At 71.9% G+C, this 115,343-nt stretch carries 60 protein-coding genes and 4 pseudogenes (2 of these 64 cut by a window edge); 31 read left to right on the forward strand and 33 right to left on the reverse strand.

Annotation, left to right across the window (positions count from 1 at the left end):
• Together AB0E24_RS16610 and AB0E24_RS16615 are read left to right on the forward strand one after the other, a co-directional pair.
• Window positions 1–95, forward strand: partial view of a hypothetical protein gene (locus tag AB0E24_RS16610; RefSeq protein WP_250849263.1) — the 3' end only. It extends 334 nt beyond the left edge of the window; only the last 95 of its 429 coding nucleotides appear in the window; its start codon lies beyond the left edge, outside the window; its stop codon occupies window positions 93–95.
• Window positions 96–493: 398 nt separating this feature from the next.
• Window positions 494–1,597, forward strand: coding sequence for a Gfo/Idh/MocA family protein (locus AB0E24_RS16615; protein ID WP_099016097.1), 1,104 nt, complete (start codon window positions 494–496; stop codon window positions 1,595–1,597).
• A gap of 70 nt (window positions 1,598–1,667) precedes the next feature.
• Here AB0E24_RS16615 and AB0E24_RS16620 read toward each other — a convergent pair whose 3' ends face one another.
• Complete coding sequence (locus AB0E24_RS16620) at window positions 1,668–3,122, reverse strand: glyceraldehyde-3-phosphate dehydrogenase (protein ID WP_359377663.1); 1,455 nt, start codon at window positions 3,120–3,122, stop codon at window positions 1,668–1,670.
• Window positions 3,123–3,270: 148 nt separating this feature from the next.
• Between AB0E24_RS16620 and AB0E24_RS16625 the strand changes: the two genes are divergently transcribed.
• Together AB0E24_RS16625 and asnB are read left to right on the forward strand one after the other, a co-directional pair.
• Window positions 3,271–3,603, forward strand: coding sequence for a hypothetical protein (locus AB0E24_RS16625; protein WP_146055648.1), 333 nt, complete (start codon window positions 3,271–3,273; stop codon window positions 3,601–3,603).
• 267 nt (window positions 3,604–3,870) lie between these two features.
• On the forward strand, window positions 3,871–5,703 hold the full coding sequence (gene asnB, locus AB0E24_RS16630) for an asparagine synthase (glutamine-hydrolyzing) (RefSeq protein WP_359378054.1): 1,833 nt from the start codon (window positions 3,871–3,873) through the stop codon (window positions 5,701–5,703).
• 105 nt (window positions 5,704–5,808) lie between these two features.
• Here the strand turns inward: asnB and AB0E24_RS16635 are convergent.
• Window positions 5,809–5,913: pseudogene (locus AB0E24_RS16635) on the reverse strand (TetR/AcrR family transcriptional regulator); the annotation flags it as partial.
• A 171-nt stretch (window positions 5,914–6,084) separates the two neighbouring features.
• Here AB0E24_RS16635 and AB0E24_RS16640 point away from each other — a divergent pair.
• From AB0E24_RS16640 to AB0E24_RS16650, 3 genes are read left to right on the forward strand one after another with little or no spacing between them, the layout of a single operon-like run.
• Window positions 6,085–6,714 carry an MSMEG_1061 family FMN-dependent PPOX-type flavoprotein gene (locus AB0E24_RS16640; RefSeq protein WP_206334144.1) on the forward strand — a complete coding sequence of 210 codons (630 nt, stop codon included), beginning with the start codon at window positions 6,085–6,087 and terminating at the stop codon, window positions 6,712–6,714.
• A gap of 27 nt (window positions 6,715–6,741) precedes the next feature.
• Complete coding sequence (locus tag AB0E24_RS16645) at window positions 6,742–7,650, forward strand: PDR/VanB family oxidoreductase (RefSeq protein ID WP_359377668.1); 909 nt, start codon at window positions 6,742–6,744, stop codon at window positions 7,648–7,650.
• A 52-nt stretch (window positions 7,651–7,702) separates the two neighbouring features.
• Window positions 7,703–8,494, forward strand: a complete 792-nt coding sequence (locus AB0E24_RS16650; RefSeq protein WP_359377671.1) for a siderophore-interacting protein — start codon at window positions 7,703–7,705, stop codon at window positions 8,492–8,494.
• A 53-nt stretch (window positions 8,495–8,547) separates the two neighbouring features.
• Here the strand turns inward: AB0E24_RS16650 and AB0E24_RS16655 are convergent, their stop codons facing one another.
• The 3 genes from AB0E24_RS16655 to AB0E24_RS16665 all read right to left on the reverse strand — a co-directional run bounded on the left by AB0E24_RS16655 (window position 8,548) and on the right by AB0E24_RS16665 (window position 10,506).
• Entirely contained in the window at window positions 8,548–9,150 is a 603-nt protein-coding gene (locus tag AB0E24_RS16655; RefSeq protein ID WP_099016091.1) for a DJ-1/PfpI family protein, read from the reverse strand.
• A 117-nt stretch (window positions 9,151–9,267) separates the two neighbouring features.
• Window positions 9,268–9,690: a tautomerase family protein gene (locus AB0E24_RS16660; RefSeq protein WP_093702732.1), complete on the reverse strand. Its 423-nt coding sequence runs from the start codon at window positions 9,688–9,690 to the stop codon at window positions 9,268–9,270.
• Between the two features lie 114 nt (window positions 9,691–9,804).
• Window positions 9,805–10,506: an SDR family oxidoreductase gene (locus AB0E24_RS16665; RefSeq protein ID WP_069874934.1), complete on the reverse strand. Its 702-nt coding sequence runs from the start codon at window positions 10,504–10,506 to the stop codon at window positions 9,805–9,807.
• A gap of 180 nt (window positions 10,507–10,686) precedes the next feature.
• Here AB0E24_RS16665 and AB0E24_RS16670 point away from each other — a divergent pair, with 180 nt between their 5' ends.
• The gene (locus AB0E24_RS16670; protein ID WP_359377675.1) at window positions 10,687–11,316 is read left to right on the forward strand and encodes a TetR/AcrR family transcriptional regulator; all 630 of its coding nucleotides are present in this window, start codon (window positions 10,687–10,689) and stop codon (window positions 11,314–11,316) included.
• A gap of 68 nt (window positions 11,317–11,384) precedes the next feature.
• Here AB0E24_RS16670 and AB0E24_RS16675 read toward each other — a convergent pair whose 3' ends face one another.
• The 5 genes from AB0E24_RS16675 to AB0E24_RS16695 all read right to left on the reverse strand — a co-directional run bounded on the left by AB0E24_RS16675 (window position 11,385) and on the right by AB0E24_RS16695 (window position 16,755).
• Window positions 11,385–12,395, reverse strand: a complete 1,011-nt coding sequence (locus tag AB0E24_RS16675) for a PfkB family carbohydrate kinase (RefSeq protein ID WP_359377677.1) — start codon at window positions 12,393–12,395, stop codon at window positions 11,385–11,387.
• Entirely contained in the window at window positions 12,392–13,885 is a 1,494-nt protein-coding gene (locus tag AB0E24_RS16680; RefSeq protein ID WP_069874929.1) for a purine-cytosine permease family protein, read from the reverse strand. The genes AB0E24_RS16675 and AB0E24_RS16680 overlap by 4 nt, the downstream gene beginning before the upstream one ends.
• Window positions 13,886–13,946: 61 nt before the next feature.
• Window positions 13,947–14,957 (reverse strand): ADP-ribosylglycohydrolase family protein, encoded by a 1,011-nt coding sequence (locus tag AB0E24_RS16685; protein WP_359377681.1) that lies wholly within the window; start codon window positions 14,955–14,957, stop codon window positions 13,947–13,949.
• Between the two features lie 202 nt (window positions 14,958–15,159).
• Window positions 15,160–15,876, reverse strand: a complete 717-nt coding sequence (locus AB0E24_RS16690) for a GntR family transcriptional regulator (RefSeq protein ID WP_069874924.1) — start codon at window positions 15,874–15,876, stop codon at window positions 15,160–15,162.
• Between the two features lie 144 nt (window positions 15,877–16,020).
• Window positions 16,021–16,755 carry an alpha/beta fold hydrolase gene (locus tag AB0E24_RS16695; RefSeq protein ID WP_359377684.1) on the reverse strand — a complete coding sequence of 245 codons (735 nt, stop codon included), beginning with the start codon at window positions 16,753–16,755 and terminating at the stop codon, window positions 16,021–16,023.
• Between the two features lie 63 nt (window positions 16,756–16,818).
• Here AB0E24_RS16695 and AB0E24_RS16700 point away from each other — a divergent pair, with 63 nt between their 5' ends.
• Complete coding sequence (locus AB0E24_RS16700) at window positions 16,819–17,919, forward strand: helix-turn-helix transcriptional regulator (protein ID WP_232637046.1); 1,101 nt, start codon at window positions 16,819–16,821, stop codon at window positions 17,917–17,919.
• Between the two features lie 43 nt (window positions 17,920–17,962).
• Here AB0E24_RS16700 and AB0E24_RS16705 read toward each other — a convergent pair whose 3' ends face one another.
• Together AB0E24_RS16705 and AB0E24_RS16710 are read right to left on the reverse strand one after the other, a co-directional pair.
• A complete protein-coding gene (locus AB0E24_RS16705; RefSeq protein ID WP_359377687.1) occupies window positions 17,963–18,940 on the reverse strand; it encodes a D-cysteine desulfhydrase family protein in 978 nt (325 codons plus the stop codon).
• Between the two features lie 61 nt (window positions 18,941–19,001).
• A complete protein-coding gene (locus AB0E24_RS16710) occupies window positions 19,002–19,478 on the reverse strand; it encodes a winged helix-turn-helix transcriptional regulator (RefSeq protein ID WP_359377690.1) in 477 nt (158 codons plus the stop codon).
• Between the two features lie 193 nt (window positions 19,479–19,671).
• Here AB0E24_RS16710 and AB0E24_RS16715 point away from each other — a divergent pair, with 193 nt between their 5' ends.
• A complete protein-coding gene (locus tag AB0E24_RS16715; protein WP_069874914.1) occupies window positions 19,672–20,028 on the forward strand; it encodes a nuclear transport factor 2 family protein in 357 nt (118 codons plus the stop codon).
• Here the strand turns inward: AB0E24_RS16715 and AB0E24_RS16720 are convergent.
• The gene (locus AB0E24_RS16720; protein WP_359377693.1) at window positions 20,015–21,022 is read right to left on the reverse strand and encodes a 2-hydroxyacid dehydrogenase; all 1,008 of its coding nucleotides are present in this window, start codon (window positions 21,020–21,022) and stop codon (window positions 20,015–20,017) included. The two genes, AB0E24_RS16715 and AB0E24_RS16720, sit on opposite strands and share 14 nt — an antisense overlap.
• 58 nt (window positions 21,023–21,080) lie before the next feature.
• Window positions 21,081–21,209: pseudogene (locus tag AB0E24_RS16725) on the reverse strand (hypothetical protein); the annotation flags it as partial.
• A gap of 5 nt (window positions 21,210–21,214) precedes the next feature.
• On the opposite strand from AB0E24_RS16725, the gene AB0E24_RS16730 reads away from it, so the two are divergent.
• The 6 genes from AB0E24_RS16730 to AB0E24_RS16755 are packed head-to-tail and all read left to right on the forward strand — an operon-like array spanning window position 21,215 to window position 27,570.
• Window positions 21,215–22,876 carry an ABC transporter substrate-binding protein gene (locus tag AB0E24_RS16730; protein ID WP_359377695.1) on the forward strand — a complete coding sequence of 554 codons (1,662 nt, stop codon included), beginning with the start codon at window positions 21,215–21,217 and terminating at the stop codon, window positions 22,874–22,876.
• Window position 22,877: 1 nt separating this feature from the next.
• Window positions 22,878–23,807, forward strand: coding sequence for an ABC transporter permease (locus AB0E24_RS16735; RefSeq protein ID WP_359377698.1), 930 nt, complete (start codon window positions 22,878–22,880; stop codon window positions 23,805–23,807).
• Between the two features lie 14 nt (window positions 23,808–23,821).
• Window positions 23,822–24,796: an ABC transporter permease gene (locus AB0E24_RS16740; RefSeq protein ID WP_359377701.1), complete on the forward strand. Its 975-nt coding sequence runs from the start codon at window positions 23,822–23,824 to the stop codon at window positions 24,794–24,796.
• Window positions 24,793–25,806: an ABC transporter ATP-binding protein gene (locus AB0E24_RS16745; protein ID WP_359377704.1), complete on the forward strand. Its 1,014-nt coding sequence runs from the start codon at window positions 24,793–24,795 to the stop codon at window positions 25,804–25,806. The genes AB0E24_RS16740 and AB0E24_RS16745 overlap by 4 nt, the downstream gene beginning before the upstream one ends.
• The gene (locus AB0E24_RS16750) at window positions 25,799–26,857 is read left to right on the forward strand and encodes an ABC transporter ATP-binding protein (RefSeq protein WP_359377707.1); all 1,059 of its coding nucleotides are present in this window, start codon (window positions 25,799–25,801) and stop codon (window positions 26,855–26,857) included. Before AB0E24_RS16745 ends, AB0E24_RS16750 begins: the two co-directional genes overlap by 8 nt.
• On the forward strand, window positions 26,854–27,570 hold the full coding sequence (locus AB0E24_RS16755) for a sulfite exporter TauE/SafE family protein (protein ID WP_359377710.1): 717 nt from the start codon (window positions 26,854–26,856) through the stop codon (window positions 27,568–27,570). Before AB0E24_RS16750 ends, AB0E24_RS16755 begins: the two co-directional genes overlap by 4 nt.
• 78 nt (window positions 27,571–27,648) lie before the next feature.
• Here the strand turns inward: AB0E24_RS16755 and AB0E24_RS16760 are convergent, their stop codons facing one another.
• From AB0E24_RS16760 to AB0E24_RS16770, 3 genes are all read right to left on the reverse strand, one after another.
• Window positions 27,649–27,981 (reverse strand): hypothetical protein, encoded by a 333-nt coding sequence (locus AB0E24_RS16760; RefSeq protein ID WP_232637053.1) that lies wholly within the window; start codon window positions 27,979–27,981, stop codon window positions 27,649–27,651.
• A 53-nt stretch (window positions 27,982–28,034) separates the two neighbouring features.
• Entirely contained in the window at window positions 28,035–28,730 is a 696-nt protein-coding gene (locus AB0E24_RS16765; protein ID WP_174885513.1) for a DJ-1/PfpI family protein, read from the reverse strand.
• Between the two features lie 146 nt (window positions 28,731–28,876).
• Window positions 28,877–29,908, reverse strand: coding sequence for a LacI family DNA-binding transcriptional regulator (locus AB0E24_RS16770; RefSeq protein WP_099016075.1), 1,032 nt, complete (start codon window positions 29,906–29,908; stop codon window positions 28,877–28,879).
• Between the two features lie 110 nt (window positions 29,909–30,018).
• On the opposite strand from AB0E24_RS16770, the gene AB0E24_RS16775 reads away from it, so the two are divergent.
• From AB0E24_RS16775 to AB0E24_RS16790, 4 genes are all read left to right on the forward strand, one after another.
• Window positions 30,019–31,197 (forward strand): phytanoyl-CoA dioxygenase family protein, encoded by a 1,179-nt coding sequence (locus AB0E24_RS16775; RefSeq protein ID WP_359377715.1) that lies wholly within the window; start codon window positions 30,019–30,021, stop codon window positions 31,195–31,197.
• A gap of 16 nt (window positions 31,198–31,213) precedes the next feature.
• Complete coding sequence (locus tag AB0E24_RS16780; RefSeq protein WP_359377717.1) at window positions 31,214–31,990, forward strand: SDR family oxidoreductase; 777 nt, start codon at window positions 31,214–31,216, stop codon at window positions 31,988–31,990.
• 68 nt (window positions 31,991–32,058) lie between these two features.
• A complete protein-coding gene (locus tag AB0E24_RS16785; protein WP_359377719.1) occupies window positions 32,059–33,063 on the forward strand; it encodes a Gfo/Idh/MocA family protein in 1,005 nt (334 codons plus the stop codon).
• Entirely contained in the window at window positions 33,060–34,082 is a 1,023-nt protein-coding gene (locus tag AB0E24_RS16790; protein ID WP_069872946.1) for a Gfo/Idh/MocA family protein, read from the forward strand. The genes AB0E24_RS16785 and AB0E24_RS16790 overlap by 4 nt, the downstream gene beginning before the upstream one ends.
• A gap of 66 nt (window positions 34,083–34,148) precedes the next feature.
• Here the strand turns inward: AB0E24_RS16790 and AB0E24_RS16795 are convergent, their stop codons facing one another.
• A complete protein-coding gene (locus AB0E24_RS16795; RefSeq protein ID WP_359377723.1) occupies window positions 34,149–34,760 on the reverse strand; it encodes a TetR/AcrR family transcriptional regulator in 612 nt (203 codons plus the stop codon).
• A 249-nt stretch (window positions 34,761–35,009) separates the two neighbouring features.
• On the opposite strand from AB0E24_RS16795, the gene AB0E24_RS16800 reads away from it, so the two are divergent.
• The 5 genes from AB0E24_RS16800 to AB0E24_RS16820 all read left to right on the forward strand — a co-directional run bounded on the left by AB0E24_RS16800 (window position 35,010) and on the right by AB0E24_RS16820 (window position 40,211).
• Window positions 35,010–35,567: a (2Fe-2S)-binding protein gene (locus AB0E24_RS16800; protein ID WP_069872941.1), complete on the forward strand. Its 558-nt coding sequence runs from the start codon at window positions 35,010–35,012 to the stop codon at window positions 35,565–35,567.
• The gene (locus AB0E24_RS16805; protein ID WP_069872939.1) at window positions 35,564–36,556 is read left to right on the forward strand and encodes an FAD binding domain-containing protein; all 993 of its coding nucleotides are present in this window, start codon (window positions 35,564–35,566) and stop codon (window positions 36,554–36,556) included. The genes AB0E24_RS16800 and AB0E24_RS16805 overlap by 4 nt, the downstream gene beginning before the upstream one ends.
• Window positions 36,553–38,703 carry a xanthine dehydrogenase family protein molybdopterin-binding subunit gene (locus AB0E24_RS16810; protein WP_069872937.1) on the forward strand — a complete coding sequence of 717 codons (2,151 nt, stop codon included), beginning with the start codon at window positions 36,553–36,555 and terminating at the stop codon, window positions 38,701–38,703. Before AB0E24_RS16805 ends, AB0E24_RS16810 begins: the two co-directional genes overlap by 4 nt.
• 247 nt (window positions 38,704–38,950) lie before the next feature.
• Window positions 38,951–39,484 (forward strand): ferritin-like domain-containing protein, encoded by a 534-nt coding sequence (locus AB0E24_RS16815; protein WP_069872935.1) that lies wholly within the window; start codon window positions 38,951–38,953, stop codon window positions 39,482–39,484.
• A gap of 19 nt (window positions 39,485–39,503) precedes the next feature.
• The gene (locus tag AB0E24_RS16820) at window positions 39,504–40,211 is read left to right on the forward strand and encodes a pentapeptide repeat-containing protein (RefSeq protein ID WP_069872933.1); all 708 of its coding nucleotides are present in this window, start codon (window positions 39,504–39,506) and stop codon (window positions 40,209–40,211) included.
• Here AB0E24_RS16820 and AB0E24_RS16825 read toward each other — a convergent pair.
• Window positions 40,169–40,513 carry a hypothetical protein gene (locus AB0E24_RS16825; RefSeq protein ID WP_359377729.1) on the reverse strand — a complete coding sequence of 115 codons (345 nt, stop codon included), beginning with the start codon at window positions 40,511–40,513 and terminating at the stop codon, window positions 40,169–40,171. The two genes, AB0E24_RS16820 and AB0E24_RS16825, sit on opposite strands and share 43 nt — an antisense overlap.
• A gap of 251 nt (window positions 40,514–40,764) precedes the next feature.
• Between AB0E24_RS16825 and AB0E24_RS16830 the strand changes: the two genes are divergently transcribed.
• A complete protein-coding gene (locus tag AB0E24_RS16830) occupies window positions 40,765–41,631 on the forward strand; it encodes an AraC family transcriptional regulator (protein ID WP_093700256.1) in 867 nt (288 codons plus the stop codon).
• 42 nt (window positions 41,632–41,673) lie between these two features.
• Here AB0E24_RS16830 and AB0E24_RS16835 read toward each other — a convergent pair whose 3' ends face one another.
• Entirely contained in the window at window positions 41,674–43,110 is a 1,437-nt protein-coding gene (locus AB0E24_RS16835; RefSeq protein WP_069872926.1) for an APC family permease, read from the reverse strand.
• Entirely contained in the window at window positions 43,104–43,949 is an 846-nt protein-coding gene (locus tag AB0E24_RS16840; RefSeq protein ID WP_359377732.1) for a carbon-nitrogen hydrolase family protein, read from the reverse strand. The genes AB0E24_RS16835 and AB0E24_RS16840 overlap by 7 nt, the downstream gene beginning before the upstream one ends.
• 127 nt (window positions 43,950–44,076) lie before the next feature.
• Between AB0E24_RS16840 and AB0E24_RS16845 the strand changes: the two genes are divergently transcribed.
• The gene (locus tag AB0E24_RS16845; protein ID WP_359377735.1) at window positions 44,077–44,850 is read left to right on the forward strand and encodes a FadR/GntR family transcriptional regulator; all 774 of its coding nucleotides are present in this window, start codon (window positions 44,077–44,079) and stop codon (window positions 44,848–44,850) included.
• 33 nt (window positions 44,851–44,883) lie between these two features.
• On the opposite strand, the gene AB0E24_RS16850 is transcribed toward AB0E24_RS16845, so the two are convergent.
• On the reverse strand, window positions 44,884–45,780 hold the full coding sequence (locus AB0E24_RS16850; RefSeq protein WP_359377738.1) for an oxidoreductase: 897 nt from the start codon (window positions 45,778–45,780) through the stop codon (window positions 44,884–44,886).
• 62 nt (window positions 45,781–45,842) lie between these two features.
• On the opposite strand from AB0E24_RS16850, the gene AB0E24_RS16855 reads away from it, so the two are divergent.
• From AB0E24_RS16855 to AB0E24_RS16865, 3 genes are all read left to right on the forward strand, one after another.
• A complete protein-coding gene (locus AB0E24_RS16855) occupies window positions 45,843–46,436 on the forward strand; it encodes a TetR/AcrR family transcriptional regulator (RefSeq protein WP_069872918.1) in 594 nt (197 codons plus the stop codon).
• A 305-nt stretch (window positions 46,437–46,741) separates the two neighbouring features.
• The gene (locus AB0E24_RS16860; protein WP_359377740.1) at window positions 46,742–48,022 is read left to right on the forward strand and encodes a YeeE/YedE family protein; all 1,281 of its coding nucleotides are present in this window, start codon (window positions 46,742–46,744) and stop codon (window positions 48,020–48,022) included.
• A gap of 132 nt (window positions 48,023–48,154) precedes the next feature.
• On the forward strand, window positions 48,155–49,582 hold the full coding sequence (locus AB0E24_RS16865) for a DUF3616 domain-containing protein (protein ID WP_359377742.1): 1,428 nt from the start codon (window positions 48,155–48,157) through the stop codon (window positions 49,580–49,582).
• Between the two features lie 22 nt (window positions 49,583–49,604).
• Here AB0E24_RS16865 and AB0E24_RS16870 read toward each other — a convergent pair whose 3' ends face one another.
• Complete coding sequence (locus AB0E24_RS16870) at window positions 49,605–50,393, reverse strand: hydrolase (RefSeq protein WP_359377745.1); 789 nt, start codon at window positions 50,391–50,393, stop codon at window positions 49,605–49,607.
• A gap of 287 nt (window positions 50,394–50,680) precedes the next feature.
• Between AB0E24_RS16870 and AB0E24_RS16875 the strand changes: the two genes are divergently transcribed.
• Window positions 50,681–51,088 carry a RidA family protein gene (locus tag AB0E24_RS16875; protein WP_099017251.1) on the forward strand — a complete coding sequence of 136 codons (408 nt, stop codon included), beginning with the start codon at window positions 50,681–50,683 and terminating at the stop codon, window positions 51,086–51,088.
• Between the two features lie 61 nt (window positions 51,089–51,149).
• On the opposite strand, the gene AB0E24_RS16880 is transcribed toward AB0E24_RS16875, so the two are convergent.
• From AB0E24_RS16880 to AB0E24_RS16925, 10 genes and pseudogenes are all read right to left on the reverse strand, one after another.
• The gene (locus tag AB0E24_RS16880) at window positions 51,150–51,530 is read right to left on the reverse strand and encodes a winged helix-turn-helix transcriptional regulator (RefSeq protein ID WP_069872910.1); all 381 of its coding nucleotides are present in this window, start codon (window positions 51,528–51,530) and stop codon (window positions 51,150–51,152) included.
• 77 nt (window positions 51,531–51,607) lie between these two features.
• A pseudogene (locus AB0E24_RS16885) lies at window positions 51,608–51,820 on the reverse strand (alpha/beta fold hydrolase); the annotation flags it as partial.
• A gap of 110 nt (window positions 51,821–51,930) precedes the next feature.
• Window positions 51,931–52,965: an ACP S-malonyltransferase gene (locus tag AB0E24_RS16890; RefSeq protein ID WP_359377749.1), complete on the reverse strand. Its 1,035-nt coding sequence runs from the start codon at window positions 52,963–52,965 to the stop codon at window positions 51,931–51,933.
• Window positions 52,962–54,398, reverse strand: coding sequence for a class I adenylate-forming enzyme family protein (locus tag AB0E24_RS16895; protein WP_069872905.1), 1,437 nt, complete (start codon window positions 54,396–54,398; stop codon window positions 52,962–52,964). The genes AB0E24_RS16890 and AB0E24_RS16895 overlap by 4 nt, the downstream gene beginning before the upstream one ends.
• A gap of 144 nt (window positions 54,399–54,542) precedes the next feature.
• Complete coding sequence (locus AB0E24_RS16900) at window positions 54,543–61,469, reverse strand: SDR family NAD(P)-dependent oxidoreductase (RefSeq protein WP_435865291.1); 6,927 nt, start codon at window positions 61,467–61,469, stop codon at window positions 54,543–54,545.
• Between the two features lie 112 nt (window positions 61,470–61,581).
• Window positions 61,582–67,911: pseudogene (locus AB0E24_RS16905) on the reverse strand (type I polyketide synthase); the annotation flags it as partial.
• A 52-nt stretch (window positions 67,912–67,963) separates the two neighbouring features.
• Complete coding sequence (locus AB0E24_RS16910; RefSeq protein WP_359377754.1) at window positions 67,964–78,325, reverse strand: type I polyketide synthase; 10,362 nt, start codon at window positions 78,323–78,325, stop codon at window positions 67,964–67,966.
• A gap of 57 nt (window positions 78,326–78,382) precedes the next feature.
• Window positions 78,383–87,997 (reverse strand): type I polyketide synthase, encoded by a 9,615-nt coding sequence (locus tag AB0E24_RS16915; protein WP_359377757.1) that lies wholly within the window; start codon window positions 87,995–87,997, stop codon window positions 78,383–78,385.
• Window positions 87,998–88,042: 45 nt separating this feature from the next.
• The gene (locus AB0E24_RS16920; RefSeq protein WP_359377760.1) at window positions 88,043–112,840 is read right to left on the reverse strand and encodes a type I polyketide synthase; all 24,798 of its coding nucleotides are present in this window, start codon (window positions 112,838–112,840) and stop codon (window positions 88,043–88,045) included.
• Window positions 112,841–112,917: 77 nt separating this feature from the next.
• Window positions 112,918–115,343: the final stretch of a type I polyketide synthase gene (locus AB0E24_RS16925; RefSeq protein ID WP_359377762.1), read on the reverse strand. 11,863 nt of this gene lie beyond the right edge of the window; the window shows 2,426 of its 14,289 coding nt (coding positions 11,864–14,289); its start codon lies beyond the right edge, outside the window; the stop codon is at window positions 112,918–112,920.

The following is a 115,343-nucleotide window of genomic DNA, read 5'->3' on the forward strand; positions in this document are numbered from 1 at the left end:
TCCTGCCCGGCCGGGACGGCCCGCTGGGAACCCCCGGTGGCGCCGGTGCGGTCGGCCCGCTGGGGGTCGACACGGCCCTGGTGGAGGGCCGGTGAGCGGATCCCCGGCCGCGGAATCGGGCGGGCCCCCGGCGAATTCTCACCACTCACACCATTCCTGCCAGGCAAAAAGATCTCTATATTGGCCATCCTCAGATCTCATGGCGGCCTTGGTCGAGGCACACCGGCGGGCGAGGAGGGCATGTCGTGACGACCGCGGCGGTCCCTCGTGGCAACGGCGAGGAGGCCCGGCCGGACGGGCGGTCCCCCAAGTCCATGCTCGGTAAGGTCGGGCTCATCCTGTCGGCCTTCGACGACGGCGACCTCTCCCTCAGCCTCACGGAGCTCACGGCGCGCACCGGGGTCGGCTGGGCCGTCCCGCTCGCCGAAGACGTCCACGGTGGCGAGGGCCACCGGGCATTCCGTGCACCACTCCTGGGAGAGGAATCACGGCCATGGCCGAACAGACCCATCGCATCGGCATCCTGGGCAGCGGCAACATCTTCGGCCGGTATGTCACCGGTCTCGCCCGCTACCCGGAGCTGAACATCGTGCGGGTGGGCGACATCGATGTGGCACGGGCGAAACGGGGGGCCGCCGAACATGCCATCCCCGCCTGGGGCGACGACGCGGACCTGTACGCCGACGACTCGGTGGACATCGTGGTCAACCTGACGCCGCCGGTCCACCACGCCCGCACGACCGTCACCGCCCTGGAGGCGGGCAAACACGTCTACGTCGAGAAGCCGTTGGCCACCACGGTCGCGGACGGCGAAGCGGTCCTCGCGACGGCCTCCCGCACCGGGCGCGTCCTCGGCTCCGCGCCGGACACCTTCCTCGGCAGCGCCGCTCAGACGGCGCGCAAGGCGATCGACTCGGGCCTGATCGGAACGCCCATCGGCGCGTCCGCCTTCATCGGGCACAGCAAGGCCGAGACCTGGCACCCCGATCCGGCCTTCCTGTTCCAGCCGGGAGGCGGCCCGGTGATGGACATGGGCCCGTACTACCTGGCCGCGCTCGTCAACTGCCTCGGCCCCGTCGCCACCATCTCCGCGGCCGGCCGCATAGGCGTGCCCGAGCGCACGGTCACCGCGCCCGGACGGACCGTCGACACCATCGAGGTCACCGTTCCCACCCACACCGGAGCCGTGCTCACCTTCGCCTCGGGCGTCATCGCCACATGCCAGATGAGTTTCGACGTCTGGCACAGCGAACTGCCGTACCTCGAGATCTACGGCAGCGAGGGCACCCTCTCGGCGGCCAACCCGAACCACTTCGACGGAGATGTGCGGGTCCGGCGGCACGGGGACGGCGACTGGACGGTTCTGGAACCGGCGCTCGAACTCTTCGGCGCCGTCGGCACACCCGAGCAGGCCCGCCGCGGGCTCGGCGTCCGCGACCTGGCGAACGCCGTCGAGGGCGGCCCGCACCGCGCCAACGCCGCCTTCGCCTTCCATGTGCTCGAAGCGCTCTGCTCGCTGGAGGGCTCCGCCCGGCAGGGCCGGTCCGTGACGCTGACCAGTACATGTGAGCGCCCCCGGGCGCTGTTCACCGCGTGACACCCGACCGCCCCCGCCCCAGCCCCCGTGGCAGCGGGGAGCGTGGGACGGGGGCCGTCGTCGTCCGGTGTCAGACCACCGGGGCCGGGTAGGTCGGGTACTCCACGCCGGAGACGTGCTGGACGACGCGGATGACCTGACAGGAGTAGCCGAACTCGTTGTCGTACCAGAGGTAGAGGATCGCGTTGTCGCCCTCGACCTTGGTGGCGCCCGCGTCCACGATCGAGGCGTGGCGCGAGCCGATGAAGTCGTTGGAGACCGCGTCCGGGGCGCTGGTGAAGTCGATCTGGCGCTTGAGCGGCGAGGTCAGGGACACCTCGCGCAGATAGTCCAGGACGTCCTCACGGGTGGTCTCGCGCGCGAGGTGCAGATTGAGGATCGCGATCGAGACGTCGGGCACCGGGACACGGATCGAGCTGCCGGTGATCTTCGCTTCGAGGTCGGGCAGGGCCTTCGCGACGGCGGAGGCGGCACCGGTCTCGGTGATGACCATGTTCAGCGGTGCCGAGCGGCCACGGCGTTCGGACTTGTGGTAGTTGTCCAGCAGGTTCTGGTCGTTGGTGAACGAGTGGACGGTCTCCACGTGGCCGCGCAGAACGCCGTACTCGTCCGCCATCGCCTTCAGCGGCGGGACGATCGCGTTGGTGGTGCAGGACGCGCAGGACAGGATCCGCTCATCGGGCTTGACGGTGTCGTGGTTGACGCCATGGACGACGTTGGGGACGTCGCCCTTGCCCGGCGCGGTCAGCACCACCTTGTCGATCCCGGGGCGCAGATGCTTCGACAGCCCTTCGCGATCGCGCCACTTGCCGGTGTTGTCGATGAGGATGGCGTCCTTGATGCCGTACGCCGTGTAGTCCACCGACGTCGGGTCGTCGGCGTAGATCATCTTGATCTCGTTGCCATTGGCGACGATCTTGCTGTTCGCCTCGTCGACGGTGATCGTGCCCTGGAACTGACCGTGGATGGAGTCGCGGCGCAGCAGCGAGGCGCGCTTGACGAGATCCTCCGCGGCCCGGCCGCCGGACCCGCGCACGACGATGGCGCGCAGCCGCAGGCCGTTGCCGGACCCGGCCTTCTCGATGAGGAGCCGGGCGACCAGCCGGCCGATGCGGCCGAACCCGTAGAGGACGACATCACGCCCCTCACGGCACTCGATCTTGTTGACCCCGGTGGCCCCGGCGACGGCCCCGGCGGTGAACTCCGCCACCGAAAGACCGCGGTCATCGGCCCGGTACAGCTCGGCGAGTATGCCGATGTCGATCTGGGAGGGGCCGAGGTCGAGCGCGGTGAGCGCCTGGAGGAACGGCAGGGTGTCGGTGACCGAGAGTTCCACCCCGGCGATCTGACGGGCGAATCGGTGGGTCTTGAGGATGCTGACGACCGACTTGTTCACCAAGGAGCGGCTGTGCAGCAGGACGGTGACGTCCCGCTCCCGATGCAGCTTCCCGATGAGGGGGATCATCGACTCCGCGATCTCCTCGCGGTGCTTCCAGTTGGTGAACGAGTCCTCGTTGAGAGTCACAAGTTTATCTTTCGAGCTAGGTGGCGCTCATATGCTAGCCCCCCAGGTCACAGGGGCATCCGGCACCCCCGATTCCACCCATCCGGACACACCCGGAGGCCCATCACGGGGCCGCCGGCCCGGCCGGGGCCATGGCTTCCTCAACAGCGTGGGATCTGCTCGTCCTGCGGGACTGCCGCTGGATCCCGCGGGGCTGCCCGGCCCCGCACCGGAGCGCTTCTTCGCCCCGAGCGCCGAGGAGGAAGCCCGGCGGGCCGTGGGGGCAGACGGAGCCGAGGCCCGCCGCCGCGAATACCAGGCCGCCGAGGAGCGTTTCACCGAACGGGCCGCCGACTGGTTCCGGGTGACGACCCGGACCGGGCCCGACGCCATGGCCGATGCCTTCCGGCAGCTGATCCAAGGGCCCGGGGACCCGGCCGCCGTGCGGGTGGTGCGCCCCACCGCGGCGAGCCGAGGCCGCCGCGAAGCCGTAATCCGGTAAGGCGCAAGGGAACGCACCGGCTCCGCCATTTCGTATACGACCGGCGTTTTTCATTTGTGAATTGCGACGCGGATATCGACCGTAAAATGGGAACTTAGTGGGCGCTAGTTTTCGGCCAACGGCCATGGCGAAACTTACCATTAACAGGAATTTACCAGTGAGAAATACCACTCGCCCGGGGGTGAGCGGACGGTAGCGATCCCCCTCCGGAGAGGTAGATGGTTTTCACAGGCAACTATCTCCCGCTGAGTGAAAGGGATGATCACTGTGTGCGGCATCACCGGATGGGTCTCCTACCGCCGCGATCTGACCTCGCACCGCCAGATCCTCGACACCATGACGGAGACGATGGCCTGCCGAGGCCCGGACGCGGCGGGGGCGTGGGTGACCGACCGGGCGGCGCTCGGCCACCGCAGGCTGGCCGTCATCGACCTGCCCGGCGGGGCGCAGCCCATGACCGTCGACACCGCCGACGGGCCGGTCAGCATGGTCTACTCCGGTGAGGCGTACAACTTCACCGAGCTGCGCGACGAACTGCGCCGCAGGGGCCACGGCTTCACCACCGACTCCGATACCGAGGTCGTGCTGCGGGGCTACGTGGAGTGGGGCGAATCCCTCACCGAGAAGCTGAACGGCATGTACGCCTTCGCCATCTGGGACTCCCGCACCGAGAAGCTGGTGATGATCCGGGACCGGATGGGCATCAAGCCGTTCTACTACTACGAGACCGACGACGGCGTCCTCTTCGGCTCCGAGCCCAAGGCCATCCTCGCCAACCCGCTCGCCGCCCCCGAGGTCGGTCTGGACGGGCTGCGGGAGATCTTCGCCTTCGCCAAGACGCCGGGCCATGCGATCTGGAAGGGCATGAAGGAGCTGCGCCCCGGCCATATCGCCGTCGCGGACCGCAACGGGCTTCGTGAGCAGGCGTACTGGCGTCTGGGGGTCTCCGAGCACACCGATGGCCAGGAGGCGACCGTCGCTCATGTGCGGGAGCTCCTGGAGGACATCATCGCCCGGCAGCTCGTCGCCGATGTGCCCCGCTGCACCTTGCTCTCCGGGGGACTCGACTCCTCGGCGATGACCTCGCTGGCCGCCCGCAAGCTCGGCGAGCACGGCGAGAGCGTCCGCAGCTTCGCCGTGGACTTCCCCGGACAGGCGGAGAACTTCCGCGCGATCGACGTGGTGCCCAGCGTCGACACACCGTATGTGCACGCCGTGGCCGAGCATGTGAAATCCGACCACCGGGACATCGTGCTCGACGGCTCCGCCCTGTCCGACCCGGCCGTCCGGCGGGCGGCCATCGCGGCAAGGGATCTGCCCATCGGGCTCGGCGACCGGGACAACTCGCTGTACCTGCTGTTCAAGGCCGTTCGCGAACAGTCGACCGTGGCCCTGTCGGGCGAATCGGCCGATGAGGTCTTCGGCGGCTACCCGTGGTTCCACGACGAGCGGCGCGAGGCCGACACCTTCCCGTGGCTCGCCGGAGGACTGACGCTCGGCGACACCAAGAGCCTGCTCTCCCCGGAGCTCACCGAGAAGCTGGACCTGGACACCTACCTCCATGACCACTACCTCTCCGCCCTGGACGAAGCGCCTCTCAAGGACGGTGAGACCGGCCTGGAGAAGCGCATGCGGCAGGTGTGCTATCTGCATCTGACCCGCATGGTCAACACCCTGCTCGACCGCAAGGACCGGATGAGCATGGCCGTCGGCCTGGAGGTCAGGGTGCCGTTCTGCGACCACCGCCTCGTCTCCTATGTCTTCAACACCCCCTGGTCGCTGAAGACATTCGACGGGCGGGAGAAGAGCATCCTGCGCGAGGCCACCCGCGATGTGCTGCCCGAGTCCGTGGCCAACCGGAAGAAGAGCGGTTACCCCGGCAGCTTCGACCCCGCCTATCTCTCCGCCATCAAACAGCAGGCGGGCGACCTCATCACCTCGGGACACCAGGCCATGGAGCTGTGCCGCACCGAGACGCTGAAGGAGGCGCTCGCCGCACCGGCGGAGGCCATCACCAATCAGCAGCGCGCCACCATCGAACGCGCCCTCGACCTGGCGACATGGATGGACCTGCGCAAACCCACCATCACGGTCGACTGACACCCGCGGCACGACCGTGCCACCTGGACGGCGGACGGGCACCTGGACCCCACCAGGTGCCCGTCCGTCGTCGCGATGGCCCCGGATCAGGCGCCCTCTCGCGCGGGCGAAAACGTGAGCAGCGGCGGTGAGGATGCGCTGCTTGGTGAGCTCGGCCCGAGCGTGCCGTGGCTGTTTACGTGGCTGAAGTCCGCGACGGCCCGACGTCATGCCCCCTCCTGCACGGCGCCCCGAATGCGAGTGGCGCGGGAGCTGAGTAATTGCTCACAATAGTGCCATGAACTGCGGCGGAGCGGTGAGCCACCGTCGTCGGCAGGAAAGCGACAACCGACCGGCACGGGCCCCGCGCCCGCCGCCCCGCCCCTCCCGGAAGGAGTCTTCGTGACGCAGACCAGCACACGCCCCCGTCGGTTGTCGCCGGCCGAGGTGCGCGCCCGGCTCGGGGAGCCGGAAGCCATGGTCAAGGCCAAGATCCAGGACCGTATCGACGAACACTTCCGCCTCTTCATCGCCCACTCCCCCTTCCTGACCATGGCCACGGCGGACGCGGAGGGGCGCGCCGACTGCTCGCCCCGTGGCGACTACCCGGGGTTTGTGAAGGTCCTCGACGACCACACACTCGCGATCCCGGACCGCCCCGGCAACAAGATCGCCGATTCCTTCCGCAACCTCGCCGAGAACGACGGGATCGGGCTGCTCTTCCTCATCCCCGGACTGCGGGAGACCCTGCGCATCAACGGCCACGCCTATCCCACCGACGACCCCGGGGTACTCGCCCGGACGCAGATCGAGGCCAAGGAGCCGGTGCTGGCGATCGTCGTGGAGGTGGCGGAGGCGTACTTCCACTGTGGCCGCGCGCTGATCCGCTCTCGGCTGTGGGATCCCGCGAGCCAGGCGCTGGCCGACGAGATTCCGTCGGTCGGCGAGATCGCCGCCGCCCAATTCGGGATGGACATCGATCCGATGGCGCTCACCCAGGCCCTCGAAGAGGGCTACCGGAAACTCTACTGACCCTGACCACGCCACAAGGTGAATCCGATGCAACAGACCATCGTCGACCAGATCGAGCCGGTCGCCGACGACGTCGTCTCCCTCGTCCTGCGAGCCACCACCGGCCCACTGGCGCCCTGGGAGCCGGGCGCCCATGTCGATCTGACGCTGCCGAACTGGCTGACCCGGCAGTACTCGCTGTGCGGAGACCCGGCGGACCGGGAGTCCTATCGCGTCGCGGTGCGGTACGACCGCCTCAGCCGGGGCGGTTCGGAGTACATCCACCGTTTCCTGCGCCGGGGCCGCGCCCTCGACGTATCGCTGCCGCGAAACCACTTCCCGCTCCTGCCCGCGCCGGAGTACCTCTTCCTGGCCGGTGGGATCGGCATCACCCCGATCCTGCCGATGCTGCGGACGGCGGCCGCGTCGGACGTCCCGGTCTCGCTCGTGTACGTGGGGCAGTCGGTCGCGTCCATGCCCTTCGCGGACGAACTGCGGTCCGGCTACGGCGAGCGGGTGCGGATCGTCGCCACGCGGCGGCAGGGCAGGCCGGACCTCGCCGCGCTGGGCTCCGCGCTGAACCCGGGTGCCGTGGTCTACGCCTGCGGTCCCGGACCGATGCTCACCGCGGCGGAGGCCACGTTCCCCGCCGGGCGGCTGTACGCGGAGCGGTTCCGCCCGGCGCCCAGGTCGTTCGCCCCCAACACGGAGTTCGAGGCGGTGTGTGCCCGGTCGGGGCGGACGGTTCGGGTACCGGAGGACGAGTCGCTGCTGGACGTCCTGACCCACGCCGGATACCCCGTGCCGTCGGGCTGCCGCGAAGGTGTCTGCGGCAGCTGCGAACTGACCGTGCTCGACGGCGAGCCCGAGCACCGGGACGAGATCGGCGCCCCCGAGGGCCGCGTCTACGCCTGTGTGTCCCGCGCCCTGTCCCCACGGCTCGTCCTGGACCTGTGACCCGACGGCCGTCGGACCCGAACGGAAGGCCAGACCAGAGATGTTGCCCAAGATGCGCACACCCGAGTCACGGCGGATGATCACGCTGGAGGTGCGCGGGACCACCAAACCGACCCCCGCCTTCTCGGTCATCACGCTCGGCGGCCCCGAACTGGAGCATCTGAAGCCCATGGGCTTCGACCAGACCGTACGGCTGTTCTTCCCCCGCGAAGGGCAGGAGGGGCTGAGGATGCCGAGGCTCTCCAGCGAGGCGTGGATGGCGGAGTTGCTCCTCCTGCCGAAGTCCCGCAGACCCTGGGTGCGCAACTTCACCATCCGGCGCGCCCGGCCCGAACTCGGCGAAGTGGACATCGAGTTCGCCCTGCACGGCGACACCCCGGCCTCCACCTGGGCCCGGCGCGCCCGGCCCGGAGACCCGGCGGGCATCTTCGACATGGGCCTGACCTACCTGCCGCCGGCCCATGCCGAATGGCAGCTGCTCGCCGGGGACGAGAGCGCCGTACCGGCGATCCTCGCCATCCTCGAACACGCCCCCGCGTCACTGATGGCGGAGGTCTTCCTTGAGGTGCCCGGGGCCGACGACATACGCACGGACATCGCCGCTCCGGACGGTGTCCGGGTGCGGTGGCTGGCCAGGGACGGCGCGGACGCCCTGCCCGGGAGCCTGGCCCTCGACGCGATCAAGGAGTCGGCGCTGCGCCCTGGCCGGTTCTACACCTGGGTCGCCGGGGAGGCCGCGCTGGCCACCGGGGTACGCCGCCATCTGGTGCGCGACCGCGGCGTACCGAAGCCGGACATCGCGTTCTTCGGGTACTGGCGGCACGGCCGCTCGAGCCCCGGCTGACCCCGGCTTCCGCCCTGGGCGAGCCCGATCCGCTCACCGCCGATGTGGCGAGCTCACACCGGCGGCTGCGGGTCGTACTGGATACCACGCCGCACCTGACGTGCGCGCTCCGGCGACACCAGCCTGGCCACCAGATGCAGGGCCATGTCGATACCGGCCGAGATCCCCGCGGAGGTGATCATGTCACCGTCGTCCACGAACCGCTCATCGGGCCGCACATCGATCGACGGGTCGAGCTCCGCGAGCCGGTCCAGCGACGCCCAGTGCGTGGTCGCGGGCCGCCCGGCCAGCAGTCCGGCCGCCGCGTAGACCAGCGAACCCGTGCACACGCTCGTCATCAGGGGAACCGATCGCCGCTGGGAGCGGACCCACTCCAGGTGCTGCTCGTCCTCGAGCTGAGGACGGGTCCCCCGGCCGCCGGGGTGCAGCAGCACATCCAGCCCCGGCAGGTCGGCCATCGCGTGATGCGCCTCGACGGTGAGCCCCTTCGCACAGGCCACGGGCTTGCCGTCGGCGGAGAAGCAGAACACCTGCCAGCCGTCCTCGGGGAAGGTGCGCGTCCAGTACGACAGCACCTCCCATGGACCGATGGCATCGAGCTCCTCCACGTCCGGGAACAGCAGGATCCCGATCTTTCGCGTGTCTTCCTGGGCCATGCCACGATCCAATCAGACCCGTCCCCCGCCCGGCCACGGGTTTCGCGGCGGCGCGGCCGCCGTCGCCGTCGGGGCCCCGCACTGCCGTGTGGTGCGGTCCCGGCCGGTGGCCGCCGGTCAGTACGCCACTGGACGGTTCTCGCTCACCCAGAGCCGCTCCGCCTCGCTGCCCGCGGGAGGAGGCCACCTCCCGTCGATCATCCACTGGTCCCGGGGTGTCTCATCGATGTGGAACTCGCAGTGCAGCCCGCGGTCCAGGGTGTGGGGGGCCAGCAGGCGGTTGAGCGCCTCGGCGCTCTTCCTCCTCCTGTCGGGGTCCGTCAGGTGGCGGGCGATGTGCTCGATCACGACCCGGACGGTGTTGTCCGACGGCTCCCCGCCGACCAGGAACGAGGACTCGGGGATGTCGTGGAAGAGGGTGACGACGTAGAACTTCGGCAGCCCGGCCCGGGTGTAGAACTCCGTGACGTCCGCTGCGAATTGGCGCTTCTGCTCCGCGGAGTAGGCGTCGACCGGATGGTAGACGTGCCAGAGGGGCATTGCTCTCTTCTCCTTTGAAGACCGTTGAAGACCTTTGAAGCCCGACGAAGCCGAACGGTGGTGACGAGCCGCGGCGATGAGCTGCGGTGACGAGCGGCTGTCCGCCGCGGCCGGTCAGCGCCCGATGGAAACCGTGAGACCCTCCACCGGCCCGGCGAGCGCCGCCTTCATCTGCCTGGTCACATCGTCCACGAGCACCTCGCTGGCGCCGTTCTCGACACCGTCCAGGACCGCCTCGGCGACCTCGGTGGGAGCGATCTTCTCGGCCCGGATTTCGGTGGTCATCTCGGTGTCGGCGAAGCCGAGGTGCACGCCGACCACCTGGGTCCCCTGCCCCGCCAGCTCGATCCGGAGAGAGTTGGTGATCGACCACAGGGCGGCCTTGGAGGCGCCGTAGGCGGCCGCGCCGGCGCCCCAGGACAGCACGGAGTGCATATCGACCAGCGTGCCGCCCCCATTCGCCGACAGAACCGGGGCGAAGTCGCGTGCCACCCGGAGGGGCCCGAAGACATTCGTCTCGAACGTCGCCACCACATCGGCCATGTCCGCCTTCAGCAGCGGCGCGGGCAACACCACGCCCGCGTTGTTGATGACGATGTTCACATCCGTGGCCCGGGCGGCGAGCGCTGCCACCGCGTCCGCGTCGTTCACATCGAGGGAAACGGCCTCGACCCGCGGGTCCTCACCGGGGCCGGGCTTGCGCGCGGTCGCGTAGACCTTCGCCGCTCCGCGCCGCAGCAGTGCGTCCACGAATGCCTTGCCGATGCCACGTTGGCCTCCGGTCACCAGCACCACGGAACCATCGATCGCCACCATGTCGGACCTCCTTGTCGAATCGCGCGCTCGAACCGGCAGGAGCGGCCCGTGCGGCCACGAACCAGCGGCGCGTCTAAAATAGATTATTAGCATCATCTAAAAGGAGCCGCAAATATCATCGACGCGGTACCGGCAGCCGGTACCCGAGTCCGCCATCACACGCAGAAGGAAGTACCGACCATGCCCCGAGCATCCCGAGCCGAGGCCGAGCGCCATCGCGAGCAGGTGATCACGGCCACCTCGAAGCTGGTACGCACCCACGGCGCCGACAAGGTGAGCGTTCCGCAGGCGATGGCGGCGGCGGGTCTGACCCACGGCGGGTTCTACCGCCACTTCGCCTCGAAGGACGACCTGATCGCCCAGGCGTGCTCGGCCGCGTTCGCCGAACGCCTCGCGGCCATGGAGGAGCCCCCCGAGGGCGAGGACACCGTCGCCACCCGGACCGCTTTCCTCACCGGCTATCTCTCCGCCCGGCACCGCGACAACCCCGCGCTGGGGTGCGCCGCGGCGGCACTGGCGGTGGACGCCGCACGCGCGGAGCCCGGTGACCCGCTGAAAGAGGCGTTCGCCGAGGGTATACGCAACCTGATCGGCGGGATGCAGCGCACCGCGAGGAGGTCCGACGGGGGCGCGGCCGACGAGGAGTCCGTTCTCGTCGAACTGTCCACCATGCTCGGGGCGCTGGTCCTGTCACGGGCCTGCGCGGGCGACGATCTGTCGGACCGCATCCTGACCGCGGCGCGCGACCATGTCCTCGGCGGACATGAGAACACCCCCGACACGAAGGACTCGTCCGGAACCGACGAGTGAAGCACCTTCGCGTCAGGGGTTCGCACTCACCTGGCGCCCGCCTCGTGACGGGCGCGGCCGAGGGCGGGCTACCGCCCGAGCGCCGAGGTCAGCCGAGCCGCGAGCGGCTCACCGGCCAGGAACTCCAGCAGCTCATCGAGGGTCGGCCCGGTGGCGGGGCCGTGCCGGGTGACCGCGAAGGCGGCCGCGGCGTTGGCGCCCCGTACGGCGGTGGCCAGGTCCAGCCCCCGGCCGAGGAGCGCCAGGAACGCTCCCGTATGGGCGTCGCCCGCGCCGTTGCTGTCCACCGCGGTCACCCGGCGGCCGGGGACGTGTGTGGCCTCACCGCCGGGCGGTACCACCCAGCAGCCGTCCGCGTCGGCCCGCAGGAGCACCCCGGTGCGCGGGCCCAGCCGGGCGGCGAGCGCGGCCGCGGCCTCCCGGGCGTCGTCCCGGCCGGTCAGCAGCCGCCCCTCACGCTGGTTGCAGCTGACCCAGTCGCAGCGCGCCAGCACGGGTGCCAGCACCTCTTCCGGGATCTGGTCGGCCAGGGGTCCCGGGTCGAGGAAGACCCGGATGTGCTCCGGCAGCCGCGCCACGAGCGAGGCCAGCACCGGGCCGTTGACCGGATAGGCGAGCCCGTATCCGGAGATCTGCACCAGGTCGCCGGGGCGCAGCGCGGCGAGCACGGCCGCCGCGTGGGCCTCGGTCAGCCGGGCCTCCGCGCCGAGGCTGGTGGCGAAGGTGCGCTCGCCACCGCCGTCGACGAAGGCCACGCAGAATCCGGTGTCCTCCTCCGCGAGCGGGGCCAGCACCACCTCGACGCCCTCCCGGGCGAGGTCCGCCCGCACCCGGTCGCCGAACGGCCCGGTGCCATGGGCGCCCGCGTACACGGCCGGCAGGCCCAGGCGGCGGGCGGCGGTGAGGACGTTGAATCCGCCACCGGTGGTGAGGGTGGTGTCCTCGGAGAGGATGTCACCGCCGCGCTCGGGCAGTGCGGGCACCCGCATCACCAGGTCCACGATGGCGTTGCCGAGCAGGACCAGCCGGCCGCCCATGGCCTCGCCCGAGGCGCCCTGGACGCCGTCGTGGCCGCTCATGAGAGCTCCTGTGCGGCCGGGGCGGGCAGCACCTGCTGCTGGGGGGCCTGCCCGGACGCCTCGTCGCGGACCGTGCCGTCGAACCGGCGCAGCACGGCGTAGACGGCGGCCGCGAGCAGCAGGGTCACCACCCAGCCCAGCCCGTTGGAGCCGATCCAGCTGTGGGCGAGCGGTCCGGAGAACCACACATCGGTCGCGCTGGTGCTGGCCTCGGTGAACAGCAGGCCCACCACGATGGCCGCCGCCCAGGCGATCATCGCGGCCCAGGCGATCCCGCCCCGGAACCAGTAGCGGCTGGACCGGCCGACGTCCATCAGGGCCGCGCCGTCGTAGGACCGGCGGAGTATCAGATCGACCGCGAAGACGCCCACCCAGGCGTTGATGGGGACTGCGAGGAGGGTGAGGAAGGTGATGAACGGGCCGTAGAAGTCCTTGGCGATGAGGATGAAGTAGATCCCGCCCGCGAAGGTGACGACCACGTCCAGGCCGACCGCGAGGGTGCGCCGGACCCGGATACCCAGGGTGATCATGGTGAGTCCGGCCGAGTAGACCGACAGGTGGTTGGAGAGCAGCAGTCCGCCGAACGCGGCGATCAGATACGGGATGGACATCCACGAGGGCAGCATCGTGTTGATCGCCGAGACGGGGTCCGAGGCGGAGGCGAGGCTGGGCTCGCCCGCCGCGAGGAGTGAGCCCAGCGAGATCAGCACGACCAGCGGGATACCGGCGCCGAAGGCGGAAGCGGCCACCAGCCTGCCGCCGGGAATCCGGCGGGGCAGATAACGGGCGTAGTCGGCGCCGGTGTTGGCCCAGCCGATCCCGGTACCGGCGGCGATCATCCCGACGCCCACGACCATCGAGCTCACCGGCCCGACCTGGGCGTGGAAGACCTTGTCCCAGTCCACGGTGGTCGCGAGAAAGACGATCACGACCAGGTTGAGCAGGCCGAAGAGGTAGCTGGCCCATCTGTTGATCCACATGATGGTGGCATGGCCCAGGCCGCTGATCAGCAGGGTGCAGCCGATGAAGACCAGCAGACACACCACGGTGAGGACGGTGTTCCGCCGGATGCCGAAGGCGGCGTCGAGCAGTGCCAGCAGGGCGAAGGCGGCCGTGGTGGTGTTGATGGTCTCCCAGCCGAGCCGGCTCAGCCAGGTGACCAGCGTGGGACCGGCGTTGCCGCGGACCCCGAACACCGCGCGGGAGAGGGTGAGGGCGGGCGCCCCGCCCCGCTTCCCGGCGATGCTGAGGGCGCCCACCAGGGCGAAGGAGCCGAAGGAGCCGAGAATGGCCACGACGGCCGCCTGCCAGATGTTCAGGCCGCGGAAGCTGACCAGCGCCGCGCCGAGCGGCAGGCCGAGGATGCTGATGTTCGCGGCGAACCAGGTCCAGAACATCTGGTTCGCCCGGCCGCGGCGCTCGGCGTCCGGGACCGGCTCGATGCCTCGGGTCTCCACGGTTCCGACGCGTTCGTTCTCTGAAGCCGCCATGGTGGTACCTGTCTTTCTGTCCGGGGGCGCTCCGGTGCGGATATGGGGTCGGGCGTGGGGGTCACTGGGCCGTGCTGCCGGCGCGGAGCGCGAGCAGGGACTTGGCCAGGGGTTCCAGGTCGAGGCCGTTGACCGAGCGCACGGTGGCGAGGGCCTCGTCGGGCAGGGCGGAGGCCCCGCTGACGGCACCGGCGACGGCGCCGGCTATCGCGCCGATGGTGTCGCAGTCACCGCCGAGGTTGGCCGCCAGCAGGCAGGCCCGCCATGGCTCGCCCTCGGCGAGGGCCAGCACGGCGAAGGCGGCGGGGACCGACTCCTGGCTGGCGACGCTGGTGCCGACCAGGTCGCAGACGCGGTCCAGGGCCTGCCGCTCGGGCAGCCCGCGGACCAGCTCCACGGCCCAGGCGATACGGGCGGCGATATCGGCGCCGGCGACCCAGTGGCCGCGCTCGGCACCGGCCTTGGCCGCCGTGATCGCCGCGCCGATGGCGTCCTCCAGGTCGCCGCCGTCGATGCCACGGCTCACCGCGGCGGCCACGGCGGCCGCGGAGGCGATGCCGATGGAGGTGTCATGGGTGACCTGGCACGCCTCCGCGACCCGGTCGAGGAAGGACTCCAGCGGTGTGTCGGGGAAGGCGACGCCGACGGGGGTGATCCGCATCGCCGCGCCGTTGGTGGCACCGGACTTGCCCGCCTCCTCCGGCGGTACGCCGCGGGAGACGGCCTCCAGGGCGGCCTTGGTGGAGGGGCCGAGCAGGTCGAAGGAGCCCTTGGCCTTCATGGCGCGCTCCCACTCCAGGAGCTCGTGCGCGAGCCGCAGCGGCTCGATCCGCCCGCCGGACCCGGTCAGCAACCGGCCGACGATGATGGCCTGGTCGGTGTCGTCGGTGACCGAACCGGCGGGCATTCCGGCGCTCACCGGGTTGTCCTCCGGGCCGGGTTCGAAACCGGTGACGGTGCCGAAGCGGGCGACGATGGACCGCCGGGACATGATCTGGGTGGGCATACCGAGGGCGTCGCCCATCGCCAGGCCGTAGAGAGCGCCGAGCGCGCGGTCGTGCTGGTGGTTCATTGGGTCTTCCTGTCAGTGCGCGGAGGTCGGTGCGCGGGAGGTCAGTGCGCGGAGGCGGTACGTCGGGCGTGGGCGGGCGCTGCCGCGTGCGGTCTCATCGGGGTTGCCCCATGGGGACCACCGCTCGGGGCCGCCGCATGCGGGCGGGTCGCCTCGTCGGAGCTGTTCGGGGTTGCCTCGTCGGGGCCCGTTCGGCGCCGCCTCATTGGGGCTGTTCACCGAAGCCGAGGTGCAGCTGGAAGCGGGCGGGGTCCAGCAGGCTGGTCACCTGCTCGACGATCTGGCCATCGGCCCCGCGGCTGACCCGGCGGGTGTTGAGCCAGACCTCCCCCTCCTGGCGGCGGAGCAGGGTCGCCTCGTCGGCGGCCAGTTGCCGCACGGACGCCCACTCGTCCCCGTGCGTGGCACGGATGCCGGCCGCGGCGAGGGTCTTGGTCAGCGAACCGTCGAGGAGCCCGCCGAGCGGGATGTCGGCGAGGGCCGCGACCATCGGAACCCGGCTGCGCTCCAGCGCGACCGGAGTGCCCTCCGGCAGCACACGCAACCGGTCCAGCGCCATGAACTCGGCGCCCTCGATGCCGAGTTCCCCGGCCAGCCGGGCATCGCGCACCGCTTCGAGACGGAGGACCTCGGTGGTGACCTGAGCGCCCTGGTCGGCGAGCGCCCTGGTCCACCCCAGGCGGTTGTCCAGCAGTCCGCCGTCGAAGGTGACGAACGAGCCGACGCCCGCGTGCGTGGAGATCAGCCCTTGTTTGCTGAGCTCGTCCAGCGCCTGGCGAACGGTGGCCCTGCTGACCGCGAAGCGCCGGGTGAGCGCATGTTCGCCGGGCAGCCTGCTGCCCGGCTCCAGGGCGCCGCTGTGGATCTCGCGGGCCAGGACACGGGCGATGCGCTGATGCTTGAGGACCTGTTTAGGCATGTCCGGACGTTAGCCATACATGTTCAGTCCTGTCTAGAGTCGAACGCAGGCGAATCTGGAAGCGATCACTCTTGGGCCAGGAAAGACCACACGGTCCGCCGCGCGGCGGGCCGTGTGGTCAGGGGCCGACGGCCGGGGTGCTCGTCAGGCCGCCTCGTGCAGGATCGCCGCCAGTTCGGCGGGCCGGTCGAACATGGGCCAGTGCCAGCCGAGCAGCTCCCGGTACGCCCAGCCCTCGGTCGCCATATGGCGGAAGGCCGGAACGGTGGCGATTCGCTTTTGGACCTCCTCCACCGGGAAGCTGCACAGCACATGCAGCCGGGGCAGCTTCTCCCACGCCTCGGTCAGCCGGACCGGGGTGGTGGCGGTGGCCCACGGCTGCGGCACCGACAGCCGCACCAGCCGTTCGAGCGTGTCCCCGGGCAGCCCGGCCACATCGGAGGCCAGCTGCCGCCACGGCGGTGGCGGCAGCCGCCAGCCGTCTCCCTCGGTACGGACCAGCTCGGCGTTGCGCGTCCGCTCCTCCGGCGGGACGAACTCGCTGTGGGACATCCCGTCGGGCAGCGGTCCGCTGTCGATGAACACCAGCCGGTTGATCCGCTCCGGCATCCGGTCCGCGACGCTCGGGATCACCACCGCACCGGCATAGCTGTGCCCGACCAGCACCACATCACGCAGGTCCTCGTAATGGATCAGGTTGAGCACATCGGCGATGTGTGTCTCCAGGTCGGTGTCGGGCCGGGCCAGATGCGCCCGCTCGCCCGTCCCGGTCAGGCTGAGCGCGTGGACATCGTGCCCGCGGCCGCGCAGATCGTCCACCACCGGGCGCCAGGCCCAGGCCCCGAGCCAGAAGCCGGGAAGAAGTACGTAAGTCGCCATGACCCGAACGCTAGAAGGGATACCGGGCAGCATCCGCCCGGTATTCGCGGAATACTTCCGGGCATGAACCGACCCACCGCCCGAGTGCTCGCCCTGCTGGAGATCCTCCAGGCCGGCGGCACCCGCACCGTGGCCGACCTGGCCGACCGGCTCGGCGTGGACGAGCGCACCGTCCGGCGCTACGTCGGCCACCTGATCGACCTGGACATCCCGGTCCGGTCGGTGCGCGGCCGCTACGGCGGCTACCGGCTCGCCCCCGGCTTCCGGATGCCCCCGCTGATGCTCACCGACGAGGAGGCGCTGGCCGTACTGCTCGGCCTGGTCGCGGGCCGCCGGGCCGGGCTGGTGACCACGTCCGTTGCGGCGGCGGAGAGCGCCGCGGCCAAGGTGCGCCGGGTGCTGCCCGAGGCGCTCGGCCGACGACTGGACGCGCTGCTGGCGACCGCCGACTTCACCGCCCCGGCCCGCCCCATGGCCGTCCCGGAGACGAGCGTGCTGCTGATGCTCGCGGAGGCCGCGCGGAACCGCCGGCCCGTCGCCATCGGCTACACCGCATGGAAGGGGCGGCGCAGCGAACGCACCGTGCATCCGTACGGGATCGTCGCGCACTCCGGGCGCTGGTACGTGACGGGGGCGGACTCGGACAGCGGCGAGGTGCGCACGTTCCGGCTGGACCGGATCGAGACCGCGACGGCGCTGCCGGGGTCGTTCGATGTGCCCGAGGGGTTCGACCCGGCCGGGCGGGTGTTGTCCGGGCTCGCCGGTGTGCCCTATCTGCACGAGGTGTCGCTTCGGGTCCAGGGCACGGTCGAGCAGGTCCGCCACCGGCTCCCGCCCGGACTCGCCACCGTACGGGAGCTCACGGACGCCCCGGCGCGGGATGCCGGGGCGGAGGCGGGTGGGGAGTTGGCGAAGACGGCCGGGCCATCAGCCGCCGCCCGGGAGGAGGAAGGCGGCGGATGGGTGCGGGTCCGGCTTCGGGCCGAGCGGCTGGAGTGGGTGCCCTCCGTACTCGCCTGGCTGGACCTCCCGTTCGTGATCGAGTATCCGGACGCCCTGCGCGACCATGTGCACACCCTGGCCCGCCGCCTCGCCACCTGCGCCGACGCGGTCGCCGACACCGCGGAGGGAACGGTCGCCGACACCGCGGCAGGAACGGAGTGACCTCCGCACCGCAGAGGCCGACCGGCCGCGGCCGGGGCGGCGCTCAGCCGCGGGGCCGCCGTACGGCGCTGTCGGCCACGGCGGAACGCGCCCGCTCCAGCGCCTCGGGGTGCCCGAACAGACCGGGCAGACCGCCGGTGTGCAGGAGGACCGTGCGCTGTCCTGGCCGCACCTGGCCGTCGTGGACGGCCGCGATGAGACCGGCCAGGGCGCGCCCGGTGTAGACGGGGTCGAGGACGATGCCCTCGGTGCGGGCCGCCGTGGTGATGGCGTCCATGACCGGTTCGGTGAGCGCGGAGTAGCCGGGGCCGACCTGGTCCAGGCGCAGCCGCAGGGACGTGGCCACGGGCCGTCCGGCCAGCCCATCGACCAGGTGTCCTACGGTGCGTTCGGGATCGGCGACGGCCCCGCAGTGCACCCCGAGCACCCGCTCGGCGCCGAGGGCGTGGACAAGACCGGCCATGGTGCCGCCGGATCCGACCGCCACGACCGCCGTGGACAGATCCGGGGCCTGCTCCAGGAGCTCCGCCCCCGCCTCGGCGTAGCCCCGGGCACCCAGCACACTGGATCCGCCGAAGGGGATCACCGCGGGCCGGGCGCCCCGCTCGCGCAACTCCCCGGCCACGTCCTCCACGGCGGCCGCGAGTTCCGCCTCGTTCACCTCCCCCGCCCATACGACGCGGGTGCCGAAGAGGCCGTCGAGCACGATGTTGCCGGTCATTCCCGCACTGGGCGCACCGGCGAGGACGAGGACCACGTCCATGCCCAGCCGCGCCCCGGCCGCGGCCGTCAGACGGGCGTGGTTGCTCTGCGCGGCCCCGCTGGTCACCAGTGTGGTGGCGCCCTCGGCGCGGGCGGCACCGGCGGTCCACTCCAGCTTGCGGACCTTGTTGCCCCCGCCGCCCAGCCCGATCAGATCGTCACGCTTGACCCACAGATCACCGGGCTCCAGCCCGATCGCACGGGCCAGCCGTGGCGCGGCCTCCAGCGGGGTGGGCCGGCTCATCAGCTTGATGTCCATCGTGCTTCCTCTCTCCGGGCACTGACTACTGAAGTGGCATCCAGATGGAACCGGAACCGGATCAGCCCCCCGACGCCGGATCGACCATGAAGTCCACGTCGGCGTACGGCACCTCCCGGCCCTCCTCGTCGACGAACCCGACACTCACGGCCTCACCGGTGGAGCGCACGCGGCGGAGGGCCGAGGGGCCCGACGGGCGGGGGCGGTGGCGGTCGCCCCACTGCTGAAGCGCGGCCAGCACGATCCGCAGCTCCTCCCCGGCCGGTGTCAGGTGGTAGCTCAGCCGATGTCTGCTGCCCGGCTCCTGATAGGTCCGGGTACGCAACACCCCAGCCTCCACGAGCAGTTTGAGCCGGGCACTGAGCAGGTTCGGCGCGACGCCGAGCGACGACTGGATCTCGGCGAATCTGTGCCTATCGGCGAAGATCTCGCGCAGCACCAGCAGCGACCATCGCTCACCCAGAATCCGAAGGCTCCGCTCGATGGAGCAGACCGGCTCATCGTCGACGGGCCCCGAGACCTTCTTCGCGGACGACACCGCACACCTCCCGTCCGATATGACGCGACTCCTCATCCGGGAGCATACCTCTGAATATCACTTCACTATTCAGAGGTGGGAACGCGTCCATCACAACGGGGGCGAGCCGAGTTACTGCTAAAGTGAAAGTCACTTGCTTCTGTTTTAGCAGTGACAAGGGGCGCGCCCTGCGCGTACTCCGGGACGGACAGCCATGACCGACAACACCACGCCCTTCGCCGCCACCGATCTGCCCGACGTGGTCAAGCGGTATCTGACGGCGCACAACGAGCACGATGTGAAGGCGGCCTCAGCCGCGCTGACACCGGACGCGACGGTCGTCGACGACGGCCGTACCTACGAAGGGATCCCGGCCATCGAGCGATGGCTGGGCCGCGCCGTCTCCGAGTACACCTACACCACCACATTCCTCGGGGCCGAGCAGGACGGCCCGGACCGCTGCACCGTCACCCAGCGGCTGGAGGGGAACTTCCCCGGTGGCATCGTCGACCTTCGCTATCGCTTCACCCTGGACCAGGGCCTGATCAGCCACCTCATCATCGCCCCCTGACCACATTGCCGAGGGGGCTCCCCGCCGCCAGGCGGTTGATGTTGGCCGCGATGTCCACGGCCCGGGCGGCGAAGGTCTCCTCGGTGTGACCCGAATTGTGCGGTGTCATCACCACATTGGGCAGGGTGTGGAACGGCAGGCCGCTCGGCGCGAGCGGAGGACCCGACCACCACACATCGAGGGCGGCACCGGCGATGGTGCCGGCCGAGAGCGCCTCGTACAGCGCCTCCTCCTGTACGACCGGGCCACGGGCGACATTGACGAGGAGGGAGTGCGGGCCCATCGCGGCCAGTTCGGCCGGGCCGATCAGCCCGCGGGTCGCGGGGCTCAGCGGAACGGTGACCACGACGATGTCGGAGTCCGCCAGCAGATCCGGGAGCCGCTCCGTGCCACCCACCCAGTCGGGGCGCAGATCGTCCGGCAGCGGGGCCGATGGATCGCGGCGCACGGCTCGCACCCCCAGGCCGACCGCCTGGCACAGCCGGCCGATCTCCCTCCCCGTCTCACCGAAGCCGATGACTCCGACCCGGCGGCCCCGCAGGGTGTCCCCGAAGGGCAGCGTGGAATCGACGGCCACATTGCGCCACCGCCCGGCACGCAGCTCCCGATCGGCCGTGAGCACACTCCGGGACAGCATCAGAACGCACATCAGGACGTGTTCGGCGATGGACTTGCCGTGGTGATGGGTGTTGGCCACGATCACATCCGGCCCCAGCGCCTCCAGGGGGATGCCGTCGTAGCCCGCGCCGACGACATGTACGAGGCGCAGCCGCCGGGCGCGCCGCGCATGGTCCTCGGCGAGCCGTGAGCCCACGTACACATCGACGGAGGCGATGGCGTCGGAGATCCGCGCCGCGTCCCAGTCCGAGGCGTCCAGCCACTCGTGCGGCCCCTCGATCCGCGCCCGCAACCGCTCCGTGAACCTGCTCAGGATCCGGTGGTTGAGCATGATGCGCAGCGCGCGGTCACCATCGGGGGCAGCCGTCCTGACCATGTCTACCGTCCTCATATATAGCCGCTGTTTTCATTTGTGCACGTGATCCTCGAGGCTGTCAATGCTCGGCCTGTTCCGGCCGCGGCGCTCCCCATCTGCGTCTGTTGTCAGATCTCTTGACGCCCCGGCACCTCAGGTTTAGCTTCGGCGTCCACAAATGCAGACCGGGTACGCAAGTGTAGACAAGACCATATGTCGACCGTCGTTCTCGGGCGGCAACCCGCCAGCACCCTCGGAGATACGCCGACGATGAAGTCCTCCGTACCCTCCACTCCCTCCAGTCCGCGCCCCGAACGGGGCCGGGCCCGTACCGTTCTCGCCCTTCTGGCCTCGGTCACGATGCTGCTGACCAGCGCGTGCGCCGTGGCGAACAGTGACACGGCGGGTGATGCCGGCAGTGCGGACGGCCGCACCCTGCGTGTGGTCCTCACCCAGGAACCCCCGACGCTGGAGCCCTGCGAGTCATCGCTGACCGCGACCGGTGTCGTGGTCCGCTCCAACATCACCGAACCGCTGGTGGAACGGGACCCCACCTCGGGCGGGCTCCAGCCGCTGCTGGCCACCGGCTGGCGGCAGACGAAGCCCAGGACATGGACCTTCGACATCCGCTCCGGTGTGAACTTCCAGAACGGGCGGCCGTTCACGGCGAAGGACGCCGCCTTCTCCATCGACCGCGCCGTCAACTCCGATCTCGCCTGCAACGTGGAGGGCTATGTCTTCGGCGACGAGAAGCTCGATGTGCGCGCCGTCAGCCCCACCCGGCTGACCGTCACCACTGAGAAGACCGACCCCATCCTCCCGCTGCGGCTGAGCTTCGTCGAGATCGTGCCGCACACCACCAGCACCGAGGCCAAGGTGCGCATCCCGGTCGGGACCGGCCCCTACGCCGTCAAGGCATGGCAGACCGGGGTCTCCATCTCCCTCGCCCGCAACGACGACTACTGGGGGAAGGCGCCCGCCTACCCCCGGGCCAGATACGTCTGGCGCAGCGACGCCAGCGTCCGGGCCGCGATGATCGACAAGGGCGAGGCCGATATCGCGACGGCGCTGGACCACATCAGTGCCGACCAGGGCAACACCGTGGCCTACCCCAACAACGAGACCACCGCCCTGCGGCTGGACGGCCGTGAGGCGCCGCTCAACGACATCCGGGTGCGCAAGGCGATCGGCCTGGCCGTCGACCGCGAGGGCATCATCGAGGCTCTTCTCGGCGGACTGGCCAAGCCCGCCGCACAACTCGTCCCGCCCGGTGTGGTGGGCCACAACGACGACCTCGCCCCCGCCCCGTACAAGGTGGCCGCCGCCCGCGCGCTGGTGAAGCAGGCGGCCGCCGACGGCGTCCCGGTACACCGGCGGATCACCCTCGTGGCGCGCAACGGCATGTTCGCCGGGATCGCGGAAGTGGCCGAGGCGCTTCAGTACGAGATGGCGAAGGTGGGGCTGAACGTGCGGATACGCATGGCGGACACCGCCACCCATCTCCAGTACCAGCTGCGCCCGCTGCCCCGTGGCGTCGGGCCGATCGCGCTGCTGATCATGCACGGCAACCAGGCCGGGGACGCGGCCTTCACCACGAGTCAGTACCTGCAAAGCGACGGCCCCCAGTCCACGTTCGGCACCAAGGAGCTCGACCGGCGCATCGCCGCGGCGGACGCGCTGTCCGGCAAGGCCCGCCAGAAGGCGTTCGCCGAAGTGCTCTCCTACCAGAACAAGACGGTTGTGCAGTACGCCTATCTGGCCCATATGCGCGGGCTGCTCGGGCTGTCACCGAAGGTGCGCTACCGGCCGGACTCGGCCACCGGGGACGAGATGCGGCTGGCCGAGGTCGGCCCCGCGACGGCACGGGGGCACTGATATGACGTCCTTCCTGCGCAAGCGCATCGTCTCCAGTGCGATCCCGCTGGTGTTCGTGGTGCTGGGCGTGTTCTGTCTGGCCCGGCTGACCGGCAACCCCGTCGACCTCTACCTGCCGCTGAGCGCCACTGCCCAGCAGCGCGCGGAATTCTCCGCCGCCCACGGCTTCGACGACTCCATTCCGGCGCAGCTGTGGGACTACCTCGCCAACGCCGCCCAACTCGACTTCGGCACATCGCTGCGCACCGGGGAGTCGGCCGGGTCGATGGTGCTCAAGGCGTTCCCCGTCACGCTCCAACTCGCCGGGATGACCATGCTCCTGGCGATCCTCGGCGCCCTGCTGGTCGGCAGCCTGGCCGCCTACCGGCCCAACTCGGGCATCGACCGGGTCGCGGGGCTGCTGTCGATGACCGCGGCCAGCATCCCCGACTTCTGGTTCGCCATCGTGGGTGTGCTGGTCTTCGGCGTGGGTCTGGGCTGGCTGCCGACCTCCGGCACCCTGGGCGGCCCGGAGATCTGGGTGCTGCCCATCGCCACCCTGCTGATCCGCCCGTTCGGCGTGCTGGTGCAGGTGGTGCGCGGCAGCATGGTCGGCGCGCTGTCCGCGCCTTACGTCAAGGTCGCGCGCAGCAAGGGAGCCGACCCCAAGCGCGTGGTGTTCGGGCACGCCCTGCGCAACTCCATCACGCCCGTGCTGACCGTGGCCGGGGATCTCACCGTCGGTCTGGTCAACGGCGCGGTGGTCGTGGAGACGATCTTCGGCTGGCCCGGGATCGGCAAGCTCATGATCGACTCGATTTTGCAGCGCGACTTCGCGGTGTTGCAGGCCGCGGTCCTGCTCACGGCGGTGACCATCTTCGCGCTGAACATCCTCGTCGATGTCTGCCACGCCCTGATCGACCCCCGAGTGCGCCAGGCGGTGCCGGCGTGAGCGAAGGAGCCACCATGCCCGACCCCGCCGCCGACTCCGCGGACCGCCCGTCCGGCGCGGCCGCCGCGCCGCCGCGCACCCGTCCGCCCCGCTGGTGGCTGCTGCTCGGCCGGGACCGGGCCGCGGCCGTGGCGGCCGTCATCCTCGCCGTGGTGTTCCTCGTGGCGCTGTTCGGCCGGCTGCTCATCGGGGACCGGGCCGTACGGCAGGACCTCCGCGCCTCGTTGCGCCCGCCCTCCCTCGACCACGGCTTCTACGGGCTGCTCGGCACCGATGTGCTGGGGCGCAGCGTGCTGGCCCGGCTGGTGGACGCCGCCGGGACGACACTGTCCGTCGCGGTGCCCGCGGTGCTGTGCTCGCTGCTGATCGGCTCGGCGCTGGGGCTGTGGGCCGGATACCACGGGGGCCTGCGCGAGAACGTGGCGATGCGTGTCGCCGATGTCATCCTCAGCTTCCCGTCCCTGCTGATCGCGGTGGTGGTGCTCTATGTCTTCGCGCCCAGCGCGATGAACATCGTGCTGATCCTCGCCATCGCGCGCGTCCCGGTCTATCTGCGCACCGCCCGCGCGGAGTCGGCCGAGCTGAGGAGCCGTCTGTTCGTCGACGCGGCCCGGACCTTCGGCACCCCGAGCCGGAACATCATCATCAGGCACATTCTGCCGATCGCGCTGCCGACGCTGCTGACCGTGGCCACGCTCGACTTCTGTTTCGTCATGCTGACCGAGTCCAGCCTGAGCTTCCTCGGCATCGGCATCCAGCCCCCCGATGTGAGCTGGGGGCTGATGGTGGCCCAAGGGCGCCAGTACCTTCAGACGGCCTGGTGGATCGCCGTGCTGCCGGGTGTCGCGATCGTGCTCACCACGGTGTCGGCCACGGTGCTCGCCGCCTGGGTCCGCCTGGCCACCGACCCCGCCCAGCGCTGGCGTCTGACGCTGCCCAGGAAGCGGCGCGGCGACCGGGCCGCCGTCCCCTCGGAGATGATCGCGTGAAGTCCTCCACCCTGCCCTCGCCCGCCGCGACCGGCGGTCCCGCACTCGAGGTCGAGGGGCTCCGTGTCGATCTGCGCACCCCCTCGGGCACCGTACGCGCCGTGGACGGCGTCGGCTTCAGCGTGCGCAAGGGGCGCACCCTGGCGCTGCTGGGCGAGTCCGGCTGCGGGAAGTCGATGACCGCGCTGTCCATCGCCGGGCTGCTCGATCCGACGGCCGAGGTGACCGGCGGATCCGTGAAGGTGGCCGGTACCGATGTGCTGCGGCTGGGCCGAGCGGGCCGCAGAAAGCTCGCGGGCCCCGTGCTGTCGATCGTCTTCCAGGACGCGCTGACCGCGCTCAACCCGGTACAGCCGGTCGGCAGACAACTCGCCGAGCCGTTCCGCATCCACCGCGGGCTGTCGCGGCGCGATGCCCGGGAGAAGGCGGTCGAGCTGATGACCCGCGTCGGCATCCCCGAGCCGCGGTTGCGGGCCCGTGCGTATCCGCATCAGTTCTCCGGCGGTATGCGGCAGCGGCTGCTGATCGCGATGGCCGTCGCGCTGGACCCCGATGTGCTGATCGCCGACGAGCCCACGACCGCGCTCGACGTCACCGTGCAGGCGCAGATCATGCGGCTGCTGCGGGACCTCCAGACCGAACGGGACATGGCGCTCGTGCTGATCACCCACGATCTGGCGGTGGTCGCCCAGCGCGCGGACGATGTCGTGGTCATGTACGCGGGCAATGTGGTGGAGACCGGCCCGGTGGCGGAGGTCTTCTCGCGCCCCCGCCACCCGTACACCAAGGGGTTGCTCGACTCGGTCCCCGAACACGCCGTCAGGGGCCGCCCGTTGCCCGCCGTACCGGGGAGCCCGCCCGAGCTGAGCGCGGTCCCGTCCGGCTGTGTCTTCCAGGCCAGATGTCCGCTGGCCGGGCAGCGCTGCGCCGGGGAACGTCCTCCTCTGCTGTCCGTCGGGGCCGCACGCTCGGCCGCCTGCCACTTTTCCGAGGAGCTCGACCGTGTCTGAGACGCCCCTCACCGCGACCGCCGCCGACCCGCGGGCCGGCGGCTCGGCCACTCCCCCGCCACTGCTCGAAGTGCGCGGTGTGACCAAGTCGTTCGGCCATGGCCGCCGGCGCCTGACCGCGCTGGACGGAGTCGATGTACGGGTCGAGCGCGGGGAGACGCTCGGGCTGGTGGGCGAGTCCGGATGTGGCAAGTCCACCCTGGCCAGAGTGGTGCTCGGTCTTGAGCGGCCGGACTCGGGCACCGTGCGCTTCGACGGCGCCGATCCGTTCACCCTCAAGGGCAAGGAGCTGACGGCCTGGCGGCGCCGGGTGCAGATGGTGTTCCAGGACCCCTTCGCCTCGCTCAACGCCCGGATGTCCGCGGCCGACCTCATCGGCGAGCCGTGGCGCACCCACCGCGACATCGTGCCCACGGCACCGGCGCGGGAGCGGCGGGTCCGTGAGCTGCTGTCCCTCGTCGGGCTGCGGGAGAGCGACGCCCACCGCTACCCGAACGAGTTCTCCGGCGGGCAGCGGCAGCGCATCGGCATCGCCCGCGCGCTGGCGCTCGACCCCGACCTCATCGTGTGCGACGAGCCGGTGTCGGCGCTGGATCTGTCGGTGCAGGCCCAAGTGCTCAATGTCCTCTCCGAGCTGCGGGAACGGCTCGGTGTCTCCTATGTCTTCATCTCCCATGACCTGTCCGTGGTCAGGCATGTCTCCGACCGGGTGACGGTGATGTACCTGGGCAAGGTCATCGAACACGGCCCCACCGAGGACGTCTTCGACCGCCCTCTGCATCCCTACACCGCCGCCCTGATGTCCGCCGCGCCCACACTCGACGTCTCCGGGCGGGAGCGGGACGAGGAGATCCAGCTGCGCGGGGAGATCCCGTCCCCGTACGACATCCCGTCGGGCTGCCGGTTCCGCACCCGCTGCTGGAAGAGCGAGGCCCGGTGCGCCGAAGTCGCTCCCCCGGTCGTCGTCCGCGACGGCACGGGGGACACCGGGCAGGAGCCGCATGAGGGCCTGTGCCACTTCCCGCTGGGCACCGGGCCGATGGAAGCATGAGCCCGCCGGAGTTCACCCTGCTCTTCGTCACGGTGGCGGTCGGGGCGCTGCTCCAGGTCTCCATCGGCTTCGGGCTCGGCCTGCTGGCCGCCCCGGTGATCGCGATATTCGATCCGTCGCTCACCCCGGTGGTGGTGCTGCTGCTCGCCACCGGGGTCACGGCCACGGTGCTGGTCCTGGAGGGCGGACATCTGGACCTGCGGGGTGCGGGGTGGGCGCTGGTCGGCCGGCTGCCAGGCGCGGTGGGCGGCGCGGCGCTGGTCGCCGTGCTCCCCGCCCGGCACCTCGCCCTCCTGGTGGCCGCGGTCGTCCTCGTGGGTGTGGCGGTGAGCCTGCGCGGTTTCGTACCGGCGCCGAGACGGCGGTCGGTGCTGCTGGCCGGCCTGGTGTCGGGGCTGATGGGCACGGCGACCTCCATCGGGGGGCCGCCGATGGCGATGGTCTGGCAGCGTCTGAGCGGACCGCGGCTGCGTGCCACGATGAGCGCGTTCTTCCTGGCCGGTTCGGTGATGAGTCTGGCCACCCTGGCGGCGACGGGGGCGGTGCACACATACAGCCTGTGGCACACCGTCCTGCTGGCCCCGGCGGCGGCGCTCGGGGTGCTGCTGGCCCGCCCGCTGTCGAGCAGACTGGACATGCGGCGCACCAGGGCCGTCGCCATGGTGCTGGCGGTGGCGAGCGCGACCGTGCTGGTGATCCAGCAATTCGTCTGAGCCGGTTCCGGTGAGCCGTGCGGTGGGCCACTGGCCGAGGGAACGTGGGGGAACCCCGGTGCCCTCCGGCGTATCGGCTCAGCCCTCCGCCTCCACCGGGACGGCGCGGCGCTGTCCGGTGACGTTGGAGGAGGGCAGCCGCCCGGCCTTGGAGGTGCCGGTCATCGTCTCGCCCTCGACCGTCATGGTGAACGCGAGGTTCAGACGCATCGGTTTGGTGATGGCCTGACGCCAGGTCAGCTGATCGCCCTCCAGCGCCACATCGGCCAGCGGGACCTCCTCTTCCGCACCGTGGGCCGTACCGGTCAGGGTGCCGTCCTCGTCATGGAGTTCGATCACGGCCTTGATCCGGCCGATCGGTGTGGAGATGGACAGATCCCAGGTGCCTTCGACGGAGCCTGCGACGGACATGGTGGTGTGCTTCCTCACGGTGGGATGGGACGGGTCGTGCCGGGGCGTTGTGGTCACAGGGCGACGGGCGACGGCCCGCGGTGGCTCCAGGGCGTACCCCGGCGCTCGTACGCGAACAGCTCCTCGACGGCGTGGGCGATCTTCGGCCCCACTTCGCGCTCCAGCAGATACAGCGCCAGATCGAGTCCGGAGGTGACACCGGCGCCCGTGATGAGGTCGCCGTCGTCGACGACCCGGGCCCTGACCACATGGGCACCGGTGGCGTCGAGCATGTCCAGGCCCATGTGGTGGGTGGTGGCGTAGCGGCCCTCCAGCAGACCGGCCATGGCCAGGACGAGCGAACCGCCGCACACCGTGGCCACGGTCGCCTCCGGGCGCTCCATGGCCGTCTTCAGCAGCCCCGGCAGGTCGGTGTTCAGGGTGCGGCCCAGCAGGACGGGGATGAATTCATGCTCCCGCCACTCCCCCGCGTCCGCCTCCGCGTCGTGATCGGGGACCTCGCCGGGCTCTCCGGCACGGCCGGCGGCACCGGGGACCACGATCAGGTCAGCCTTCGCGGGGTCCAGGGCCGCCGTGGCGCGCAGCGGCACACCGCCGACCCCGCTCACCACCTCGCGCGGCCCCTCGGCGGACACCAGCTCCACGCGCACCGAGCCACCGGAAGCCGTGCCACCGGCGTGCAGCACCTCGTAGGGGGCGACGACATCGAGGAGGTCGAAGCCGTCGAACAGGACGAACTGGGCGAGCATGAAATATTCCCTCACACGCGGTTACGGCCAGTCCATCTGGCCTTGGCGCGACGCTATGCGAGTGCGGAAACGGCTCCCAGTGGCACGAGTGACAGGGTTCAACGGAAAGTCGCCAAGCGGGCCGGAGGACGCCACGGGCAGACGTCTCAGAGCGCGTCGGGCGGCATGTTGTACGGCGTGACGACCTGGATCGGCGAAGGCAGGGAGGGGCCGTCGTCGGGGAGGGCGCCATGGGCCCGCATGATGATCTGGCAGGCGCGGCGCATGTCCTGGCGCAGATCGTGGTGGAGCACCGCGGACAGCCGGCGCTCGCGCAGCAGCCGGGTGTTGTCGTGGTCGAGGTCGTGGGCGATGAACACCTCGTAGCCGCGGCCCAGTTCCTCGAATGCCCGGACCGTCGCGGTGTTGCCGCCACCCATCGAGTAGACCGCCCGGATCTCCGGATCGCGCCGCAGCGCCCGCAGCACCAGGTCGCGCTGGGTGGCGTCCAGGCCGTCGCTGTCGGTGACCTCGACCAGTGTGCGCCCGGGGTGCGCGTTGCGCAGCGCGCTGCGGAATCCCATCTCGCGCTCCTCCTCACCGCGGAAGAAGCCGCGGCTGATGGTGGTGAGCACATTGCCGGGGCGGTCACCGAGCCACTGGCCCATGAGGTACGCGGCGGTGGCGCCCGCGGCGCGGTTGTCGATGCCGACGTAGGACCGGCGTGCGCTGCTGGGCAGATCGGTCACCAGGGTCACGACCGGTATGCCCGCGGCGGCCAGACGGCCGACGGCCGCCGCGACCTCCGGGACGTCGGGTGCCTTCAGCACGACCCCCTGGGAGCCGCCGCGGGCCGCGACGCGGTCCAGCGTGGCGATCAGCTCCTCCACCGGACCGGTCTCGCGGAAGTGGAAGCGCGACCGCAGCACCGCCGGGCGCAGCGAGGGCAGCTCCGCCTCCAGGGCGGCGCGGACCGCCGAGGAGAAGCGCTCCGGCGCCCGCATCACGATGTCGATCATGAAGGTGCGGCCACCGATGCGGACCTGGGTCCGCTGCCGGTCCAGGTCCTTGATCGCCTGGCGGACCTCGCGGATGGTGCTCTCGCGCACACCACCGCGGTCGTTCAGCACCCGGTCGACGGTGGCCTCGCTCAGACCCGCCTGCCGGGCGATCTCCCGGATCGGATACGGATGGGCCATCGGTACGCCTCCCTGAGGGGTTTTTGATGGGTTGCTGAGGATTGCCCGATGCTCGGCCGATCACAACACTGACAGAAAGCCGCAGCCCACGGGAAGGATCGAAAAACATCATGTCCGTTGTCGCCCCGAGGTCCCAGACCTGGCTCAGTGCGGCCGACTGCGCTCTCGACACCTTCCGCGCCCTGGTCGAGCGGACCACCGACCCCGGCGACCACCCCGGCGCCGACGCCGTGGAGCAGAACGTGCCCGTCTACGACGGCGAGCGCCTGCGGGCCCGGGCCGCCACCGGGCCCGGCCGCCGGGAGGCGCAGGCGGAGCTGGTACACGCCCTGCTGGACGGCCCCGGCATCGTGGTGTTCAAGGGTGCCTTTCCGGACTCGACGGTCCTCGGCCGGGCCACCGAGGCGTTCACGGCGCTGATCGAGGAGGAGCGGGCGGCGGGCTCCGCCCGGGGTGACCACTTCGCCAAACCCGGCGCCAACGACCGGGTCTGGAACGCGCTGGAGAAGCTGGCCCGCACCGCACCGGAGGTCTTCGCCGACTACTACGCCAATGACCTCATCGCCCTGGTCGCCACCGCCTGGCTGGGCCCCGGCTATCAGATCACCTCACAGATCAACCAGGTCAACCCGGGTGGCGCGGCCCAGAGCGTGCACCGCGACTATCACCTCGGCTTCCTCTCCGAGGCGCGGGCCGCGACCTACCCCGCCCATGTCCACCGGCTCTCCCCCGCGCTGACCTTGCAGGGCGCGGTCGCCCACTGCGACATGCCCGTCGAGTCCGGTCCGACGCTCTATCTGCCGTACTCACAGACGTACGAACCCGGCTATCTGGCCTGGCGCCGCCCGGAGTTCATGGCCTACTTCGCCGAGCACCACGTCCAGCTGCCGCTGGAGGCGGGCGACGCGGTCTTCTTCAACCCCGCGCTGTTCCATGCCGCCGGGCACAATCGCTCCGCGGACATCCGGCGGATGGCGAACCTGTTGCAGATCTCCTCCGCGTTCGGCCGCGCCATGGAGACCGTCGACCGCGAGGCGGTGGTCAACGCCGTCTTCCCGGTGCTGCGGCGGCGCAAGGCCGAAGGCGCCACCGAGGAGTGGCTGCACAACGTGGTCGCGGCCTGCGCCGAGGGCTACCCCTTCCCCACCAACCTGGACCTCGACCCGCCCGTGGACGGCCTGGCCCCGGACTCCCAGGCCGACCTCGTCCGGCGTGCCCTGGAGCGGGACCGGACCCCGGACGCCCTGCGCGCCGAGCTGCGGTCCGGCGCCGAGCGCCGGCAGAGCTGAAGGGGGCGGACCGTTCATGGGACTGCTGGAGGACAAGATCGTCCTGGTCAACGGCGGCAGCCAGGGGGTCGGCGCCGGTATCGTCCGCGCCGCCGTCCGCGAAGGGGCCACGGTGGCCTTCACCGGACGTCGCCCCGGCGTCGGTGAGCCGCTGGCGGAGGAGCTCACGGCCCAGGGGGCCACGGCCTCCTTCCTCCGCGCCGATCTGGCCGATCCCGCGCAGGCACGGGGCAGCGTGGAGCGGGTGGTGGCGGCCCACGGCAGGATCGACTGCCTGGTCAACTCCGCCGGGCTCACCTCGCGCGGCACCCTGCTGGACACCACGCCCGAGCTCTTCGACGCGCATATCGCGATCAACCTGCGCGCCCCGTTCTTCGCCATGCAGGCCGCCGTCGCCGACATGGTGGCCAGGAAGGCCCCGGGTACCATCGTCAACATCATCTCCAACTGCGCACACGGCGGATATCCGCACCTGGCGCCGTACTCCGCGGCGAAGGCCGGGCTCGCGGGCCTGACCCGCAACGCCGCCCACGCCCACCGCTGGGACCGCGTCCGTGTCAACGGCCTCAACATCGGCTGGACCGGGACCGAGGGCGAGGACGCCGTCCAGCGCGCCTTCCACGGCGCCGGCGACGACTGGCGCGAGGAGGCCGCCCGCGCCCTGCCGATGGGCAAGCTCGGCCAGGTCGACGAGATCGCCGATTTCGCCGTCCTTCTCCTCTCCGACCGCAGCGGAGTCGTCACCGGCTCGGTCGTCGACTGGGACCAGATCGTCCTCGGCGGACTCGGCTGACCCGCCGCCCCGCACCGTCAGAAGCCGCACCATCAAAAGCCACACCGTCAGAAAGGGAACAACTCCCCATGCGCATCGGCATCATGGGCCTGGGCCGGATCGGCGCCTTCCACGCCGAGACCCTGTCCACACTCGACTCGGTGGACTCCCTCGTGGTCACCGACCCGGTGGCCGCGGCCGCCACCGCCGCCGCCGAGCGGTTCGGCGCCCGCGCGGTCGAATCGCCGGAGGCCGTGCTCGCCGCGGGTGTGGACGGCATCGTGATCGCCGCGGCGACCGACGCCCACCCCGGCCTCGTCCTCGCCGCCGTGCGGGCGGGTGTGCCGGTCTTCTGCGAGAAGCCGGTGGCGCGCACGATCGAGGAGAGCCTCGACGTCCTCCGCGCGGTCCAGGACAGTGGGGTGGAGGTCCAGATCGGCTACAACCGGCGCTTCGACCCCGGGTACGTGGCAGCGCGGAAGGCGGTGGTCAGCGGTGAGCTCGGGCCGCTGCACACCGTGCGGTCCACCACCTTGGACCCCGAGCCGCCCCCGGCCGCCTACGTGGCCGTCTCCGGCGGCATCTTCCGCGACTGCTCCGTGCACGACTTCGACGTCGTCCGCTGGATCACCGGCCGCGAGGTCACCGAGGTCTACGCGACGGGTGCCAACCGCGGCGCCGAGTACATCGCGGCCGCCGGGGACGTCGACACCGCCTCCGCCCTCCTCACCCTCGACGACGGCACCCTCGCCGTGGTCTCCAACACCCGGCACAACGCCCGTGGTTACGATGCCCGCCTGGAGCTCCACGGCATGGCGGACAGCGTCGCCGCGGGCCTGGAGGACAGGCTGCCGCTGCGTTCCGTCGAACCCGGCGCCACCTTCCCGGGGGCCGCGCCGCACCACTTCTTCATGGACCGCTTCGCCACCGCCTACCGGGCCGAGCTCACCGCCTTCACCGAGGTCACGGCCGGTCTGCGGCCCTCCCCCTGCACCGTCGCCGACGCGGTCGAGGCGGGCTGGATCGCCGAGGCATGCACCCTGTCGCTGCGTGAACACCGCCCCGTGAACATGGAAGAGGTACGGAAGGCATGACGACAGCCGAGCCGCTGCGCATCGGGATCCTGGGCGCCGCCCGGATCGCCGGGCTCTCCATCGTCGGCCCCGCCCGGGTGTGCGGCCACCGCCTCGTCGCGGTGGCCGCGCGCTCCCGCGGCCGGGCCGAAGCCTTCGCCGCCGAGCACGGCGTCGAGCGGGTCCTGGACTCCTACGCCGATGTGATCGACGACCCCGAGGTGGAGGTCGTCTACAACCCACTGGCCAACGGCCTGCACGGCCCGTGGAACCTCGCCGCCCTCGCCGCGGGCAAGCACGTACTGACCGAGAAGCCCTCGGCGAGCGACGCCGAGGAGGCCACCGAGGTGCGCGACGCCGCCGCCGAGGCGGGCACCGTCTTCATGGAGGGCTTCCACTACCTCTTCCACCCCGTCACCCGCCGCCTCCACGAACTGCTCGGCTCCGGGGAGCTCGGAGAGCTCCGGCATGTCGAGACGACGGTCGCCATGCCCGCCCCGCCCGGGTCCGATCCGCGCTGGTCCCTCCCGCTGGCCGGGGGCGCCCTCATGGACCTGGGCTGCTACAGCCTGCACGCCCAGCGCACCCTCGCCCCCTGGGCCGGTGGTCCGCCGCGCCTGGTCACGGCCCGGGGCGGCGCCCGGGACGGCGCACCGGACGTGGACGAGTGGCTGGACGCGGAGCTGGCCTTCCCCGGCGGTGCCACCGGATCGGCCCGCTGCCATATGGCACACGGCGACTGGCGCATGAGCTTCCGGGTGGTCGGCTCGCGGGGCGAGGCCACGGCCGTGAACTTCGTCCAGCCGCATCTGGACGACCGCGTCCTGGTGCGCACGCCCGCGGGTGAGCGGACCGAGGAGCTGGGCAAGCGCTCCTCGTACACGTACCAGCTGGAGGCGTACGCCACTCATCTGCGGCACGGCACACCGCTTCCGCTGGACGCGGAGGACGCGCTGACCACCATGTCTCTGATCGACGCGTGCTACCGCGCCGCCGGTTTCCCGCCCCGGCCCCGCACCGCGCTTCCGGTCCGGGGCTGATGCACACATTCCGGCGGGGGCACGGTCTTGGGCGTGCCCCCGCCGGTCGGCGGCCTCGGGCCGGGCTCAGTCCGCCGGATCGGCCGTCGTCCCCGGCCCTGCCGCACCGGGCGCGCCGACGCGCAGCCCGTCCATGACCAGGTCCAGAAGCCGTTTCGCCCGCGCCTGCCGGTCGTCGGCGAGGCCGATCTGCCACAGGCCGGCGATGGCGAGCAGGAAGTCGTCGGTGGTGACGCCGGGGCGGATGGTGCCGACCTCCTCGTTGGCCCGCAGCAGGAGCGACACGACCTCGGTCATCTGGCCGTGCCCCGGCTTCTCCTGGCCGCAGGATGCGCTCATGGCCTTGTGCAGCGCGTCGGCCAGACCCGCCTTGGCCATGGCGAACCGGGCGAGGTGGCCCATCCACTCCCGCAGCGCCTGGTCCGGCGCGCGAGTACGGAGCAGCTCGACCGCGGTGTCCGCGACCTGCCGCATCTCATGGCGGTAGATCTCCAGCACGAGGGCCTCGCGGCTGGGGAAGTTGCGGTACAGCGTCCCCTGCCCGACGCCCGCCTTCTTGGCGATGGCGCTCAGCGGGACATCCGCCGAGCGCGTCAGCTCCGCCAGCGCCACTTCCAGGATGCGCTCACGGTTCGCTTGCGCGTCCGAGCGCAGACGTGCGTCCCTGTCTGCCCGCACTCGTCCTCCTTCCGGACATCGCATAGCGCCCGCCTTGCCCACCGGACAGCTGTCCGCTAAGTTTTCATGCACAGCGGACAGCTGTCCGCATAGGCTTACCTTACCGGCAGAAACGGCCTGTGTGGATGGCCGAAACCGAGCGCTGACCGGCATTGTCACGCATCACACACTTCCGGGACCCCCATATGGGCCCCGGCCCCTCCATCGGACGACTTCAACGCGCACCACACCCGCGAAAGAAGGCTGATCATGGCCCCATCGACGTCCAGCGTCATCACGCTGAACATCAACGGCGAGAAATACACGCTGCCCGTCGACCACCGCACCACCCTGCTCGACGCCCTGCGTGAGCATCTCGACCTCACCGGGACCAAGAAGGGCTGCGACCAGGGCCAGTGCGGGGCCTGTACGGTGCTGCTCGACGGCCGCCGGACCGTCTCCTGTCTCCAGCTCGCGGTGGCCGCCGAGGGCCGCGAGATCACCACGATCGAGGGCGTGGCCGAAGGCGATCAGCTGCATCCGGTGCAGCAGGCGTTCCTCGACCTCGACGGCTACCAGTGCGGCTACTGCACCCCGGGGCAGATCTGCTCCGCCCTCGCCGTGCTCGAGGAGCACGAGGCGGGCTGGCCGAGCGCCGTCACCGCCGATGTCAGCCCCGAAGCGGGACCCCCGCCCCTCAGCCCCGATGAGATCCGGGAGCGGATGAGCGGCAACCTGTGCCGCTGCGGCGCCTATGTGTCGATCGTGCAGGCGGTCGCGCGAGCGGCCGAGGTGCGCACGAGCGGAGCCGAGGAGGCCGTGGCATGAAGGAGTTCGGCTACCAGCGCGTCCTCGAAGTCTCCGAGGCGGTCGCCGTCCTCGGCGCCGATCCCGACGCGCGTTTCCTCGGCGGCGGCACCAATCTGGTCGATCTGATGAAGACCGGCGTCGAGCGGCCGGGACGGCTCGTCGACGTACGCGAGCTCCCCCTGGACCGCATCGAGGTGACACCGGACGGGGGCCTGCGCATCGGGGCCACCGTCACCAACAGCGATCTGGCCGCCCACCCCGAGGTACGCCGCCGCTACCCGGCCCTCACCCAGGCCGTCCTGGCCGGTGCCTCCGGACAGCTGCGGAACATGGCCACCGTCGGCGGGAATCTCCTCCAGCGCACCCGCTGCGGCTACTTCGCCGATGTGGCGGGGCCCTGCAACAAGCGCCTGCCCGGCAGCGGCTGCCCGGCCATCGAGGGTGAGCACCACAACCACGCGATCTTCGGCGCCTCCGAGCACTGTGTGGCCACCAACCCCTCGGACATGGGGGTCGCGCTCGCCGCCTTCGACGCCGTCGTACATTACGAAACCGCCGACGGGCCGGGCGAGTTGCCGCTCGCGGACTTCTACCTGCCCGTGGGCGACACCCCGCATCTGGAGACCGCGCTGCCGTCCGGAGCGCTGATCACCGGGGTCAGCCTGCCCCCGGCCCCGGTCGCCGCCCACTCCCGGTACCGGAAGGTCCGCGAGCGCGCCTCCTACGCCTTCGCGATCGGCTCGATCGCCGCCGCCCTCGACGTCCGGGACGGGGTCGTCCAGGATGTCCGCCTCGCCTTCGGGGCGGTCGCCTCCCGGCCGTGGCGGGCCCTGGCGGCCGAGCGGGCACTGACCGGGGGCCCGGCGACCGCCGAGGCGTTCGCCGCCGCCGCGGACGCGGAACTGGCCGCCGCCGAGACCCTGCCCCACAACGGATACAAGGTGCCGCTGATGCGCAACCTCGTCGTGGCCCAGCTGACCGAACTCGCCGAGGAGGCCGCCCGATGACCACGACGACCGGAGCCACCACGAGGACGGGGGCCTTCGGCACCGCGCGCACCCGCGTGGAGGGCCGGGAGAAGGTCACCGGAGCGGCCCGCTACGCGGGCGACATCCCCCTGCCCGACCTCGCCCACGGCTGGATGGTGCTGTCCACCGTCGCCCGTGGCCGTATCGGCTCGGTGGAGACCGAAGCGGTCCTCGCCATGCCCGGTGTCCTCGCGGTCCTCCACCATGAGAACGCCCCGCGGGTCAACCTGGACTACATGGGCATGATCGGGCCGCCCGACCCGATCCTCGGGGTCTTCCAGAACGACCGTGTCCCCTTCATGGGCTGGCCGGTGGCGCTGGTCGTCGCCGAGCGGCCCGAGCAGGCCAGGGAGGCGGCGGAAGCCCTGGTGGTCCGGTACGACCAGGAGCAGCACGACAGCGCGTTCTTCGGCGGACACCCCGATATGTACACCCCCGCGGACTCGCCCTTCGGGCCCGCGGAGGCGACGAAGGGGGATGTCGAGGCCGAGCTCGCCGCGTCCACGTTCGTCGTGGACGCCGAGTACACCACGCCGGAAGAGCACCACAACCCCATGGAGCCGCATGCGGCGACGGCCCACTGGGACGGCGGCCGGCTCGAGGTCTTCGACTCCAACCAGGGCAGCACGATGGTGGCCGCCGAGCTCGCGCAGATCTTCTCCCTCGACCCGGCCTCGGTACGGGTGCGGTCCGAACACGTCGGCGGCGGCTTCGGCTCCAAGACGGTCCGCCCGCACCAGGTGGCCGCCGCCATGGCCGCCACCATGCTCCAGCGTCCGGTCCGCGTCGTCATGACCCGCCGCCAGATGTTCTCGACCATCGGCTACCGCAGCCCCACCGCACAGCGGGTCAGGCTCGGCGCCGACGCGTCGGGGCGGCTGCGGGTGCTGGACCACCGGTCCGAGTGCGTCACCTCGACCGTCCACGAGTTCATCGAGCGGAGCGCCACGGTGGCGCGCGTGATGTACGACGCCGAGGCGCACCACACCAGCGACCGCGTCGTACGGCTCGATGTGCCGACGCCGACCTTCATGCGGGCACCCGGCGAGGCACCGGGCTCGTTCGCGCTGGAGAGCGCGTTCGACGAACTCGCCGAGAAGACCGGTATCGACCCGATCGCGCTGCGGATCCGCAACGAGCCCGACCGGGGCCCCGTCTCGGGCCTGCCGTTCAGCAGCCGCAATCTGGTCGCCTGCTACGAGGAGGGCTCCCGCAGGTTCGGCTGGGCGGACCGGGATCCCCGTCCGGGGGTGCGCCGCGAGGGGCGGTGGCTGCTCGGGACCGGTATGGCGGCGGCCAGCTTCCACTCCGGCGCCGGACCGTCCACGTCGGCGGTGACGGCGGAGGCGGACGGCACCTTCACCGTGCGCATCAACGCGGCGGACATCGGCACGGGCGCCCGGACCGCCATCACCCTCGTCGCCGCGGACGGGCTGAAGGTGGATCCGGAGCGCGTCCGGGTGGTCATCGCGGACAGCGACCTCGGTCCGGCGATGCTCGCCGGTGGTTCGATGGGCACCCGCTCCTGGGCGTGGGCGGTGGCGATCGCGGTGGACGAACTGCGCGGGCGGCTGGCCCTGGGCGGCGACATCCCGCCCGAGGGCATCACCGCGCGGTCCGACACCACCGAGGCGATCGGCGCCCTGGCGCAGAAGGAACGGCACTCCTTCGGCGCGCAGTTCGCCGAGGTGGCCGTGGACATCACCAGCGGGGAGGTCCGTGTACGGCGGATGCTCGGGATCTTCGCGGCGGGCCGGATCGTCAACCCGCTGACCGCGCGCAGCCAGCTCATCGGCGGGATGACCTGGGGCATCTCCATGGCCCTGCACGAGGAGGCGATCCGGGACCGGGCCTCGGGCGGCCTCGTCAGCCCCGACCTCGCGGGCTATCACTTCGCCGCCAACGCCGATGTGCCGCTGATCGAGGCGGACTGGGTGGACGACCCGGACCCGGACGACCCGGTCGGCATCAAGGGCGTCGGCGAGATCGGCATCGTGGGGGCCGCGGCGGCGGTCGCCAACGCGGTGTGGCACGCCACCGGCGTCCGCCACCGCAACCTGCCGATCCGCCCGGACCGGGTGCTGTCGGCGGGGACGAAGGTGGCGGAGCCCGGCCACGCGGGCTGACCTTGTAGTGGAGTGATCGGCGCCGGCCAGGGCGGTTCCTGGCCGGCGCCGAACTCATGGGCGGGCGACGTCGCAGACGGGCACCTGGACCTCATATCCACCGGCCACGTCCGACGCGGCGCCACCGGCCGATACCGCCGTTCGGCTGGCGCCGTGCGGCGATCCAGTCATCTTCCCGCTCGGCCCGAGCCCCTCCGGGCCCGGCGGGGAACACTCGCCCAACCCGAGGAGAGCAGAGAGGGCACCGATGAGCGACAACTTCGTGCTGGACGTGACCAAGATCCGTGAAGAGGCCCGGCAGAAGATGGCGGCCGGACCGGTCACGGACACCTACGGACTGGACAAGGACCGGGTCATCGGCATCCTCAACGACGTCATCGCGACCGAGGTGGTGTGCTGGCTTCGCTACACCCGCCACGCCATCTCGGCCAGCGGGATCGACCGCGCCCAGGTGTCCTCGGAGTTCACCGAGCACGCCAAGGAGGAGATGCAGCACGCGCTGCGCGCCGCCGAACGCGTCTCCCAGCTCGGCGGCGACCCCGACTTCGACCCCTCCTCGCTCACCCAGCGCGCCCAGACCGACTACACCGCACCGCCCGACAACGACCTGAAGGCGATGCTGGAGCACAATCTGCTCGCCGAGCGCATCGTGATCGCCAGCTATCAGGAGATCATCCGCTGGCTGGGCGAACACGACCCGACCACCCGCCGGCTGATGGAGTCGATCCTGGAGGAAGAGGAGGAGCACGCCGACGATCTGGTGGATCTGATCGGCGTCTGACACCGTGATGGGTCGGCCCATGACCACGCGGTGGCCCCGCTCGCTCTCCTGCCTCATCGTGGCCGCCCTGTCCTCGGCCCTGCTCGCCGGGTGCGGGGAGGACGACGACCACGGCCGGAGCTGTTCCGGCCGTACGGGCAAGGATCTCTCCAGCCGCACCGTGGCCGGTGGCGACCTGTGGCAGAAGAAGCTGCGGTGCGTGAATCTCGAACGGTCCACCCTGACCGGACTGGTGTCCGAGGCCAATCTGCGGCGCGGCAATCTCTACGCGGCACGGCTGGCCGCGGTGTCGCTGGAGAACGTCGATCTGCGGGGCGCCGACCTCCGGCGGGCGGACCTCACCTCCGCCACCCTCTCGCAGGTCGATCTGCGCGGCGCCGATCTGAGCGGCGCCAGGCTCGGCAGGGGTCTGCTCACCGATGTCAGTTTCGAGGGCGCACGGCTGGACGGCGTGTATCTGCGGGCGGCGTCCCTCACCCATGTCGGCCTCAACGGAGCGGATCTGAGCGGCGCCGATCTGGGCGGAGCCACGGTGTCCGACTCCGATCTCCGCGGTGCGCGGCTGCGGGATGCGGATATCTCGACGACGAGTTGGGAGAACGTCCTCTGCCCGGACGGCTCCCGGTCGAGCGCACGGGTCTCCTGCGCCGACCATCTGGACCGGGCGGCGGACCGGGCCTCGGGTCAGCGCCCCGAGTCGTCGGACGGCTTGGCCGATTCGCTCTGAGGTGTCTTCCGCGCGGCGCGGTGCGCCTGCTCGAGACCTTCCATATAGGCGTCCAGATAGTCGGCGTCCGACAGCCGGGCGCACGGTTCGGGGACGGGGTGGGAGCGCACCGCTCCGCCCTTGTGGGCGGCCGCCCGGTCGGCGATGGCATCGACACAGCGCCGGGTGGTCTCGGCCTTCTCGGCGGCGCCCGGGGTGGCGCTCGGGGTGCTCTTCCCACGCCCGTCGCCGCCGGTGGAACAGCCGGTCAGGAGCAGGCTGATGGCGATGACTGCCGCGGCTTCGACGGTGCGGGTGCGCATGTCTCTCCCAGGTGCGTGTGGTGGGGTGCATCATGCGGCGCGGGGGCGGCGGGGTGGGAGTGGCGTGAATGCGTTGTGATGGAACGGTGACCGAACGGGCGTACAGATGAACCCGCGGCCGAGCCCGGGGAAAGCGGCGGCGGGGACGGCCCTCGGCGCCCTGGGCCCACCCGACCGGAGCGGGCACAGGATGTCGGGTCCGGCAGGGTGCCCACTTCCTAACGTGAGGGGTGTCAAAGAAGGAGACCGAGGTGCTGGAGCGGCTGAACGAGGCCCTGGACCACATCGAGTCGCGGCTCGATCAGCGGATCGAGGTGGCCGACTTGGCGCGGATCGCGGTGACATCGGAGTACCACTTCCGCCGGCTGTTCTCCGCGCTGGCGGGGATCTCGCTGTCGGAGTACATCCGGCGCAGACGGCTCACCGTCGCGGGGGCCGAGGTGCTCGCCGGGGAGCGGACGCTCCTGGAGATCGCGGTGCGCTACGGCTATGGCTCGGGAGAGGCGTTCGCGCGTGCGTTCCGGGCCATGCACGGTGTGGGTCCGGGCGAGGCCCGGCGAGCGGGTGCCGCCGTGAACTCCCAGCCGCGGATGTCCTTCCGCCTCGTTGTCGAAGGGAGCAGCAGCATGCGATACCGGGTCGTGGAGAAGGAGCGATTCCATGTGGTGGGCAAGAAGGTCCGTGTCCCGCTCGTCCATGAGGGGGTGAATCCGCGGATCGCGGAGTTCATCCGGAGCATCGACGAGGAGACGATGCGGCGTATCGCCGCCCTGTCGGATCAGGAGCCGGAGGGGATCCTGGGGGTGAGCGACAACCTCGACCCGAGCCGGGCCGAGGGCACCGAACTGGACTACTACCACGGGGTGGTGACCGGGGCCGCCGCTCCGGAGGGCTTGGACGGGCTCGCCGTTCCGGCGGGGGCCTGGGCCGTCTTCGAGAACTCCGGGCCGTTCCCGCGGGCGCTCCAGTATCTGTGGCGGGACGTCTTCACCCAGTGGTTCCCGTCCAACCCGTACCAGAGCAGGCCGGGTCCGGAAATCCTGCGCACCCGGCTGTCCCAGGACGCGGCGCGGGCGGACGCGGAGCTGTGGATCCCCGTGGAGCGGACCGCGCTCTGACGCCCGCTCGGCTGTCGTGGCGGCCGAGCGGGGCGCGGCGTCTCACATCCGCCCGCGTGCGGTGCCGGGCCCTCGGACCAGGCCGGCGATGAAGGCGAGGAAGGGAATGACGGCGAGGACGGTGCTCACGCCCACACCACCGCCGGTGACGAGGGTGAAGTTGGAGAACACCAGCCACATCGCGGTGAGCAGTCCGGCCACGGCCAGCAGCGGCGCGATCCGGGTCTGCCAGCGCCTGCCCGAGGAGAGCTCGGCGTTGCGCGCGAAGAAGGTGACCACGGCGACGGAGGTGATGAGCATGAGCACGATCATGCCGACCGTCGCCACCCCCGCCATCGAGCCGAAGACGCCCACCAGCGGATCCAGTCCGATGGCGGCGCAGGCGACGACCAGGACCAGCGCGGTGACGGTCTGGACGATGGAGGAGACGGACGGCGAGTGGTGGCGCGGATGGACCGCGCCCAGCCGGGCCGGGAGGAGGTCCTTGCGGGCGAGGGTGAAGGTGTAGCGGGCGATGACGTTGTGGAAGGAGAGCACACAGGCGAAGAGGCTGCTGAGCAGCAGGACCTGCATGACGTCCCGCAGCGCGGTGCCGACGTAGGTCTGGGCGGTGTCCATGAGCATGTTGCCCTGGCCGTCCAGGGTCTTCTGGGCCACGGCCGTGGCGTCCTCGGTGCCCGCCGCCAGGACCAGCGCCCAGCAGGACAGCGTGTAGAAGGTGCCGATGATCAGGACGGCGAGGTACGTGGCCCGCGGGATGGTCCGCTCCGGGTCGCGGGCCTCGTCGCGGAAAACGGCGGTGGCCTCGAAGCCGATGAATCCGGTGATCGCGAACAGCACGGCCACGCCCAGCGGGCCGGAGAACGCCGTATGCGGGGTGAACGACTCGACGTCGACCCCGTGGGCGCCGCCCCGGCCGAAGATCCCCGCGTCCAGGACGAGCACCACCGCGATCTCCAGGACGAGCGCGACCCCGAGGACCTTGGAGCTGAGGTCTATATGGCGGTAACCGAGGAAGGCCACGATGGCCAGTGCCGCGAGCGCCCACACCCACCAGGGCAGGGTCGGCCCGCCGAACGAGTGGAGGACATCGTTCACGGCCCATCCCAGATAGCCGTAGACGCCGACCTGGACCGCCGTGTACGCGACGAGCGCGACCGCGGCCGTGCCCACTCCGACACGGTCCCCCAGGCCACGGGTGGCGTAGGCGTAGAAGGCGCCGGCCTGCGGCACGTGGGGTGTCATGGTGACGAAGCCGACCGCGAACACCAGCAGGATCAGGGAGGCGAGGGCGAAGCCCACGGGGGCTCCGGCGCCGGGGCCGCCGGCGATGGCGAGCGGTACGTTGCCGCCGACCACCGTCAGGGGCGCGGCGGCGGCGATCACCATGAAGACGATGGCACCGGTGCCGAGCCGCCCCGAGAGGTTCGTCTGCGTCGGTCGCGGCGTGGATGACTGCACATCGGGGTCGGTCAGCATGACGGGTCCTTGGTGGCGCGGGCGGACGGGGTGAAGAGGTCTGGCCGGAGGTCGGCCAGATACGGATTGGCCTTGCGTGCTTCCCGGACCGTGTATGGGTCCACGGTCGCGAAGAGCAGCCGGTTGCCGTGTTCGACGCTGTCCAGCACGGTCGCCGACGGGCTCACGATGGAGCTGCGGCCGACGTAGCGCTGTGAACCCTCGTCGCCGTCATGGTTGACGTAGGCGATGTAGATCTGGTTTTCCCAGGCGCGCACCCTCAGCAGGTGCTCGGCGATGAACTCGTACGGTCGCATCTGGGCGGTCGGGACCGCGACGAGGTCCGCGCCGGCCAGGGCGGCGGCCCGTACGTTCTCGGGGAACTCCACGTCGTAGCAGATCAGCATGGCGATCCGGACGCCCCCGTAGTCGATGACGGGAGCGGTTCTGTCGCCCGGTGTGAAGTACCTGCGGTCGAGTTCGCCGAAGAGGTGGTTCTTGCGGTGGCGGCCGAGCACCGTTCCGGCCGGGTCGATGAAGAAGGCGCTGTTGTAGTAGGCGCCGGAGTCGTGCTCGGGTGCTCCGAGGACGAGCGCGATGCCATGTGCGGCGGCCATCTGCCGGGCCGGGGTCAGCAGGTCGGTGCGGGCCAGGTCCCGGACGGTGTCCCCGATGTCGTAGCCGGTGACGAACAGCTCGGTGGTGACCAGGAGTTCGGCACCCTCGGCACGGGCCCGGCGGCACGCCGCGTCCAGCTCGTGGAGGTTGGCGTCGACATCGCCGGGCGTGCCCGCCGTCTGTAGTCCGGAGATCTTCATCGGTGCCTTCGGAGTGGGCGTCCAGGGGTGAATGCGAGCCATACAAACATGCTCACTTTGATCAGGTAAACCCCCGGAGGTTACGGTTCCGCAAAGCGGCGGCCCCCGTCCCGAGGCCGTGCGCCGAGGCCGTCGGGAGCCCGCGAGGCCGGGTGCCTACCCTGAGGGAATGGCGATCCAGGAACCGTCCGGCGCACCGAGCGCCCTGACCAGCAGCGCCCTCGCCGCGATCCGGCGCACCAGCGCCGTCGACACCGTCCGGGCCCGGATCTCGCTGGCCGTCGACCTGGGCCTGCTGGCGCCCGGTGAGCGGCTGCCCAATGTCCAGGCCACGGCGGCTGCGCTCGGGGTCGGCGAGATCACCGTCCGCCGGGCCCTGCGGACCCTGGAGGACGAGGGTGTCGTCCAACGGCGCCCGGGGCGCACGGGCGGCACGTTCATCGCGGAGCGGCCCCGGCGCCGCACCGTGGCGCAGGTCGCCGCGTACCGGGAGGACAGCGAGCGGGTGCACCGGCTGATCGACGAGCGCATCGTGCTGGAGGCCGGTTTCGCACATCTGGCCGCCGAGCGGCTCGATCGGCCGGGGCTCGACCGGCTCGACCAGTGCGTCCGGGAGATGGACGCCGCCGGGAGCTGGGCCGAGTTCCACGCCGGTGACCAGCGGTTCCATCTGGCCCTCGCCGAGGCCGCCGGACTGCCTTCCGCCCTGGCGATGTACGAGCGGGTCACCGGAGAGCTGTACGCGTACTTCCTGCCGTATCCGCTGGACTACCTCCGCGGCAGCAACGAACAGCACAAGGCCATCAGGGCCGCGCTCGGCGTGCGTGACGCCACCCTGGCGGCCGGTCTGCTCCGGGACCATGTGGCGGAGCTGCACCACTCGATGTACGTCGGCTTCGCGGACAGCGACAACGACAACACCCAGCGGGGCGACGACGGCTGACGGCGGCGCCCCCACCGGCGAACGCGCCCCGGGTCAGCCGAGGGGAAAGGCGGTGTCCGTGAGCCGTTCGGACAGCTCCCACAGCCCGGCCGCCAGCACCTCGTCCCGAGCGGCGGCGCCGCGCCCCACGAGCGTGGGACGGCCACGCCGTTCGCCCCGTCCGCCGGGGCCGACATAGCTCGCTCCCGCCAGGTCCTGTGTGGCGGCGAACAGCGTCGGCAGGCATCCCGCGGCCTCGCTCTGCATCATCAGCCGCCCGGCGGCCGTCGCGACGAGGCTCATCACCGGACCGAGGTGCCGGTTCAGCCCCGTCCGCGCGGCGCCGGGGTGGGCGGCGAGGGCGCGCACGGCGGAGCCGGCCCGCGTCAGCCGCCGTTGCAGCTCCAGGGTGAAGAGCAGATTGGCCAGCTTCGACTGGCCGTAAGCGGCCGAGGCGCGATAGCGGCGCCGCTCCCAGCCGGGGTCGGAGAGGTCGAGCGTGGCGTGCCGGTGGGCGTTGGAGGAGATGGTGACCACGCGGTCGGTGATCCGCGGGAGCAGCAGGTTGGTCAGGGCGAAATGCCCCAGGTGATTGGTGCCGAAGTGGGTCTCGAAGCCGTCCGCCGTCCTGTCCCGCGGGACGTTGGCCACCCCGGCGTTGTTGATCAGGATGTCGGCGGGGCGGTCGAAGGAGGCCGCGAAGCGCCGTACGGACGCGAGGTCGGCGAGGTCCAGGGGCAGCAGTTCGGTGCTGCCGGGCAGGTCCGCGGCGGCCCGCCGCGCCCGGGGGACGTCGCGCACGGCCATCACGACATGCGCTCCCGCGCCGGCGAGCGCACGGGCGGTTTCGAGGCCGATCCCGCCACCCGCCCCCGTGATGATCACCGTACGTCCGGTCTGTGCCGGGAGGTTCTCCGCCGCCCAGGGGGCGGCGCCGAGTGAGCTGGTCATGACGGCGAAAGTATTCAACGGCAACATTGTTGTCAATGGATACATTCGGATAGGGTGCCCCCATGGCCCAGCCACGCCCCTACCACCACGGAGATCTGCGCAACGCCCTGCTGCGGCAGGCCGAGCGCACCCTGGCCGAACGCGGCGTCGACGGCCTCTCCCTCCGGGAGCTCGCCCGCGAGGCGGGGGTCAGCAATGCCGCGCCCCGCCGCCATTTCGCGGATAAGCAGGCCCTGTTGGACGCCCTCGCCGAAGAGGGCTACGAACGCCTGGGCCGCAGGCTGGACGCGGCCCTGGCGGGAGCCGGGGGCGGCATCGCCGAAGGGCTGGCGCTCTTCGCGCGGGCCTATGTCGAGTTCGGTGTCGAGAACCGCGCGCTGCTGGGCCTGATGCACCACCCCAAGGACGTCCCGCGCGACGAGCGCCTCACGGCGGCCAACGACAGGGCGTTCGCCGCGCCGCTGCGCCTCCTGGCCGAGGCGCGGGCGCGCGGCGACATCGACCCCGACACCACCGGCCGGGTCGACATGACCCTGCTGGCGCTCCTGCGGGGACTCACCGTGCTCGTGGCCACCGGAGTGCACGGGGACCGCCCGCTCGACGAGCTCGTGACCGGCACCGTGAACACCCTGCTCAACGGCCTGCGGCCGCGCTGAGACGCCCCGGGCGCCCGGGGAACGCCCTCGGGTTCGGCCTGTGGCTGACCCCACAGATCACATGGTGAGACCGGGGTCCGGTTTTTGAAATCCGGACCATATCCTGGGGTGCATGTCCGCACCCGCCCATCTGCTCTGTCTCGCGCTGTTCGCGAGCTCGGCGTGGTGCGTCGACGACGGCCTCTGTCGCCGCTGAGCCGGAACCGGCCGGTTTCCCCACCGCGCGCCGCCCGCCGTAGCGCCGCGCCGCCCGGCCGGGCCCTTCCGCCCAGTGACATCCCCTCGAACGTCTCCGGAGTCCGCACGTGACCACCGCCACGCCCGCCGGGGCAGCGAAGACCTCCGCACTGCTGTCCCCCTCACCCACCTCCGTCCCCCGGCCGGACGCACCCGCCGCGCCACCGGTGCGCCGGGGGCCGCTCGCCGTATCCGGGCTGCTCGCCGCCGCGCTGACCGCGTACGTATGGTCCGCCCATGGGGCCAAGGCCGGCGTTCTGCTGTTGCTCGGCCTCGGGCTCGGCGTCGCTCTCTTCCACTCCCGCTTCGGCTTCACCTCCGCCTGGCGGCAGCTGGTGGCCGTCGGCAACGGCACCGGACTGCGCGCCCACGCCCTGCTGCTCGGCACCACGGCCACGCTGTTCGCCCTGCTCATCGGCACCGGGACCGGACTGTTCGGATCCGTGCCGGCGCCCTCGGCCGGACCGCTGGGGCTCGGGCTGCTGATCGGCTCGTTCGTCTTCGCCGTCGGCATGCAGCTCGGTGGGGCCTGCGCCTCCGGCACCCTCTTCGCGGTCGGCTCGGGCCAGACCTCGATCGTGCTCACGCTGGGCGGCTTCATCGCCGGAGCGACCCTCGCCGCCTGGCAGTTCGACCTGTGGAAGGACCTGCCCGCGCTGGATCCGGTCGTCATGGCGGACCACATCGGCTGGTTCGGGTCCTGGGCGGTGACGATCCTGGTGCTCGCCGCCATCGCCCTGGTCAGCCGACGCGTCCAGGCCCGCCGCAACCCGCCGCCGATCGATGCGGTGCCCTCCGCGCGCAAGTCCGCCGCCCGAATCCTGCGCGGCTCCTGGCCGCTGGCGGTCGGCGCGCTGGCGCTGGCCGTACTGGGCGCCGGTGTGCTGGCCGTCTCCGGTGGCGCATGGGGCGTCACCAGCGCCTTCAGCCTGTGGGGTGCGGAGCTGGTACGGGCGCTCGGCGGCCATCCGGAGAGCTGGAGCTGGTGGCAGCAGCCCGGGAACAAGGAGATGCTCGCGGGGCCCGTGCTCACCGACAAGACCAGCCTCACCGACATCGGCATCATGATCGGCGCGGCGGTCGCCGCGGCGCTCGGCGGCACCTGGACCCTGCACCGCGGTGTGCCGTGGCGAACGGCGACCGCGGCGGTGCTCGGCGGTGTGCTGATGGGCATCGGCGCCCGGCTGGCGGGCGGCTGCAACATCGGCGCCTACCTCGCGGGGATCGCCTCCGGCAGCCTGCACGGCTGGATCTGGGGCGCCTTCGCCCTCCTGGGCACCTGGGCCGGGCTGAAGCTGCGGCCGCTCTTCGGACTCGGGAACCCCAAGCCGGGCGACGGAGTCTGCTGACAACGGCGGCCCCGCGGGCGGGGCTTGAACCACGTTCGCAGATTGTTCATGCCCACGTCATATAGATGATTCATCGTCAGGGCGGTGTGCCGGTCCGCCGACCGGCCCCGCAGCCGACGAAGGGTACTCACGATGGTCCCGTTCCATGCCGCTCCCCCGCGCCGTGTCCGCCGGGTCCGCCACGCCGCGCTGGCGGTGGTGGCCGGCGCCGCGGCGCTCTCGGCCCTTCCGGCCACCGCGATGGCCGGGAGCGCGGGTTACGGCACGCCGACCATCAAGCTCTCCGACGCGTACCTGTCCGGCGCCGTGGGCGCCACCGGCGACCCGACCGTGACCGTGAAGGTCGGCCAGAGCGGCGCCGACGCGGGCGCGCTCACCGTGTCCGCGACCGCCACCACCCGCGGCTCGGTCGCCCGGACCGGCGATGTCTCGGTGACGGGCACCGGCGCCACCCGCGAGGTGACCGTACGGGCGCGCGGCAAGGGCTACACCGATCTCACCCTCGAGGTGACCGGCCTGGGCGGCAAGAGCGCCACCACCACCCTGCACTACGCGGCCTCCGGCGCCGTCCGGGACGCCGCCGACACCCGCTACCCGACCGGCTCGAGCGACTCCTCCGCCGCCGTGGACGTCGGCGGCGGCTATATGGTCGTCGCCGACGACGAGTCCAACGTCCTGCGCCTGTACCGGCGCGACGCGTCCGGCGCGCCGGTGCGCACCTGGGACGTCAGCTCCGACCTCGACGTCGACAAGGAGATCGACATCGAGGCCGCGGCCCGCGTCGGCGACACCATCTACTGGACCGGTTCGCTGGGCAACAACAAGGACGGTGAGCCGAAGGAGGACCGCTTCACCCTCTTCACCACCACCGTCTCCGGTTCGGGCGCCGACACCGAGCTCGAGGTCGACGGCTCCTACCAGGGTCTGCGCGAGGACCTGGTGGCCTGGGACAAGGCCAACGGGGACCGGCTCGGCTTCGCCAAAGGCACCGCGGACGGCCAAGTGCCCAAGCAGATCGACGGATTCAACGTCGAGGGCCTGGAGTTCGCGCCCGGCTCCGGCTCCACCGCGTACCTCGGCTTCCGGGCGCCGCTGGTGCCGCCGGCCGAGGGCGGCAAGGCGCTGCTGGTCCCGGTCACCAATGCCGACGAGCTGGCCCGGTCCGGCGGTGGCAAGGACACCCACGCCACCTTCGGCGACCCGATCACCCTCGACCTCGGCGGTCTGAGCGTCCGCGACATCCGCCGCAACGACAAGGGCCAGTACCTGATCGTGGCCGGCTCCTGGGCGGCCGAGGACAACAGCGCCCCGTACGCGCTCTACTCCTGGGACGGCGTCGCCGGACACCAGCCGGTCAAGCGGCTCGACCTGCCGACGGCCGACCCGGGCGGCTGGGAGACCGTGGTGGACGTGCCCGACCTCACGGCGCCCGGCGCCCGGGCCCAGGTGATCACCGACAGCGGTTCGGCCGACCTGTACGGGGACGGCACCGAGGCCAAGGACCTGGAGCACGAGGAGTGGAAGAAGTCCCGGTCGGTCAGCTTCCCCCTGAACCCCTGAACCTCCCTCCGGTATCCGGCGCTCAGCAGCCGATACGGGAGGTGCCGACGGCCACGTCGTCGTACCACAGGGTGTCGTCGCCCTCGCCGTAGCTCTCCCAGCCCAGTCGCAGATCGCCCGGGGCGGGCCGCCACCCGCCCCGGTTCAGCCACTGCTGGTCGACGTCCTGGGTCGGGGTGCCGTCGACCACCAGACCGGTGACGAGCCCGCCGTTCACCCAGGTGTCCAGGCGGCCCGCGGTGCGGTCGAGGCGGAACTCCAGACAGGTCCAGGTGTTGACGGGCAGCGGGGTGCTGAGCGCGACGCCCGCCGGGCTCTGCGCGGGCAGAGTGGCGTCGTCCGACTCCCGGTTCCACTGAAGTGCCTTGTTCTGCCCGCCCATACGCAGGTCCCGCCCGTTGTCATTGGCGTCGCGCAGGGCGGCGAACGTGACGTGCTGGGCGGGCAGCGCGGTGGTGTGGCGGACCCAGAGGCGGGCGTAGAGGTCGCCGCCGGACGGCACATCGGACAGCGAGGTGCCCGCGAAGGCGTGGTTGCAGTACCCCGCCTTGCCGGTGACCCGCACCGACCTGCTGCCGCCGTGAGCCGTGGTGGTGTCCACGGTGGCGGTGCCGGTGCCCGAGCAGTTGGCCACGGCCGTGGTCCAGCGCCCGGCGGGGGTGGTCCCGGTCTGGGACTCGAAGTCCTCGCAGAAGCCATTGGCGGCACAGGCCGCCGGCTGTGCCGAGGCCCGTGGCGCGGCCGGCGCGGTCAGCGCCAGCGCCACGGCCACCGCGGCGGCGGCCAGAGCGCGATATGGGGTGGGGGTCATGGCGATCCTTCGGCTGAGGATGAAGATGAGGATCGGGAGCTTGGGAGCGCTCCCACGACGTCCAGCACTGTAGCCCGTACATGACAAGGCCGGAAGCCCGGCCGTATCCGGAATCGATACGCGAGGACCCCGGCCCAGGCGGTCACCATAAGGTGACTCAGTCACCGAAAAGTGCGTTCTTCCATGTCAGCGGCCACTCTCTTACGGTTTCCGAGTAACCACGAGAGAGCGCTCAGGGGTTCCGCGACAGCGGGCCCATGGGCTCCCATGACGGGAAGGCGGACAGCATGGCCATCACCCTGGTCAACCCCAGCGGATTGCCGGAGGTCGAGGCGTACCGGCAGGTGTCGATCGCGACCGGGTCGAGGCTGGTCCATATGGCCGGGCAGGTCGCCTGGGACGCCGAGGGGGTCACGGTCGGCGAAGGCGACCTCGCCGCTCAGGTCGAGCAGTGCTACCTCAACGTCGGCACCGCCCTGGCCGGGGTCGGCGGCTCCTTCGACGATGTGGTGAAGCTGACCGTCTACGTCGTCGACTGGACCCCCGAGAAGATGCCCCTGTTCCTGGAGGGGGCCGCCCGGGCGGCCGCGAAGCTGGGGGTCACCCCGGTGCCGCCGGGCACGCTGCTGGGCGTCGCGGCGCTGGACGTACCCGAGCATCTGGTCGAGATCGAGGCCACCGCGGTCCTCGACTGAGCGTGGCCGTGCAGTGGCCCCATGAAGGCCGGGGCCACCGCGCGGCCGGTGTCCGTCCCGTTCAGGCGCCGAAGCGGCGGCGGGAGTCCTCGATCCGGCCGAGGTACTTATGGGTCCAGCCGCACATGCCGTCGACCGTCGCCCGCAGGGCCTGGCCCGGCTCGGTGAGGGTGTACTCGACCCGCGGCGGCACGGTGGGGTGCACCGTCCGCTCGACCAGCCCGTTGCGCTCCAGCATGCGCAGGTTCTGGGTGAGCATCTTGTGGCTGATGCCCTCGACCTCGTTGCGCAACTCGCTGAAGCGCAGGGTGCGTTCGCCGAGGAACTCGATGATCAGGAACGCCCACTTGTTGGCGATGTCCGAGAAGATCTCCCGCGCCAGCGAGTCCGCGCGCATCAGGTCGGCGTCTTCGGGCGCGCCGGTGTACTGCTTGGTCCCCATACGGTGACTCTCCTACAGCTCCTGAGTAACCGCAAGAGAGCGCCGAGGTGGGGAGCGGGCCCCGGGCTCAGCTCACAGGACCCATGTCCGAGGTGGGCCATCAGTGCGGCGATGTCATCGCCCATCGTCGCCACGTCGAACCCATCCGCGGGATGGGCGGAATCGCCCGGACCACGGAGGTCGGGCACGACGACCGTGTACCGCGCGGTCAGCTTCGGGACCAGATGCCGCCAGTGCTAGCCGGTCTTGGGCACACCGTGGAGCAGCACCACCACCGGGCCGGAGCCGGCTCTAGATCGATCAGTCAATTTCACCGGGGGCGCTGCCCGGGGGCAGCGCCTCCATCAGGCGGGCGGACGATGATCGGGCTCGGACCGTGGCCGGCGTGGTGGAACGGCGGTCACCGCCTCGCCCGGCGGGCACTCCGCTGGCGGACGCGCGGGCGCATCGCCTTACGGGCGTCGATGGCCACGACCTCGAAGTTCTCCCCGGTGCTGGTCACCCGGCCGAAGAGGTTGTCCGGACCCGCGATGCAGACCTTGGTGATGCCCTGCTCCCGCATCGTCGCCACCATGTCCGGCCAGCGGATCGGGCGGTTGAAGGTGTCGAGCAGCATGGTGCGCACACCGGCCGCGTCGGTCAGCAGCTCCCCGCTCTGGTCGGCGACGACCGGGAGCTTGGGGTCGGCCACCTCGAAGCCGCCGAGGACCTCTTCCTCCGCCTTGCGGCGCAGGGCGCCGAACGCGGGGGCGTGCACGGGCGGCCACATGGTGTACATGTTGTATCCGCCGAGCTCGCCGATCCGCTTCTTGAACCGGTCGAGCACGGGCTCGCGCAGTGACACCAGATAGAAGCCCTGGTCGATGTAGCCGGAGATGTCGTGCCACTCCCCGGCGTCGTCCAGTTCGGCCAGCGCCTCGCGCAGCCGCTCCTCGGGGGTGTGGATCACACAGTGGGTCACCGCCTCGCGGTGCTCCTGGCGGAAGTACTCCTCCTCGCAGCGCGCCAGCTCGGCGGTGAGCCGCACGGTCTCCTCGAAGGGCAGGGAGCCCGCGTAGGTCACCGCGGCCCGCTGGCCGAAGCTCGGTCCGGCGCACAGCTCGGGCCGCACGCCCAGCGTCTCCTCGGCCCAGTCGGCGAGCGAGAGACAGATCGTCAGGAAGGCGATCTGGGTGTGCTCGGCGTACTGCGCCTCCTCCTCCGCGTCCGACTGGCGGTACCGGTCGAACACGGAGTAGCCCACCACCTCGTCGGCGATCGCGAGCCGCCGCCGGGCATGGGGGTTGGTCAGCAGGAACTCGCCCACATCGGTGAAGCGGAAGGGCCCCATTCCGGGGAAGACGACCGCCGTGCGGCCCGTCTCCGCATCCGTTGTCAGCGGCTCCGGGTTCTGCGGCTCCGGGGTCTGCGGCTCGGGTGTCTGCGGCTCTGTCATGCCTTCGCTCCGGGGGCCAGGTCGAGAGCCAGTTGCTCGAGCTGTCGCTTGTCGGGCTTGCCGTTGCGGTTCAGGGGGAATCGCTCCAGGACGTGGATGCGGTTGGGGTGCTCGAAGTCGGGGAGCAGGGAGGTGATCGGCTCCCGCCAGGCCCGCGGCTCCCGCTGCTGCTCGTCCTCCACGAAGAACACCAGCTGACAGCCGCGCTGCTCATCGGGGACGGGGACGACCTTGGCCAGACAGCCGCCCGCGGCCAGCTTGTGCTCGATGATCTCGGGGTAGAGCGTGTGGCCGTTGCGGTGCACCGCGGACTTCCGGCCGAGGACGAAGAGGTTGTCCCCGCCGTCGAGATAGCCGAAGTCGCCGGTGGGGTACCAGTCGGTCTTGTCCGGGTCGACGGGGGCCACCGTGCCGTCCTCCGCCAGGTAGCCCTCCATCAGGTCGGGCGAGTGGACCTGGATCTCGCCGACCTCGCCCGAGGGCAGGACGCCGCCCTCCTCGCCCACGATCCGCAGCTTCAGGCCCTGGACGGCCCGTCCGCAGGCCACGACGTTGTCCTCGGTCGCGAAGGACACGTTTCCGGCCTCGGTGCTGCCGTAGCTGTCCAGCAGGGGCAGCCCGAACTTCTTGACGTAGTCGCCGACCAGGCCGGGGTCCAGCGGGGCCGCCCCGCTACAGAACATGCGGACACCGGACAGCTCCTCCGCCAGCGCGGGCTTGCGGCCCATCATGTTGAGCATGCTGCGGTAGCTGGCCGGGGTGGCGTCGACCACCGTCGCCCCGCAGGTGCCCGCCATGGTCATCGCCCGGTCCAGCCGCCGGTAGGGCGCAATGATCAGCGAGCACTTGACCAGCCAGGCGATGAGCACCATCGACAGCCCGTACTGGTGGGAGAAGGGCAGCAGCGGCAGCAGGACGTCATCGGGGCGGTGGCCCACCTGCTGGGCGTTGCGCTCCAGGTTCTTCAGGAACTTCGCCCCGGTCTTGACGACGCCCTTGGGCTCCCCGGTGGACCCGGAGGACCACATGATCAGGCCGTCGGGCAGCGCGCGCCAGGTGTCCAGGGACAGCCGCCGCTCGGCGGGCGACTGCTCCATGGACGCCACGAGCAGCTCGTACACGGTCACCCGGGCCGGGCCGTTCTCGGGCATCGGGGTGTCGTCGTCGACCACACAGATCTTGACGCCGGCCCGGTCGCAGATGCGCTGGGTCGCCTCCGCCCGCTCCTGGTGGTCGACCATGACGATCGACGCGCCGGCGTGCATCAGGGCGAGCAGGGCCCCGACGTAGCCGGCGGAATTTCCCGCCTTCAGCATGACCCGGGTGCCGTCGCTGACGCCACGCTCACGGAGCGCGTCGGCGATGGCCAGGGCCCGCTGCTCGAACTCGGGAAGCGTTTGTACCGCTTCCGTCGCGAAGAGCTTTGCGGTCATCGGGTTTCACTGTGCCTTTCTGCTTCTTGAAGACTCTTGGGGTGACGCCCGCGACGCCGGGGGAACGTTCGGGGGCGGTGACGCGGTGGTCCGAGCCGCGGAGTGCGAGTCCCCCCGGAGGTCTCCGGGGGGACTCGGCGGTCATCAGGAGTCGAGATCCTCGAGCATCATGTCGATCAGGTCGTCGTCGTCCATCGCGTCGATGGAGTCGGTCTCCTTCTCCTCGGCGTCCGGCTCGGCCTGGTCCTTGCCACCGGCGAGCTCGGTGAGCGTGTCCAGCAGACCCGCGCGACGCAGCCGCTCCAGCGGAATCGACGCCAGCAGGGCGCGGACCCTGGCCTCTTCCGGATCGACGTCCGGCTCGGCCGGGCCGTCCGTCGCCACCCGGCCGCGCAGATACTCGGCGAGCGCCGCGGGCGTGGGGTTGTCGAAGATGAGCGTGGACGGAAGGCGCAGCCCGGTGGCCGAGTTGAGCCGGTTGCGGAACTCCACACCCGCCAGTGAGTCGAAGCCCAGGTTCTGGAAGGAGCGGTCGGGCTCGATGGACTGGGCGCCGCTGTGCCCCAGCACCATCGCCGCACTGCCGCGCACCAGGTCGAGCAGCGCACGGTCGAGTTCGGCTCCGGACAGACCGGCCAGCTTCACCTTGGCCGACTCCGGAGCGGCCGCCTTGCCGTCGGACGCCGCCTTGCTCCGCACCCGGACCACCCCGCGCAGCAGGGTGGGGATATCGGTCTGGCCGCTGAGCGCCGAGGTCTCCAGCCGCATCGGCACGAGCAGGGCGTCCTCGCTCGTCCGGCCGGCGTCCAGCAGACGCAGACCGCCGGCCATGGACAGGGCCGCCATGCCCTCACGCGCCATGCGCACCATGTCCGCCTGGCTGAGCGTGCCGGTCATGCCACCGCCCTGCTCCCACGGACCCCAGGCCAGCGATACGGCGGGGAGACCGAGGGCGCGCCGGTGTGCGGCGAGCGCGTCCAGGAAGGAGTTGGCCGCGGCGTAGTTGCCCTGCCCCGGGCTGCCGAACACACCGGCGACGGACGAGAACATCACGAACTCCGCCAGGTCCAGGGTCCGGGTCAGCTCGTGCAGGTTCCACGCCGCGTCGACCTTCGGCTCGAAGACCGCGTCGATCCGCTTAGGCGACAGGGTGTCGATGACACCGTCGTCGAGTACGCCCGCCGCGTGCACGACCGCGGTCAGCGGGTGTTCCGCGGGCACTGCGGACAGCACCCGCTCGAGCGAGGCGCGGTCGGCCACATCGCAGGCCGCCAGCGTCACCGACGCGCCCGCCTCGGCCAGTTCGGCCTCGAGGTCGGCCGCGCCCTCCGCGTCCGGCCCGCGCCGGGAGACCAGCACCAGGTGGCGCACTCCGTACTCGGCCACCAGATGGCGCGCCACCTCGCTGCCCAGGCCACCGGTGCCACCGGTCACCAGCACCGAGCCCTCGGGGTCCAGGGCGCGCCGCATGGTGAACACGTTCTTGCCGATGTGGCGGGCCTGGCTGATGTGCCGTACCGCGTCCGGGGCCCTGCGCACGTCCCACGCCGTCAGCGGAAGGGGGTTCAGCGCGCCGCTGTCGAAGAGCTCGACGAGCTCGACGAGCATCCGCTGGACCCAGTCGTAGTCGGCGACGACCAGGTCGTACGCCGTGTACTTCACCCCGGGGTGGTCCGCGGCCACGACATCGGGGTCACGTACGTCCAGCTTGCCCATCTCCAGGAACCGCCCGCCCCTGGGCAGCAGCCGCAGGGAGGCGTCGACGAACTCGCGGGCGAGCGAGTCCAGCACCATGTCCATGCCCCGGCCTTCGGTGGCGTCCATGAAGCGGCGCTCGAACTCCAGGTCACGCGACGAGGCGAAGTGCTCCTCGTCGAATCCCATCGCCCGCAGGGTGTCCCACTTGCCGGGGCTGGCCGTGGCGTACACCTCGGCGCCGAGGTGGCGCGCGAGTTGCACGGCCGCCATGCCCACACCGCCGGTGGCGGTGTGCACCAGGATGGACTCGCCCGCCCGGAGCTTGCCGATCTCCACCAGGCCGATGTAGGCCGTCAGGAAGACCACCGGCACCGACGCGCCCTGCGCGAACGTCCAGCCGCGCGGCATGGGGACGATCTGCCGGCGGTCGGCGATCGCGATGGGCCCGAACGATGCGTTGATCATGCCCATCACCCGGTCCCCGGGGGCCAGGTCGGTGACTCCGGGGCCGACCTCCAGGACCACACCGGCGCCCTCGCCGCCCATCGTGGCGTCGTCCTCGGGGTACATGCCGATGGCGATCAGCGCGTCACGGAAGTTCAGACCGGCGGCGCGCATCGCGATCCGGACGTACCCGGGGGCCAGCGGCGCCTCCGCCGCCGGGTCGGGCAGCAGCGAGAGGTTGTCCAGGGTGCCGCCGCCCGTGGTGCCCAGCTTCCACGCCGAGGTGCCCGCGGGGGCTTCGAGCACCCGCCCGGAGGCGTTCCTGGCGAGCCGGGGAACCAGCCCCTGGCCCGTGCGGACCGCCACCTCGCGCTCGCCCACCGCCATCGCGGCCGTCACCACACCGGCGGCCGCGGTGGCCGATTCGGCGTGGCGGTCGAGGTCCACCAGCAGGAGCCGGCCCGGGTTCTCGGTGGCCGCCGAGCGCACCAGTCCCCACACGGCGGCGTTGGACAGTCCGGCGACGCCCTCGCCCGGTCCCGCGGCGACCGCGTCGCGGGTCACCACGACCAGCCGGGATCCGTCGAACCGGTCCTCGGCGAGCCAGGACTGCACCAGGGCCAGCGCCCGGTGGGTGGCCTTGCGGGTGGCCTCGGCGATGTCCCCTGCGTCCGGCCCGGCGGGCTCGGCGCCGCACCAGGCCCAGACCACGTCGGGCACCGCGGCGCCCCCGTCGAGGGCGGTGACGAGCGCGTCCACTCCGGTGTACTCGGCGTACTCGACGCCGGATGCGGCGAGCAGTTCGCCCACCCGCGCCCGGTCGGCGCCGACCACCGCCGTGGACACACCGTCCGCGGTCCGGTCGCCGCCGCGGGCGGCGGCGAGCACATCCCAGTTGGCCCGGAAGAGCGTTCCGTCGCCGCCGGTGGAGCGCGGCCCGGACGCGAACCGCTCCGGCGCCACCTCCCGCACCACCAGCGACTCCACCGAGGCGACGGGCGCCCCCGTGGCGTCGGTCACCAGCAGCGCGACCGTGTCCTTGCCCTGCGGGCGCAGCCGCACCCGCACCCGTCCGGCGCCCACCGCGTGCAGGGTCACCCCGGTGAAGGAGAACGGCAGCGTGACCCGACCGCTCTCGCCGCCGAAGTCGCCCATCTCCATGGCGTGCAGGGCGGCGTCGAGCAGGGCCGGGTGCAGACCGAACCGTCCGGCCTCCTGGGCCGCCGAGTCCGGCAGCGCCACCTCGGCGAAGACGTCGCCGTCCAGCCGCCAGACCGACTCCAGCCCCTGGAAGACCGGCCCATAGCCGTAACCGACCTGGGCGAGGCCCTCGTAGAAGCCCTCCATCGGCACCTGCTCGGCGCCCGGCACGGGCCACTGGAGCAGACTGTCGGTGACGGCGGTGCCGCTGTCCGCCTCGAGGACGCCCTGGGCGTGCCGCACCCACTCCTCCCCCGGCTCGTCGCTGTCCGAGCGCGAGTACACGCCGAGGGGCCGTACCCCGGACTCGTCCGCGGGGCCGACCACCAGCTGGACGCGGACCCCGCCCTGCTCCGGCAGGAGGAGCGGGGTCTCCAGGGTGAGTTCACCGAGGCGTCCCGCCCCGGTCTCGATGCCCGCGAGCAGACCCAGCTCCACGAATCCGGTGCCGGGGAAGAGCACTCCACCGGCCACGGCGTGGTCGGCGAGCCACGGGTGGGTCTGGAGCGAGAGGCGCCCGGTCAGCACCGTGCGGTCGCCCTCGGCCAGCTCGGTGAGGCCGCCGAGCAGGGGGTGGTCCACCCTGCCGAGCCCCACGCTCCGGGCGTCGCCGGTCACGGCGCCGCCCGACTCGAGCCAGTACCGCTTGTGCTGGAAGGCGTAGGTCGGCAGGGAGACCCGGCGTGCGCCGCGCCCGGCGTACACCGCGTCCCAGTCCACGCCGACGCCGTTCACGTACAGGGTGGCGACGGCCTCCGCCAGCGTCTGCGCCTCGGCGCGCCCGGAGCGGGCCATGGGCACGAAGGCCGCGTCGGCGCCCACGGCGTCCAGGCAGTCCTGGCCCATCGCGGTCAGCACGGCGTCGGGGCCGAGCTCCACACAGGTCGTGACGCCCTGGTCGGCGAGGCGGCGCATACCGTCGTCGAAGCGGACCGCCTCCCGCACATGGCGGACCCAGTACTCCGGGGTGGCCAGTTCGGCGCCGGCGACATCGCCGGTGACGTTGGAGATGACCGGGATCGCCGGGGCCGAGTACGACAGGCAGGCGGCGATCTGGCCGAACTCCTCCAGCATGGCGTCCATCCGGGGGGAGTGGAACGCGTGGCTCACCCGCAGCCGCTTGGTCTTGCGGCCCCGGGCCTCCCAGTGGCCGGCGAGTTCGAGCACCGCGTCCTCGTCGCCGGAGAGCACCACCGAGGTGGGGCCGTTGAGCGCGGCCAGCGACACCTGGGCCTCACGGCCCTCCAGGCTCTCGGCCACCTCCTGCTCCGACGCCTGGACGGCCACCATGGCGCCGCCCTCGGGCAGTTCCTGCATCAGCCGCCCGCGGGCCGCCACCAGGGCGCACGCGTCCTCCAGGGACAGCACCCCGGCGACGTGTGCCGCCGCGATCTCGCCCACCGAATGCCCCATCAGGAAGTCGGGGCGCACACCCCAGGACTCCAGCAGGCGGAACAGGGCCACCTCGAAGGCGAACAGCCCGGCCTGGGTGAACATCGTCTGGTTGAGCTCGTCACCGGCCGTGTCATCGGCGGCCTCGCCGTCAGCGCCGTTCTCGGGGCCGAAGACCACGTCGAGCACGGAGGTGCCGAGCCGGACCTCCAGATAGTCGCACGCCTCGTCGAACACATCGGCGAACAGCGGGTAGGTCTCGTAGAGCTCCCGGCCCATGCCCAACCGCTGGGCGCCCTGGCCGGTGAACAGGAACGCCAGCCGCTGCGCCGTGGACCTGCCGCGCACCAGGCCCGGTGCGTCGGTGTCCTCGGCGAGCGCCGCGAGTCCGCGCAGCAGGCCCTCACGGTCGGACGCCACCACCACGCCGCGCTGTTCGAGCGCGGCACGTGTCATGGCGGACGACCAGCCGATGTCGACCGGCCGCAGGTCACGGTCGCGCACCACGTGTTCGCGCAGCCGCGCGGCCTGCGCCCGCAGCGCCTCCTCGCTCCTGGCGGACACCAGCCATGACACGGGCTGGGACGCGGTCTCCTCGTCGGCGTCGGCGTCCGTGGCGGGGAGGCGCTCCTCCGGCGGCGCCTGCTCGATGATGGCGTGCGCGTTGGTGCCGCTCATACCGAACGAGGAGACACCTGCGCGGCGCGGCCGCCCCGTCTCCGGCCAGGGGCGCTGCTCGGCGAGCAGCGCCAGGCCGCCCGTCGACCAGTCCACATGCGGGGTCGGCACCTCCACGTGCAGGGTCTTGGGCAGGATGCCGTGGCGCATGGCCATCACCATCTTGATGACGGCACCCGCACCGGCCGCCGCCTGGGTGTGGCCGATGTTCGACTTGAGGGACCCCAGCCACACCGGCTGTCCCTCCGGGCGGTTCTCGCCGTAGGTGGCGAGCAGCGCCTGTGCCTCGATGGGGTCGCCGAGCGAGGTTCCGGTGCCGTGTGCCTCGACCACGTCGACCTGGTCCGCGGTCAGCTCGGCGTTGGCCAGCGCCTGCCGGATGACGCGCTGCTGGGAGCGGCCGTTGGGGGCCGTCAGACCGTTGCTGGCGCCGTCCTGGTTGACGGCGGAGCCGCGCACGATGGCCAGCACCTCGTGGCCGTTGCGCCGGGCGTCCGAGAGCCGCTCCACCAGGAGGACGCCGACGCCCTCGGCCCACGATGTGCCGTCGGCCTCGGCGCCGAACGCCTTGCAGCGGCCGTTGGAGGAGAGTCCGCGCTGGCGGCTGAAGAGGATGAAGTCACCCGGGGTCGGCATCGTGGCGACACCGGTGGCGAGCGCCAGGTCGCACTCCCCCTGGCGCAGCGAGTGGGCCGCCTGGTGCAGGGAGACCAGCGACGAGGAGCACGCGGTGTCCACGGTCCACGCCGGACCCTCGAAGCCGAAGGTGTAGGAGATGCGCCCGGAGGCGACGCTGCCCGCGATACCGGTCAGCGCGTAGCCCTCCAGGCCACTCTTGGTGCTCTGGAGGTGGGGTCCGTAGTCGTGGTGCTCCGCACCGGTGAAGACGGCGGTCCTGCTGCCCCGCAACTTGGTGACGTCGATACCGGCCCGCTCGAAGACCTCCCAGCTCGTCTCCAGCAGCAGCCGCTGCTGCGGGTCCATGGCCAGCGCCTCACGCGGCGATATGCCGAAGAACTCGGCGTCGAACTCGGGCGCGTCGTGGATGAACCCGCCCTCGGTCGCGTAGCTGGTGCCGGGCCGGTCCGGGTCCGGGCTGTAGAGCGCCTCCAGGTCCCAGCCGCGGTCGGTGGGGAACGGCGTGATGGCGTCCACGCCCTCGGAGACGACCTTCCACAGGTCCTCGGGGCTGTTGACGCCACCGGGGAAACGGCAGCTCATCCCGACGATCGCGATGGGGTCGTCCGAGCCCACGACGGCCCGCGCGGGGGCGGCCTCGTCCGTGGCCACGGGCACGATCTGCCGGTGGAGGTGGTCCACCAGTTCGCTGGGGGTCGGGTAGTCGTAGGCGAGCGACACCTCCAGGGTGAGCCCGGTGGCGGCGACCAGTCCGCGGTGCAGATTGACCGCCGCGAGCGAGTCGAGACCCAGGTCGAGGAAGGAACTCCCGGCGTCGAGGGTGCGCGGTGACTCGGACCGCAGCGCCGCGGCGACATGTGCGCGTACCAGGTCGAACAGGACCCTGCGCTGTTCGAGGTCCGGCAGGTCCCTGAAGTCCGGACCGAGGGAGGGCAGTTCGCCCGGACCCTCGTCACGGTCCGGTCCGGACTGCGCGATCGACTCACCCGAGTCGCTGGACCCGTTCAACATGGTGCTCACCTAACTCCTGCCTTGTGGAAAGACCCTGCGTCAAAGCTGTGGGTGCCGCGCCGGCCGCGGCTTCGGCGTGGGCGCCCGCCCGCGGTCATCGGTGCGGGCGGGCGCGTGGTCGCTAGAGGTCGGCCAACCAGTCCTCGATGGCCTGTGCGGTGGTGCCCGCCTGCTTCTCCATCATCGTGAAGTGGTTTCCGGGCACATCGACGGCGGAGTCGGCGGGCCAGTCCGACTGCCAGTCGGCGGCCGACGCGTCCGGGTCAACCTCCCCCAGCGGGTCCGCCGCGCGGACGAGCAGGCTGGGAACCGAGCTCTCCGGCGGCTTCCACCCCTCGAACAGATGCAGATACCAACCCATGGCGGACATCCGGACACCCTCCATGGAGACGAGGGCCTCCCGCTCGTACATCTCGTCCAGCATGGCGTTCTCGAACTGGCCGATGCTCGCGCTGTACGGAAGGTAGGTGTCCAGCAGGACGACGCCCGCGGGCGGTGTGCCCTCGCTCTCCAGGGCGGCGGCCACCGAGTGGGCGATCATCCCGCCGGCCGAGGAGCCGAGGAGGACGACCGGAGCGCCGTCGGCGTACTCGGAGACGACCCGCGCCTGGAAGCGGAAGAACGCCTCCGGGGTGGCCGGAAGGCTCTCGCCCTGGACGAACCCCACGGCGGGAAGGGCCGCGACGTCCCGGCTGCCCCGGAACGGGGCGGCGAGCTGGGCGTACTGGTGGACACCGCCCAGCGCCATATACGACGAGAAGCACATCAGCCGGGGGCGCTCGGCACCCCGGGAGAGCCGCACGGGCCTGATGTTCCCCTCGAAGTCGGCCGGGTCCTCGAAGGTCGGACGCAGCCGTGCCGCGTTCACCAGCAGATCCATGCCGATCTTGGTCTTGCCCTGCTCCGCCGCCTGCCGGAACAGGGAGCCGAGGGTGTCGGGCGCGTCCGCCTGCGGCGCCGGGGACACGGCCTCGGGCGCGGGTGCGGCGGCCGGAGCCGCGGCCGGGGCCGACGGCTCCCGGACCTGGCCACCGGCCGGTGCGGACGCGATCTCGGCCGCGAGCCGGGGCCGCAGATAGGACACCAGCTCCAGGGGGCTCGGGTGGTCGAAGACCACCGTGGTGTTCAGCCGGAGGCCGGTGACCGCGGCGAGCTGGTTGCGGAACTCCACCGCCGTGAGGGAGTTGAAGCCCATCTCCATGAACTCGTGGCCGGTGTCGACGTCATCGGGCGACGCGAACCCGAGCACCGCGGCGGCGAGGGTACGCACCAGTTCGAGCAGCGCCTCCTCGGTCTCGGCCTTCGACAGTCCGGCCAGCTGCTGCCGCAGCTGGGTGGGCTGGTCGCCGGCCTCGGACTCGACCGCCCGGGCCGTACGCCGGACGGCGGACTCCGGGACGATGGCACGGAACACGGCGGGCATCGCGGCGCCCTGGGCGCGCAGCGCACCCAGGTCCAGCCGGGTGGGGATCACCACGGCCGGGCCGGAGGTGACGCCCTCGTCGAACAGCTCCAGGCCCTCCTTGGAGGAGAGCGGCACCAGACCCGAACGCGACACCCGGCGCAGATCCCCCTGCCCGAGGTGGCCGGTCATGCCGCTGGCCTGTTCCCACAGGCCCCACGCCAGCGAGACACCCGGCAGCCCCTGAGCCCGCCGCCATGACGCGAGGCCGTCCAGGAACACGTTCGCCGCGGCGTAGTTGCTCTGTCCGGCCGAGCCGAACACCCCGGCGGCCGACGAGAAGAGCACGAAGGCCGACAGGTCCATCCCCGCGGTCAGCTCGTGCAGATTCCACGCGGCGTCCACCTTCGCCCGCAGCACCGGCTCGACCCGCTCGCGCGTCATGGACGCGAACAGCCCGTCGTCCAGCACCCCGGTCGCGTGCACCACGGCGCTCAGCGCGAACTCCCCGGGCAGCCCCGACAGCACCGCGGCGAGCGCCTCACGGTCCGAGGCGTCACACGCCGCGATCATCACCTCGGCGCCCGCGGCCTCCAGTTCGGCCCGCAACTCGGCCGCGCCGTCCGCGTCCGCGCCACGGCGGGACAGCAGCACCAGCTTCCCGACGCCGTGCCGGGTCACCAGATGCCGGGCCACCAGACCGCCCAGCACGCCCATGCCACCCGTCACCAGCACCGCGCCGGAGCCGAACGTCGCCACCTCGGCCGCGTCGCCGGAGGGCAGCGACCGGGCCAGGCGCGGCACGCGGACCTCACCGGAGCGCACCACCACCTGCTCCTCACCGGAGGCCGCCACGCCCGCGAGAAGCCCCGCCGACTTCTCGACGTCGTCGGTGTCGACCAGCACCACCCGGCCCGGGTTCTCCGACTGCGCCGAGCGCACCAGTCCCCATACGGCCGCGCCCGCCAGATCCGTCACACCGTCACCGGTGTCCACGGCGCCACGCGTCACCAGCACCAGCCGGGTCGCCGCGAACCGCTCGTCCGCCAGCCACGACTGGACGGTCTCCAGCGCCTCGGCGACCCGCGTATGCACCTCGTCCACCACGGCCGCGCCGCCCGGGACCACCGGCAGCACCACCATGCCGGGCATGAGCGTGCCCGACGACACGGCGTCGCCGAGCGCCACCGGGTCCGTGTACACATCGACGGTGACGCCCGACATCTCCAGCGCGGCGCCCACGCCGAGGAGGTCGTCGCCCAGCACCGCCGACCAGCCCGGCGCCACGCTCTCGGTGGGTTTGACCGCGTCCGCCGTCCACTCCATGCGGAACAGCGCGTCACCGTTCGTCCGGCCCGCGTTCCGCAACGCCTGGGCCTGAATCGGCCGCAGGACGAGGGAGTCGACCGAGGCCACCGGGCGGCCCGAGGTGTCGGCTATCGCCAGGGACACCGCCTGCCGCCCGTCCGGGACCATCCGGACCCGGAGGGCTCCCGCGCCGACGGCTTCGAGGGAGAAGCCCCGCCAGGAGAACGGCAGCAGAGTGCCCGCGCTCGGCGCGTCATCGCCTCCGCGCATCGACTTGCTCACGCCGATCGCGTGGAGGGCCGCGTCGAACAGGGCCGGGTGCAGACCGAAGTACTTCGCGGTGCCGAGCTGCTCCTCGGGCAGTTCCACATCGGCGAACACCGCGTCGCCGCGCCGCCAGGCACGCCGCAGCCCCTGGAACGCGGGGCCGTAGCGCAGCCCGTGCTCGGCGGCGTGCTCGTATCCGCCGGAGATGTCGACGGGCTTGGACCCGGAGGGCGGCCACTTCTTGAAGTCGAAGGAGGCCGCCGGGCCGGGCGGGGTGAGCACACCGTGTGCGTGCCGTACCCATGGATTCCCGAGGTCGGCCCGGTCCTCGTCGGACTCGATCCGCGAGTAGACGCTCACCTCGCGGTGGCCCGCGATGTCGACGTCCCCCACCTCGACCTGGATCTGCACCCCGCCGCGCTCGGGCACCACCAGGGGCGCCTCGAGCACCAGCTCCTCGACCCGGGCACACCCCACCTGGTCCCCCGCCTGTACGGCCATCTCCATGAAGGCCGTACCGGGCACCAGCGCCACGCCTTCCACCGTGTGGTCGGCGAGCCAGGCGTGCGTGGCCATCGACAACCGCCCGCTGAGCAGCACCCCGCCGCCACCGGCCAGCGAGACCACGGCACCCAGCAGGGGGTGCCACACCGGTCCGAGGCCCACCGAGCCCGCGTCGCCGACGGCCGCCGTCGCGTCGAGCCAGTAGCGCTGGCGCTGGAAGGCGTAGGTGGGCAGCTCCACCCGGCGGGCGCCACGCCCCTGGAACACCTTCCGCCAGTCGACGCCGACCCCGCTGATGTGAAGCTCGGCGGCCGAGGTCAGGAACCGCTCCGGGCCGCCCTCGTCGCGCCGCAGCGTGCCCACGACGACCGCCCGCGCCTCGGCGGCCTCCACCGTCTGCTGCACGGGAAGGGTGAGCACCGGATGCGGGCTCACCTCGACGAGCACCGTGAGGCCGTCCTTCAGCAGGGTGCGGGTGGTGGCCTCCAGCTCTACGGTCTGCCGCAGGTTCCGGTACCAGTACTCCGCGTCCAGACCGGCGGTGTCCACCACTTCACCGGAGACCGTCGAATAGAACGGCACCTCCGAGGAACGCGGCTCGATGTCCACCAGGGCCTTCAGCAGCTCCTCGCGGATCCCCTCCACGTGGGCGGAGTGCGAGGCGTAGTCCACCGGAACCCGGCGGACCCGGATCTCCTCGCCCTCCAGCTGGGCCACCATCGCGTCCAGCGCACCCGGGTCACCCGAGACCACGACGGAACCGGGGCCGTTGACCGCGGCGACCGAGATCGCACCGTCCCAGGCGGCGATGCGCTCCTTGACCTGGTCGACCGGCAGCCCGACCGACACCATGCCACCACGACCCGCAAGACCGGCGGCGATGGCCTGCGACCGCAGCGCCACCACCTTGGCCGCGTCCTCCAGCGACAGCGCACCCGCCACACACGCCGCCGCGATCTCACCCTGGCTGTGACCCATCACCGCATCCGGCTCGACACCCACCGAACGCCACAGCTTCGCCAGCGACACCATCACCGCGAACAGCACCGGCTGAACGACATCCACCCGGTCATAGCCGGGAGCGCCCTCGGCACCGCGCAGCACCTCGGTCAGCGACCAGTCCACATGAGCCGACAGGGCCGCCTCGCACTCGGCCACCGCCTCGGCGAACACCGGCGAGGAGTCCAGCAGCCCCACCGCCATCCCCGCCCACTGGGCGCCCTGCCCCGGGAACACGAAGGCGGTCCTGCGTCCCTTCGCCGCCTGCCCCCTGACCACGCCCGGGGTCGCCTCGCCCTGAGCCACGGCCAGCAGGCCCCGCAGAAGGCTCTCGCGGTCGTCGCCGATCACCGCCGCGCGGTGCTCGAACGCCGACCGGGACACGGCCAGGGAGTAGCCGATGTCCGCCACCGACGCCACCGCGAGTTCGTCGTCCTGGGCGGAGCCCTGGGCCGTCAGACGGGCGTGCAGCCGCTCGGCCTGCGCCCGCAGCGCGGCCTCGCCCTTGCCGGAGACCAGCCAGGGCACGACGGGGGCGGCGACCGGGGCGGGGGCCTCGGCCTCGGCACCGGCCTGCTCCGGCTCCTCGGCTTCGAGGTCCTGCTCGATGATGGTGTGCGCGTTGGTGCCGCTGATCGCGAAGGAGGAGATGGCCGCCCGGCGGGGGCGGTCGATCTCCGGCCAGGGCCGTGCCTCGGTCAGCAGCTCAACGGCCCCCGCCGACCAGTCCACATGCGGGGTCGGCTCATCGACGTGCAGCGTCTTCGGCAGGACGCCGTGCCGGATGGCCATCACCATCTTGATGATCCCCGCGACACCCGCCGCCGCCTGCGCATGGCCGATGTTGGACTTGATGGATCCCAGCCACAGCGGCCGGCCCTCCGGCCGGTCCTGGCCGTAGGACGCGATCAGCGCCTGCGCCTCGATCGGGTCGCCCAGCGACGTGCCCGTGCCGTGCGCCTCCACCACATCGACGTCGTCCGGGGTGAGTCCCGCGTTGTCGAGCGCCTGGCGGATCACCCTGCGCTGCGACGGGCCGTTGGGGGCCGTCAGGCCGTTGCTGGCTCCGTCCTGGTTCACCGCGGAGCCGCGCACCACCGCCAGCACGGGGTGGCCGTGGCGGCGGGCGTCGGACAGCCGCTCCACGAGCAGCACACCGACGCCCTCGGACCAGTTGGTGCCGTCCGCGGCCGCCGCGAAGGGCTTGCAGCGGCCGTCGGAGGCGAGTCCCCGCTGACGGCTGAACTCGGTGAACGTTCCGGGGCCCGCCATCACGGTGATGCCGCCGGCCAGGGCGAAGTCGCACTCGCCCTGGCGCAGCGCCTGCGCGGCCAGATGCAGCGTCACCAGGGACGAGGAACACGCCGTGTCCACCGTCACCGCGGGGCCTTCGAGGCCGAGGACGTAGGAGATCCGGCCGGAGGTGACGGCGGGGGTCTGCCCCGTCATCAGATGGCCTTCGACCTCTTCGGCCTCGATCGGGCCGGCCGCGCCGTACCCCTGGAAGGCGGCGCCCATGAACACGCCGCCGGTGGTGCCCTTGACGGACAGCGGGTCGATGCCCGCCCGCTCCAGGGCCTCCCAGGACACCTCGAGCAGCAGCCGCTGCTGGGGGTCCATCGCCAGCGCCTCACGCGGGGAGATGCCGAAGAACACGGGGTCGAACTGGGCGGCGTCGTGCAGGAACCCGCCCTCGTTCACATAGCTCGTGCCCTGACTGTCGGGGTCCGGGTTGTACACCTCCTCGTGCCAGCCGCGGTCCTTCGGGAACGGTGAGAGTCCGTCGGCGCCGTCGGCGACCATGCGCCACAGCTCCTCGGGAGAGCTGACCCCGCCGGGGAAGCGGCAGCTCATCGCGACGATCGCGATGGGCTCACGCTGCTTCGCCTCCACCTCCCGAAGGCGCTGGCGGGTGCGGTGCAGATCGGTCGTCACCCTGTTGAGGTAGTCGCGGAGCTTCGTCTCGCTCACTGTGTGCCGTCACTTTCTTTACAGTCAGGGTCAGAGGGCGCCGGACAGCGGTTCAGGACAGCCCGAGCTCGTTGTCGATGAAGGCGAACAGCTCGTCGTTGGACGACGATCCGATCCGTTCGGCCACCTCGGCGGTGGAGCCGGAGTCGGCAGCCTCACCCAGCCTCTCCAGGAGCTCCTTCAGCCGCTCGGCCACCTGTGTGCGCACCTCGGCGTCGTCCATCACGTTGGAGAGCAAAGGCTCCAGCTTGTCGAGCTCGGCGAAGACCACCGGCTCCCCCGTACCGCCGTCCGGCAGGAGTTCCTCCCGAAGGTGGTCCACCAGAGCCGTGGGCGTGGGGTGGTCGAAGACCAGGACGGCCGACAGCCGCAGCCCGGTCTCGGTGTTGAGCCGGTTGCGCAGTTCCACCGTGGTCAGGGAGTCGAAGCCCATGTCCTTGAAGGCCATGTCGGGCTCGACCGCCTCCGGCGAGCCATGGCCGAGGACCGTCGCCACCTGCACCCGGACCAGGTCCAGCAGGGCCCGGTACTGGTCGGCCGCGGAGAGACCGGCCAGACGGTCCCGCAACGAGCCGGTGCCGCTCCGCGTGGTCTCCGACGCCGCGACCCGGCGCCGGGGAACCCGCACCAGACCGCGCAGCAGAGCGGGCACCTCACCGGTGCGGGCCTGGACCCGCAGGGCGCCGAGGTCCACATGGGTCGGCACGAGCACGGTCTCATCGGCCCTGAGCGCGTCGTCGAACAGCGCCAGGCCCTCCTCGGAGGTGAGCGCGTTGAGCCCGGCGCGCGCGATGCGCTGGAGGTCGGCCTCGCCGAGCTCCCCGGTCATCTCGCTGCGCTGCTCCCACATGCCCCAGGCCAGGGAGACCGCGGGGAGGCCGAGTCCGCGGCGCTGGTGCGCCAGGGCGTCCAGGAAGGCGTTGGCCGCCGCGTAGTTGGCCTGGCCGCCGCCACCGAAGTTGGAGGAGGCCGAGGAGAACACCACGAACGCGGAGAGGTCCAGGCCGCGGGTCAGCTCGTGGAGGTGCAGCGCGGCGTCCACCTTCGGACGCAGCACCTTGTCCACCCGCTCCGGCGTCAGCGACTCCACCACACCGTCATCCAGCACACCCGCCGCATGCACCACGGCCGACAGCGGACGCTCCGACCCGATACCCGCCAGCAGACCCTCCACCGAAGCACGGTCGGCGACATCACACGCCACCGCCTCCGCTACGGCACCCAGCCCCGCCAGCTCCGCCACCAACTCCGCCGCACCCGGCGCCTCCGCACCACGACGACTCGTCAACACCAGCCGTTCGACGCCGTGCTCCACCACCAGATGGCGGGCCAGCAGCGCGCCCAGACCACCCGTACCACCCGTGATCAGCACCGTGCCGCTGATGTCGAGCGGCGTGGTCTCCGGTTCCGGCCGGTCCTCGGCCGGGGCCACCCGGGCGAGACGCGCCGCGAGCACCCGTCCGTCGCGCACGGCCACCTGCGGCTCCTCGGCGGTCAGCGCCGCCCGGAGCACCTCGGACGCGTCGCCGTGCTCCTCCGGGTCCAGGTCCACCAGCAGGAACTTCCCGGGGTGCTCGGTCTGCGCGGAGCGCACCAGGCCCCATACGGCGGCCTCGGCCGGGGTGCGCACCTCCTCTGAGGAGCGGGCGCCCATCGCGCCGCGGGTCACGAACACCAGGTAGGAGTCGTCGAACCGGTCGTCGGTGACCCACGTCCGCACCAGCTCCAGCGCGCGGTACGCGGCGCCACGCACCCGACCGGCCAGGTCGGCGCCGTCGTCGATGCCGACCGCCGCCGCGGCGCCCGCCACCATGACGACGTCCGGCGGTGTGGCCCCGGAGTCGATCGCCCCGCGCAGCGCGGCCAGATCCGCGTACGCCGTCACATCGGCGCCCGCGGCCTCGAAGCCGGAGCGCACCCCCAGGTCGTCCGTGCCCAGTACGGCCCAGGTCCCTTCGGAGGCGGGGGCCGGCGCACCGACGGGGACGGGGGTCCAGTCCAGCCGGAAGAGCGAGTCATGCCCGGCGGCCGGGGAACCGGCCGACTGGATCTGCCCCTCGGCGACCAGCCGCAGTACCAGGGAGTCGACGGTGGCCACCGTGCGGCCGCTGGTGTCGGCCACCGTGAGGCCGATCGAGTCGGGCCCGAGCGAGCCGAGACGCACCCTCAGTTCCGAGGCGCCCGTGGCCCGCAGCGAGACACCGGTCCAGGAGAACGGAAGCCTGGCCAGGCCCGCCTCCTCCTGCGGTACGAACATCACGGCCTGAACCGCCGCGTCCAGCAGGGCCGGGTGCAGACCGAACCGCCCCGCCTCGGACGCGTTCTCCTCGGGCAGACGCACCTCGGCGAAGACCTCGTCACCGCGGATCCACACCGACCGCAGCCCTTGGAAGACCGGGCCGTAGGCGAAGCCGCCCGCGGCCATCCGGTCGTAGACGTCCTCGGTGTCGATCAGCTCGGCGCCCTCCGGGGGCCATACGGCGAGGTCGGCCTGGCCGGTGTCGTCCTGCGCCCCGCTCCGGGAGAGCAGACCGGAGGCGTGCTGCGTCCACGGCTGCTCCATGGTGGAGTCCTCCAGCCGGGAGTACACGTTCAGCGAGCGCGTGCCGTTCTCGTCCGGTCCGCCCACCGCCAGCTGGAGGTGGACCGCGCCCCGCTCGGGCAGCGGCAGCGGCGCCGTGAGGGTCAGCTCCTCGACCCGGTCGCATCCGACCTGGTCGGCGGCGTGCAGGGCCAGTTCGAGGAAGGCCGTGCCGGGCAGCAGGACGGTGTCCTGCACCATGTGGTCGACGAGCCACGGGTCGGTCTGCGGCGAGAGGCGGCTGGTGAACAGGAAGCCGTCCGCGTCGGGCAGTTCGACGGCGGCGCCCAGCAGCGGATGCGTCGGCGGGACGAGGCCCACGGCGGTCACATCGCTGGCGAACGACGTCAGGGCCTCCAGCCAGTAGCGCTCCCGCTGGAAGGCGTAGGTGGGCAGCTCGACCTTGCGGGCGCCGCGCCCGGCGAAGATCCGCTCCCAGTCCACCGCGACGCCGCCCACGTGGAGCTCGGCCAGCGCCGTCGTCAGCGCCCGCGCCTCCGGGCGGTCCTTGCGGAGCACCGGCACCAGGACGGGCTCGGCGGTGCCCTCGGGGCGGTCCGCCACGCAGTCCCGCGCCATCGCGGTGAGCACACCGTCGGGGCCGACCTCGACGAACCGGGTCACGCCCTGCGCATCGAGCGCCCGTACCCCGTCCGCGAACCGCACGGCCTCCCGGACATGCCGGACCCAGTACTCCGCGGAGCACACCTCGTCCGCACCGGCCGGCTGACCCGTCACATTGGAGACCAGGGCGATGGCCGGCGAGGCGAAGGTCAGCTCTTCGACGACCTTGCGGAAGTCGCCGAGCATCGCGTCCATGCGCGGCGAGTGGAAGGCGTGGCTGACCCGCAGCCGCCGGGTCTTGCGGCCCTGCCCCGACCACTGTTCGGCGATCTCCAGCGCCGCGGCCTCGTCACCCGCGATGACCACGGCGGTCGGGCCGTTGACGGCGGCCATGCTGACCTCGGCCTCACGACCGGCCAGCGATCCGGCGATCTCCTCCTCGGACGCCTGCACCGCCACCATGGCGCCGCCCTCCGGCAGCGCCTGCATCAGCCGACCGCGCGCGGCCACCAGCGTGCACGCGTCCTCCAACGAGAACACCCCGGCCACATGGGCGGCGGCGATCTCACCGATGGAGTGGCCGATCAGCACATCCGGCCTGACACCCCAGTGCTCCAGCAGCCGGAACAGCGCCACCTCGACCGCGAAGAGCGCGGGCTGGGTGAACGCCGTCCGGTCCAGCAGCTCGGCGTCCGCACTCCCCTCCGCCGCGAACACCACATCCCGCAGCGGACGGTCGAGCAGACCGTCCAGATGGGCGCACGCCTCGTCCCACGCGTCGGCGAACACCGGGAAGGTGTCGTACAGCTCCCGGCCCATGCCCAGGCGCTGCGCACCCTGGCCCGAGAACAGGAACGCCGTCTTACCGGCCGCCCCCGCCATGCCCCGCACGACACCGGGCGCGGTCTCGCCCTTCGCGAGGGCATCGAGGCCACGCAGCATGTCCGCGCGGTCCTCGCCCATCAGGGCGGCCCGGTGGTCGAAGAGCGACCGGGTCGTCGCCAGGGAATAGCCGACGTCCACAGTGGGCATGAACTCTTCGGTGAACGTGGCGAGTTGGTCCCGCAGTCGCTCGGCCTGGCCCCGCAGGGCGGCGTCGGTCCTGCCGGAGAGGATCCACGGCACCGGGACCGCGGTCGTGTCCGGGGCGTCCGCTGCCCGCGGTGCCTCCGGCTCGTCGGCGACCGGCGCCTGCTCGATGATCGTGTGTGCGTTGGTGCCGCTCACGCCGAAGGCGGACACCGCCGCCCGGCGCGGATGGTCCGTCTCCGGCCATGGCACCGCCTCGGTCAGCAGCTCGACGTCGCCCGCCGACCAGTCCACATGCGGCGTGGCCTCCTCCACGTGCAAGGTCTTGGGAAGGACGCCCTCGCGCATGGCCATCACCATCTTGATGACACCCGCGACACCGGCGGCGGCCTGCGTATGACCGATGTTCGACTTGATGGCGCCCAGCAGCAACGGGTGGCCCTCGGGGCGGCCCTGACCGTAGGTGGCCAGCAGCGCCTGCGCCTCGATCGGGTCGCCGAGGGGCGTGCCGGTGCCATGGGCCTCGACCACGTCCACATCGGCGGCGGCCAGCCGGGCGCCGGCCAGTGTCTGCTCGATCAGCCGCTGCTGCGACGGGCCGTTGGGCGCCGTCAGACCGTTGGACGCGCCGTCCTGGTTGATCGACGAACCCCGGATGACGGCCAGCACCTTGTGGCCGTTGCGCTGGGCGTCCGACAGCCGCTCCACCAGGAGCATGCCCACGCCCTCGGACCAGCCGGTGCCGTCGGCCGACGCCGCGAACGCCTTGCAGCGCCCGTCGAACGACAGCACCCGCTGGGCGCTGAACTCGATGAACGTGCCAGGCGTGGCCATGATCGTCACACCGCCGGCCAGCGCCACGGAGGACTCGCCCTGGCGCAGCGACTGGCAGGCCAGGTGCAGGGCGACCAGCGACGACGAACACGCGGTGTCCACCGTGACGGCCGGCCCCTCGAAGCCGAAGGTGTAGGAGATACGGCCGGAGGAGACGCTGGGGGCGCTGCCGAGACCGAGATACCCCTCCACGCCCTCGGCGTCCTTCAGGATGCGCGAACCGTAGTCGTGGTAGTTGGACCCGACGAAGACACCGGTCTGGCTTCCGCGCAGCACCACGGGGTCGATACCGGCGCGCTCGAACGCCTCCCAGGACGTCTCCAGCAGCAGCCGCTGCTGCGGGTCGATCGCCATCGCCTCGCGCGGCGAGATCCCGAAGAAGGCCGGGTCGAAGTGGCCGACCTCGTCGAGGAAGCCGCCGGACTGGACGTAGCTGGTGCCGGACTTCTCGGGGTCCGGGTCGTAGAGGCCGTCGATGTCCCAGCCGCGGTCCTCGGGGAACCCGGAGATCACATCGCCCTCGGCCATCAGCAGGTCCCACAGCGCCTCGGGGGTGCGTACCCCGCCGGGGAACCGGCAGCTCATGCCGATGATGGCGATCGGCTCATCGGTGGCGACGGGCTTGTCGAGCGCCTCCGGCCGCTTGGGCGCGGCGGCGGTGGCGCCCCCGGTGACCGGCTGCTCGCCGAACATCTCGGTGTGCAGATACCGGGCCAGAACCGTGGCGGTCGGGTAGTCGAAGACACAGGTGACCGGCAGCCGGAGGCCGGTGACCACGCCGAGGCGGTTGCGCAGTTCGACGGCGGTCAGCGAGTCGAAGCCGAGGTCGCGGAAGGCGCGGTCGGCCTCCACCGCGTCGGCGCTGTCGTAGCCGAGGACATCGGCGGCCTGGTTGCGCACCAGCTCCAGGAGGAGCCCCGGCTGCTCGGCGGGGGACAGCTCCGCCATCTCCCGGCGCAGCGCGGAGATCGCGTCGTCGCCGTCGCCCGCGTCCGCACCGGCGGCGGCAGCGGGGCGGTTCAGCTCGGGCACCTCGCGGAACAGCGCGTTCGGACGTGAGCCGACGAATTCCGGCTGGAAGCGATCCCAGTCGATCTCGGCGATGACCAGGAATGTCTCATCCAGTTCAAGTGCCTGCTGCATTCCGGAGATCGCCAGCTCGGGCACCATCCCGACCACGCCGGAGCGGTCCATCCGCTCACCGACCTCGCCGGAGCCGAGACCGCCGCCGGCCCAGGCGCCCCAGGCGATGGAGGTGGCCGGAAGGCCATCCGCGCGCCGCTGCAACGCCAGCGCGTCGAGGTAGGCGTTGCCCGCCGCGTAGCTGCCCTGGCCCGGACCGCCCAGCGTGGCGGCTCCGGAGGAGAAGAGCACGAAGGCCGACAGGTCCATCCCGGCGGTCAGTTCGTGCAGATTCCGTGTCGCGTCCACCTTCGGACGCAGCACCCCGGCCGCGCGCCGCACCGTCAGGGCGTCCACGACGCCGTCGTCCAGCACACCGGCCGTGTGCACCACGGCGGTGAGCGGCAGCTCCGAGGGGATCGCGTCCAGCACCGCGGCCAGTGCGTCACGGTCCGCCGCGTCGCACGCCGCCACCGTCACCCGGGCGCCGAGCTCCTCCAGCTCCGCCTTCAACCCGGCGGCGCCCTCGGCCTCCATGCCACGACGGCTCGTCAGTACGAGATGCTCGGCGCCCGTACGCGCCAGCCAGCGGGCCACATGGCCACCCAGCGCACCGGTACCACCGGTCACCAGAACCGAACCCCGGCTCTGCCAGGTCCCGCGGCCCTCCGCGTCCTCAGCCGCCGTGGCCCGCACCATGCGCTTGGCGAACACACCGGAGCCGCGCACCGCGACCTGGTCCTCGCCCTCCTCGCCCGCCAGCACTCCGGCAAGACGGGCCGCCGCACGGCCGTCCACGGTCTCGGGCAGATCCACCGCGCCACCCCAGCGCTGGGGGTACTCCACCCCCACGATCCGGCCCAGACCCCACACCATCGACTGCACCGGGCTCACCAGCCGATCGGAACGACCCACCGACACCGCGCCCCGGGTACCACACCACAGCGGAGCCACCACACCCGCATCGCCCAGCCCCTGAACCAGACCCACCATCGCGGCCAGACCACCCGGCACCACACCGAACGCCGGATGCCCCGACTCGTCCAGCGCCAGCAGCGAGAACACACCCGCCACGTCCGACGGCTCCACCCCGGCCTCGTCGAGCGCCCCCCGCAGCCGCTCCGCCACTGTCCAGCGGTCGTTGCCCGACGCGTCAAGCACCACCCGGACGATATCGGCCCCGTTCGTCTCCAGCCCGTTGACCGTGGCGGACACGAGAGCGTCATCGGCGTGCGACGCGGGAAGGACGACGAGCCAGGTGCCCGAGAGGGCCGTGTCGGTGGCGGACGCCAGGGGCTTCCAGGCCACCTTGTAACGCCAGCTGTCGACCGTGTTCTGCTCGCGCCGCTGACGGCGCCAGGACGACAGCGCGGGAAGCAGCGCCGTCAGCGACGACTGCTGCTCCTCGTCCTCCACCTCCAGCGTGCGGACCAGCGCCTCCAGGTCCTCGCGCTCGACCGCCTCCCAGAAGCGGGCGTCCACCGCGTCCGCGCCCAGAGCGTCGACGGTGGCCGACATCTCCGCGGCCGACACATCCAGCCAGTACCGCTGACGCCGGAAGGCATAAGTCGGCAGCTCCACCCGGCGGGCGCTCCGGCCCCCGATCATGGCGGTCCAATCGACCGTGACACCACGGACGAACACCTCGGCGGCGGAGGTCAGGAACCGCTCCAGGCCGCCCTCGTCGCGCCGCAGCGTGCCCACGACCACCGCCCGCGCCTGCGCGGCCTCGACGGTCTGCTGCACCGGCAGGGTCAGCACCGGGTGCGGGCTCGCCTCGATGAACACGGTGTGACCGTCATCCAGCAGCCTTCGAGTGGTGGCCTCCAGCTCGACGGTCTGGCGCAGATTGCGGTACCAGTACTCGGCGTCCAGGTCTGCCGTGTCCACCGGCTCACCGGTCACCGTCGAGTAGAACGGCACCTCGGAGGTACGGGGCTCCAGATCCGCCAGGACCCTCAGCAGCTCCTCGTGGATCGCCTCCACATGGGCCGAGTGCGAGGCGTAGTCCACCGGTACCCGGCGGACCCGGACCTCCTCACCCTCCAGCTGGGCCACCATCTCGTCCAGCGCCCCCGGGTCACCGGAGACCACGACGGAACCGGGGCCGTTGACCGCGGCGACCGAAATGGCGCCGTCCCAGGCGGCGATGCGCTCCTTGACCTGGTCGACCGGCAGCCCGACCGACACCATGCCACCACGACCCGCAAGACCGGCTGCGATGGCCTGCGACCGCAAGGTCACCACCTTCGCGGCGTCCTCCAGCGACAGCGCACCCGCCACACACGCCGCGGCGATCTCGCCCTGGCTGTGACCCATCACCGCGTCGGGCTCGACACCCGCCGAACGCCACAGCTTCGCCAGCGACACCATCACGGCGAACAACACCGGCTGCACCACGTCCACCCGGTCGAAACCAGGGGCGCCCTCGGCACCGCGCAGTACGTCCGTCAGCGACCAGTCCACATAAGCCGACAGCGCCGTCTCACACTCGCCGATCGCCTCCGCGAACACCGGCGAGGACTCCAGCAGGCCCACCGCCATGCCGACCCACTGCGCCCCCTGACCCGGGAACACGAACACCGAGCGGCCGGCGTCGCCGGTCCTTCCGCGCACCACTCCGTTCGCCGTGGCGGCGTCCTCGGCGATCGCCTCAAGACCCTGGAGGAGCGCCTCGCGGTCGGTTCCGGTCACCACAGCCCGGTGCTCGAAGGCGGACCGGGTCGTGGCCAGCGAGCGAGCCACCTCCGCCACGCCCAACTCCGGGCGCTCCACGAGGAATTCACGCAGCCGCCCGGCCTGCGCCCGCAGCGCCTCCGCGCCACGGCCCGACACCGGCCACGCCACCGGACCGGCCACGGCCCCGGCTTCATCGGCCTCCGCCGGCTCGGCCTCGGGAGCCTGCTCCAGGATGGTGTGCACATTGGTGCCGCTCATGCCGAACGAGGACACGGCGGCGCGCCGCGGGTGGTCCCGGTCCGGCCACGGGATCGATTCGTTCAGCAGGGAGACGGCGCCGCTGGTCCAGTCGATGTGCGGCGAGGGCTCGTCCGCGTGGAGCGTCTTCGGGAGCACGCCCTCGCGCATGGCCATCACCATCTTGATGACCCCGGCGACACCGGCGGCGGCCTGGGTGTGCCCGATGTTCGACTTGATGCCGCCCAGCCACAGCGGCTGGTCCGCGGGGCGGTCCTGCCCGTACGTGGCCATCAGGGCCTGCGCCTCGATGGGGTCGCCCAGCGAGGTGCCCGTGCCGTGTGCCTCCACGGCGTCCACCTCGGTGACCGACAGCCGGGCGCTGGTCAGCGCCTGCCGGATGACCCGCTGCTGCGATATGCCGTTGGGGGCCGTGAGGCCGTTGGAGGCGCCGTCCTGGTTGATCGCCGAACCGCGGACGATGGCGAGCACCTGGTGGCCGTTGCGCTCGGCGTCGGACAGCCGCTCCACGAGCAGCATGCCGACGCCCTCGCCCCAGCCGGTGCCGTCGGCCGCGGCCCCGAACGGCTTGCACCGGCCGTCCGCGGCAAGGCCGCGCTGCCGGCTGAACTGGACGAACGCCGACGGGGTGGACATCACCGTGACGCCACCGGCCAGCGCGAGTGTGCACTCGCGCTGACGCAGTGCCTGAACGGCGAGGTGCAGGGCCACGAGGGACGACGAACAGGCCGTGTCCACGGAGAGCGCGGGGCCCTCGAGGCCCATGGTGTAGGAGATCCGGCCGGAGACGATGCTCGCCGCGTTGCCGGTGCCGGAGTGGCCCTCGACATCCTCCAGGCTCTCGGCCGCGCCGAGCGTGAGCATGGAGTAGTCCTGGCCGTTGGTGCCGACGAACACACCGGTCCTGCTGCCCCGCAGGGACATCGGGTCGATGCCCGCGCGCTCGCACGCCTCCCAGGACGTCTCCAGCAGCAGCCGCTGCTGGGGGTCCATCGAGAGCGCCTCACGCGGTGAGATCCCGAAGAACGCCGGGTCGAACTGGTCGGCGTTCTCCAGGAAACCGCCCTCGGTCGTATAGCTGGTGCCGGGACGGTCCGGGTCCTCGTCGTAGAGGGCGTCGATGTCCCAGCCCCGGTCCATGGGGAATTCCGCGATCGCGTCGGTGCCGTCCGCCACCAGGCGCCACAGGTCCTCGGGAGAGTTCACCGCTCCCGGGAACCGGCAGCTCATGGCGACGATCGCGATCGGTTCCTGGTCCGCTGACTCGGCCTCGAGCAGGCGCTGGCGAGTCTGCTGGAGATCCGCGGTCACCCGCTTGAGATAGTCGAGAAGCTTCTCTTCGTTCATTGTTATGTCACCCATGGAAGTAGTAAGGAACGACCCTCGGGAACCGACCGCGCCAGCTCAGGAGATCCCGAGCTCCTTGTCGATGAAGTCGAAGATCTCGTCCGACGTCGCCGACTGAATCTTGTCCGAAACCGCCTTCTTGCCGGAGTTGCGCGAATCCTGCTCCGCCTCTCCCCACTTCAGAAGGAGCGTCTGCAAACGTGTCGTGATCCTCGGCCGGTCCACGTCGTCGGCGGAGATCGTGGCCATCGCCGCTTCGATCCGGTCCAGCTCACCGAGGATCGGTGCGGCCGCCGAGACCCCGTCCTGGACGACATCGGTACGCAGTCGCCGGGCGAGCGCCACGGGCGTCGGGTGGTCGAAGACGATCGTCGCGGGCAGGCGCAGGCCCGTCGCCGCGTCGAGCCGGTTGCGCAGTTCGACGGCGGTCAGCGAGTCGAAGCCGAGTTCCCGGAAGGCCCGCTGGGACTCGACCGACTCCACCGACGGGAACCCGAGCACGACCGCCACCTGGGTGGTGACCAGGTCGAGCAGCGCTCGTTCCTGCTCCGCCTCCGGCAGTCCGGCGAGCCGCTCGCGCAGTTCCGAACCACCGGTCTCGAACTGCGCGGAGGCACCGCCCGCAGTCGCGGCCTCCAGGATCCGCCGCGCCTCGGGCATCTCGTCCAGCAGCCTGCTGGCCCGTACGGCGGTGTAGGACGGGACGAATCGCTCCCAGTCGAGGTCGGCGATGGCGAGATGTGTCTCCTGGAGGTCGAGGGCCTGCTGGAGGGCCATGACCGCCAGCTCCGGCGTCATCGCGGCCATGCCGCCGCGCCGCAGCCGGTCCTCCAGCGCCCCGTCGACCGCCATACCGCCCTCGGCCCACGGGCCCCAGGCCACCGAGGTGGCTGCGAGACCCTGGGCCCTGCGCTGCTGCGCCAGGGCGTCGAGGTAGGCGTTGGCCGCCGCGTAACTGCCCTGGCCCGCCCCGCCGATCGCCCCGGCGAGCGAGGAGAACAGCACGAACGCGGACAGGTCGAGACCCTCGGTGAGCTCGTGCAGATGACGGGCCCCGGCCACCTTGGGACGCAGCACGCCCGCGACCCGCTCCACCGACATCGAGTCCAGGACGCCGTCGTCCAGGACGCCCGCCGCGTGCACCACGGCGTTCAGCGGATACCGCTCCGGGATGGCGGCCAGTACGGCGGCCAGGGCCTCGCGGTCGGCGGTGTCACAGGCCGCGATGGTCACCTCGGCGCCCAGGGCGGTGAGTTCGTCGCGCAGTTCGGCCGCGCCGTCGGCTTCCGGGCCACGGCGGCTGGTCAGCACCAGGTGCTCGGCGCCGGCGCCCGCCAGCCACCGGGCCACCTGGCTGCCCACTCCCCCGGTGCCACCGGTCACCAGCACCGAGCCGCGCGCGCTCCACGGCCGGGCCGTGGTCCGCGGCGCCGCGGCCCGCACCAGGCGCCGGGTGAACACGCCGGACGTGCGCACCGCCACCTGGTCCTCGAACTCGCCCGCGCCACCGCCCAGCACACCGGACAGCCGGTTCGCGGCCCGCTCGTCCAGCGCCTCCGGGAGGTCCACCAGACCGCCCCACAGCCGGGGGTGTTCCAGTCCGGCGACCCGGCCGAGGCCCCAGATCTGCGCCTGGGCCGCGCTGCGCAGAGTGTCGGATCCGGTCACCGATACGGCACCTCGCGTCGCCACCCACAACGGGGCCTCGACACCGGCGTCCACGAGTGCCTGCAACGCGACGAGGTTCAGCGCGAGCCCGCTCGGCACGACCGTGTGCTCGGGGCTGGGGCTCTCGTCCAGAGCCAGCAGGGAGAGCACCCCGCTGACGGCCCCGTCCGACGCGCCCTCGGCCGCCGTGCGCAGCCGCTCGGCGACCGCCGCGCGATCGATGTCCGCCGCGCCGTCGAGCACGATCCGCGCCACGTCGGCGCCCTGCCGCTCGAGCATGGTCACCGCGGAGGTGACCAGCTCGTCGTCGGCGTACGGCGCGGGAACCATGACCATCCAGGTGCCGGTCAGCGCCCGCTCCGCGAGCTCGGACACCGCGTTCCATGCGATCTGATAGCGCCAGCCGTCCACCGTGGACCGTTCGCGGTGGCCCTTGCGGTACGACGACAGGGCGGGGAGCACCTCGGTCAGCGAGGCGTTTCCGTCCACGTGCAGCGCGGCGGTCAGCGCCTCGAGGTCCTCGCGCTCGACCGCGTCCCAGAACCGGGCGTCGACCGAGTCCACGGCGGCGGTGTCGGAGCCACCGCTCTCGGGGGCGTCCAGCCAGTACCTCTGGCGCTGGAACGCGTACGTCGGCAGCTCGACCCGCCGGACGTCCTGGCCCGCGAACATGGCCTCCCAGTCGACGGTGGCGCCATGGACGTGGAGTTCGGCCAGGGCCGTCGTCAGCGCCTGGGCCTCGGGGCGGTCCTTGCGCAGCGCGGGCACCACGACGGGGGCCGAAGCCTCCTCCGCCGTCAGGCACTCCCGTGCCATCGCCGCGAGCACACCGTCGGGGCCGACCTCGAAGAACCTGGTCACGCCCGCGTTCTCCAGGGAGCGCAGCCCGTCCAGGAAGCGCACCGCCTCCCGCACATGGCGCACCCAGTACTCCGGCGAGCACACCTCGTCGGCGCCCGCCGACTTGCCCGTCAGGTTGGACACCAGGGCGATGGCGGGCGGGGCGAACGAGAGCCCTTCGACGACCTTGCGGAAGTCGTCCAGCATCGCGTCCATGCGCGGCGAGTGGAAGGCATGGCTGACCCGCAGCCGACGGGTCTTACGACCCTGCTCCGACCACTGTTCGGCGATCTCCAGCGCCGCGGCCTCGTCACCGGCGATGACCACCGCGTTCGGGCCGTTCACGGCGGCGATGCTCACCTCGGCCGCACGACCGGTCAGCGAGGGAGCGATCTCCTCCTCGGACGCCTCGATGGCGACCATCGCCCCGCCCTCGGGCAGGGCCTGCATCAGCCGGCCACGGGCGGCCACCAGCGTGCACGCGTCCTCCAGCGAGAACACCCCGGCCACATGCGCGGCGGCGATCTCACCGATGGAGTGGCCGATCACCACATCCGGCGCCACGCCCCAGGCGGACAGCAGCCGGAACAGCGCCACCTCGATGGCGAAGAGCGCGGGCTGGGTGAACGCCGTCTGGTTCAGCAGCTCGGCGTCGGCACCGCCCTCGGCCGCGAACATCACCTCCTTCAGCGGACGGTCCAGCAGCACATCCAGGTGGGCGCACACCTCGTCCAGCGCACGGGCGAACACCGGGAACGCCTCGTACAACTCCCGGCCCATACCGACGCGCTGGGCGCCCTGACCCGAGAACAGGAAGGCCGTGATCCCCGTCGGAGTCGCGACCGAGCGCACGACGCCGGGGGCCTCCTCGCCGGTGGCGACGGCCTCGAGCCCGCGCAGCAGCTCCGCACGGTCCGCGCCGGTCAGCACGGCACGGTGCTCGAACACCGACCGGGTGGCGACCAGGGAGTAGCCGATGTCCTTCAGGCTCAGCTCCGGACGTGCGGTCAGCTGTGCCCGCAGCCGCCGCGCCTGGGCCCGCAGCCCGTCCGCACTCCGGGCGGAGAGCGTCCAGGGCGCCACGCCACGGTCGTCGGGAGCCGTCGACTCGGCCGGTCGCGTGTCCTCGGCGTCCGAGGGGGCCTGCTCGATGATGGTGTGCGCGTTGGTGCCGCTGACGCCGAACGCGGAGACACCGGCCCGGCGCGGCTGCCCGGTCTCGGGCCACGCGGTGGCCTCGGTCAGCAGCCGCACCTCGCCCGCCGTCCAGTCCACCTGCGGCGACGGCTCGTCCACGTGCAGCGTCTTCGGCAGTACGCCGTGCCGCATCGCCATGACCATCTTGATGACACCGGCGAGTCCGGACGCGGCCTGGGTGTGGCCGATGTTCGACTTCAGCGCGCCCAGCAGCAGCGGGCGGCCCTCCGGCCGCTCCTTGCCGTACGTGGCCAGCAGCGCCTGCGCCTCGATCGGGTCACCCAGCGAGGTGCCCGTACCGTGTGCCTCGACCGCGTCCACCTCGGCGGCCGACACCCCGGCGCTGGCCAGCGCCTGGCGGATCACCCGCTGCTGCGAGGGGCCATTGGGCGCCGTCAGTCCGTTGCTGGCGCCGTCCTGGTTGATCGCGGAGCCCCGCACGATGCCCAGCACCTGGTGGCCGTTGCGCCGCGCGTCCGACAGCCGCTCCACGAGCAGCACATCGGCGCCCTCGCTCCAGCCCGTACCGTCCGCCGCGGCCGCGAACGGCTTGCAGCGGCCGTCAGGCGCGAGCCCGCCCTGCCGGCTGAACTCCACGAACGCCATCGGAGTGGCCATCACCGCCACACCGCCGACCAGCGCCATGTCGCACTCGCCCTGGCGCAGCGACTGGCAGGCCAGATGCAGGGCCACCAGCGACGAGGAACAGGCGGTGTCCACCGTGACGGCGGGGCCTTCCAGGCCGTAGGTGTAGGCGAGACGGCCGGAGACGACGCTGCCGGCGTTGCCGGTCAGCAGATGGCCCTCGACGTCCTCGGGCACCGTCTCCAGGTTGGTGCCGTATCCGGAGCCCGAGAAGCCGACGAACACACCGGTCTGGCTGCCCCGCACCGAGGCGGGGTTGATGCCCGCCCGCTCGAACGCCTCCCAGGAGGTCTCCAGGAGCAGGCGCTGCTGCGGGTCGGTCGCCAGGGCCTCACGGGGCGAGATCCCGAAGAAGCCCGGGTCGAACTCGCCCGCGTCGTAGAGGAATCCGCCTTCACGGGCGTAGAACGTGCCCGGCCGGTCCGGGTCCGGGTCGTACATGCCCGACAGGTCCCAGCCGCGGTCCGACGGGAACGACGAGATGGCGTCACCGCCGCCGTCGACCAGCTGCCACAGGTCCTCCGGGCTCCGCACGCCGCCGGGCAGGCGGCAGCTCATGGAGACGATCGCGATGGGCTCGTCGTCCGCGCCGGACCCGGCGTTGGCCCCGGAGCCGGTGGTCGGCGCCGGGGACGTGGTGCCCAGCACCTCGGCGCGCAGATGCGCCGCGAGCACACCGGCGCTGGGGTAGTCGAAGACCAGCGTGGCGGGAAGGCCGAGACCGGTCTCGGCGGCCAGCCGGTTGCGCAGGTCGACCGCGGTCAGCGAGTCGAAGCCCAGATCGCGGAAGGCCCGGTTCGGCTCGACCATCTCGGCGGAGGCGTAGCCGAGTACGGAGGCGGCGTGCTTGCGCACCAGATCGAGCAGCGCCCGGTCCCGCTCGCCCTCGGTGAGCGGCTTGAGCCGCTCGCGCAGTTGCGCCCCGGCGGCGTCGGCGCTCTCGCCGTCACCGCCCTTCGTCTCCAGCGCCCGGACCTCGTCGAGATCGCTCAGGAACGGGCTGGGCCGGACCGCGGTGAACGAGGGCGCGAACCGCTCCCAGTCCACGTCCACGACGGTCACCACACCGTCGTCACCGGCCACCGCGCGCTCCAGAGCGGCGATCGCCAACTGGGGTGCCATCGCGGGCAGTCCGCGCCGCGCCAGCTGCTCCCCCGCGTCGTCCCGGGTGGCCATGCCGCCCTCGGCCCACGGGCCCCAGGAGACGGCGGTGCCCGCGAGACCCCGGGCACGGCGCCGCTCCACCAGCGCGTCCAGGAAGGCGTTTCCGGAACCGTAGACGCCCTGGCTGCCGCCGCCCCACACACCGGAGATGGAGGAGAAGACCACGAACGCGTCGAGCTCGCGGTCGCCGAGCAGCTCGTCCAGGTTGACGGCGCCCGCCACCTTGCCGGATACGACCGTGGCCGCGTCGGCGAGCTCCGTCTCCAGCAGGGAGGCCGCGAGCGTGACACCCGCCGCGTGCACCACCGCGGTGAGCGGCCGGTGCTCCGGCACGGCGTCCAGGACGGCGGCGAGCGCGTCGCGGTCCGCCGCGTCGCACGCGGCCACCGTCACCTCGGCGCCCATGCCCTCCAGCTCCGCCTTCAACTCGGCGGCGCCTTCGGCCTCCAGACCGCGACGGCTGGTGAGCACCAGGTGCTCGGCGCCACTACGGACCAGCCAGCGGGCCACCAGGCCGCCGAGCCCACCCGTGCCACCGGTCACCAGCACGGTGCCGCGCGCCCGCCACGAGGTCCCGTCGCCGACGGCCGCGGCCGAGCGCACCAGACGGCGTACGAAGACACCGGAGCCGCGCACCGCCACCTGATCCTCGCCGCCCTCGACGGACAGCACACCGGCCAGCCGCTCAGCGCCGCGCCGGTCCAGCGACTCGGGCAGATCGACCAGACCGCCCCACAGCGGCGGCAGCTCCAGACCGGCCACCCGGCCCAGCGCCCAGATCATCGCCTGCGCCGGGCTGGTGAGCCGGTCCGAACGGCCCACCGAGACGGCGCCGCGCGTACCGCACCACAGCCGGGCCGGAACATCGGCCTCGACCATGGCCCGCACCAGCACCAGGGTCAGCGCATAGCCGCCGGTCAGCGCCGGATGGCCGGGGCAGGGCCGCTCGTCCAGGGCGAGCAGCGACAGCACACCGCCCAGCTCGGGCGCCTCGGCGGCCGCCTGGCGCAGCCGCTCCGCCAGCACATCCGTGTCGAGGTCCCGCTCGTCCACCGCGACCGGGACCACGCCCGCGCCATGCCGCTCGAGCCCGGCGAGGACGCCCGAGACCAGTTCGTCCTCGGCGCGGGAGGCCGGAACCACCACGAGCCACGTCCCCGACAGCGAGCCGTCGGCCGCGTCGGAGAGCGGCTTCCACGAGACCCGATAGCGCCAGCCGTCAATCGTGGACTGGTCGCGGTTGTTGCGGTGATACGCGGACAGGGCGGGCAGCACCGCGCTCAGCGGCGCCTCGCTGTCGACCGCCAGCGCCCCGGCCAGGGACTCCAGGTCCTGGCGCTGCACCACGTCCCAGAACCGCTCGTCGACGGAGCCGGTGCCATCGGCCGCGCCTCCGCCGGGCGGCAGGCCGAATCCATCGAGCCAGTAGCGCTCGCGCTGGAAGGCGTAGGTCGGCAGCTCGACCCGGCGGGCGCCACGGCCCTCCAGGGTGATCGCCCAGTCGACCTTGGTGCCACGCGCGAACACCTCGGCGGCGGAGGTCAGGAACCGCTCCAGGCCACCCTCGTCGCGGCGCAGCGTGCCGATGACCACGGCCTGTGCTTCGGCGGCCTCCACGGTCTGCTGCACGGGAAGGGTGAGCACCGGATGCGGGCTCACCTCGATGAAGATGGCGTGCCCGGTGTCGAGCAGGGTGCGGGTGGTGGCCTCCAGCTCAACGGTCTGCCGCAGATTCCGGTACCAGTACTCGGCATCCAGACCGGCCGTGTCCACCAGCTCACCGGACACCGTGGAGTAGAACGGCACCTCGGAGGTACGGGGCTTCAGATCCGCCAGAACCATCAGCAACTCATCATGGATCGCCTCCACATGAGCGGAGTGCGAGGCGTAGTCCACCGGGACACGGCGAACGCGGATCTCCTCACCCTCCAGCTGAGCGACCATCTCGTCCAGCGCCCCCGGGTCACCGGAGACCACGACCGAGCCGGGGCCGTTGACCGCGGCGACCGAAATGGCGCCGTCCCAGGCGGCGATGCGCTCCTTGACCTGATCGACCGGCAGCCCGACCGACACCATGCCACCACGACCCGCAAGACCGGCGGCGATGGCCTGCGACCGCAGCGCGACCACCTTGGCGGCGTCCTCCAGCGACAGCGCACCCGCGACGCAGGCCGCGGCGATCTCGCCCTGGCTGTGACCCATCACCGCATCGGGCTCCACACCCACCGAACGCCACAGCTTCGCCAGCGACACCATCACCGCGAACAACACCGGCTGAACGACATCCACCCGGTCAAAGCCGGGAGCACCCTCGGCACCACGCAGCACCTCGGTCAGCGACCAGTCCACATACGCCGACAGCGCCGTCTCACACTCGCCGATCGCCTCCGCGAACACCGGCGAGGACTCCAGCAGGCCCACCGCCATGCCCATCCACTGCGCCCCCTGACCGGGGAACACGAAGACCGAGCGGCCGCGCACATCGGCCACGCCACGCGTCACCCCCGAGGCCACCTCGTCCCCGGCCAACGCGCCCAGCCGCTCCAGGAGTTGCTCACGGTCGGCACCCGTCACGACCCCGCGGTGCTCGAACACCGACCGGGTCGCCACCAGCGAGTGCGCCACATCCGTGGCGCCCAGCTCCGGGCGCTCCGCGAGAAACTCCCGCAGCCTGCCCGCCTGTGCCCGCAGCCCGGCCGCGCTGCGGCCGGACACCACCCACGCCACCGGACCGTCGGCGACCTCGGCCTCGGCCTCCTCCGCCTCCTCGGCTTCCGGGGCCTCCTCCAGGATCGCGTGCGCGTTCGTGCCGCTGATGCCGAACGAGGACACGCCGGCCCGCCGGGGCTGCTCGGTCTCGGGCCAGGGGACCGACTCGTTGAGCAGCCGGATGTCGCCCTCGGACCAGTCCACCTGGGTGGACGGCTCATCCGCGTGGAGGGTCTTGGGCAGCACGCCCTCGCGCATGGCCATCACCATCTTGATGACCCCACCGACACCGGCGGCGGCCTGGGAGTGGCCGATGTTGGACTTCAGCGAGCCCAGCCAGAGCGGCCGGTCCTCCGCCCGCTCCTTGCCGTAGGTGGCCAGCAGCGCCTGCGCCTCGATCGGGTCACCCAGCGAGGTGCCCGTGCCGTGCGCCTCCACCGCATCCACATCGGCCGGTGTCAGGCCCGCGTTCTTGAGCGCCTGGCGGATCACACGCCGCTGCGAGGGGCCGTTGGGAGCCGTCAGACCGTTGCTCGCGCCGTCCTGGTTGATCGCGGAGCCCCGTACGACGGCCAGTACGGGGTGGCCGTTGCGCCGGGCGTCCGAGAGCCGCTCCAGGAGGAGCAGGCCCACGCCCTCGGCCCAGCCGGTGCCGTCGGCGCCCGCGCCGAACGCCTTGCACCGGCCGTCGGGAGCGAGCCCGCCCTGCCGGCTGAACTCGACGAACATGCTGGGGGTGAACATGACCGCGACGCCGCCCGCCAGGGCCAGCGAGCACTCCTCCTGACGGAGCGCCTGGCAGGCCCAGTGCAGGGCGACCAGCGACGACGAGCACGCGGTGTCCACCGTCACGGCGGGCCCCTCCAGGCCCAGGGTGTAGGCCACCCGGCCGGACACCACGGAGGTGGCGTTGCCCGCGAGCAGCAGTCCCTCGACGCCTTCGGGCATCTCGCTCACCCCGGCGCCGTAGCCGGAGGGCGAGGCGCCGACGAACACACCGGCCTGGCTGCCCCGCACCGACGCCGGGTCGATCCCGGCGCGCTCGAACGCCTCCCACGCGGTCTCCAGCAGCAGCCGCTGCTGGGGGTCGGTGGCGAGCGCCTCCCGTGGGCTCATGGAGAAGAAGCCGGGGTCGAAGTCGCCCGGGGTGTCCAGGAATCCGCCCTCGCGGACGGAGAAGGTTCCGGACCGCTCCGCGTCGGGGTCGAAGAAGCCATCGACGTCCCAGCCCCGGTCGGGCGGGAACTCGGTGACGCCGTCGCCGCCCTCGGCGACGAGCCGCCACAGCTCCTCGGGGGTCTTCACACCTCCGGGGTACCGGCAGCTCATCGCCACGATGGCGATGGGCTCCCGGTCCCGCTCCTCCACCTGTCGAAGTCGTCGACGAGCCTGACGCAGGTCAGCCGTCACCTTCTTGAGGTAGTCAAGGAGTTTTTCGTCTTCCGCCACTATCCCCAGCCCCTTGAAACACTCTGTGAGTTCCAGCTCGCCACGTCAGGACATTCCGAATTCGTCATCGATGAGTTTGAAGATCTCGTCGGCGGTGGCCGATTCGATCTCGCTGTCGTCGTCCAGGTCGTCGTCCACCGCGGTCGCGGTGCCGGACACCTGGCCGGTACCGCCGGCGGACCACTTCGCCACCAGACCCTGGAGCCGCGCCATGACCTGGGCGTGTGTCTCGCTGTCGGATTCGAGCGCCGACAGGGTGGATTCCAGCCGGTCGAGTTCTCCGAAGACGGGCTCGGTCGCGGGCCCGTCGGCGGGGGTGACCTCTTCGCGCAGGAATCGTGCGAGCGACGCCGGGGTCGGGTAGTCGAACACCAGGGTCGCCGGGAGCCGCGTTCCGGTGATCGCGTTGAGCCGGTTGCGCAGTTCGACGGCCGACAGGGAGTCGAAGCCCAGGTCCTTGAAGGCGTGTCCGGGTTCGATCGCCTGCCCCGACGCGTAGCCGAGGACGACGGCCACCTGGTCGCACACCAGGTCCACCAGGATGCGCTCGCGCTCCGTCTCGGACTTCCCGGCCAGGTGCTGCTTGAGCGCGGTGGCCGGATCGGCCGTGGTGCTCGTGGCCGCCGACTCCGCGGTCCGGCGCGCGGGTGCGCGCACCAGTCCGCGCAGGAGCGCGGGTACCGGCTCGCCCACCGAGGACATGTCCATCGTCATGGGCACCAGGACGGCACCGTCGAGATCGCGGGTCGCGTCGAACAGCGCGAGCCCGGCCTCGGGGGTGAGGGCGACCATGCCGGTCCTGGTCATCCGGGTGACGTCGGCGTCGGCCAGTTCCGTGGTCATGCCGCCGTCCTGCGTCCACGGCCCCCAGACGAGCGAGGCGGCCGCGAGGCCCGCTGCCCTGCGGTGCTGGGCGAGGGCGTCCATGAACGCGTTGCCCGCCGCGTAGTTGGCCTGACCCGCGCCACCGAAGGTTCCGGAGACGGAGGAGAACAGGATGAACGCGGAGAGGTCGAGGTCACGGGTCAGTTCGTGGAGGTGCAGCGCGGCGTCCACCTTCGGACGCAGCACCTTGTCCACCCGCTCCGGCGTCAGCGACTCCACCACACCGTCGTCCAGCACACCGGCCGCATGCACCACGGCCGACAGCGGACGCTCCGACCCGATACCCGCCAGCAGACTCGCCACCGAAGCACGGTCGGCGACATCACACGCCACCGCCTCCGCCACGGCGCCCAGCCCCGCCAGCTCCGCCACCAACTCCGCCGCACCCGGCGCCTCCGCACCACGACGACTCGTCAACACCAGTCGTTCGACGCCGTGTTCCACGACGAGGTGACGGGCCAGCAGCGCGCCCAGACCACCCGTACCACCCGTGATCAGCACCGTGCCCGGGCCGTCCAGTGTCCTCGGCATCGTCAGCGCCACCTTGCCGGTGTGGCGTGCCTGGCTGAGGAAGCGGAAGGCGTCGGGCGCCCTGCGGACATCCCAGGTGCGCACCGGCAGCGGTCGCAGTACCCCGTTCTCGAACAGTGAGATCAGGTCGTTCCACATCTCGTTGATGCGGTCGGGTCCCGCCTCGATCAGGTCGAACGCCTGGTAGGAGACACCGGTGTACTCGGCGGCCACCTCGTCCGGAATGCGGATGTCGGTCTTGCCCATCTCCAGGAACCGGCCGCCGCGCGGCAGCAGCCGCAGACCCGCGTCCACGAACTCCCGCGCCAGCGAGTCGAGCACCACGTCCATGCCGCGCCCGCCGGTCACATCGAGGAAGCGCTTCTCGAAGTCCAGGGTCCGGGACGACGCGATGTGCTCGTCGTCCAGACCCAGCGACCGCAGGGTGTCCCACTTGCCCTCGCTCGCGGTGCCGAAGACCTCGGCGCCGAGGTGTCGTGCCAGCTGGAGCGTGGCCATGCCCACACCACCGGCGGCGGAGTGCACCAGCACCGACTGGCCCGCCTTCAGACCGGCCAGGTCCACCATGGCGTAGTAGGCGGTCAGGAACACGATCGGGGTGGCGGCCGCCTGCTCGAACGTCCAGCTCTCCGGGACCCGGGCGACCACGCGCCGGTCGGTGATGGCCACCGGGCCGAACGACCCGCTGAAGATGCCCATCACCTTGTCACCGGGCACGAGGTCCTTCACCGCGGAGCCGACCTCGGTCACCACACCGGCGCCCTCACCACCGAGCGGCCCGGCCTCCCCGGGGTACATCCCCAGGGCGTTGAGCACATCGCGGAAGTTCAGGCCCGCGGCGCGCAGCGCCACCCTGATCTCGGTCGCGCCGAGCTCCTCCGTGGCGTCGGGGCTGGGCAGCAGCGCCAGGTTCTCCAAGGTGCCCTTGGCGTGCATGTCCAGCCGCCATTCCCGCACCCCGGCGGGCGGCAGCAGCGCGGTGCCCGAGGAGACCCGGGCCATGCGCTGGCCGAGCACCGTACCCTCGCGGACCACGGCCTGCGGCTCGTCGGTGGCGAGCACGGTGGGCAGTACCGCCTTGGACGCCTCGGCGGGCTCCTGCGGATCCAGGTCCACCAGGACGAAGCAGTTCGGGTTCTCCGACTGCGCGGACCGCACCATGCCCCACAGCGGGGCGTGGATCAGGTCCGGGGTCTCGTCGCGGTCCTCGGGTGCCATGGCGCCCGAGGTCACGAAGACCAGCCGGGAGGAGTCGAACCGGCGGTCGCCGAGCCAGCCCTGGATCATGCCGAGCGTGTGGTGCGTCACCGCGTGGATGGCGTCCGCGGGCTCCAGGCCCCGCTTGGCCTTGCTCCTGCCCTTGGCCCTGCTCTTCGCCTTGCTCTTGGGCTTGGACCGCGCCGCCTCGTCGTCGAGGCCCGGTGCGTAGGAGACCAGCACGGCCTCCGGGGCGGCGGCGCCGCCGTCGATCGCGGCGCCCAGGGCGTCGAGATCGGCGTAGGCGGTCACCTGGGCTCCGGCGATCGCACCGGTGGCCAGTCCGTAGTGGTCGGTGCCCACCACGGCCCATGTGGCCGTGGCCGCGTCGGCCGGGGCGATGGCCGGAACGGGGGTCCAGTCCAGCGTGAACAGCGAGTCGCGGAACGCCGATGTCCTGGCCGTGTCGATGTGATCCACGGACACCGGGCGCAGCACGAGGGATTCGATCGACGCCACCGGGCGGCCGGTTCCGTCGGCCACCGCGAGGGAGATGGAGTCCGGCCCCAGCTGGGTGAGGCGCACCCGCAGGGTGGACGCGCCACCCGCGTGGAGCGACACCCCGCTCCAGGAGAACGGGAGCCGGGAGAGCCCGACGTCCTCCAGGGCGACGAAGGTCACCGCCTGCACGGCGGCGTCCAGCAGCGCCGGGTGGAGGCCGAAGTCGGCCGCCAGTGAGGCGTGCTCCTCGCCGAGGCTGACTTCGACGTAGACGTCGTCGCCGGAGCGCCAGGCGGCCCGCAGGCCCTGGAACACCGGACCGTAGGCGAAGCCGGAGGCGGCGAAGCGCTCGTAGAAGTCGCTGATGTCCAGCGCTTCCGCGTCCGCCGGGGGCCATGCGCCCAGGTCGAACGACGGCTCGGGGCCGGCCGGGGCCAGCGCACCGGCCGCGTGCTGGGTCCACGGCTCGTCCGAGGACGCGTCGGCCGGGCGGGAGTAGAGGCTGAGCGAGCGGTGGCCCGTCTCGTCCGCGTCATCCACCCACAGCTGCACCTGGACCTGTTCGTTCTCGGGCAGGACCATCGGGGTGGCCAGGGTGACCTCCTCGACGCGGCCGCAGCCGACCTGGTCGGCGGCGCGGATGGCCAGTTCGAGGAATCCGGTCCCCGGGAACAGGGCCGCGCCCGCGATCGCGTGGTCGGCCAGCCAGGGCTGGCTCTGCACCGACAGCCTGCTGGTGAACAGGAATCCGTCGCTGCCCGCGAGTTCGACCCCGGCACCCAGCAGCGGGTGGTTGGGGGAGCTGAGTCCGACGGAGGCGACGTCCCCGGTCATGGGGCCGCCGGCCTTCGGCCAGTAGCGCTGCCGCTGGAACGCGTAGGTGGGCAGCTCGACCCGCCGTACGTCGTGCCCGGCGAACGCCGTCGACCAGTTCACGGTGGTGCCGTGGACGTGGAGTTCGGCCAGCGCCGTGGTCAGCGACCGGGTCTCGGGGCGGTTCTTGCGCAGCGCGGGGACGAGGGTGAGCGCGCCTCCGGCCTCGTCGGCCGTCAGGCAGTCCTGCGCCATCGCGGTGAGCACACCGTCGGGGCCCACTTCGAGGAACGAGGTCACCCCGAGCTTCTCCAGGGCCCGTACCCCGTCGGCGAAGCGCACCGCCTCGCGTACGTGCCGCACCCAGTACTCCGGCGAGCACACCTGCTCCGCACCCGCCGGCGCACCCGTGAGGTTGGAGACCAGGGAGATCGACGGTGCCTGGAAGGAGAGCCCCTCGACCACCTTGCGGAAGTCGTCCAGCATCGCGTCCATACGGGGCGAGTGGAAGGCGTGGCTGACCCGCAGCCGCCGGGTCTTACGACCCTGCTCGGACCAGTCCTCGGCGATCTCCAGCGCCGCGGCCTCATCACCCGCGATCACCACGGCCGTCGGACCGTTGACCGCCGCGATGCTCACCTCGGCCGCACGGCCGATCAGCGACGCCGCGATCTCCTCCTCCGACGCCTGCACCGCCACCATCGCGCCACCCTCCGGCAGCGCCTGCATCAACCGGCCACGCGCCGCGATCAGCGCACACGCGTCCTCCAGCGAGAGCACCCCGGCCACATGGGCCGCGGCGACCTCTCCCACCGAGTGGCCGATGAGCACATCGGCGGTGACGCCCCAGTGCTCCAGCAGCCGGAACAACGCCACCTCGATGGCGAACAACGCGGGCTGGGTGAACGCCGTCTGGTCGAGCAGCCCGGCGTCCGCGCCGCCCTCGTCGGCGAACATCACATCCCGCAGCGGACGGTCGAGCAGCACATCGAGATATGCGCACACCTCGTCCAGGGCGCGGGCGAACACCGGGAAGTCGTCGTACAGCTCCCGGCCCATGCCCAGCCGCTGCGCGCCCTGGCCCGAGAACAGGAACGCCGTCTTGCCGGCCGTGCCCACCGATCCCTGGACGACTCCGGGGGCCGTGGCACCCGAGGCGATGGCGTCGAGACCGCTCAGCAGCGCGTCCCGGTCGCCGCTCAGGAGCACGGCGCGGTGGTCGAAGACGGACCGGGAGGCCGCCAGCGAGTAGCCCACGTCGCCGAGGTCGAGCTCGGGGTGGTCCGCCACGTAGTCGTGCAGGTTGCGCGCCTGGGCGCGCAGCGCCTCGGCACCCTTGCCGGTGACCGTCCAGGGGAGCGTTCGCGAACCGGTCGAGGGGGCGTCCGTGACGGCCCGCTCCACCGCCTCCGGCTCCTCGGGCTCCGGGGCCTGCTCGATGATGGTGTGGGCGTTGGTACCGCTGATGCCGAACGAGGAGATGCCCGCCCGGCGCGGTTCGCCGTCCTCCGGCCACGCGATCGGCGCGGTCAGCAGCCGGACCTCACCGGCCGTCCAGTCCACGTGCGGCGTGGGCTCGTCCGCGTGGAGCGTCTTCGGCAGCACGCCCTCGCGCATGGCCATCACCATCTTGATGATGCCCGCGACACCGGCGGCGGCCTGGGTGTGTCCGATGTTCGACTTGATGGAGCCCAGCCACAGCGGCTGGTCCTCCGGGCGTCCCTGACCGTAGGTGGCCAGCAGCGCCTGCGCCTCGATCGGGTCACCCAGCCGGGTGCCGGTGCCATGCGCCTCGACCGCGTGCACCTGGTGGGCGGCGAGGTCGGCGCTGGCCAGTGCCTGGCGGATCACCCGCTGCTGGGACGGGCCGTTGGGTGCCGTCAGACCGTTGGACGCGCCGTCCTGGTTGACCGCCGAGCCGCGCACGATCGCCATGACCGGGTGGCCGTTGCGCCGTGCGTCCGACAGCCGCTCAAGCAGCAGCACGCCGACGCCCTCGCCCCAGCCGGTGCCGTCGGCCGATGCCGCGAACGCCTTGCAGCGCCCGTCCGACGACAGCCCCTTCTGGCGGCTGAAGTCCACGAACGAGCCCGGGGTGGACATGATCGTGACACCGCCGGCCAGCGCCATGGAGCACTCGCCCTGGCGCAGCGACTGCACGGCCATGTGCAGCGCCACCAGGGACGAGGAGCATGCCGTGTCCACCGTGAGGGCCGGTCCTTCGAGGCCGAAGGTGTAGGAGATACGGCCCGATACGACGCTGCCCGCGTTACCGGTTCCGAGGTAGCCGTCGGGGCCGCCCGGGGCGGTCAGCAGCAGGCCGATGTAGTCCTGGCCGTTGCTTCCCGCGAAGACACCCGTCCGGCTTCCCTTGAGCGACGCGGGGTCGATGCCCGCCCGCTCGAACGCCTCCCAGGAGGTCTCCAGCAGCAGCCGCTGCTGCGGGTCGATGGTCAGCGCCTCGCGCGGGGCGATCCCGAAGAACGCCGGGTCGAACTCATCGGCGTCGTAGACGAAACCGCCGCCGCTCGCGTAGCTGGTGCCCGTGTTCTCCGGGTCCGGGTCGTAGAGGTCGTCCAGGTCCCAGCCACGGTTGGTCGGGTAGGCGCTGATCACGTCGCTGCCCTCGGAGACCAATCGCCACAGGTCCTCCGGAGTGCGCACCCCGCCGGGGAAGCGGCAGCTCATCGACACGATCGCGATCGGGTCGTCGTCCACGACCGTGCCCGTCACCACCGGCAGGTCATCGGCCGGCGCGGGCGCGGTGCCCAGCACCTCGCCGAGGATGAACCGGGCGAGCACCGTGGGCGTCGGGTAGTCGAAGGCCATCGTGACCGGAAGGTTCACACCGGCCGCGGCGCTGAGCCCGTTGCGCAGCTCCACCGCGGTCAGCGAGTCGAACCCGATGTCCCTGAAGGCCCGCTCCGGCTCCACCGCGTCGGCGTTCGGGTACCCGATCACCTCGGCGGCGTGCGTCCTGACGAGGTCGAGGACCTCCACCTCGCGTTCGGCGGCCGACAGCCCTTCGAGGCGCACGGCCAGCCCGGAGAGCGCCGCGCCCAGCTCGGCCTCCGCCGCCTCCAGGGCCTGCCGCACCTCCGGCAGCTCGTTGAGCAGCGGACGCGGCCGGGCCGAGGCGAACCCGGGGGCGTAGCGCTCCCAGTCCACATCGGCGACGGTGACGTCCACCTCGTCGTGGTCGAGCGCCTGCTGAAGGGCGTCAACGGCCAGTTCGGGCACCAGCGGCGGCATACCGCGCCGCTTCAGCTGGGCCGCGGTGGCGTCGTCGACCAGACCGCCGCCGCCCCAGGCGCCCCACGCCACCGAGGTCGCGGCCAGCCCCTGGGCCCGGCGCTGCTGCGCCAGGGCGTCGAGGAAGGCGTTCGCGGCGGCGTAGCTGCCCTGACCGGCACCACCGACGGTTCCGGCGTAGGAGGAGAAGAGGATGAACGCGGACAGGTCCAGGTCCCGGGTCAGCTCGTGGAGGTTCACCACGGCGTCCACCTTGGGCCGGAAGACCCCCTGCGTCCTGGGGACGGTGAGGGTGTCGATGAGGCCGTCGTCCAGCACACCGGCCGCGTGCACCACCCCGGTCAGCGGGTACTCCGCGGGCAGCCCGTCGAGGAGCTCCCGCAGCGCGCCGCGGTCGGCGGCGTCACAGGCCGCGACGGTGACCCGCGCGCCCATGGCGGTCAGCTCGTCCCGCAACTCGGCCGCGCCGGGGGCGTCCAGGCCGCGGCGGCTGGTGAGCACCAGGTGTTCGGCGCCGCCACGGGCCAGCCAGCGGGCGAGGCGGCCACCGAGGGCACCCGTACCACCGGTGATCAGAACGCTGCCGCGAGGCTGCCAGGCGCGGGCCGGCCGGGCGTCGCCCAAGGGCGCCCGGACGAGCCTCCGGGCGAAGACCCCGGAGGCGCGCACCGCCACCTGGTCCTCGTCACCGGACCGTCCGATCAGGCCGACCAGGCGGTTCAGCGCCCGCTCGTCGAGCGCGTCCGGCGACTCGGGGAGGTCGACTAGACCGCCCCACCGCTGCGCGTACTCCAGGCCGACCACCCGGCCCAGACCCCACACCAGGGACTGCTTGACGCTGCCGACCCGGTCGGAGCGGCCCACGGACACGGCACCGGTGGTGGCGAGCCACAGCGGCACATCGATGTCGATGTCGGCGAGCGCCTGGACCAGGGCCACCGTGCCGGCGAAGCCGCGCGGAACGCCCGGGTGTCCGGCGAGCGCCTCCTCGTCGAGCGCGAGCAGGGAGAGCACTCCGTCGATCGCGGGCGTCCCGTCCTGCTCGGAACCGTCCGTGGCGGACGTGCCGGGGGCCGCGGCCCACAGGAGTTCGGTCAGCGAGGACCGCTCCGGCTCCGTGGCGTCCAGGTCGACCCGCACCATGCGGGCACCGTGGCGTTCCACGTCCCGCGCGATGCGCTCCGCCAGTTCACGGGCGGCGTCGACCGGCGGGACGACGACCATCCAGGTACCGGTGATCGGGGCGCCCCGCTCCTGTTCGGAGCCGGACGACGGCTGGTCGATGAGGGGCTTCCAGTTGATCCGGTAGCGCCAGTTGTCCACCGTGGAGCGGTCACGCCTGCCTCGCCGGTACGACGACAGGGCGGGCAGCACCGCGCTCAGCGGCGCCTCCCCGTCGAGCTCCAGCGTCTGCGCGAGTCCTTCGAGGTCCTCGCGCTCGACGGCCTCCCAGAAGCGGGCGTCCACCGAGTCGGCCTCGGAGACGGGGCCGCTGCCGAGCCCGCCGTCCTCGGCCGGCTGCGGCCAGTACCGCTGCCGCTGGAAGGCGTAGGTCGGCAGGTCGACCTGGCGGCCGCCGTGTCCGGCGAACACCTTCCGCCAGTCGACGTCGGCGCCGTTGACATGAAGCTCGGCGATCGAGGTCAGGAAGCGCTCCGGGCCGCCTTCGTCGCGGCGCAGGGTGCCGATGACCACGGCCTGTGCTTCGGCGGCCTCCACCGTCTGCTGCACGGGAAGGGTGAGCACCGGATGCGGGCTCACCTCGATGAAGATGGCGTGCCCGGTGTCGAGCAGGGTGCGGGTCGTGGCCTCCAGCTCAACGGTCTGCCGCAGATTCCGGTACCAGTACTCGGCATCCAGACCGGCCGTGTCCACCAACTCGCCGGACACCGTGGAGTAGAACGGCACCTCGGAGGTACGGGGCTCCAGATCCGCCAGAACCCTCAGCAACTCATCGTGGATCGCCTCCACATGGGCCGAGTGCGAGGCGTAGTCCACCGGAACCCGGCGGACCCGGATCTCCTCACCCTCCAGCTGGGCCACCATCTCGTCCAGCGCACCCGGGTCACCGGAGACCACGACCGAGCCGGGGCCGTTGACCGCGGCGACGGATATCGCACCGTCCCAGGCGGCGATGCGCTCCTTGGCCCGGTCGACCGGAAGGCCGACCGACACCATCCCGCCACGTCCCGCAAGACCCACCGCGATGGCCTGCGACCGCAGGGTCACCACCTTGGCCGCGTCCTCCAGCGACAGCGCACCCGCCACACACGCCGCGGCAATCTCGCCCTGGCTGTGACCCATCACCGCATCGGGCTCGACACCCACCGAACGCCACAGCTTCGCCAGCGACACCATCACCGCGAACAACACCGGCTGCACCACATCCACCCGATCGAAACCGGGAGCACCCTCGGCACCACGCAGGACCTCGGTCAGCGACCAGTCCGCATAAGCCGACAGCGCCGTCTCACACTCGCCGATCGCCTCGGCGAACACCGGCGAGGACTCCAGCAAACCGACCGCCATGCCGACCCACTGCGCCCCCTGACCGGGGAAGACGAACACCGAACGGCCCGGTGCCTCGATGGCGTTCGCACGGACCACGCCCGGCGCCTTCGCGCCCTCGGCCATCGCCTCCAGGCGTTCGAGGAGTTCCTCCCGCCCGGTGCCAGTCACCGCGCCCCGGTACTGGAACGCGGACCTGGTCGTCGCCAGGGAGAGCGCCACATCGGCTGCGCTCAGCTCCGGGCGCTCGGCCACGAACTTCCGCAGCGTGTCGGCCTGGTCCCGGAGCGCGTCGCCGCTCTTGCCCGAGACGACCCACGCCACCGGGCCGTCGACGGCCCCGGTCCCGGCGGGCTCGGCCGCCTCGACCGCCTCGGTCTCGGGAGCCTGCTCCAGGATGGTGTGCACATTGGTGCCGCTCATGCCGAACGCCGACACACCCGCACGCCGCGGATGCCCCGTCTCCGGCCACGGCCTGGCCTCGGCCAGCAGCTCGACGTCACCGGCCGTCCAGTCCACCATCGGCGAAGGCTCGTCGATGTGGAGGGTCTTGGGCAGAACGCCGTGGCGCATCGCCATCACCATCTTGATGACGCCGCCCACGCCCGCGGCCGCCTGCGAATGGCCGATGTTGGACTTGATGGCGCCCAGCCACAGCGGCTGGCCCTCGGGGCGCTCCTGGCCGTAGGTGGCCAGCAACGCCTGCGCCTCGATCGGGTCACCCAGCGAGGTACCCGTGCCGTGTGCCTCCACCGCGTCGACCTCGGCGGCCGACAGGCGGGCGTTCGCCAGCGCCTGCCTGATGACCCGCTGCTGAGAGGGGCCGTTGGGCGCCGTCAGACCGTTGCTCGCGCCGTCCTGGTTCACCGCGCTGCCCCGCACCACGGCGAGGATGGGGTGTCCGTTGCGGCGGGCGTCCGAGAGCCGTTCGAGGACGAGCATGCCGACACCCTCGGCCCAGCTGGCGCCGTCCGCGGCGGCCGAGAACGGCTTGCTGCGGCCGTCGGAGGCGAGCGCGCGCTGGCGGCTGAACTCGACCAGCGACATCGGTGTGGACATCACCGTCACACCGCCGGCGAGCGCCAGCGAGCACTCGCCCTGACGCAGCGCCTGCCATGCGAGGTGCAGGGCGACCAGCGACGACGAGCACGCGGTGTCCACCGTCACGGCGGGCCCCTCCAGGCCCAGGGTGTAGGAGATACGGCCGGAGAGCACGCTGGGCGAGACACCGGTGCCGATGTAGCCCTCGACGCTGTCCTGGGATCCGGCGAGTACACCGCCGTAGTCCTGGTAAGTCACACCCGCGAAGACACCGGTCTGGCTGCCCTTCGCGGAGACCGGGTCGATACCGGCCCGCTCCAGCGCCTCCCACGAGGTCTCCAGCAGCAGCCGGTGCTGCGGGTCCATCGAGAGCGCCTCACGCGGCGAGATCCCGAAGAACGCCGGGTCGAACTGGCTGGCGCCGTGCAGGAAGCCACCTTCCTGCGTGTAGCACTTGCCCGGCTCGTCCGGGTCCGGGTCGTAGAGGTTCTCCACGTCCCAGCCGCGATCGGTCGGGAAGGGCGAGATGCCGTCCCGGCCTTCGGCGACCAGGTTCCACAGGTCCTCCGGGGTGGCCACCTCTCCGGGGTAGCGGCAGCTCATCCCGACGATCACGATCGGCTCGTCGTTGCCCGCCACCGCGACCGGCACCGGCCGCACCTCTCCGGTCCGCGCGCCGAGCACCTCGGCACGGGTGAACTTGGCGAGTTCGGCGGGGGTCGGGTAGTCGAACACGGCCGTCGCCGGGAGCCGCAGGCCGATGGCCTTGCTCACCCGGTTGCGGAACTCGACGGCGGTCAGCGAGCTGAAGCCGAGGTCCTTGAACGCCTGCGAGCCCTGGACCGCGTCGGCGGAGGCGTGTCCGAGCACCGCCGCGACATGCGTACGGATCACATCGAGCAGCACCCGGTCCTGCTCGGGCTCGGAGAGCCCGGCCAGCCGCTCCCGCAGCGCGGCGAGCGGCCCGGAGTCCGGTCCGCCCCGCTTGGCGGCGCGCCGTGCGGTCCTGCGGCGGCGCGAGGGCTTGGCGGAGGTCTCCTCCACGGGGGTTTCGGCGGCCGCCTCGGACGAGGCGGCGGGCTCGGGCAGAGTCCCGGCCGCGTCCGCCGCCGGGGCGGCCTCCGGCTGCTCCGTGGCGACCTGGCGCAGGGTCAGCGTGTCGGCGGAGACCACGGCCTCCCCGGCTCCGTCGACCGCGGTCAGGGAGAGGGTCTCCGGACCCGTACGGGCCAGCCGGACGCGCAGCGCGGAGGCGCCGGAGGCGTACAGCGATATCCCGGCGAGGCTGAACAGCATGCGGCCGCGCCCCACACCGTCCAGCACCCCGAGGCCGAGCGGCTGCAACGCCGCGTCCAGAAGGGCGGGGTGCAGCCCGAACCGCTGGGCGTCCACAACGGACTCCTCAGCGAGGCTGACCTCGGCGAACACCTCGTCGTCGCGCTGCCACACCGCACGGAGGCCACGGAACGAGGGTCCGTAGACCAGGCCGTCGCCGGCGAGCAGTTCATACAGGCCGTCCACCTCGACGCGCTCGGCGCCGGGCGGGGGCCATGCGGCGAGGCCCGCCGCCGCCTCGGCGGACGTGGCGTCGTCCGGCTCCGGGGCGAGCACACCGCTGGCATGGCAGATCCACTCGTCCTCGCCCACGGGCTCGGCCGCTCGTGAGTACATCTCCAGCGAACGGGTGCCGGTCTCGTCCTCCTCGCCGAGGACGAGCTGGATCTGGACGCCGCCCCCTCGGGGGAGAGCCAGCGGCGCCTGGATGACGAGCTCTTCCACATGGCCGAGGCCGACCTCGTCACCGGCGCGAACGGCCAGTTCGACGAGGGCCGTGGTGGCCAGGACCGCCTCGCCGCGCAGAACGTGGTCCGCCAGCCAGGGCTGGGTGTGCAGCGAGAGCGTTCCGGTGAACACCAGGCCGTCGGCGCCCGCGAGGGGGACGGCTCCGCCGAGCAGCGGGTGGTCGGCCGGGTCGAGGCCGAAGGCGGCGGCGTCGCCCGCCGAGGCACCGGCCTCCAGCCAGTAGCGCTGGTGCTGGAACGCGTAGGTGGGAAGGTCCACGCGGCGGGCGCCGCGTCCGGCGAAGAAGGCCCGCCAGTCGACGGTTTCGCCGTGGACGTGGATCTCGGCGAGGGCCGCGACGAGTGCTTGCGGCTCGGGGCGGTCCTTGCGCAGCACCGGCACCAGCAGCGGGGCCGGTGTGTCCTCGGCCGCGATGTCGTCGGCCGGTTCGGTCAGGCAGTCCTGGGCCATCGCCGACAGCACACCGTCGGGGCCCACCTCGATGTACGCGGTGACGCCCTGCGCTTCGAGTGCCCGCACCCCGTTGAGGAAGCGGACGGTCTCCCGCACATGGCGCACCCAGTACTCCGGCGAGCACACCTCGTCGGCACCGGCCTGCTCACCCGTGACGTTCGAGATGAACGCGATGGACGGGCTGTTGTAGGCGAGCGTCCGCGCGACCGCGCGGAAGTCGTCCAGCATGGCGTCCATGTGCGGGGAGTGGAAGGCGTGGCTGACCCGCAGCCGCCGGGTCTTACGACCCTGCTCGGCCCACTGTTCGGCGATCTCCAGCGCGGCGGCCTCGTCACCGGCGATGACCACCGCGTTCGGGCCGTTCACTGCGGCGACGCTCACCCCGGCCGCACGACCGGCCAGCGACGGAGCGATCTCCTCCTCGGACACCTCGATGGCGACCATCGCCCCACCGGCCGGCAGGGCCTGCATCAGCCGGCCGCGAGCGGCGACCAGCGTGCACGCGTCCTCCAGCGAGAACACCCCGGCCACATGGGCGGCGGCGATCTCACCGATGGAGTGGCCGATCAGCACATCCGGAGTGACGCCCCAGGCGGACAGCAGCCGGAACAGCGCCACCTCGACGGCGAAGAGCGCGGGCTGCGTGAACGCCGTCTGATCCAGCAACTCGGCGTCGGCACCGCCCTCGGCCGCGAACATCACGTCCTTCAGCGGACGGTCAAGCAGCACATCCAGGTGTGCGCACACCTCGTCCAGCGCACGGGCGAACACCGGGAAGGCTTCGTACAACTCCCGTCCCATGCCCAGGCGTTGGGCGCCCTGGCCGGTGAACAGGAACGCGGTCTTGCCGCCGTTGGCCGCCTGCCCCTGGACGATGCCGGGGGCGTCGTCACCTGCGGCGACGGTCTCCAGGCCGCGCAGCAATGTCTCCCGTTCGGTGCCCAGCAGCACCGCGCGGTGCTCGAACACCGATCGCGTGGCGACCAGCGATCCGGCGATGTCCAGAACGCCGTGCTCGGCCCCTTCGAGAAGGTGGGTCCGCAGCCGCTCGGCCTGGGCGCGCAGGGCTTCCGGGCTCCGGGCGGAGAGCGTCCAGGGGGCCATGCCGTGGTCGTCGGCGGGGGCCGGGGCGGGCTCCGCCTCGTCCTCGACCGGCGGGGCCTGCTCGATGATGGTGTGCGCGTTGGTGCCACTGACACCGAACGCCGAGACACCGGCCCGGCGCGGCTGCCCGGTCTCAGGCCACTCGGTGGCCTCCGTCAGCAGCCGCACCTCACCCGCCGACCAGTCCACCTGCCGCGACGGCTCATCCACATGCAGCGACCGCGGCAGCACACCGTGCCGCATCGCCATCACCATCTTGATGATTCCGGCGACACCGGCGGCGGCCTGCGTGTGGCCGATGTTCGACTTGATCGATCCCAGCCACAGCGGCAGGTTCTCCGGGCGCTCCTGGCCGTAGGTGGCGAGCAGCGCCTGCGCCTCGATCGGGTCACCCAGCGTCGTTCCGGTGCCGTGTGCCTCGATCACCTGGATGTCGGCGGGCGACAGCTGGGCGTTGGCGAGGGCCTGCCGGATCACTCGCTGCTGCGAGGGGCCGTTGGGCGCGGTCAGTCCGTTGCTGGCGCCGTCCTGGTTGACGGCGGAGCCCCGCACGATGCCCAGCACCTGGTGGCCGTTGCGCCGGGCGTCCGACAGCCGCTCCACGAGCAGCATGCCCACGCCCTCGGACCAGCCCGTGCCATCCGCGGCGTCCGCGAACGGCTTGCACCGGCCGTCGGGGGCGAGCCCGCGCTGCCGGCTGAACTCCACGAAGGCGGCCGGGCTGGTCATCACGGTGACACCACCGGCGAGCGCCATGTCGCACTCGCCCTGGCGCAGCGCCTGCGCGGCCTGATGCAGGGCGACCAGCGACGACGAGCACGCCGTGTCCACCGTCAGCGCGGGACCTTCGAGACCCAGCGTGTAGGAGATGCGGCCCGACACGACCGAGGTGGCGCTGCCGGTCAGCAGCTGCCCTTCGAGGCCCTCGGGGATCTCGTGCAGCCCCGTTCCGTAGCCGGAGGTCGCGGCGCCGACGTAGACGCCGATCTGGTTGCCGCGCACGGACGCCGGGTCGATACCGGCCCGCTCGAACGCCTCCCACGAGGTCTCCAGCAGCAGCCGCTGCTGCGGATCCATGGCGAGCGCCTCACGCGGCGAGATCCCGAAGAAGGCCGCGTCGAACTCGCTCGCCCCGCCGAGGAACCCGCCTTCGCGGGCGTAGAACGTGCCCAGACGCTCCGGGTCGGGGTCGTACATCCCCTCGACATCCCATCCGCGGTCGGAGGGGAAGTCCGTGATGGCGTCCGTGCCGGCCGCGACGAGGTTCCACAGCTCCTCAGGGCTGCGCACACCGCCCGGGAAGCGGCAGCTCATCCCGACGATCGCGATCGGGTCGTCATCGACCGCGGCCACCGCCGCCGACGGCGTGGCCACCGCCCCCTGCGTCCCGAGTACTTCGGCCCGCAGATGGTCGGCCAGCACCGTGGCGCTCGGGTAGTCGAAGACCAGCGTGGCCGGAAGCACCAGCCCCGTCTCCGCGTTCAGTCTGTTGCGGAACTCCACCGCGGTGAGCGAGTCGAAACCCAGCTCCTTGAAGGCACGTCCGGGCTCGACCGCCTCCGCACCCGCGAAGCCGAGAACCGCGGCGGCGTGAGCGCGCACCAGGTCGAGAAGGGTCCGGTCGATCTCGGCCTCGGTGAGCCCGGTCAGCCGCTCCCGCAGTGCCGAACCGGCCGCGGCGCCGGCGCCCTCGGCGGTTCCGGCGTTGGCCAGCGCCCGCTGGACCTCGGGCAGTTCGCCGAGGAGCGGGCTGGGCCGCCCGATCGTGAACGCGGGGGCGAACCGCTCCCAGTCCACATCGGCGACCGTCATCACACCCTCGTCACCCGCGACCGCACCGTGCAGCGCGGCGATCGCCAGACCGGGCGCCATCGCGGGCAGACCGCGACGGGCCAGCTGGTCGCCGTCGTCCCCGGCCGCCATGCCGCCCTCGGCCCAGGGGCCCCAGGCCACGGCCGTACCGGCGAGACCCCGGCCGCGGCGGTCCTCCACCAACGCGTCCAGGTAGGCGTTGGCCGCACCATAGGCGGCCTGGCCGCCGCTGCCCCACACACCCGCGATCGAGGAGAAGACCACGAAGGCGTCGAGCTCACGGTCGCCCAGCAGCGCGTCCAGGTTGACGGCACCGGCCACCTTGCCGGAGATCACGGCGGCGGCGTCGGCCACCGTGGTCTCGGCCAGCGGCCCGGCCGCGTTGGCGCCCGCCGCGTGGACCACCGCCGTGAGCGGGTACTCCTCGGGTACGGCGGCCAGCACCGCGGCCAGTTGCTCACGGTCGGCCACATCACAGGCCGCCACGGTCACCCGAGCGCCCAGGGCTTCGAGCTCCTCGCGCAGCTCGGGCGCGCCCGGCGCCTCGAGGCCGCGGCGGCTGGTCAGCACCAGGTGCTCGGCGCCGTTGCGCACCAGCCAGCGGGCCACCTGGCCGCCGAGTGCGCCCGTGCCACCGGTCACCAGCACCGTGCCACGCGCCCGCCATGTCGCCGCGTCGGCGGCGGGCGCCGCCGACCGGGTCAGACGGCGTGCGAACACTCCGGAGCCGCGCACCGCCACCTGGTCCTCGGCGGCCTCGCCGACCTCGGCGGACAGCACACCGGCCAGCCGCGCGACCGCACGCTCGTCCAGTGACTCGGGCAGATCGACCAGACCGCCCCACAGCTCCGGCAGCTCCAGCGCGGCCACCCGGCCCAGCGCCCACACCATGGCCTGCGCCGGGTGGCTGAGCCGTTCGGAGCGGCCCACCGACACGGCGCCCCGCGTCGCGCACCACAGCGAAGCCTCGATGCCCGTGTCCGCCATGGCCCGCACCAGGGTCAGCGTCAGGGCGAGACCGCCCGGGAGCTCGGGGTGTCCGGAGCAGGGCTCCTCGTCCAGGGCGAGCAGCGACAACACACCGCCCACAGCGGGCGCGTCGGCGACCGCCGCGCGCAGCCGCTCCCCCAGCTCTCCGGCGTCGAGGTCGCGCTCGTCCGCCACCAGCGACACCACGTCGGCGCCATGGCGCCGAAGCCCGGCGACGGCCTCCGTCACCAGCTCGTCCTCGGCACGGGACGCCGGGACCACCACCAGCCACGTCCCCGACAGCGGCCCACCGGCCACGTCCGGGACGGGCTTCCACGCCACGCGGTAGCGCCAGTTGTCGATCGTGGACTGGTCACGCCTGTTGCGGTGGTACGTGGACAGCGCGGGCAGCACCGCACGCAGCGGCGTCTCGCCGTCGACGTCGAGCGTCTCGGCGAGCGCTTCGAGATCCTCGCGCTCGACCGCTTCCCAGAACCGCGCGTCCACCGAGTCCGCGGCGCCCTGGGCGTCCAATCCGCTCAGGGAGAGGGACACCTCGGGCCAGTAGCGCTCGCGCTGGAAGGCGTACGTCGGCAGCTCCACCGTCCGCGCACCGCGCCCGGCGAAGACGGACTCCCACTCCACCGAGGCTCCATGGACATGGAGTTCGGCCAGCGCCGTCGTCAGCGCCTGGGCCTCGGGGCGGTCCTTGCGCAGCACCGGCACCACGGCCGAGGCCGCGGCCTCGTCGCCCGTCAGGCACTCCCGCGCCATCGCGGACAGCACACCGTCGGGGCCGACCTCCAGGAACCTGGTGACGCCCTGGGCGCTGAGCGCCCGCATTCCGTCCGCGAACCGCACGGCCTCCCGGACATGGCGCACCCAGTACTCGGGCGAGCACACCTCGTCGGGGCCCGCCGCCTCGCCCGTCACATTCGAGACCAGGGCGATGGCCGGTGCCTGGAAGGACAGGCCGGTGACGACGTCACGGAAGTCGTCCAGCATCGCGTCCATGCGCGGCGAGTGGAAGGCGTGGCTGACCCGCAGCCGCCGGGTCTTACGACCCTGCTCGGCCCACTGTTCGGCGATCTCCAGCGCCGCGGCCTCATCACCCGCGATGACCACCGCGGTCGGGCCGTTGACGGCGGCGACGCTCACCTCGGCCTCACGACCGGCCAGCGACGCCGCGATCTCCTCCTCGGACGCCTCGATGGCGACCATCGCCCCGCCCTCGGGCAGGGCCTGCATCAGCCGACCACGCGCCGCGACCAGCGTGCACGCGTCCTCCAACGAGAAAACCCCCGCCACATGGGCGGCGGCGATCTCACCGATGGAGTGACCGATCAGCACATCCGGAGTGACGCCCCAGTGCTCCAGCTGCCGGAACAGCGCCACCTCGATGGCGAACAGCGCGGGCTGCGTGAACGCCGTCCGATCCAGCAACTCGGCATCCGCACCGCCCTCCGCCGCGAACATCACATCCCGCAGCGGACGGTCAAGCAGCACATCCAGATGCGCGCACACCTCGTCCAGCGCACGGGCGAACACCGGGAAGGTGTCGTACAACTCCCGCCCCATGCCCAGGCGTTGGGCGCCTTGGCCGGAGAACAGGAACGCCGTCCTGCCGCCCGTCACGGCCTGCCCCTGGACGACTCCCGAGGCGATGCCGCCCTCCGCGACGGCCCGCAGGCCGCGCAGCAGGGTCTCCCGGTCCTCGCCCACCAGCACGGCCCGGTGCTCGAACACCGACCTGGCCGCCAGTGTGTGCCCGACGTCCAGCACCTCGACGTCTTCGCGAGCCGCCACGTCCCCGTACAGCCGCTCGGCCTGCGCCCGCAGCGCCTCCCGGCTCTTCCCGGAGACCAGCCACGGCACCACGGCCGTCGACACCGGTGTCCCGGGCCCGGCCGCCTCCGAGGCCACGGCCTCTGCCGGCTCGGGGGCCTGCTCGATGATGGTGTGCGCGTTGGTCCCGCTCAGCCCGAACGAGGAGATACCCGCCCGGCGCGGCTGCCCGGTCTCGGGCCACGCGGTGGCCTCCGTCAGCAGCCGCACCTCACCCGCCGACCAGTCCACCTGCCGCGACGGCTCGTTCACATGCAGCGTCTTCGGCAGCACGCCCGCACGCATGGCCATCACCATCTTGATGACCCCGGCCACGCCCGCCGCGGCCTGCGTATGACCGATGTTGGACTTGATGGCGCCCAGCCACAGCGGGCGGCCCTCCGGGCGCTCCTGGCCGTACGTGGCCAGCAGCGCCTGTGCCTCGATCGGGTCGCCCAGCGTCGTACCGGTGCCGTGTGCCTCGACCGCGTCCACCTCGGCGGCGGACAGTCCGGCGGCGGCCAGCGCCTGCCGGATGACCCGCTGCTGGGACGGGCCGTTGGGCGCCGTCAGACCGTTGGACGCGCCGTCCTGGTTGATGGCGCTGCCGCGCACCACGGCAAGCACCGGGTGGCCGTTCCTGCGCGCGTCCGACAGCCGCTCCACGAGCAGCATGCCCACGCCCTCGGACCAGCCCGTGCCGTCCGCGCCCTCGGCGAACGGCTTGCAGCGGCCGTCGGGCGCCAGCCCACGCTGACGGCTGAACTCCACAAAGGCGCCCGGTGTCGACATCACCGACACACCACCGGCGAGCGCCAGATCGCACTCGCCCTGGCGCAGCGCCTGAACCGCCAGATGCAGCGCCACCAGCGACGACGAACACGCAGTGTCCACCGTCATCGCCGGCCCCTCGAGGCCGAAGGTGTACGAGATACGACCGGACACCACACTCGCCGCACTGCCCGTGCCCACATGGCCACCGAAGTCCTCGGGGGCGTCGAGCATGATCGCGGAGTAGTCCTGGCCGTTGGTGCCGACGAACACACCGGTACGGGTGCCGCGCAGCGAGGCCGGTTTGACGCCCCCGTATTCGAACGCCTCCCAGGACGTCTCCAGCAGCAGCCGCTGCTGCGGGTCCATGGCGATCGCCTCGCGGGGCGAGATCCCGAAGAAGGTGGGGTCGAACTGGGCCGCCCCGTAGAGGAATCCGCCCTCGCGGGCGTAGAACGTGCCCGGGTGCTCGGGGTCCGGGTGGTACATGCCCTCGACGTCCCAGCCACGGTCGCCGGGGAACCCGGCGATGCCGTCGCCGCCCTCGGCCAGGAGTCGCCACAGGTCCTGCGGGGTCTCCACGCCTCCGGGGAAGCGGCAGCTCATCGCCACGATCGCGATGGGGTCGTCGTCATCCGGCCGCACGCGGTGCGAGACCGCCGAGGTGGCGGCCTCGGCGTGGGTCCCGCCCAGCTCCTGGCGCAGATGGTCGGCGAGCACCTCGGCGGTCGGGTAGTCGAAGATGAGGGTGGCGGGCAGGCGCAGACCGGTGGCCATGTCGAGCCGGTTGCGCAGCTCGATGGCCGTGAGGGAGTCGAACCCGAGATCCCGGAAGGCGCGGCCCGGCTCGACGGAGTCCGCCGAGAAGTGGCCGAGTGCCGAGGCCGCGTGGGTGCGGATGAGGTCGAGCAGGAGGAGGCGCTGTTCCTCGTCCGACTGTCCGGCCAGTTGTCCGCGCAGGTCGTGGCCCGGTCCAGCCTGGCCGATGGTTCCGGCCGCGGCGGCCAGGAGCTCACGAGCCTCGGGGATGTCGCTGACGAGGGCGCTGGGGCCGGCGCTCAGCATGGAGGCCATGCCGGTCCAGTCGATGTCGGCCACGATCAGCGCGGCCTCGTCATGACCTGCGGCCCAGCCCAGCGCGTCCAGGGCGAGCGAGGGAGCCATGGGGGGCAGTGGGCCGCCGCGCGTCCGCTCCCCGGCGCGGCCGCTCGCGGCCATTCCGCCCTCGGCCCACGGGCCCCAGGCGACCGCGGTGGCGGCCAGGCCCTGGGCCCGGCGCCGCTGGGCCAGCGCGTCGAGGTAGGCGTTGGCCGCCGCGTAGGCGGCCTGGCCCGCGCCGCCGATGGCACCGGCGAACGAGGAGAAGAGCACGAACGCGTCGAGCGAGAGCTCCGCGGTCAGCTCGTGCAGATGGCGCGCGCCCTCGGCCTTCGCGGCCAGGGTCCCGGCGAGCTGGTCGACGGTCAGGCCGTCGAGCACACCGTCGTCCAGGATGCCCGCCGCGTGCACGACGGCGGTCAGCGGATACCGCTCCGGGACGGCGGCCAGCACCTCGGCCAGGGCCTCCCGGTCGGCGGCGTCGCAGGCCGCCACGGTCACCTCGGCGCCGAGTGCTTCGAGTTCCGCGGTGAGTTCGGAAACGCCATCGGCCGACGGGCCGCGACGGCTGGTCAGCACCACGTGTTCCGCGCCCTCGCGCACGGCCCAGCGCGCCACCTGGGCGCCCAGGGCGCCGGTGCCGCCGGTGACCAGCACCGAGCCCCGGGGCCGCCACACGCGCTCCGCGGACTCGTTGCTCACCGTGACGCGGGCCAGGCGCCGGGCGTACGCTCCGGAGCCGCGCACCGCCACCTGGTCCTCGCCGTCTCCGGCGGACAGTGCCCAGGCCAGTCGCGCGGCGGCGCGCTCGTCCAGCGTCTCGGGCAGGTCGACCAGACCGCCCCAGATCCGGGGGTGCTCCAGAGCGGCCACCCGGCCGAGCCCCCAGATTTCCGCCTGCACCGCGCTGGTGAGCTGGTCGGAACGGCCCACCGAGACGGCACCGCGGGTGGCACACCACAGCCGGGCCTGGATGTCCGCCTCGGCCAGTGCGCGCACCAGCATCAGGGTCAGCGCGAGGCCGCGCGAGACCACCGGGTGCTCGGCGCAGGGCCGCTCGTCCACACCCAGCAGGGACAGCACACCGCCGATCCCGGACGGCTCGGTGGCCATCTCACGCACCCGCTCGGCCAGCGCACCGGGAGCGAGATCGGTCTCGTCCGCCACCAGACGAACGACGTCGGCGCCGTGCCGCTGGAGCGCGGCGGACACCGACTCCGCGAACGTGTCATCGGCACCGGACGCGGGAACGACCACGAGCCAGGTACCCGACAGGGTGGCCGCGGGGGTCTCCGAGACCGGCTTCCACGAGATCCGGTACCGCCAGCCGTCGACCGTGGCGCGGTCACGCTGCTGACGGCGGTACGAGGACAGCGCGGGCAGCAACTCACCGAGCGAGCCATCGCCGTCGACGTCCAGCGCCTTTGCCAGCGCCTCCAGGTCCTCGCGCTCCACCGCGTCCCAGAACCGCGCGTCCACACTGTCCGCGGCGGCGGAAGCGCCCGAGGCTCCGCCGGTGCCCTCCAGCCAGTAGCGCCGGCGCTGGAAGGGGTACGTCGGCAGCTCCACCTTGCGGGCGCCCCGCCCGGCGAAAACCCGCTCCCAGTCCACCGTCACACCGTGGACATGGGCCTCGGTCAGCGCGGCCATCAGGGCCTGGGCGTCGGGGCGTCCCTTGCGCAGAACCGGCACCACTGCCGGGGCCGAAGCCGCCTCGCCCGCCAGGCAGTCCCGCGCCATCGCCGAGAGCACACCGTCGGGGCCCACCTCGATGTACGCGGTGACGCCCTGGGCCTGGAGGGAGCGAACGCCGTCGGCGAAGCGCACGGACTCGCGCACATGCCGCACCCAGTACTCCGGCGAGCACACCTCGTCGGCCCCGACCGGCTCTCCGGTGACGTTGGAGACCAGAGCCAGGGTGGGGGCCTGGAAGGTCAAGTCCCGCGCGACACGGCGGAAGTCGTCCAGCATCGCGTCCATGCGCGGGGAGTGGAAGGCGTGGCTGACCCGCAGCCGACTCGTCTTGCGCCCCTGCTCCGACCACTGTTCCGCGATCTCCAGCGCGGCGGCCTCGTCACCGGCGATGACCACGGCCGTCGGGCCGTTGACGGCGGCGATGCTGACCTCGGCCTCACGACCGGCCAGCGATCCGGAGATCTCCTCCTCGGACGCCTGCACCGCCACCATGGCGCCGCCCTCGGGCAGCGCCTGCATCAGCCGGCCACGGGCGGCCACCAGCGTGCACGCGTCCTCCAGGGAGAACACCCCGGCCACATGGGCGGCGGCGATCTCACCGATGGAGTGGCCGATCAGCACATCCGGGGTGACACCCCAGTGCTCCAGCAGCCGGAACAGCGCCACCTCGATGGCGAAGAGCGCGGGCTGGGTGAACGCCGTCCGGTCCAGCAGCTCGGCGTCGGCGCTGCCCTCGGCCGCGAACATCACATCCCGCAGCGGACGGTCCAGCACCATGTCCAGCCGTGCGCACACCTCGTCCAGCGCCTGGGCGAAGACGGGGAAGCTGTCGTACAACTCCCGGCCCATGCCCAGGCGTTGCGCACCCTGACCGGAGAAGAGGAACGCCGTCTTGACGGCAGTCCCGGCCACGCCCTGGAGCACGCCGGGAGCGGCCTCTCCGGACGCGACGGCCTCGAGTCCGGCGAGGAGTTCCGCACGGCTGGCGCCCGACACCACCGCGCGGTGCTCGAACATCGACCGCGTCGCCACCAGCGAGTGGCCGACGTCCAGTGCGCTCGACTCGACCCGCTCCAGCAGGAACGCCCTGAGCCGCGCGGCCTGGGCCCGCAGCGCGTCCGCGCCACGAGCCGACAGCATCCACGTGGCCACGCCACTGCCGGCGTCGGAGGCCGTGTCCTCCTCGGCCTCGTCCTCGTCCGGCGGGGCCTGCTCGATGATGGTGTGCGCGTTGGTGCCGCTCACACCGAAGGCGGAGACACCGGCCCGGCGCGGCTGCCCGGTCTCGGGCCATTCGGTGGCCTCCGTCAGCAGCCGTACCTCACCCGCCGACCAGTCCACCTGCCGCGACGGCTCGTCCACATGAAGGGTCTGCGGCAGCACCCCGTGCCGCATCGCCATCACCATCTTGATGATTCCGGCGACACCGGCCGCGGCCTGCGTGTGACCGAGGTTCGACTTCAGCGCGCCCAGCCAGAGCGGGCGGCCCTCCGGACGGTCCTGGCCGTAGGTGGCCAGCAGCGCCTGCGCCTCGATCGGGTCACCCAGGGAGGTACCGGTCCCGTGCCCCTCCACCACGTCCACATCGGACGGGGCCAGTCGGGCGCTCGTCAGCGCGTCCCGGATGACCCGCTGCTGGGACGGGCCGTTGGGCGCCGTCAGACCGTTGGAGGCGCCGTCCTGGTTGACCGCCGAGCCACGCACGATGGCCAGCACCGGGTGGCCGTTCTTCCGCGCGTCCGACAGCCGCTCCACCAGCAGCATGCCAGCGCCCTCGGACCAGCCCGTACCGTCCGCGGCGTCCGCGTACGGCTTGCAGCGGCCGTCGGGGGCCAGACCACGCTGGCGGCTGAACTCGACGAAGGCACCCGGTGTGGACATCACCGTCGCACCACCGGCGAGGGCGAGGTCACACTCGCCCTGGCGCAGCGCCTGAACCGCCAGGTGCAGCGCGACCAGCGACGATGAACACGCCGTGTCCACCGTCACCGCGGGCCCCTCGAGACCGAAGGTGTACGAGATACGGCCCGATACGACCGATGTCGCCGTGCCGGTCAGCAGGTGGCCCTCGATCTCCTCGGGGAAACCGTCTACGTCCGCCCCGTAGCCCGAGGTGGCGGCGCCCACGAACACACCGCCACGACGGCCCTTCACCGACCCCGGAGCGATGCCCGCCCGCTCGAAGACCTCCCATGAGGTTTCCAGCAGCAGCCGCTGCTGCGGATCCATGGCAAGGGCCTCACGCGGCGAAATCCCGAAAAAGCCCGCGTCGAACTCGTCCGCGTCGTGAAGGAATCCACCCTCACGGGAGTAGAACGTCCCCGAACTCTCGGGATCCGGGTCGTACATCCCGTCCACGTCCCATCCGCGATTGGACGGGAAATCGGAGATGGCATCACCACCGTCGGCCACCAGCCGCCACAAATCCTCGGGGCTCCCCACACCACCCGGGAAACGGCAGCTCATCGCCACAATCGCGATGGGCTCCTGCTCTCCTGCCTCCAGCTCGCGCAGGCGTTGGCGCGCTTGGTGCAGATCAGCTGTTACCCGCTTGAGGTAGTCCCGAAGCCTATCTTCGTTCACCATGAAAACCTTGCCTATTACGAGTCAAAGAAGACTGAAGAATGAAAGGAGGCCAGAGAACTGCACCTCGGCGCTCACGCTTAGCTGAGCTCATTTTCGATGAAATCGAAGAGATCGTCGTCGGACGCCCCGTCAAGCCGCTGCGTAATGCTCTCAGCGTCCTTCGCTCCGCCCTCGTCGCCATTCAGCCTGGCGAGGAGCACTTGGAGTCGGGCCGCGATGGCCATTCGCTCGGCACTGTCCGGCTCAGCCGTGGAGAGTGATGCCTCGAGTTTTTCCAGATCCGCGATCAACGGAGTGGCGGATGTCCCTTCGTCGGGCAGGACGCCCGCTCGTACATGCTCTGCCAGAGTCTTTGCGTTGGGATAGTCGAAGACCAGAGTGGTCGGCAGCCGTAGCCCGGTGTCCGCGTTCAGCCGGTTTCGGAATTCTACCGCCGTGAGCGAGTCGAATCCCAATTCCTTGAAGGCGCGGTCGGATTCCACGCCTTCCATACCGGAGAATCCGAGAACCGCGGCCGCGTGACCGCGTACCAGGTCGAGCACGGCACGCTCCCGCTCGCCCGGAGCCAGCGCGAGGAGCCTTTCCCTCAGGCGCGATCCGCCCTCCGCATGGCTCTCCTCGGCGGCACGGGCCTGCTCCAGGGCCGATACGACCTCGGGCAGTTCGCCGAGCAGCGGGCTGGGCCGCCCGATGGTGAACGCGGGGGCGAATCGCTCCCAGTCCACATCGGCGACCGTCATCACACCGTCGTCACCCGCGACCGCACCGTGCAGCGCGGCCATCGCCAGGCCGGGAGCCATGGCGGGCAGACCACGACGGGCCAGCTGGTCGCCGCCGTCGCCGGCCGCCATACCGCTTTCGGCCCAGGGCCCCCAGGCCACAGCGGTACCGGCGAGACCCCGGGCACGACGGTCCTCCACCAACGCGTCCAGATACGCGTTGGCCGCACCATAGGCGGCCTGACCACCGCTGCCCCACACACCCGCGATCGAGGAGAAGACTACAAAGGCGTCGAGCTCACGGTCGCCCAGCAACGCGTCCAGATGCCCGGCACCGGTCGCCTTCCCCGACACCACCGACGCCGCATCCGTCAGCCCCATCTGCGCGAGCTCCGCCGCCTGCTCCACACCCGCCGCATGGAAGACAGCCCTCAGCGGGAACTCCTCCGGAACGGTCTCCAGAACCGCCGCCAACTGCTCACGGTCGGCCACATCACAAGCCGCCACCGTCACCCGGGCACCCAGGGCTTCGAGTTCCCCGCGCAATTCGGCCGCACCCGGCGCCTCAGGACCGCGACGGCTGGTCAGCACCACATGCTCGGCCCCCTGACCCACAACCCAGCGAGCCACCCGAGCACCCAGCGCACCCGTACCACCCGTCACCAGCACCGTGCCACGTGCCCGCCACGACACCCCCTCACCCACAGCCGCCGCCGACCGCACCAGACGACGCACGAACACACCGGAACCGCGCACCGCGACCTGATCCTCACCACCCCCGCCCGACAGGACACCCACCAGCCGCCCCACCGCACGCTCATCCAACACCTCGGGCAGATCGACCAGACCACCCCACACCGCCGAATGCTCCAACCCCACCACCCGACCCAAACCCCACACCTGCGACTGCACCACACCAGCCAACCGATCCGAACGCCCCACCGACACCGCACCCCGCGACACACACCACAACAGGCTCTCGGCATCCACCTCGACCAACGCCTGCACCAGCGTCAGCGTCGAAGCAAAACCAGCAGACAGCGCCGGATGCCCCGGGCACGGCCCCTCATCCAGAGCGAGCAGCGACAGCACGCCACCCAACTCCGGTGCAGTGGCGAGGACCTCACGCAGCCGCTCGCTCAACAGCCGGGCGTCCAGGTCCCGCTCGTTCACCACCAGCGACACCACACCCGCACCATGCCGCTCAAGCCCCGAGACAACCCCGGCCACCAACTCGTCCTCGGCACACGACGCCGGAACCACCACCAGCCACGTCCCCGACAACGCCCCACCGGCCACATCCGCAACCGGCTTCCACGACACCCGATAACGCCAACCGTCAATCGTGGATTGCTCGCGATTGCTCCGGTGATATGCGGACAGCGCGGGCAGAACCGTGCTCAGCGGCGCATTGCCATCGACGTCGAGCGCCTCGGCAAGCGCTTCGAGATCCTCGCGCTCGACCGCTTCCCAGAATCGCGCGTCGACCGAGTCCGCGGACGTCGCACCGGAATCCCGGCCGCCACCGGCCGCGGATACCTCGGGCCAGAACCGTTCGCGCTGAAACGCGTATGTGGGCAGCTCCACCTTGCCGGCACCGCGTCCGGCGAATATCGATTCCCAGCCCACCGTGGCACCGTGCGTATGCAGTTCGGCAAGCGCCGTGATCAACGCACCCGCTTCGGGGCGCTCTTTACGCAGCACCGGGACCAGAACCGCCGCCGAAGTGCCCTTCGCGCTTTCCGCGAGGCAGTCCTGGGCCATGGCGGTGAGCACACCGTCCG

The sequence above is a fragment of the Streptomyces malaysiensis subsp. malaysiensis genome (genome assembly GCF_040653035.1).
In the GTDB taxonomy this organism is placed as follows: Bacteria; Actinomycetota; Actinomycetes; order Streptomycetales; family Streptomycetaceae; genus Streptomyces; species Streptomyces malaysiensis.

Coding starts and splice junctions, on each gene's coding strand:
- AB0E24_RS16615 (WP_099016097.1), top strand. CDS start 494: ATGGCCGAACAGACCCATCGCATCGGCATCCTGGGCAGCGGCAACATC.
- AB0E24_RS16645 (WP_359377668.1), top strand. CDS start 6,742: ATGCAACAGACCATCGTCGACCAGATCGAGCCGGTCGCCGACGACGTC.
- AB0E24_RS16650 (WP_359377671.1), top strand. CDS start 7,703: ATGCGCACACCCGAGTCACGGCGGATGATCACGCTGGAGGTGCGCGGG.
- AB0E24_RS16655 (WP_099016091.1), bottom strand. CDS start 9,150: ATGGCCCAGGAAGACACGCGAAAGATCGGGATCCTGCTGTTCCCGGAC.
- AB0E24_RS16660 (WP_093702732.1), bottom strand. CDS start 9,690: ATGCCCCTCTGGCACGTCTACCATCCGGTCGACGCCTACTCCGCGGAG.
- AB0E24_RS16665 (WP_069874934.1), bottom strand. CDS start 10,506: ATGGTGGCGATCGATGGTTCCGTGGTGCTGGTGACCGGAGGCCAACGT.
- AB0E24_RS16670 (WP_359377675.1), top strand. CDS start 10,687: ATGCCCCGAGCATCCCGAGCCGAGGCCGAGCGCCATCGCGAGCAGGTG.
- AB0E24_RS16675 (WP_359377677.1), bottom strand. CDS start 12,395: ATGAGCGGCCACGACGGCGTCCAGGGCGCCTCGGGCGAGGCCATGGGC.
- AB0E24_RS16680 (WP_069874929.1), bottom strand. CDS start 13,885: ATGGCGGCTTCAGAGAACGAACGCGTCGGAACCGTGGAGACCCGAGGC.
- AB0E24_RS16685 (WP_359377681.1), bottom strand. CDS start 14,957: ATGAACCACCAGCACGACCGCGCGCTCGGCGCTCTCTACGGCCTGGCG.
- AB0E24_RS16690 (WP_069874924.1), bottom strand. CDS start 15,876: ATGCCTAAACAGGTCCTCAAGCATCAGCGCATCGCCCGTGTCCTGGCC.
- AB0E24_RS16695 (WP_359377684.1), bottom strand. CDS start 16,755: ATGGCGACTTACGTACTTCTTCCCGGCTTCTGGCTCGGGGCCTGGGCC.
- AB0E24_RS16700 (WP_232637046.1), top strand. CDS start 16,819: ATGAACCGACCCACCGCCCGAGTGCTCGCCCTGCTGGAGATCCTCCAG.
- AB0E24_RS16705 (WP_359377687.1), bottom strand. CDS start 18,940: ATGGACATCAAGCTGATGAGCCGGCCCACCCCGCTGGAGGCCGCGCCA.
- AB0E24_RS16715 (WP_069874914.1), top strand. CDS start 19,672: ATGACCGACAACACCACGCCCTTCGCCGCCACCGATCTGCCCGACGTG.
- AB0E24_RS16720 (WP_359377693.1), bottom strand. CDS start 21,022: ATGGTCAGGACGGCTGCCCCCGATGGTGACCGCGCGCTGCGCATCATG.
- AB0E24_RS16730 (WP_359377695.1), top strand. CDS start 21,215: ATGTCGACCGTCGTTCTCGGGCGGCAACCCGCCAGCACCCTCGGAGAT.
- AB0E24_RS16735 (WP_359377698.1), top strand. CDS start 22,878: ATGACGTCCTTCCTGCGCAAGCGCATCGTCTCCAGTGCGATCCCGCTG.
- AB0E24_RS16740 (WP_359377701.1), top strand. CDS start 23,822: ATGCCCGACCCCGCCGCCGACTCCGCGGACCGCCCGTCCGGCGCGGCC.
- AB0E24_RS16755 (WP_359377710.1), top strand. CDS start 26,854: ATGAGCCCGCCGGAGTTCACCCTGCTCTTCGTCACGGTGGCGGTCGGG.
- AB0E24_RS16760 (WP_232637053.1), bottom strand. CDS start 27,981: ATGTCCGTCGCAGGCTCCGTCGAAGGCACCTGGGATCTGTCCATCTCC.
- AB0E24_RS16765 (WP_174885513.1), bottom strand. CDS start 28,730: ATGCTCGCCCAGTTCGTCCTGTTCGACGGCTTCGACCTCCTCGATGTC.
- AB0E24_RS16770 (WP_099016075.1), bottom strand. CDS start 29,908: ATGGCCCATCCGTATCCGATCCGGGAGATCGCCCGGCAGGCGGGTCTG.
- AB0E24_RS16775 (WP_359377715.1), top strand. CDS start 30,019: ATGTCCGTTGTCGCCCCGAGGTCCCAGACCTGGCTCAGTGCGGCCGAC.
- AB0E24_RS16780 (WP_359377717.1), top strand. CDS start 31,214: ATGGGACTGCTGGAGGACAAGATCGTCCTGGTCAACGGCGGCAGCCAG.
- AB0E24_RS16785 (WP_359377719.1), top strand. CDS start 32,059: ATGCGCATCGGCATCATGGGCCTGGGCCGGATCGGCGCCTTCCACGCC.
- AB0E24_RS16790 (WP_069872946.1), top strand. CDS start 33,060: ATGACGACAGCCGAGCCGCTGCGCATCGGGATCCTGGGCGCCGCCCGG.
- AB0E24_RS16800 (WP_069872941.1), top strand. CDS start 35,010: ATGGCCCCATCGACGTCCAGCGTCATCACGCTGAACATCAACGGCGAG.
- AB0E24_RS16805 (WP_069872939.1), top strand. CDS start 35,564: ATGAAGGAGTTCGGCTACCAGCGCGTCCTCGAAGTCTCCGAGGCGGTC.
- AB0E24_RS16810 (WP_069872937.1), top strand. CDS start 36,553: ATGACCACGACGACCGGAGCCACCACGAGGACGGGGGCCTTCGGCACC.
- AB0E24_RS16815 (WP_069872935.1), top strand. CDS start 38,951: ATGAGCGACAACTTCGTGCTGGACGTGACCAAGATCCGTGAAGAGGCC.
- AB0E24_RS16820 (WP_069872933.1), top strand. CDS start 39,504: ATGACCACGCGGTGGCCCCGCTCGCTCTCCTGCCTCATCGTGGCCGCC.
- AB0E24_RS16825 (WP_359377729.1), bottom strand. CDS start 40,513: ATGCGCACCCGCACCGTCGAAGCCGCGGCAGTCATCGCCATCAGCCTG.
- AB0E24_RS16835 (WP_069872926.1), bottom strand. CDS start 43,110: ATGCTGACCGACCCCGATGTGCAGTCATCCACGCCGCGACCGACGCAG.
- AB0E24_RS16840 (WP_359377732.1), bottom strand. CDS start 43,949: ATGGCTCGCATTCACCCCTGGACGCCCACTCCGAAGGCACCGATGAAG.
- AB0E24_RS16845 (WP_359377735.1), top strand. CDS start 44,077: ATGGCGATCCAGGAACCGTCCGGCGCACCGAGCGCCCTGACCAGCAGC.
- AB0E24_RS16850 (WP_359377738.1), bottom strand. CDS start 45,780: ATGACCAGCTCACTCGGCGCCGCCCCCTGGGCGGCGGAGAACCTCCCG.
- AB0E24_RS16855 (WP_069872918.1), top strand. CDS start 45,843: ATGGCCCAGCCACGCCCCTACCACCACGGAGATCTGCGCAACGCCCTG.
- AB0E24_RS16865 (WP_359377742.1), top strand. CDS start 48,155: ATGGTCCCGTTCCATGCCGCTCCCCCGCGCCGTGTCCGCCGGGTCCGC.
- AB0E24_RS16870 (WP_359377745.1), bottom strand. CDS start 50,393: ATGACCCCCACCCCATATCGCGCTCTGGCCGCCGCCGCGGTGGCCGTG.
- AB0E24_RS16875 (WP_099017251.1), top strand. CDS start 50,681: ATGGCCATCACCCTGGTCAACCCCAGCGGATTGCCGGAGGTCGAGGCG.
- AB0E24_RS16880 (WP_069872910.1), bottom strand. CDS start 51,530: ATGGGGACCAAGCAGTACACCGGCGCGCCCGAAGACGCCGACCTGATG.
- AB0E24_RS16890 (WP_359377749.1), bottom strand. CDS start 52,965: ATGACAGAGCCGCAGACACCCGAGCCGCAGACCCCGGAGCCGCAGAAC.
- AB0E24_RS16895 (WP_069872905.1), bottom strand. CDS start 54,398: ATGACCGCAAAGCTCTTCGCGACGGAAGCGGTACAAACGCTTCCCGAG.
- AB0E24_RS16910 (WP_359377754.1), bottom strand. CDS start 78,325: ATGAACGAAGAGAAGCTTCTCGACTATCTCAAGCGGGTGACCGCGGAT.
- AB0E24_RS16920 (WP_359377760.1), bottom strand. CDS start 112,840: ATGGTGAACGAAGATAGGCTTCGGGACTACCTCAAGCGGGTAACAGCT.